The 109,779-nt window shown below is 47.6% G+C and carries 98 protein-coding genes; 41 read left to right on the top strand and 57 right to left on the bottom strand.

The features are described from left to right. Positions 1-334: 334 nt before the first annotated feature. Complete coding sequence (locus K384_RS09570; protein ID WP_038031757.1) at positions 335-1,441, bottom strand: Glu/Leu/Phe/Val family dehydrogenase; 1,107 nt, start codon at positions 1,439-1,441, stop codon at positions 335-337. 164 nt (positions 1,442-1,605) lie between these two features. On the opposite strand from K384_RS09570, the gene K384_RS09565 reads away from it, so the two are divergent. From K384_RS09565 to metK, 4 genes are all read left to right on the top strand, one after another. Next, a complete protein-coding gene (locus K384_RS09565; protein ID WP_038031755.1) occupies positions 1,606-3,372 on the top strand; it encodes an ABC transporter ATP-binding protein in 1,767 nt (588 codons plus the stop codon). A 117-nt stretch (positions 3,373-3,489) separates the two neighbouring features. After that, positions 3,490-5,535 carry an ATP-binding protein gene (locus K384_RS09560; RefSeq protein ID WP_038031753.1) on the top strand — a complete coding sequence of 682 codons (2,046 nt, stop codon included), beginning with the start codon at positions 3,490-3,492 and terminating at the stop codon, positions 5,533-5,535. A gap of 6 nt (positions 5,536-5,541) precedes the next feature. Continuing rightward, entirely contained in the window at positions 5,542-6,546 is a 1,005-nt protein-coding gene (locus K384_RS09555) for a glycosyltransferase family 9 protein (RefSeq protein WP_038031751.1), read from the top strand. A gap of 116 nt (positions 6,547-6,662) precedes the next feature. Further along, a complete protein-coding gene (metK, locus tag K384_RS09550; protein ID WP_038031748.1) occupies positions 6,663-7,937 on the top strand; it encodes a methionine adenosyltransferase in 1,275 nt (424 codons plus the stop codon). 98 nt (positions 7,938-8,035) lie between these two features. Here metK and K384_RS09545 read toward each other — a convergent pair whose 3' ends face one another. Next, the gene (locus K384_RS09545; protein WP_038031746.1) at positions 8,036-8,554 is read right to left on the bottom strand and encodes a hypothetical protein; all 519 of its coding nucleotides are present in this window, start codon (positions 8,552-8,554) and stop codon (positions 8,036-8,038) included. 83 nt (positions 8,555-8,637) lie between these two features. Between K384_RS09545 and K384_RS13975 the strand changes: the two genes are divergently transcribed. Continuing rightward, complete coding sequence (locus tag K384_RS13975; RefSeq protein WP_262509243.1) at positions 8,638-8,760, top strand: hypothetical protein; 123 nt, start codon at positions 8,638-8,640, stop codon at positions 8,758-8,760. Positions 8,761-8,966: 206 nt separating this feature from the next. Here K384_RS13975 and uvrA read toward each other — a convergent pair whose 3' ends face one another. The 11 genes from uvrA to gldD form a co-directional block, all read right to left on the bottom strand. Next, the gene (gene uvrA, locus K384_RS09540) at positions 8,967-11,798 is read right to left on the bottom strand and encodes an excinuclease ABC subunit UvrA (RefSeq protein WP_038031744.1); all 2,832 of its coding nucleotides are present in this window, start codon (positions 11,796-11,798) and stop codon (positions 8,967-8,969) included. A 55-nt stretch (positions 11,799-11,853) separates the two neighbouring features. Continuing rightward, positions 11,854-12,687 carry a twin-arginine translocase subunit TatC gene (gene tatC / locus K384_RS09535; protein ID WP_038031741.1) on the bottom strand — a complete coding sequence of 278 codons (834 nt, stop codon included), beginning with the start codon at positions 12,685-12,687 and terminating at the stop codon, positions 11,854-11,856. Positions 12,688-13,240: 553 nt separating this feature from the next. Beyond that, complete coding sequence (locus K384_RS09530; protein WP_038031739.1) at positions 13,241-14,518, bottom strand: serine hydroxymethyltransferase; 1,278 nt, start codon at positions 14,516-14,518, stop codon at positions 13,241-13,243. A 58-nt stretch (positions 14,519-14,576) separates the two neighbouring features. Further along, positions 14,577-14,873, bottom strand: coding sequence for a hypothetical protein (locus tag K384_RS09525; RefSeq protein WP_038031738.1), 297 nt, complete (start codon positions 14,871-14,873; stop codon positions 14,577-14,579). 40 nt (positions 14,874-14,913) lie between these two features. Continuing rightward, positions 14,914-17,493, bottom strand: a complete 2,580-nt coding sequence (locus K384_RS09520; protein ID WP_038031736.1) for an adenosylcobalamin-dependent ribonucleoside-diphosphate reductase — start codon at positions 17,491-17,493, stop codon at positions 14,914-14,916. Positions 17,494-17,614: 121 nt separating this feature from the next. Then, entirely contained in the window at positions 17,615-18,928 is a 1,314-nt protein-coding gene (gene ahcY / locus K384_RS09515; protein ID WP_038031735.1) for an adenosylhomocysteinase, read from the bottom strand. 102 nt (positions 18,929-19,030) lie between these two features. Continuing rightward, positions 19,031-19,237 (bottom strand): hypothetical protein, encoded by a 207-nt coding sequence (locus tag K384_RS09510; protein WP_038031734.1) that lies wholly within the window; start codon positions 19,235-19,237, stop codon positions 19,031-19,033. 107 nt (positions 19,238-19,344) lie between these two features. Then, complete coding sequence (locus tag K384_RS09505) at positions 19,345-20,745, bottom strand: NAD(P)(+) transhydrogenase (Re/Si-specific) subunit beta (RefSeq protein WP_038031732.1); 1,401 nt, start codon at positions 20,743-20,745, stop codon at positions 19,345-19,347. A gap of 3 nt (positions 20,746-20,748) precedes the next feature. Continuing rightward, positions 20,749-21,045 (bottom strand): NAD(P) transhydrogenase subunit alpha, encoded by a 297-nt coding sequence (locus tag K384_RS09500; RefSeq protein WP_038031730.1) that lies wholly within the window; start codon positions 21,043-21,045, stop codon positions 20,749-20,751. A gap of 13 nt (positions 21,046-21,058) precedes the next feature. Beyond that, on the bottom strand, positions 21,059-22,189 hold the full coding sequence (locus K384_RS09495; protein WP_038031729.1) for a Re/Si-specific NAD(P)(+) transhydrogenase subunit alpha: 1,131 nt from the start codon (positions 22,187-22,189) through the stop codon (positions 21,059-21,061). Between the two features lie 75 nt (positions 22,190-22,264). Then, positions 22,265-22,870, bottom strand: a complete 606-nt coding sequence (gene gldD, locus K384_RS09490; RefSeq protein ID WP_038031795.1) for a gliding motility lipoprotein GldD — start codon at positions 22,868-22,870, stop codon at positions 22,265-22,267. Between the two features lie 91 nt (positions 22,871-22,961). Between gldD and K384_RS09485 the strand changes: the two genes are divergently transcribed. Next, a complete protein-coding gene (locus K384_RS09485; RefSeq protein WP_084147187.1) occupies positions 22,962-24,197 on the top strand; it encodes a S41 family peptidase in 1,236 nt (411 codons plus the stop codon). Between the two features lie 345 nt (positions 24,198-24,542). Here K384_RS09485 and K384_RS09480 read toward each other — a convergent pair whose 3' ends face one another. From K384_RS09480 to truA, 4 genes are all read right to left on the bottom strand, one after another. After that, positions 24,543-25,934, bottom strand: coding sequence for a dihydrolipoamide acetyltransferase family protein (locus K384_RS09480; RefSeq protein ID WP_038031726.1), 1,392 nt, complete (start codon positions 25,932-25,934; stop codon positions 24,543-24,545). A gap of 372 nt (positions 25,935-26,306) precedes the next feature. Then, a complete protein-coding gene (locus tag K384_RS09475; RefSeq protein WP_038031725.1) occupies positions 26,307-26,891 on the bottom strand; it encodes an adenylate kinase in 585 nt (194 codons plus the stop codon). A 65-nt stretch (positions 26,892-26,956) separates the two neighbouring features. Further along, positions 26,957-28,726, bottom strand: a complete 1,770-nt coding sequence (locus K384_RS09470; protein WP_038031724.1) for an ABC transporter ATP-binding protein — start codon at positions 28,724-28,726, stop codon at positions 26,957-26,959. Next, complete coding sequence (gene truA / locus K384_RS09465) at positions 28,719-29,504, bottom strand: tRNA pseudouridine(38-40) synthase TruA (protein ID WP_038031721.1); 786 nt, start codon at positions 29,502-29,504, stop codon at positions 28,719-28,721. The genes K384_RS09470 and truA overlap by 8 nt, the downstream gene beginning before the upstream one ends. Before the next feature lie 90 nt (positions 29,505-29,594). On the opposite strand from truA, the gene K384_RS09460 reads away from it, so the two are divergent. Beyond that, on the top strand, positions 29,595-30,179 hold the full coding sequence (locus tag K384_RS09460; RefSeq protein WP_038031720.1) for a thioredoxin family protein: 585 nt from the start codon (positions 29,595-29,597) through the stop codon (positions 30,177-30,179). Positions 30,180-30,331: 152 nt separating this feature from the next. Continuing rightward, positions 30,332-31,402, top strand: a complete 1,071-nt coding sequence (gene gldB / locus K384_RS09455; RefSeq protein WP_157630119.1) for a gliding motility lipoprotein GldB — start codon at positions 30,332-30,334, stop codon at positions 31,400-31,402. Here the strand turns inward: gldB and K384_RS09450 are convergent. Beyond that, positions 31,392-31,868 (bottom strand): CYTH domain-containing protein, encoded by a 477-nt coding sequence (locus K384_RS09450; protein ID WP_038031719.1) that lies wholly within the window; start codon positions 31,866-31,868, stop codon positions 31,392-31,394. The genes gldB and K384_RS09450 overlap by 11 nt on opposite strands. Positions 31,869-31,932: 64 nt before the next feature. On the opposite strand from K384_RS09450, the gene K384_RS09445 reads away from it, so the two are divergent. The 7 genes from K384_RS09445 to K384_RS09415 all read left to right on the top strand — a co-directional run bounded on the left by K384_RS09445 (position 31,933) and on the right by K384_RS09415 (position 40,375). Further along, positions 31,933-34,263 carry an ATP-binding protein gene (locus K384_RS09445; protein WP_038031717.1) on the top strand — a complete coding sequence of 777 codons (2,331 nt, stop codon included), beginning with the start codon at positions 31,933-31,935 and terminating at the stop codon, positions 34,261-34,263. 59 nt (positions 34,264-34,322) lie between these two features. Next, positions 34,323-34,745: a response regulator gene (locus K384_RS09440; RefSeq protein WP_038031715.1), complete on the top strand. Its 423-nt coding sequence runs from the start codon at positions 34,323-34,325 to the stop codon at positions 34,743-34,745. An 18-nt stretch (positions 34,746-34,763) separates the two neighbouring features. Beyond that, a complete protein-coding gene (locus K384_RS09435; protein WP_038031713.1) occupies positions 34,764-35,684 on the top strand; it encodes a DUF3078 domain-containing protein in 921 nt (306 codons plus the stop codon). A 91-nt stretch (positions 35,685-35,775) separates the two neighbouring features. After that, entirely contained in the window at positions 35,776-37,836 is a 2,061-nt protein-coding gene (metG, locus tag K384_RS09430; RefSeq protein ID WP_038031711.1) for a methionine--tRNA ligase, read from the top strand. A gap of 11 nt (positions 37,837-37,847) precedes the next feature. Then, positions 37,848-38,999: a glycosyltransferase gene (locus K384_RS09425; protein ID WP_051633292.1), complete on the top strand. Its 1,152-nt coding sequence runs from the start codon at positions 37,848-37,850 to the stop codon at positions 38,997-38,999. Then, a complete protein-coding gene (locus K384_RS09420) occupies positions 38,968-39,294 on the top strand; it encodes a nucleotide pyrophosphohydrolase (protein WP_038031710.1) in 327 nt (108 codons plus the stop codon). The genes K384_RS09425 and K384_RS09420 overlap by 32 nt, the downstream gene beginning before the upstream one ends. A 10-nt stretch (positions 39,295-39,304) precedes the next feature. Further along, the gene (locus K384_RS09415) at positions 39,305-40,375 is read left to right on the top strand and encodes a mechanosensitive ion channel family protein (RefSeq protein WP_051633291.1); all 1,071 of its coding nucleotides are present in this window, start codon (positions 39,305-39,307) and stop codon (positions 40,373-40,375) included. Between the two features lie 6 nt (positions 40,376-40,381). Here K384_RS09415 and K384_RS13440 read toward each other — a convergent pair whose 3' ends face one another. Continuing rightward, the gene (locus K384_RS13440; RefSeq protein ID WP_157630118.1) at positions 40,382-41,839 is read right to left on the bottom strand and encodes a M28 family metallopeptidase; all 1,458 of its coding nucleotides are present in this window, start codon (positions 41,837-41,839) and stop codon (positions 40,382-40,384) included. Positions 41,840-41,994: 155 nt separating this feature from the next. Between K384_RS13440 and K384_RS09405 the strand changes: the two genes are divergently transcribed. After that, positions 41,995-42,483 (top strand): hypothetical protein, encoded by a 489-nt coding sequence (locus K384_RS09405; RefSeq protein ID WP_038031709.1) that lies wholly within the window; start codon positions 41,995-41,997, stop codon positions 42,481-42,483. Positions 42,484-42,605: 122 nt separating this feature from the next. Here K384_RS09405 and K384_RS09400 read toward each other — a convergent pair whose 3' ends face one another. The 4 genes from K384_RS09400 to K384_RS09385 form a co-directional block, all read right to left on the bottom strand. Then, entirely contained in the window at positions 42,606-44,390 is a 1,785-nt protein-coding gene (locus tag K384_RS09400) for an AMP-dependent synthetase/ligase (RefSeq protein WP_038031706.1), read from the bottom strand. 84 nt (positions 44,391-44,474) lie between these two features. Further along, a complete protein-coding gene (locus tag K384_RS09395) occupies positions 44,475-46,295 on the bottom strand; it encodes a tetratricopeptide repeat protein (protein ID WP_038031704.1) in 1,821 nt (606 codons plus the stop codon). A 574-nt stretch (positions 46,296-46,869) separates the two neighbouring features. Continuing rightward, positions 46,870-48,468, bottom strand: a complete 1,599-nt coding sequence (locus tag K384_RS09390; RefSeq protein ID WP_084147185.1) for an Ig-like domain-containing protein — start codon at positions 48,466-48,468, stop codon at positions 46,870-46,872. Positions 48,469-48,499: 31 nt separating this feature from the next. Further along, on the bottom strand, positions 48,500-49,273 hold the full coding sequence (locus K384_RS09385; RefSeq protein WP_038031701.1) for a ParA family protein: 774 nt from the start codon (positions 49,271-49,273) through the stop codon (positions 48,500-48,502). A gap of 77 nt (positions 49,274-49,350) precedes the next feature. Here K384_RS09385 and K384_RS09380 point away from each other — a divergent pair, with 77 nt between their 5' ends. Then, positions 49,351-49,758 (top strand): response regulator, encoded by a 408-nt coding sequence (locus K384_RS09380; RefSeq protein WP_038031699.1) that lies wholly within the window; start codon positions 49,351-49,353, stop codon positions 49,756-49,758. A 20-nt stretch (positions 49,759-49,778) separates the two neighbouring features. Here K384_RS09380 and K384_RS09375 read toward each other — a convergent pair whose 3' ends face one another. From K384_RS09375 to K384_RS09335, 9 genes are all read right to left on the bottom strand, one after another. After that, positions 49,779-50,681, bottom strand: a complete 903-nt coding sequence (locus tag K384_RS09375) for a class I SAM-dependent methyltransferase (RefSeq protein WP_038031697.1) — start codon at positions 50,679-50,681, stop codon at positions 49,779-49,781. An 8-nt stretch (positions 50,682-50,689) separates the two neighbouring features. Then, positions 50,690-52,549 (bottom strand): tRNA uridine-5-carboxymethylaminomethyl(34) synthesis enzyme MnmG, encoded by a 1,860-nt coding sequence (mnmG, locus tag K384_RS09370; protein WP_038031695.1) that lies wholly within the window; start codon positions 52,547-52,549, stop codon positions 50,690-50,692. A 209-nt stretch (positions 52,550-52,758) separates the two neighbouring features. After that, positions 52,759-53,193 (bottom strand): rRNA maturation RNase YbeY, encoded by a 435-nt coding sequence (ybeY, locus tag K384_RS09365; protein ID WP_038031693.1) that lies wholly within the window; start codon positions 53,191-53,193, stop codon positions 52,759-52,761. Beyond that, positions 53,180-53,590: an ATP-binding protein gene (locus K384_RS09360; RefSeq protein ID WP_038031691.1), complete on the bottom strand. Its 411-nt coding sequence runs from the start codon at positions 53,588-53,590 to the stop codon at positions 53,180-53,182. Before K384_RS09360 ends, ybeY begins: the two co-directional genes overlap by 14 nt. A 4-nt stretch (positions 53,591-53,594) precedes the next feature. Next, positions 53,595-56,885 carry a DUF4175 family protein gene (locus tag K384_RS09355; RefSeq protein ID WP_038031689.1) on the bottom strand — a complete coding sequence of 1,097 codons (3,291 nt, stop codon included), beginning with the start codon at positions 56,883-56,885 and terminating at the stop codon, positions 53,595-53,597. A 96-nt stretch (positions 56,886-56,981) separates the two neighbouring features. After that, positions 56,982-58,754 (bottom strand): ABC transporter substrate-binding protein, encoded by a 1,773-nt coding sequence (locus K384_RS09350; RefSeq protein WP_038031687.1) that lies wholly within the window; start codon positions 58,752-58,754, stop codon positions 56,982-56,984. A gap of 117 nt (positions 58,755-58,871) precedes the next feature. Beyond that, positions 58,872-59,654, bottom strand: coding sequence for an exodeoxyribonuclease III (locus tag K384_RS09345; protein WP_038031685.1), 783 nt, complete (start codon positions 59,652-59,654; stop codon positions 58,872-58,874). Continuing rightward, positions 59,647-60,018: a hypothetical protein gene (locus K384_RS09340; protein ID WP_038031683.1), complete on the bottom strand. Its 372-nt coding sequence runs from the start codon at positions 60,016-60,018 to the stop codon at positions 59,647-59,649. The genes K384_RS09345 and K384_RS09340 overlap by 8 nt, the downstream gene beginning before the upstream one ends. Further along, entirely contained in the window at positions 60,015-60,368 is a 354-nt protein-coding gene (locus tag K384_RS09335; RefSeq protein ID WP_038031681.1) for a carboxymuconolactone decarboxylase family protein, read from the bottom strand. The genes K384_RS09340 and K384_RS09335 overlap by 4 nt, the downstream gene beginning before the upstream one ends. 140 nt (positions 60,369-60,508) lie before the next feature. On the opposite strand from K384_RS09335, the gene K384_RS09330 reads away from it, so the two are divergent. Genes K384_RS09330 through K384_RS09320 form a run of 3 tightly spaced genes read left to right on the top strand, consistent with a single transcriptional unit; the run spans position 60,509 to position 62,324 of the window. Continuing rightward, complete coding sequence (locus tag K384_RS09330) at positions 60,509-60,856, top strand: magnesium transporter CorA family protein (protein ID WP_038031678.1); 348 nt, start codon at positions 60,509-60,511, stop codon at positions 60,854-60,856. 11 nt (positions 60,857-60,867) lie between these two features. After that, positions 60,868-61,563 (top strand): hypothetical protein, encoded by a 696-nt coding sequence (locus K384_RS09325; RefSeq protein WP_157630117.1) that lies wholly within the window; start codon positions 60,868-60,870, stop codon positions 61,561-61,563. Between the two features lie 23 nt (positions 61,564-61,586). Then, positions 61,587-62,324 (top strand): ComF family protein, encoded by a 738-nt coding sequence (locus K384_RS09320; RefSeq protein ID WP_038031675.1) that lies wholly within the window; start codon positions 61,587-61,589, stop codon positions 62,322-62,324. Between the two features lie 30 nt (positions 62,325-62,354). Here the strand turns inward: K384_RS09320 and K384_RS09315 are convergent, their stop codons facing one another. After that, complete coding sequence (locus K384_RS09315) at positions 62,355-62,888, bottom strand: acetyl-CoA carboxylase biotin carboxyl carrier protein subunit (RefSeq protein WP_084147184.1); 534 nt, start codon at positions 62,886-62,888, stop codon at positions 62,355-62,357. A 71-nt stretch (positions 62,889-62,959) separates the two neighbouring features. Between K384_RS09315 and mce the strand changes: the two genes are divergently transcribed. Continuing rightward, complete coding sequence (gene mce, locus K384_RS09310; protein ID WP_211245242.1) at positions 62,960-63,370, top strand: methylmalonyl-CoA epimerase; 411 nt, start codon at positions 62,960-62,962, stop codon at positions 63,368-63,370. A 25-nt stretch (positions 63,371-63,395) separates the two neighbouring features. Here mce and K384_RS09305 read toward each other — a convergent pair whose 3' ends face one another. Further along, the gene (locus K384_RS09305) at positions 63,396-64,043 is read right to left on the bottom strand and encodes a hypothetical protein (protein WP_157630116.1); all 648 of its coding nucleotides are present in this window, start codon (positions 64,041-64,043) and stop codon (positions 63,396-63,398) included. Positions 64,044-64,258: 215 nt separating this feature from the next. On the opposite strand from K384_RS09305, the gene smc reads away from it, so the two are divergent. After that, the gene (gene smc, locus K384_RS09300) at positions 64,259-67,780 is read left to right on the top strand and encodes a chromosome segregation protein SMC (protein ID WP_038031670.1); all 3,522 of its coding nucleotides are present in this window, start codon (positions 64,259-64,261) and stop codon (positions 67,778-67,780) included. Between the two features lie 41 nt (positions 67,781-67,821). On the opposite strand, the gene K384_RS09295 is transcribed toward smc, so the two are convergent. After that, complete coding sequence (locus K384_RS09295; RefSeq protein WP_051633289.1) at positions 67,822-68,286, bottom strand: hypothetical protein; 465 nt, start codon at positions 68,284-68,286, stop codon at positions 67,822-67,824. 411 nt (positions 68,287-68,697) lie between these two features. Between K384_RS09295 and K384_RS09290 the strand changes: the two genes are divergently transcribed. Next, complete coding sequence (locus K384_RS09290) at positions 68,698-69,432, top strand: glycosyltransferase family 2 protein (RefSeq protein ID WP_038031781.1); 735 nt, start codon at positions 68,698-68,700, stop codon at positions 69,430-69,432. 3 nt (positions 69,433-69,435) lie between these two features. Here the strand turns inward: K384_RS09290 and K384_RS13435 are convergent, their stop codons facing one another. Continuing rightward, positions 69,436-70,173, bottom strand: a complete 738-nt coding sequence (locus tag K384_RS13435; RefSeq protein WP_051633288.1) for a metallophosphoesterase family protein — start codon at positions 70,171-70,173, stop codon at positions 69,436-69,438. 94 nt (positions 70,174-70,267) lie between these two features. Here K384_RS13435 and K384_RS09280 point away from each other — a divergent pair, with 94 nt between their 5' ends. From K384_RS09280 to K384_RS09270, 3 genes are read left to right on the top strand one after another with little or no spacing between them, the layout of a single operon-like run. After that, positions 70,268-71,482 (top strand): pyridoxal phosphate-dependent aminotransferase, encoded by a 1,215-nt coding sequence (locus tag K384_RS09280; RefSeq protein ID WP_038031668.1) that lies wholly within the window; start codon positions 70,268-70,270, stop codon positions 71,480-71,482. Positions 71,483-71,512: 30 nt separating this feature from the next. After that, complete coding sequence (locus K384_RS09275) at positions 71,513-72,526, top strand: bifunctional heptose 7-phosphate kinase/heptose 1-phosphate adenyltransferase (protein WP_051633287.1); 1,014 nt, start codon at positions 71,513-71,515, stop codon at positions 72,524-72,526. A gap of 21 nt (positions 72,527-72,547) precedes the next feature. Next, complete coding sequence (locus K384_RS09270; protein WP_051633286.1) at positions 72,548-74,362, top strand: TrkH family potassium uptake protein; 1,815 nt, start codon at positions 72,548-72,550, stop codon at positions 74,360-74,362. A 60-nt stretch (positions 74,363-74,422) separates the two neighbouring features. Here K384_RS09270 and K384_RS09265 read toward each other — a convergent pair whose 3' ends face one another. From K384_RS09265 to hemA, 3 genes are all read right to left on the bottom strand, one after another. Further along, complete coding sequence (locus K384_RS09265; RefSeq protein ID WP_038031665.1) at positions 74,423-75,403, bottom strand: hypothetical protein; 981 nt, start codon at positions 75,401-75,403, stop codon at positions 74,423-74,425. A gap of 301 nt (positions 75,404-75,704) precedes the next feature. Beyond that, positions 75,705-76,223, bottom strand: coding sequence for a gamma carbonic anhydrase family protein (locus tag K384_RS09260; RefSeq protein ID WP_038031664.1), 519 nt, complete (start codon positions 76,221-76,223; stop codon positions 75,705-75,707). 9 nt (positions 76,224-76,232) lie between these two features. Next, on the bottom strand, positions 76,233-77,492 hold the full coding sequence (hemA, locus tag K384_RS09255; RefSeq protein WP_038031663.1) for a glutamyl-tRNA reductase: 1,260 nt from the start codon (positions 77,490-77,492) through the stop codon (positions 76,233-76,235). A 113-nt stretch (positions 77,493-77,605) separates the two neighbouring features. On the opposite strand from hemA, the gene K384_RS09250 reads away from it, so the two are divergent. After that, positions 77,606-78,895, top strand: a complete 1,290-nt coding sequence (locus tag K384_RS09250) for a sensor histidine kinase (protein WP_071837482.1) — start codon at positions 77,606-77,608, stop codon at positions 78,893-78,895. A 1-nt stretch (position 78,896) separates the two neighbouring features. On the opposite strand, the gene K384_RS09245 is transcribed toward K384_RS09250, so the two are convergent. From K384_RS09245 to K384_RS09220, 6 genes are all read right to left on the bottom strand, one after another. Continuing rightward, positions 78,897-79,646: a hypothetical protein gene (locus tag K384_RS09245; protein WP_038031662.1), complete on the bottom strand. Its 750-nt coding sequence runs from the start codon at positions 79,644-79,646 to the stop codon at positions 78,897-78,899. 101 nt (positions 79,647-79,747) lie between these two features. Continuing rightward, the gene (locus K384_RS09240) at positions 79,748-80,251 is read right to left on the bottom strand and encodes an NADH-quinone oxidoreductase subunit J family protein (RefSeq protein ID WP_038031661.1); all 504 of its coding nucleotides are present in this window, start codon (positions 80,249-80,251) and stop codon (positions 79,748-79,750) included. Beyond that, positions 80,248-81,339 carry a 4Fe-4S binding protein gene (locus tag K384_RS09235; RefSeq protein WP_038031659.1) on the bottom strand — a complete coding sequence of 364 codons (1,092 nt, stop codon included), beginning with the start codon at positions 81,337-81,339 and terminating at the stop codon, positions 80,248-80,250. The genes K384_RS09240 and K384_RS09235 overlap by 4 nt, the downstream gene beginning before the upstream one ends. Then, positions 81,340-82,101: a DUF4292 domain-containing protein gene (locus K384_RS09230; protein ID WP_038031657.1), complete on the bottom strand. Its 762-nt coding sequence runs from the start codon at positions 82,099-82,101 to the stop codon at positions 81,340-81,342. Beyond that, positions 82,091-83,821, bottom strand: a complete 1,731-nt coding sequence (locus tag K384_RS09225; RefSeq protein WP_038031655.1) for a tetratricopeptide repeat protein — start codon at positions 83,819-83,821, stop codon at positions 82,091-82,093. The genes K384_RS09230 and K384_RS09225 overlap by 11 nt, the downstream gene beginning before the upstream one ends. Positions 83,822-83,823: 2 nt before the next feature. Then, a complete protein-coding gene (locus tag K384_RS09220; RefSeq protein ID WP_038031768.1) occupies positions 83,824-84,831 on the bottom strand; it encodes a sugar phosphate nucleotidyltransferase in 1,008 nt (335 codons plus the stop codon). A gap of 131 nt (positions 84,832-84,962) precedes the next feature. On the opposite strand from K384_RS09220, the gene K384_RS09215 reads away from it, so the two are divergent. Beyond that, positions 84,963-86,249, top strand: coding sequence for a glycosyltransferase (locus K384_RS09215; protein ID WP_038031653.1), 1,287 nt, complete (start codon positions 84,963-84,965; stop codon positions 86,247-86,249). Here the strand turns inward: K384_RS09215 and K384_RS09210 are convergent. Genes K384_RS09210 through K384_RS09200 form a run of 3 tightly spaced genes read right to left on the bottom strand, consistent with a single transcriptional unit; the run spans position 86,229 to position 87,992 of the window. Continuing rightward, the gene (locus K384_RS09210; RefSeq protein ID WP_051633285.1) at positions 86,229-87,161 is read right to left on the bottom strand and encodes a S66 peptidase family protein; all 933 of its coding nucleotides are present in this window, start codon (positions 87,159-87,161) and stop codon (positions 86,229-86,231) included. The two genes, K384_RS09215 and K384_RS09210, sit on opposite strands and share 21 nt — an antisense overlap. Then, complete coding sequence (locus K384_RS09205; RefSeq protein WP_038031651.1) at positions 87,146-87,556, bottom strand: SpoIIAA family protein; 411 nt, start codon at positions 87,554-87,556, stop codon at positions 87,146-87,148. The genes K384_RS09210 and K384_RS09205 overlap by 16 nt, the downstream gene beginning before the upstream one ends. Positions 87,557-87,569: 13 nt before the next feature. After that, the gene (locus tag K384_RS09200) at positions 87,570-87,992 is read right to left on the bottom strand and encodes a SpoIIAA family protein (RefSeq protein WP_169737643.1); all 423 of its coding nucleotides are present in this window, start codon (positions 87,990-87,992) and stop codon (positions 87,570-87,572) included. Positions 87,993-88,336: 344 nt separating this feature from the next. Here K384_RS09200 and K384_RS09195 point away from each other — a divergent pair, with 344 nt between their 5' ends. After that, the gene (locus tag K384_RS09195; RefSeq protein WP_245605301.1) at positions 88,337-89,071 is read left to right on the top strand and encodes a pseudouridine synthase; all 735 of its coding nucleotides are present in this window, start codon (positions 88,337-88,339) and stop codon (positions 89,069-89,071) included. Between the two features lie 206 nt (positions 89,072-89,277). Continuing rightward, complete coding sequence (locus K384_RS09190; protein ID WP_245605300.1) at positions 89,278-89,868, top strand: RNA polymerase sigma factor; 591 nt, start codon at positions 89,278-89,280, stop codon at positions 89,866-89,868. Here K384_RS09190 and K384_RS09185 read toward each other — a convergent pair. Together K384_RS09185 and K384_RS09180 are read right to left on the bottom strand one after the other, a co-directional pair. Further along, on the bottom strand, positions 89,860-90,678 hold the full coding sequence (locus K384_RS09185) for an SDR family oxidoreductase (protein ID WP_038031646.1): 819 nt from the start codon (positions 90,676-90,678) through the stop codon (positions 89,860-89,862). The two genes, K384_RS09190 and K384_RS09185, sit on opposite strands and share 9 nt — an antisense overlap. 44 nt (positions 90,679-90,722) lie before the next feature. Further along, positions 90,723-92,153 carry a BatD family protein gene (locus tag K384_RS09180; protein ID WP_038031644.1) on the bottom strand — a complete coding sequence of 477 codons (1,431 nt, stop codon included), beginning with the start codon at positions 92,151-92,153 and terminating at the stop codon, positions 90,723-90,725. A 105-nt stretch (positions 92,154-92,258) separates the two neighbouring features. On the opposite strand from K384_RS09180, the gene K384_RS09175 reads away from it, so the two are divergent. The 5 genes from K384_RS09175 (at position 92,259) to K384_RS09155 (ending at position 95,966) form a co-directional block, all read left to right on the top strand. After that, entirely contained in the window at positions 92,259-92,456 is a 198-nt protein-coding gene (locus K384_RS09175) for a hypothetical protein (RefSeq protein WP_038031642.1), read from the top strand. Between the two features lie 60 nt (positions 92,457-92,516). After that, positions 92,517-93,047 carry a hypothetical protein gene (locus K384_RS09170; RefSeq protein WP_038031640.1) on the top strand — a complete coding sequence of 177 codons (531 nt, stop codon included), beginning with the start codon at positions 92,517-92,519 and terminating at the stop codon, positions 93,045-93,047. 89 nt (positions 93,048-93,136) lie between these two features. Continuing rightward, entirely contained in the window at positions 93,137-93,754 is a 618-nt protein-coding gene (locus K384_RS09165) for an RNA polymerase sigma factor (RefSeq protein WP_084147182.1), read from the top strand. A gap of 28 nt (positions 93,755-93,782) precedes the next feature. Continuing rightward, a complete protein-coding gene (locus K384_RS13430) occupies positions 93,783-94,952 on the top strand; it encodes a S1 family peptidase (protein WP_051633284.1) in 1,170 nt (389 codons plus the stop codon). Positions 94,953-95,051: 99 nt separating this feature from the next. Continuing rightward, positions 95,052-95,966 carry a phosphate/phosphite/phosphonate ABC transporter substrate-binding protein gene (locus K384_RS09155; protein WP_038031636.1) on the top strand — a complete coding sequence of 305 codons (915 nt, stop codon included), beginning with the start codon at positions 95,052-95,054 and terminating at the stop codon, positions 95,964-95,966. On the opposite strand, the gene K384_RS09150 is transcribed toward K384_RS09155, so the two are convergent. From K384_RS09150 to K384_RS09135, 4 genes are all read right to left on the bottom strand, one after another. Then, a complete protein-coding gene (locus K384_RS09150; RefSeq protein WP_038031634.1) occupies positions 95,951-97,480 on the bottom strand; it encodes a histidine kinase in 1,530 nt (509 codons plus the stop codon). The genes K384_RS09155 and K384_RS09150 overlap by 16 nt on opposite strands. Positions 97,481-97,553: 73 nt before the next feature. Next, on the bottom strand, positions 97,554-99,029 hold the full coding sequence (locus K384_RS09145) for an oligosaccharide flippase family protein (protein WP_051633283.1): 1,476 nt from the start codon (positions 99,027-99,029) through the stop codon (positions 97,554-97,556). A gap of 32 nt (positions 99,030-99,061) precedes the next feature. Then, complete coding sequence (locus K384_RS09140; protein ID WP_038031632.1) at positions 99,062-99,847, bottom strand: enoyl-CoA hydratase/isomerase family protein; 786 nt, start codon at positions 99,845-99,847, stop codon at positions 99,062-99,064. Positions 99,848-99,883: 36 nt separating this feature from the next. Beyond that, positions 99,884-100,861, bottom strand: coding sequence for a pyruvate dehydrogenase complex E1 component subunit beta (locus tag K384_RS09135; RefSeq protein ID WP_038031763.1), 978 nt, complete (start codon positions 100,859-100,861; stop codon positions 99,884-99,886). A gap of 172 nt (positions 100,862-101,033) precedes the next feature. Here K384_RS09135 and K384_RS09130 point away from each other — a divergent pair, with 172 nt between their 5' ends. The 4 genes from K384_RS09130 to K384_RS09115 all read left to right on the top strand — a co-directional run bounded on the left by K384_RS09130 (position 101,034) and on the right by K384_RS09115 (position 105,431). Further along, positions 101,034-101,543, top strand: a complete 510-nt coding sequence (locus K384_RS09130; protein ID WP_051633282.1) for a DUF6702 family protein — start codon at positions 101,034-101,036, stop codon at positions 101,541-101,543. A gap of 86 nt (positions 101,544-101,629) precedes the next feature. Next, positions 101,630-103,258: an L-glutamate gamma-semialdehyde dehydrogenase gene (gene pruA, locus K384_RS09125; protein ID WP_038031630.1), complete on the top strand. Its 1,629-nt coding sequence runs from the start codon at positions 101,630-101,632 to the stop codon at positions 103,256-103,258. A gap of 152 nt (positions 103,259-103,410) precedes the next feature. Then, the gene (locus tag K384_RS09120; protein ID WP_038031760.1) at positions 103,411-104,490 is read left to right on the top strand and encodes an LptF/LptG family permease; all 1,080 of its coding nucleotides are present in this window, start codon (positions 103,411-103,413) and stop codon (positions 104,488-104,490) included. Positions 104,491-104,501: 11 nt separating this feature from the next. After that, the gene (locus K384_RS09115; protein WP_038031628.1) at positions 104,502-105,431 is read left to right on the top strand and encodes a DMT family transporter; all 930 of its coding nucleotides are present in this window, start codon (positions 104,502-104,504) and stop codon (positions 105,429-105,431) included. 13 nt (positions 105,432-105,444) lie between these two features. Here K384_RS09115 and mazG read toward each other — a convergent pair whose 3' ends face one another. Continuing rightward, complete coding sequence (gene mazG, locus K384_RS09110; RefSeq protein ID WP_038031626.1) at positions 105,445-106,233, bottom strand: nucleoside triphosphate pyrophosphohydrolase; 789 nt, start codon at positions 106,231-106,233, stop codon at positions 105,445-105,447. Positions 106,234-106,280: 47 nt separating this feature from the next. On the opposite strand from mazG, the gene K384_RS09105 reads away from it, so the two are divergent. Then, positions 106,281-107,057 (top strand): alpha/beta fold hydrolase, encoded by a 777-nt coding sequence (locus K384_RS09105; protein WP_038031625.1) that lies wholly within the window; start codon positions 106,281-106,283, stop codon positions 107,055-107,057. Here the strand turns inward: K384_RS09105 and K384_RS09100 are convergent. After that, positions 107,054-107,761 carry a Dph6-related ATP pyrophosphatase gene (locus K384_RS09100; RefSeq protein WP_157630114.1) on the bottom strand — a complete coding sequence of 236 codons (708 nt, stop codon included), beginning with the start codon at positions 107,759-107,761 and terminating at the stop codon, positions 107,054-107,056. The two genes, K384_RS09105 and K384_RS09100, sit on opposite strands and share 4 nt — an antisense overlap. A 210-nt stretch (positions 107,762-107,971) precedes the next feature. On the opposite strand from K384_RS09100, the gene guaB reads away from it, so the two are divergent. Continuing rightward, a complete protein-coding gene (gene guaB / locus K384_RS09095) occupies positions 107,972-109,441 on the top strand; it encodes an IMP dehydrogenase (protein ID WP_038031624.1) in 1,470 nt (489 codons plus the stop codon). A gap of 153 nt (positions 109,442-109,594) precedes the next feature. On the opposite strand, the gene K384_RS13900 is transcribed toward guaB, so the two are convergent. After that, on the bottom strand, positions 109,595-109,779 hold a 185-nt coding region (locus tag K384_RS13900), incomplete at its 5' end, for a hypothetical protein (RefSeq protein ID WP_038031623.1).

The raw sequence follows: 109,779 nt of genomic DNA, 5'->3' as shown, positions 1-109,779 counted from the left end.
TTCGAGCGTAAGTGAGAAATCTCTTTTTGCTTCCTGTGGCTTGGATTGATGAGATCTCTCACTCGCTGCGCTCGTTCGAGATGACAAGAAGCGTGAGGTTCGGAATGACAAGCTGCGCTCCGTTCTGAAGTAACCAAAAAGACGGCTTGGCTTAAAAAGAGATGTTTGCTGCATGCGACACGAGAAGAAGGTGAGCCGGAGTTGCTTTAGTGAGATGCCTGGCTGTACTGCGTTTCGTCCGGCATGGCAAAACAAAAAAAGAGCGGCGCCGTGGCGCCGCTCCGAACCCCTATGAACAAACAGGCATGTGCACCCGGCACATACCCGGCTGTTCTTATATACGGCTTTTGAGCTTGGCAGCATTATGAATGCGCTCCATAGCGGTGCGCAAAGCTGCTTCGTGCGTGGTTATATTTTCTTTTTCGGCTTTTTCGAAGAGGGCAAGCGTAAAGTCATAAATACGCTCGGTTTGTTCATAGGCACGCTGACGGTTGTAAACAGGCAGCGCTATTTCGGTATATACGTTGATGATGCCGCCGGCATTGATAAGAAAATCGGGCGCGTATAAGATGCCTTTTTCCTGGCACATCTTGGCATGACGCACTTCGTCTTCCAATTGGTTGTTGGCAGCACCGGCAATGATGGCACATTTCAGGCGCTCCAAGGTATTGTCGTTGACGGTGGCACCCAAAGCACAAGGGGCGTAGATGTCAATGTCAAGGTCGTAAATGCTGTCAGGGTTTTCAATTACTTGTGCTCCTTTTTCTTGGGCTGCTTTGAGACGGTCTTCGTAGATATCGCTGACAAACACCACGGCCCCTTCTTTCACCAGATGCTCAATCAGGTGGATACCCACATGCCCGGCTCCTTGTAGCGCCACGCGCTTGCCCTGCAGGCTGTCGTTTCCATATACTTTTTTGGCAGACGCCTTCATGCCCATATACACCCCGTAGGCAGTAACCGGTGAAGGGTCGCCACTGCCGCCCAAGCTTTCCGGCTTACCGGCTACGTGAGGGGTCTCCATCGCCACATATTCCATATCTTGGGTAGAAATGCCCACGTCTTCGGCGGTGATGTACTTGCCTCCCAAGTTGTTGACAAATTTGCCGAATGAACGGAAGAGCATTTCCGACTTGTGCTTGCGGGGGTCGCCGATGATTACGGCTTTGCCACCGCCCAAATTCAAGCCGGAGATGGCGTTTTTAAGGGTCATTCCACGCGACAAACGCAGTACGTCACGCAGTGCATCGGCTTCGTTCTCATACATCCACATACGGGTACCACCGGTAGCCGGTCCCAATACGGTGTTATGAATGGCAATGATGGCTTTGAGCCCGGTGGCTTCGTCGTAGCAAAACATCACCTGCTCGTGTTGCAACTGCTCCAGTTGAGTGAACACTGAGCTTTGCAATTGGGTGGGGGTTAGGGTATTCACATCCATCGGCTTGGTGTATAAAATTTGACTACTTTTGTGTATCTACACAGAAATTGACTGCAACAATAGGAAACTTTTTGAGTTGTAACAACATTCCTGCTACATAAAAGCGTGCGCAAGTTAGGTAACTTATTTGAAAAACACAATTTTAAATTACCATAATACAAGAAATGAAAGCACTTAAAGCACTGAATCCGTATTTATGGCGTTACAAGTGGCATCTGCTGGGTGGTGTGTTGTTCACTTTCATCTCGAACTATTTTCTCATACAGCCTGCTCCCATTGTTCGAAAAGCCTTCAACAGCATAGAGGCACATATTGAGGCTTATCGAGCGGGCAACTTAGAAGCCGAAGCCTTTGAGCAGCAAATCATTATTTATGGGGTGCTGTTGCTGTTGATGGCAGCGGGCCGCGGCTTGTTTTTGTTCTTTATGCGGCAAACCATCATTGTCATGTCGCGTTTGATTGAATATGATTTGAAGAACGATATTTTTTGGCACTACCAAACCCTCCCGCTGGCTTTTTACCGGCAAAACAATACCGGCGACCTGATGGCGCGCATATCTGAGGACGTATCTTATGTGCGCATGTATTTGGGACCGGGCATTATGTACGGACTGAACCTGCTTTCTCTTTTCCTGATGCTCATCCCCTACATGCTGTCGGTCGATGTGAAACTGACCCTTTACACACTCTTGCCCTTGCCGGTACTTTCTACCATCATTTACTTTGTGAACAACATTATTAACAAACGTTCGGCAGAGATACAGCGTAAACTGTCGGAGCTGTCAACATATGTGCAGGAAGCTTTTTCGGGCATACGCGTACTGAAAGCATTTGCCCGGGAAAAAGACAACGGCGAGCGCTTTGCAAAAGAAAGCGATGCTTACCGGCACCAGGCTTTGAAGCTGGCACGGGTCGAGGCACTGTTTTATCCGGCCATCTTGGCATTGATTGGTCTTAGCAACATCATTGTAGTGTATGTAGGCGGCATAGAAGTAGCCGCCGGCAATATTACCAAAGGCAATATTGCAGAGTTTATTTTGTATTTAAACATGTTGATTTGGCCCGTTACCTCTTTGGGTTGGATTACCAGCGTCATTCAGCGGGCGGCTGCTTCTCAAGAGCGTATCAATGAGTTTTTAAACACGCATACCACCTTGGTTTCGCGCCGCCATCTGCGCCCCGAGGTGAAGGGCGATTTACGCTTCGAAGAGGTGAGCTTGGTATATCCCGAATCGGGCATTAAAGCACTTGATAAAATAAGTTTTCATGTACCTGCCGGAGGGAAGTTGGCAATTTTGGGCACCACCGGATCCGGGAAAAGTAGCATTGCCAACCTGATTTGCCGCCTTTATGACCCTACCGAAGGGCGTATTTTACTGGACGGAGTAGATTTGCGCGACTATGACCTTACTTACCTTCGCAGCCAAATAGGCTATGTGCCGCAGGATGTCTTTTTGTTTTCGGATACTATTGCCAACAACATAGGTTTTGGCATGGACGAGGCACCTGCCGAAGCCATAGAGGAAGCAGCGCGCCGTGCCGATGTGTATGATAACATTATGGATTTTCCGAAGGGATTCAGCACCATACTGGGCGAAAGAGGCATCACACTTTCAGGCGGGCAAAAACAGCGGGTATCCATCGCACGGGCATTGATTCGCAAACCCAAAATATTGATATTGGATGACTGTCTGTCGGCAGTGGATACCAATACGGAACACCGTATTTTGGAAAACCTACGCGAAGTAATGGAAGGGCGCACCAGCATCATCATTTCCCACCGGGTATCTTCTGCCAAACTCGCAGACCAAATCATTGTGCTGGATGAAGGGCGCATCGTAGAGCGTGGAACACACGACAGCCTGATGCAGGCCGGCGGCCTCTACAAACAGCTTTATGAAAAGCAATTGCAGAGCGAAGAAACTTTATAAAAGTGCTTTTGCACTTCTTTGGCAAAATATTACACAAGCTGCATTGTTTGACAAAATTTATTTGCATAAATTATAAAATACTTGTTTTATGCAGCTTGAATGAGTTTTAATAAATGTATGCTTCGTCGTCTTTGTTTGCTTTGCACACTCATTTTGAATTTATGGATGGGGGGCGTGCCGGCCCGTGGGCAGCAATCAGTAGAAGATAGTCTCTTGCAGCAGGTACCTAAGCTGCGCTCAGAGAAGGAAAAAACCAAAGTTTTCTTGCAATTGGTAGAGACTGTCGAAGCAGACAGTTTGAAGCTGTACTATGCCGATCGTGCTTTCTTGAGCGCTCAAAATGCCCACAACGACAGCCTCGTAGCGCGTACGTGTTTTATCTTGGGCTATTTATTGCAAGACACTCCTTTCAAGCAAGAAGCCGAAAACTACTACCTGCTGTCCATAGAGAAAGCCCAAAAGATGGGGTGGCGCGATTTCCTTTACTCGGCTCATGCTGCCTTGGCTGTTTTTTACAACCGTATCGGTATTTATGACAAGGCGCTCAAGCATCATTATGAAAGCCTTAAGCTGGCAGAGCTCTCCGGTGACTCGTCAGAAGTGGCAGCTGTACGTAACGACATAGCCATGGTGTATTCCAACCTTGGCAAGCACCGCGAAGCCATTGACTTTTACAAGCAGGCGTTGGCTACTTATGAGCAGCAAAAAGATACAGCCAGCATGGCCACCACGCTCAACAACTTGGGCATAGAATACATGGAAATAAAACAGTATGACCAAGCCATTGAAACACTGCGCCGCGCTGCACTCTTTTATGAAAAGAGTGGCAGAAGTCACATGCTCTCTTACCCTTACAACAACCTTGGGGACATCTATCTTGCCTTGCACGACTATGACAAAAGCTTTGCCTACTATCAAAAAGCACTGGAAATAGACCGGCAAAACCAAGATGACTTTGGCGTAGCCATTGGTTATTTGAGCCTGGCAAAGGTATATCATGCCCGCGAAGACTACCACAACGCACTTTTGCTTTTAGGTAAAGCCATTCCCTACTTTGAACAGCATCAAGCCGCCGAGTACCTGCTCGAAGCCTACCCCTTGGCTATAGACTGCTATCGCAAGCTGGGAAAGTACGAGCAAGCCCTGGAGTATTACGACCTCTATACGCGTTTGAAAGAAAAGGTGCTCTCGCAGGAAAAGCTGGAATACAGCGAAACAGCCCGCTTCGAATATGAATCGCAATTAAAAGCACAAAAAATCAAAATACTTGAGCAAGAAAAATCAATTGCACAGCTCAAAGAGCGCCAACAGCTCTACTTGAACTATATACTGGGCGTGATGCTGCTTTTTACCGGCGGCATAGGCATACTTTATTATCGTCGCTACGTTCACAACAAGCAGCTGCGCCAAGACTTGGAAAAGCAAAAAGCCATCATCGAAGAGAAAAACCACCACCTTTTGCAGCTCAATCAAACGAAAGACATGCTTTTCTCCATCATCTCGCACGACATTCGCAGCCCACTCAACTCACTGGTGGGATTCCTCGATGCCATCAGTGCACAAGCAGACTCTTTCAGCAAAGAAGAAATGGTTATGCTGCTGCGCCGCCTTTCCTCTTCGGTTTATGGATTGCGCGAACTCATCGACAATCTATTGGTATGGGCGCGCAGCCAAGCCGATGGTATTCACTTCACCCCTGCCGCTTTTGACCTCACCCATACGATAGATAGCATCATTGCTCTTTTCCGGCAAAATGCAGCGCAAAAAAGAATCCATATCCATACTGAGGTTTCGTCTTCCCTGCCCATAGTAGCCGATCCTCAAATGACCGCCTTCATCATACGGAATTTGTTATCCAATGCGTTAAAATTCACCCCAAGCGAAGGGAATATTTATCTGCGCGCTTACATACAAGACGACAAGTGCTACATACATGTGAAAGACAGCGGCATAGGCATTCCCCCGGAAGACATTCCTAAGTTGTTTAAGAAAAATGAAATTTATTCGCGCAAAGGCACCAACGACGAACGGGGCACGGGTTTGGGGCTGAAACTGGTCTATGAGTTTGTCAAACAGCACAACGGCACCATAGAAGTGCAAAGCGAAGAAGGCAAAGGCACCGAGTTTATTGTAACTTTGCCCACCAACCCATCAGTTGCATAAATTGTCATGAATAAAATACTGGTTATTCAAACTGCCTTTATTGGCGATGCCATTTTGGCTACTGCCCTGCTCGAAAGCCTGCACGCTGAATATCCCCAAGCAGAAATTGATTTTCTGGTGCGCAAAGGTAATGAAGGGCTTTTCCACAAGCACCCATTTTTGCATGAGCTTATTGTCTGGAACAAACAAACAGCCAAATACAAAGATTGGTGGCGAATACTCAGGCATATACGCCGGCGCCGCTACGATGCGGTGATCAATGTGCAGCGCTTTGCCGCCACCGGCTTATGGACTGCCCTCTCAGGGGCGGCTTTTACTGCCGGCTTCAACAAAAACCCTTTTTCTTTTGCCTTCCGGCACCGTGTGGCGCACCATTTCGACCGCGGCATGCACGAAATAGAACGGAACCATCAACTCATCGCCCCCTTGGTAAGCCGGCAGACACCGCAACGCCCGCGCCTCTATCCTTCTGCCGATGACTATGCCCGGGTGGCGCACTACCAAAGCCACTCCCCCTATGTGTGCGTGGCACCCGCTTCGGTATGGTTCACCAAGCAGTATCCCGAACACAAGTGGGTTGCCTTTCTGCAAGCCTTGCCCCCCTCGCTGACGGTTTACCTGCTGGGCGGTCCGGCAGATTATGCCTTATGCGAACGCATACGCTCTGCCGTAAAGGAGCGCCCCATTCATAACCTTGCCGGCAAGTTGTCGCTGCTGCAGTCGGCGGCACTCATGCAAAAAGCGCTGATGAACTACGCCAACGACTCCTCGCCCCTTCATCTGGCATCTGCCATGAACGCCCCCATCACGGCGGTATATTGCTCTACCATTCCCGGCTTTGGCTTCTATCCGGTCTCTGAACAGAGCCATATTGTAGAAACGCAGGGGTTGCTGCCGTGTCGCCCTTGCGGCATCCATGGGCATAAGCAATGCCCCAAAGGGCATTTCCGCTGTGCCGAAAGCATCGAAACAGCTCAATTGACCGCCTGCCTGCCTCCCTTGCCGCAATAAAAAACAAAGACGGCAAGCCGCATGCTTTATTTTGAAGCATTTATGTGTAAAATCTTTAACTTTGACACACATTTTTTAAATTTCATCCTTCAAACACCATTTAAAACCTGAAATCTATGGGATACTTATTCACCTCCGAGTCTGTATCTGAAGGGCATCCCGACAAAATTGCCGACCAAATATCGGATGCTATCTTAGATGCCATGCTCATGCAAGATGCAGATTCGCGCGTGGCTTGCGAAACGCTCGTGACCACCGGCTTGGCAGTCATTGCCGGTGAAGTAACCACCAAAGCCTATGTGGAAATCCCGGATGTCGTGCGCGAAACCATCCGCCGTATCGGCTATACCAAACCCGAATACCGCTTCGATGCCGACTCTTGCGGCGTCATTGTGACCCTCCACAGCCAATCGCCCGATATTGCCCGCGGCGTGGATGAAGGCGAAGGAAAAGACCAAGGCGCCGGCGACCAAGGCATGATGTTTGGCTATGCCACCAACGAAACGCCCGAGTACATGCCTATGGCTCTGGCTTTTGCCCACCGCTTGGTAGAACGCCTTGCCTATATCCGCAAAAACGAACCGGAATTGATGCCCTATCTGCGCCCTGACGCCAAAGCGCAGGTAACCATCGAATATGACGACAACAACAAACCGCGCCGTGTGCATACCATCGTGGTATCTACCCAACACGACGAATTCGACACCGACGAAAACATGCACCGACGCATCACCGAAGATGTCAAAAAATACGTCATCCGTGAGGTGATTCCCGCCGAATATCTGGACGAAAAAACCATCTATCACATCAACCCCACCGGCAAGTTTGTGATTGGTGGACCTCACGGCGATGCCGGTCTTACCGGGCGCAAAATCATCGTGGACACTTACGGCGGAAAAGGCGCCCATGGCGGCGGCGCCTTCTCGGGCAAAGACCCTTCGAAGGTGGACCGTAGCGCAGCCTATGCCACCCGCCATATTGCAAAGAACCTGGTGGCTGCCGGTGTTGCCGACGAAGTGCTGGTGCAGGTGTCTTATGCCATTGGTGTAGCGCAGCCCGTATCTCTGACCGTGAACACTTTCGGCACGGCAAAAGTCAACAAAAGCGATGTGGAAATAGCTGCCATCGTAAAAGAGTTGTTCGACCTGCGCCCCAAAGCCATCATTGAGCGCTTGGGCTTGAAAAACCCCATCTATACCCCGACGGCGGCTTACGGGCACATGGGACGCACCCCCTATGAAGCCGAAGTGGATATGTTCACCGTGGATTTGGTAGAAGACGAGCACGAAAAGAAAGAGATACGCCGCAAAACCAAGAAAAAAGTAGAGTTTTTCACTTGGGAAAAGCTCGACTACGTGGATAAGATAAAAAGCGCTTTCGGGCTGGCTTAAAGCCACTCCGTATGCCATACACAAAACACAGAAGGCTCCTGATTACAGGAGCCTTTGTGCTTTTTCCGCTGTTTGCCGTTCAACACACAAGCGTGTGTTTATTCTTCATCTTCCTGCAATTCCTCGCTCAACTTGTTTTTCTCAATTTCGTTTCCTTGCTCGTCCACAAACACGCTCAGTACCTGGGCACCTTTGCGCAAGCGCAACTTATATACGGGTGCTTTGGATGTGTCTTTAAGCGACCATGTTTTGGAACCGCCTTTCAACTCAAAGCCTTCATAACGGGCAGCTGCCGAAGCCACCGAGGCGGGTAATTGGTCTGCTTTGTAATAAGAAGAAGCCGATAAAGCCTTGCCGTTGGGGCGATAGCGGGCGCGGGTACGCACGCCTTCGTAGTCAAATACCGCTACTATCTTACCACGCTCTTTGTCGTTTTTGTTCACCCATTTATGCCCTTCCCAACGGATAACCTTCACCCCGGGGAACAGGCGGTCATGCGTAGCCTTCACTTCGGCAGGTACTTCCTCTTCGTTCAATACTTTCACACCCATCTTTTGAGCTTGTGCCCCGCCGGCAATCACAAGCAATACAAGAAGCAGTTGCAACATCTTTTTCATAGTCTTTTCTCTTTTTGGTGAAACCATGCACCGCTTAGACCCCGCCATATGACAAAAGGTTTAAAGGGAAAAGAAAAATGTTTGTGCATACCTACAAAAAAGATACTTTCGACAGCCTTCACTTCGTATTACTCAAACGCTACAAATCACAGCTTGTCATCCCGAATCTCCCGCTGTCTGCCATCTTGAACGGGCGCAGCGAATGAGAAATCTCAATCTCAAACCCATCAAGCCTTAAAACACAAAATAGATTTCTCGCTACGCTCGAAATGACAAAGAGGGTGCTCGAAAGGACAAAGAGAAAGCGCTTGAAATGACAAAGGGGGAATAGAAAGGGCAAAGAACAAACTAAAAAGAGGCAACAACGGCAGTATCCAAAAGGAAAGCGCCTGCCTCCCCCCACTCCTATTGCTTACTTGCCGGCAAACTGTCCTTGTTTCAGTTCCATGCGCAAGAAGCGCCCCGTATGGCTGTGCGGATGAGCCGCCACCTCTTCGGGGGTACCCTCACAGACGATGGTTCCGCCTTGTGCGCCACCTTCCGGACCCAAGTCTATCAGGTGGTCGCATACTTTGATGACATCCAGATTGTGCTCTATGATAAGCACCGTATTGCCTTGTTCCACCAGGCGGTTGAGGAAATCGAGCAGGCGCTCAATGTCTTGAAAGTGCAGGCCGGTAGTAGGCTCGTCGAGAATATAAAAGGTGTTGCCGGTGCTTTTGCGCGCCAGCTCCGTTGCCAGCTTGATGCGCTGCGCTTCACCGCCCGACAAGGTGGTGGCCGGCTGCCCCAAGGTAAGGTAGCCCAGCCCCACTTCGTTGAGCACAGTCAAGTAGCGGGCTATCTGTGGGTGGTTTTCAAAAAAGGTGGCGGCTTCTTCTATGGTCATATCCAGCACGTCGGCAATGGATTTGCCCTTGTATCGCACTTCGAGTGTTTCGCGGTTGTAGCGCTTGCCTTTGCACACATCGCAAAGCACCTGCACGTCGGGCAAGAACTCCATTTCGATGGTTTTCACGCCGGCGCCCCCACAGGCTTCGCAGCGTCCCCCTTTTACATTGAAAGAGAAACGCCCGGCTTTATAGCCGCGTATTTTGGCTTCGGGCAGGTCTTTAAACAAGTTGCGTATATGGGTAAATACACCCGTGTAAGTTGCCGGATTGGAACGCGGCGTACGTCCGATGGGCGCTTGGTCTATTTCTATGACCTTGTCGATATGCTCCAAGCCCTCGATGCTGTCGTAGGGCAGCGGGTCGCGCTGTGAGCGGTAGAAGTGCTTGCGCAAAATAGGAAACAGTGTATGATGAATAAGGCTTGACTTGCCGGAGCCTGACACACCCGTGATGCCTATCATGGTGCCCAGCGGGAAGCGCACGGTGATGTCTTTGAGGTTATGTCCACGTGCGCCTTTCAGTATCAACATTTTGCCATTGCCACGCCGGCGCTTGGCCGGCACTTCTATTTGCCGCTCGCCTTTTAAATAGAGCGCCGTGGCACTGCGCGGGTTGTCCATTACTTCTTGGGGGCTACCCTGCGCCACCACTCGTCCTCCATGGCGCCCGGCGCCCGGGCCTATGTCTATGAGATGATCGGCTACCAGCATCATGTCTTTGTCGTGTTCTACCACAATGACCGAGTTGCCTATGTCGCGCAGGGCTTCCAAAGCACGAATGAGCTTTTCGTTGTCGCGCTGGTGCAAACCGATGCTGGGCTCGTCGAGCAGGTAAAGGACGCCCGTCAGTTGGGTGCCTATTTGGGTGGCAAGGCGGATGCGCTGGGCTTCACCGCCCGACAGTGTGCGCATGGGGCGGTCAAGGGTGAGGTAATACAGCCCCACATCCAAGAGGAAGTGCACACGCTTGCTGATTTCTTTGAGTACTTCTCCGGCAATGAGACGCTGCGTGGGGTTCAGGCGTCCGGGCAATTGGCTTAGCCATGCATCCAGTTGATGCAGGTCCATGGCGGCCACTTCGGCTATGTTCTTGCCGTCTATTTTGAAATACAAGGATTCTTTTTTGAGGCGTGCGCCTTGACATTCAGGGCAGGGCTCGCTCACTACAAACTCACCGACGAAGTCGCGTATTTTGGTGGTTCCTTCTTGCAATTGGCGTTCCAAGAAAGGAATGATGCCTTCGAAGTCGGTTTCCCACTCTTCACCGGGATATTTTTTTGACGGCACCGCTATCTTTTCTTTTGAACCATAAAGCAAGATATTGATGACTTCTTCGGGTAGTTTTTTGACGGGGGTCGTCAGCTTATAGCCGTGTTGTTTGAGTATGCCGGCTATTTTTTTGAAAATCCATATGTCGCGGTATTCGCCCAGCGGGGCAATGGCGCCCAGTTTAATGCTCAGGTCCGGGTCGGGAAAGATGGCTTCGCGCGGAATGTGTTCTATCACACCCAAGCCTTCGCATTTGGGACAAGCCCCATAAGGCGAGTTGAACGAAAACATATTGGGTGCCGGGTCGTCATAGGCAATGCCCGAGTCGGGACACATCAGGCGCTTGGAATAAAAGAAAGGCTTGCCCGCCTCGTCGATGACCAGCAGCAGACCGTTGCCCTCTTTGAGGGCTTTGCGCACTGACTGTGTCAAGCGGTGGCGGTCCTCTGCTTTGGGACGCAGACGGTCAATGACCAGCTCTATATCGTGGATTTTATAGCGGTCGAGCTGCATCTTGGGCTCTATGTCGCGCACTTCGCCATCTACACGCACTTTGGTGTAGCCACTTTTTTCAAGCTTCTTGAACAGTTCTCGGTAGTGCCCTTTGCGCCCCCGCACCAAAGGGGCAAGCAGCTGTATTTTTTGTCCGGCAAAGCGCTCCAGTATAGAATTGGTGATTTGGTCCTCGGACTGCCGCACCATCTTCTTGCCGGTCACATAAGAGTAGGCTTCGGCAGCACGGGCATACAACAGGCGCAAGTAATCATATATTTCGGTGGTGGTGCCTACCGTAGAGCGCGGGTTGCGTGAAGTTGTCTTCTGTTCTATGGCAATCACCGGGCTGAGCCCTTCGATGCTGTCCACATCGGGGCGCTCAAGCGTGCCCAGAAAATTGCGGGCATAAGAGGCAAAACTCTCCAGATAGCGGCGTTGCCCTTCGGCATAGAGGGTATCGAAGACCAAAGAGGATTTGCCGCTGCCGCTTACGCCGGTAATCACCACCAAACGGAAACGGGGAATGTCAATGTCAATATTTTTCAGGTTGTGCACACGGGCACCACTCACACGAATAAACTGCTCCATTGCTTTGTTTTATGTTGCCTTCCGCTTAAACACGCTCGCCGGCAATCAGGTTTTTTCAGGCATCACGCTTTTGCAATGCTTCTTGCCGTTCTTCTTTCTTCTTTACGAAGCCCGCAATGAAGATACTGATTTCATAGAGTAAAATCAGCGGCAAAGCCACAATAATTTGACTGAAAACATCGGCAGGCGTAATGATGGCTGCCACCACGAAGATAACCACGATGGCATGCCGCCGGTAGGCTTTCATGCTTTGCGCACTCACGATGCCCGCCTTGGCAAGGAAATAGACCAATATGGGCAGTTGAAACAGCAAGGCACAACCCAGCACCAAGGTGAGCATGGTGGACACATAAGAAATAATATCGAACTCGTTGATAATAGAGGGGTCAAGGGTGTAGTTAGCCAAGAACTGCACCGAAATGGGGGTGAGAATATAATAGCCGAAAAGGGCACCTGTAAGGAACAAGAAAGAAACTACCAATACCACCCCGGTGGTTACCCGGCGTTCATTTTCATATAAGCCGGGCTGCACAAAGCGCCACAGTTCCCAAAACACATAAGGAAATGCAATGATTAAACCAATGACAAAGGAAGAAGTCAAGTGCATGAGAAACTGCCCTGCCATTTTGCGGCTCTGCAGGGTAAAGTTCAATTTATCGAAGCAAAGCGCCGGTGATTCTATGAGCTGCCCCAGTTCACACAGTTTGCGGTAAGTCCAGAAGTCAAGGCGTGTGGGTCCCAGCACTATCTTACCAAAAAAGAAGTCCTTGTAAATAAAAGCCACCACCGTAAACACCAGAATCGCCACCAGCGAGCGAATCAAGTGCCAGCGCAGTTCTTCGAGGTGGTCTATGAAACTCATTTCTTTGTCATCCACAGGCTTTGCCATCGGTCATGCTCTTTATTTTGAAAAAGCAAATCTACATGCTACAGCAGGAATTTACAATTACAGGCTCCGGGAGCGGCAAAGCAGTTACTTTTTTCCGGCTGTGCTCAAAAGGGCAGGACAAAAGGCAGCTTGCCATCTCGAACGAGCGAAGCGAGTGAGAAATCTCAAATCTCATCGCACCAAAGCCACAAGAAGCAACAGAGATTTCTCGCTAACGCTCGAAATGACAAGAGAGCCCTTGATAACAGAGCACAGTGACTGCGAAAACATAGCTTGCCATCTCGAACGAATGAAGCGTAAAGTGTCATCTCCAACCGAACACAGCTTGTCATTTCGAACGGAGCGTAAGTGTAGAGTGTCATTTCGAACCTCACGTAGTGAGGTGAGAAATCTCGTCAAACCAAGCCACAAAAAACAAAGAGATTTCTCGCTTGCGCTCGAAATGACAAAGGGGAGTTGAAACGACAAGGGCAAGGCGCTTGAAATGAGAAGGAGGAATGCGAAATCGACACCAAGGCACCAGATATGGCGCCTTGGTGCATGTGCCATTTATTTACCAGCTGAACAGCGGGAACTGCTGCATGAAAGTATGCACTTCTTGTTTGATTTGCTCAAGTGCTGCGTCGTTGTCTGCATTTTGCAGGCTGCGGTCTATCCAATCCACAATTTGCTCCATATGTTCGGTACGCAAACCGCGGGTGGTGATGGCAGCTGTGCCCACCCGTATGCCCGAGGTCACAAAAGGCGATTGGGTATCGAAAGGCACCATGTTTTTATTCACGGTAATATCGGCTTTGCCCAAGGTTTCTTCTGCTTTCTTGCCGGTAATGCCTTTGTTGCGCAGGTCTATGAGCATGAGGTGATTGTCTGTGCCGCCGGAAATGATTTCGTATCCTCTTTTCACAAAAGCGGCTGCCATGGCTTGTGCGTTGTCGCGCACACGCTGCACGTAGGCAGCATATTCATCGGTGAGGGCTTCATGGAAAGCCACCGCTTTGGCTGCAATCACATGCTCGAGCGGTCCGCCTTGGGTGCCGGGGAACACAGCACTGTCGAGCAGCGATGACATCATACGCAGGTTGCCTTTCTTGTCTTTGATGCCGAAGGGGTTTTCAAAGTCATGACGCAGCATAATCATGCCCCCACGTGGTCCCCGCAGGGTTTTGTGTGTGGTGGTGGTCACAATATGGCAATGCTCGAGCGGGTCGTTGAGCAGGCCACGGGCAATCAAACCGGCCGGGTGCGAAATGTCTGCCAACAACAAAGCCCCTACACTGTCGGCAATGGCACGCAAGCGGGCATAGTCCCAGTCGCGCGAATAAGCCGAAGCACCGCATATGATGAGCTTGGGACGCTCTTTATGCGCAATTTCCTCTACTTTGTCCCAGTTGATGCGTCCGGTTTCGGGTTCTACCCCATAAAATGAAGGCTGATAGAGCTTGCCGGAAAAGTTGACGGGCGAGCCGTGTGTCAGGTGCCCTCCGTGTGCCAAGTCGAAGCCCAGAATTTTGTCGCCGGGCTTGAGTACTGCCAGCATCACGGCGGCATTGGCTTGTGCGCCGGAATGCGGCTGCACATTCACCCAAGTAGCCTTGAACAATTGCTTGGCGCGCTCGATGGCTAAGGTTTCTACTTCATCTACAAATTGGCAACCTCCGTAGTAGCGCTTGTAAGGCAAGCCTTCGGCGTACTTGTTGGTGAGCACGCTGCCCATGGCTTGCATCACCTGCTCCGAAACGAAGTTTTCGGAAGCAATGAGCTCAATACCGCTCTTTTGGCGGTTTTCTTCTTTGGCTATAAGGTCGAAAATAGCTTGGTCGCGATGTGTCATAAATCACAAGAAATTGAAGGGTGAAAGAAAAGGTGTCGTTGTGCCAAATATACGGCAGCTAAAGAGTTGGCACAAATTCAAAAAGCTGTTCAGGCTGTTTGTTTTTTAAAGTGAAAAAATGCTTTTTCTTGTTTTGTCTTTTCGTGCTTTCTCTTCGTGTCATTTCGCCACCCCCCTTCATCATTTCGAGCGTAAGCGAGAAACCTCTTGCCTTAAAGAGATACTTGACTTGACGAGACGTCTCACTGCGTTCGCTTCGAAGTGACACGCCCCGCTGCGCTCCGTTCGAAATGATAAACTCTGCTTTCTCCGCTACAAGTAAGCGATAAAAAAAGCGATGCCGGAAAAGCGGCATCGCCCTGTGTTTTTTATTTTATCGAAGCTTATGCACTGCCTTATGAGCATTGGCTCATGCCACAGCTCTTGCAGTTAAGGCAGCCCTCTTCATAGACCAGTGCGTTGTCGCCACAGTTGGGACACTCATTGTCTGCGGGCACCGTGCCGTCCGGAATATAACGTTTGAGTGCACGCACCACGCCGTTTTTCCAAGTATTCAGGCTTTCGTCGTTCAGGTGCAGGTCATTGACCATATCCACCACGTATTCGATGGGCATGCCATGGCGCAACACTCCGGAAATCAACTTGGCATAGTTCCAATATTCTTTATTGAAGGTGCGCGACAAGCCTTCGATGGTTACCCGGTAGCCGTCTTTGTCTATGTATTGAAAATCGTAGCGCGAACGCCCTTCCCCGGTGCGGTTTTTAATCACCCAACCTTTGCTTACCTGCGACAGAATAGAGAAAGAATCTTCGGCACGCCCGGTGAATATTTCATAGGGGCGCCCGTTGAGCAAGCCCACCACGGCTACCCAATCTTCGTCGTTGTTTTTGAACTGAATCACGTCGGCTTCCAGCACTTTGGGGCGCTTGGGCGCATTGGTGTTTTTGAACTCTGTATTTTGAGCGTCTTCTTTTTTCTTCTTGTCTGACACAAGCACACCCGAGCGCGAGCCTTCGCGGTACACGGTGATGCCTTTGCATCCGGCTTCCCAACCGGTCATGTAGATTTTGGCTACCATCTCCTCAGAGGTTTCTTCGGGGATGTTCACCGTCACGCTAATAGAGTGGTCCACCCACTTTTGAATAGCCCCCTGCATCTTCACCTTTGCCACCCAGTCTATGTCGTTGGCTGTAGATTTATAGTAAGGCGATTGCTTGATGATGGCTTCCAGTTCTTCATAGGGCAGCTTGGCTACTTCTTCGGGGTCATAGCCTTTTATCTTGAGCCAGTCTGCAAATTTATGATGGAATACATGGTACTCTTCCCATGCATCCCCTACTTCATCGACAAAATCGACCCGCACATTTTTATCGTTGGGGTTCACTTTGCGGCGGCGTTTGTAAGACACCAAAAAGACAGGCTCGATACCCGAAGTGGTCTGTGTCATGATGCTGGTGGTGCCGGTAGGCGCAATAGTCAACAGCGCAATATTGCGACGCCCGTGCCGGCACATCTCTTCATAAAGAGCGGGGTCTGCCTCACGCAAACGCTTGATGAAGGGGTTATTTTCTTCGCGTGCAGCGTCATAAATGGGAAATGCCCCACGCTCTTGTGCCAGCTTCACCGACGAGCGATAAGCCTCAAGAGCCAGTGTTTTGTGTACCTGAACGGAGAAATCAATGGCTTCATCGCTGCCGTAACGGTAGCCCAAAGCCGCCAGCATATCGCCTTCAGCCGTGATGCCCACGCCGGTGCGACGCCCTTGTATGCACTTTTCGCGTATTTTATGCCACAAACGCAACTCCCGCTCCTTAATTTCCAAATCTTCGGGGTCGTTCTCTATTTTGGCTATGATTTGGTCTATTTTTTCCAGTTCCAAATCCACGATGTCGTCCATGATGCGCAAGGCAAGTTGCGCGTGCTCTTTGAACTTGTCCCAATTGAAATAGGCTTCTTCGGTAAAGGGTTTTTCTACGTAGCTGAACAGGTTGATAGCCAACAGGCGGCAGCTGTCATAGGGGCAGAGAGGTATTTCGCCACAGGGGTTGGTCGATACGGTACGGAAACCCAAGTCAGCATAGCAGTCAGGCACCGACTCCCACAAGACAGTATCCCAGAACAAAACGCCCGGCTCTGCCGACTTCCATGCATTATGAATGATTTTTTTCCACAGCTTGCGGGCATCTATTTCTTTTTTGAAGCGGGGCTCGGGGCTGTCTATGGGGAACTGCTGCACATAGGGCTTGCCTTCTTTGACTGCCCGCATGAAGTCGTCGTCTATTTTCACCGACACATTGGCACCGGTTACTTTGGTGCCATCCAGTTTGGCATCAATGAAGGCTTCGGCGTCGGGGTGCTTGATAGAAATGGTGAGCATCAAAGCGCCACGCCGTCCGTCTTGTGCCACTTCGCGGGTAGAGTTGGAATAGCGTTCCATGAAAGGCACCACGCCGGTCGAGGTCAGGGCGCTGTTCATCACGGGTGAGCCCTTGGGGCGTATATGAGAGAGGTCATGCCCTACACCACCGCGCCGCTTCATCAATTGGATTTGCTCCTCGTCTATTTTCAAGATACCGCCATAGGAATCACCGGGTCCGTTATGCCCAATGACAAAGCAGTTAGAAAGAGATGCTATTTGAAAAGGATTGCCAATACCGGTCATGGGACCGCCTTGGGGCACGATATAGCGGAAGTCCTTGAGCAGCTGATAAATTTCTTCTTCGGAAAGGGGGTTGGGATATTTCAGTTCAATGCGGTGAATCTCTTTTGCCATGCGCCGGTGCATGTCGTCGGGCGTAAGCTCGTAGATTCTGCCAAAAGAGTCTTTCAATGCATATTTGTTGACCCACACACTGGCTGCCAGTTCATCACCGCCAAAGTATTTTTTCGAAGCCTCGATGGCTTCGGCTGCAGTGTACACGGGGCGGTCGTCAAGGGTTTGTTTGCCGGTTGATTTTAGTTCTATTTGGTTCATAGGACACAAGGCTTTTATGGGGTGAGCGTCGAAGGGAAATAAGGTATGCACACAAGATAGGAAAAGAAAAGAGTGTGGCTTCCGGGAAGCCAACACTCTTGTTTATGCTTTATAGACCGTATTAATAACGGTAATGCTCCGGTTTGAAAGGACCTTCTACGGGCACGCCAATGTATTCGGCTTGCTCGGGGGTGAGGGTATCGAGCTGGGCGCCCAGCTTGCCCAAATGCAAACGGGCCACTTTTTCATCCAAGTGCTTGGGCAGAATATACACTTTGTTTTCGTATTTCTCGTGGTTGTTCCACAATTCTATTTGCGCCAACACCTGGTTGGTGAATGAACAAGACATCACGAACGAGGGGTGTCCGGTAGCACAGCCCAAGTTCACCAGACGGCCTTCGGCAAGTAAGATAATTTCTTTGCCGTCCACATTGTACATGTCCACCTGCGGCTTGATGTTCACACGGGTATGCCCATAGTTTTTCTTGAGCCAAGCCACATCTATTTCATTATCGAAGTGCCCGATATTGCAGACAATGGCCTTGTCTTTCATCATCTTGAAGTGACGCCCTACCACGATGTCGCGGTTGCCGGTGGCAGTTACTATGATGTCGGCTTGGGGGATGGCGTCATCCATACGCATGACTTGATAACCGTCCATACAGGCTTGCAGCGCGCAAATGGGATCTATCTCCGTTACAATCACACGCACGCCCTGGCTGCGCAGCGATTGTGCCGAGCCTTTTCCTACGTCGCCGTAACCGGCTACTACTGCCACCTTTCCGGCCAGCATCACGTCCGTAGCACGACGGATGGCATCTACCAACGATTCGCGGCAGCCATAACGGTTGTCAAACTTCGATTTGGTTACCGAGTCGTTCACGTTGATGGCAGGCACGGGCAGGGTGCCTTTTTTCATACGCTCGTAAAGACGATGCACACCCGTAGTGGTTTCTTCCGAAATGCCGCGAATGTCTTTCACCAATTCAGGGTATTCGTCCAATACGAGATTGGTCAGGTCACCACCATCATCCAGAATCATATTCAGAGGCTTGCCGCCTTCAAAGGCAAAGAGGGTTTGCTTGATACACCAGATATATTCCTCTTCGGTCATGCCTTTCCATGCGAATACGGGAATGCCCCGGGCAGCAATAGCCGCTGCCGCATGGTCTTGGGTAGAAAATATATTACAAGAAGACCAGGCAACTTCTGCGCCGAGTTCTACGAGTGTTTCAATCAACACGGCAGTTTGGATGGTCATATGCAAACAGCCGGCAATGCGGGCGCCCTTCAAGGGTTTTTTATCGCGATATTCCTCACGGATGGCCATCAAGCCGGGCATTTCTGCCTCTGCCAAATGGATTTCCTTTCTTCCCCAGTCTGCTAAGTTAATGTCTTTTACCTTGTACTTCAGGTTGTCTTGAGTTGTTGCCATACTTAAATTGCCATTTATGATAATAAAAATTGAGAGTACAAAAATACGAATCTACTTCACGAAAGCCAAACGCAAAAAAGCTAAAGCATCTGATTGTCAATATTATTCATGCCGGTAGTCGCAATACCATCGTTCTTCAAAAGTATGCAGGGGTGCTTTGCCGTTTTTCAATACGTCATAAACCATGTGTATGATGAAAAGGGGCGATACGCCGAAAATGAAAAATACTATTCTCGTTGCCCATGAAAAAGGAAGCAAGAAGACAAAGAGCAGAAGCAAGAGGGTAGTCCAAATAACAGAAGGGCGCATGACTTTCGTTTTATTCTGAAACGCCCTGCTCAAGGAAATTGTTCGTGACGGGGATAATAAAAAAGGGCAGCCTTCGATGACTGCCCTTGCTTGCTATGTTTTTGCTATCAAGCATTTTCTTTTAGCTCGTTCACCACTTCGGTGATGGTTTTTTTGGCATCGCCAAACATCATCAGCGTATTGGGATAACCAAAAAGCTCGTTTTCGATGCCTGCATAGCCGGGGTTCATGCTGCGCTTGCACACAATGACGGTCTTGGCTTGATAAGCGTTCAGGATAGGCATGCCGTAGATGGGGCTGTTGGGGTCTTTGAGGGCAGCGGGGTTCACCACGTCGTTGGCACCAATGACCAGCACCACATCGGTATTGGCAAATTCGTCGTTGATTTGCTCCATCTCTACCAGTTTGTCATAAGGCACGTTGGCTTCTGCCAAGAGCACGTTCATGTGTCCGGGCATGCGGCCTGCCACCGGGTGTATGGCAAATTTCACATCAATCCCCCGCTTTTCGAGCAGCTCCATCAACTCACGCACCACGTGTTGTGCCTGCGCTACCGCCATACCGTAGCCGGGCACGATGATTACCGAAGAGGCACCGTCGAACAACATAGCGGCTTCTTCGGGATGCACTTCTTTCACCACCATATCGCTGCTGCCTGCGCCACTACCGGAACCACCGGTTTGTCCGAAGCCTCCCAGCAACACATTCACCAACGAGCGGTTCATGGCTTTGCACATAATTTGGGTAAGGATGAGCCCGGAAGCCCCCACCAACGCACCTGCAATGATAAGCACCTGGTTGTTGAGTACGAAGCCGGTGGCACATGCCGCAATTCCGGAATAAGAGTTGAGCAAGGAAACGACTACCGGCATATCGGCTCCGCCAATAGGGATGACCGTCAGCACCCCCAAGAGCAGCGCAATGCCCAGCATGAGCAGTAAGGGTACCACATTGGCAGGTGCCTGTATGCTCCACACAGCTGCCCCCACCATTGCCAATGCCAACACCAAATTAAGCAGGTGCTGCCCGCTGAATACGATGGCTTTGCCGCTTACTTTGCCGCTCAACTTGCCGTAGGCAATGAGTGAGCCGGTGAGCGTGATGGCACCAATGATGATACTAATCACAGTGGTAATGGCAGTGATGAGTTCGGGACTGCCCCCCTGCTCTATGGCCACATGCCACTGCTCAGAGGTAGCCACAAACATGGAAGCGGCACCACCAAAGCCGTTGAACAGCGCAACCATTTCGGGCATCTGTGTCATCTCTACACGCTTGGCAGCAATCAAACCGATGGCACTGCCCACCAAAATAGTGGCGAAGATTTCGGTCCAGCTTAGTATATTTTGGTGCATGAGGGTAACCCCCACGGCAATGAGCATGCCCACGGCAGAGTAGAGGTTGCCGCGCCGCGCCGTGGAAGGCTTGCCCAGTAATTTAATGCCCAATATAAACAACACACTGGCAACCAAATAGCCCAGTGCAATGATGAGTTCACGGTTTGTCATGGCTTATTTTTTCTTTTTCTTAAACATCTGCAACATACGGTCGGTCACGGCATAGCCCCCTACCACATTGATAGTGGCAAACAGCAAAGCAGCAATGCCCAATATCTTGGAAATGGCAAAATTTCCGGGTTCGGGTCCTGTTGCCAATATAGCCCCCACAATGGTAATGCCCGAGATGGCATTGGAACCGGACATGAGCGGGGTGTGCAAGGTAGGCGGCACTTTGGTTATCAGCTCAAAACCGACAAATGTTGCCAATATGAGCACATATAAAAGTGTAATGAGTGTTTGCGTATCCATAGAATTTTTGCTTTTAGTTTTTCTGAAGGATTTCTTTGGTCAAAGCATGCAGCAGCTCCCCATTGTGAGTGATGATGCTCTTGGCGGTGATTTCCTCTTCCATTTCCAGTTTAAAGCCTTCGGGTGTGGCCAAGTGGGTCAAAAACTCATAGATGTTGCGGGCATATAGCTCGCTGGCGTTCACAGGCACCAAAGAGGGCAGGTTCGACTCACCAATGATGGTGACGCCGTGCTTCACCACGGTCTTGTCTTTTTCGCTCAAGGCACAGTTTCCGCCCGAAGCCACTGCCATATCCACAATCACCGAGCCGGCTTTCATCGATTGCACCATTTCTTCGGTTACCAGCAGGGGCGCGCGTTTGCCTATGACCAAAGCGGTCGTAATCACCAAGTCGGCTTCTTTGATGCGACGGCTGATGAGTTCTTTTTGTTTCTGCAGAAACTCTTCCGACACTTCACGTGCATAGCCGCCTTCGGTTTTCACGCCTTCGGCTTCCACTTCAAGGAAGCGCCCGCCCAATGATTCCACTTGTTCTTTGGTTTCGGGACGCACGTCGGTCACTTCTACCACTGCTCCCAGCCGTTTGGCGGTGGCTATGGCTTGCAAGCCGGCTACCCCGGCGCCGAAGATAAGCACGCGTGCGGGGGTGATGGTGCCTGCCGCAGTCATCATCAAGGGGAAGATTTTACCCAGCGCGTCTGCCCCCATAATCACGGCTTTGTAACCCGCCAAGTTGGCTTGTGAGCTGAGCGCATCCATTTTCTGTGCACGCGAAATGCGCGGGATGGCATCCATGGCAAAAGCCGTAATTTTCTTTTGCAGACAGGCTTCTACCAACGGCGGGTTGGTATAGGGATACATAAAAGAGATGAGCACGGCACCTTCACGCATCCGGGCAACTTCGCCGGGGTCGGGTGCATTTACCTTCAGTACGACGTCGGCTTGCGCGTACAACGCCTCTCTATTGGCTTCAATATGTGCACCGGCTGCTTGATATGCCTCATCGCTGATGAAAGAGCCGGCGCCGGCGCCTTGCTCTACGTGCACCTCAAAGCCCGCTTTGCAGAGCTTTTGCACGATTTCGGGCGTAAGCGCTACTCTTCGTTCACGCTCCGCCAATTCTTTGGGAACACAGACTTTCAAGGTATTTTTTATTTTTTAATTGTCCAATGTTCCCAAATATTAAGACAAGAAAAAAGATTTAGCAAGAAAATCTTACTACTTTTTGGCAGGCAGGCTGTCGTTCCAGCGGGCGGTGTTGAGCATATGGATGATGTCTTTCTTGATAAAATCGATAACCGGTGCCAAAGAGTCGTTTTTAGTGGCCGTACGGAAATACAAGGCTCCACGCAAAAAGTGGCGCACGGAATCGGTAGTGTAAAACTGAAACTGGCTGGGCACTTCGCCGCTTAGTTCAAATACGGCCGCCTTCTGCCCCAAGGCATTTTTGAAAACCGTTTCTTCAATAGAGTATGCCTTGATTTGGTGTTTGGATGTAAGATGATAAGAGTCGTTGATTAACTCCATGAGCTTCTTTTCGGTGCTGTCGCTAATGTCTTTGTAAGTAACCTGCACTTCGGCATAGCCAAACTGCGGATAAATGATGTGAATCCAATAGGGCTCTGCCATCCACGAGCTGTCGGGGCGAATGATGGCATGTTTCGAATACTCAAAGAAGTAAGGGAAAGTATCGGGCAATGGTTGGTATTCATGCTCGGGTAAATCAATGCGGTTGTAACCTTTGGGCTTGGGCACATACTCCACTTCGCCTCCACAGGCGGCCAGCAATAGCACACAAAGACAAGCGCACCAAAATTTTCTCATCTGCATAGAGCTCAATTTTTTGCTAAATTTAGCAAAAAACAACGGTTACGAAGCTGTTTCCGTAAAGCATTCAAGAAAAAAGCAAATCATAATGAAACGACTTCTAATCAGTCTTTTGACTTCTGTGCTGCTGTTGACTGCCTGCCGCCGGCAAGAAAGCGTCATGCCCATCACTCAATTTGTGTGGGAAGTGATGGACCTCTATTATCTTTGGAACGACCAAATGCCCCGCGTGGATTGGCGCACCTATACCGACCCGCATCAGCTGTTGGAAGATTTGCGCTACAAACCGCGCGACCGCTGGAGTGTGCTCTACGACAACGGTCCCGAATTTTTGGCTTACCTGCAATCGGGACAGCGCAAGGCCTTCGGCTTCGGCTTGAAATGGGATGCCAACAATCAACTGCGCGTTGCTTATGTGTATGCCAACAGCCCTGCGGCACGTGCCGGCTTGCAACGCGGCGACATCATCCTGGAGGTGAACGGGCAAGTGCCTGACCCTAACACCGGCCTCAGCTTCACGGAAACCAGCACGATGAAGGTGAAAAAAAGAGACAGCGGCACCGAAGAAAGCATTACCATGACCAGTGAGCTACTCGACATCAATCCCATAGTAGCCACGAAGGTAATAGACACCAACGGCGTGAAGATTGGTTATGTGTGCTTCAATGTCTTTTTGAGTGATGCCGGTCCCTTATTGGATCAAACTTTCAATTATTTGAAAAACGAAGGCGTGCAAGAACTGATATTGGATTTGCGCTACAACGGCGGTGGCGATGTGGCCACAGCCCAACACTTGGGCAGCCTGCTGGCACCTTCTGCTGCCATAGGCAAGGTGTTTATGAAACAGGTGTATAATCAAAAGAACAGCGCCAACAACAAAGAGCGTTCTTTCGAAGAAAAAGCTGCCCGCCTCAACCTCAGCCGCCTGGTAGTCATTGGCACCGGCTCTACGGCTTCTGCCAGCGAGTTGATTATAAACGGGCTGCGCCCATTTATGGAAGTGAAACTGGTGGGCGACACCACCGCCGGTAAGAACGTAGGCTCGGCGGTCTTTACCCATCTCAACTACGCATTTCTGCCCATCATCTTCGAAAGCCGCAATGCCAACGATGAGTCGGATTATTATAACGGTTTTGTGCCCGACCACCTGAGTGATGACGACCTCACGCATGACTTTGGCGACCCGCAAGAAGCTTCGCTGGCAGCTGCCATCAATTATTTGCTCAATGGCAGTTTCCCGGCTGCTCAGCGCCGGCAAGTGCCACGGCAAACACCGATATGGCAAGATACCCCGCCTGTGAATATGATGATAGAGGTGGAATAAGGCAAGCCGCCGGAATGGCTGCACACATAACACATAAAGGGCACCCTCTCATGGGTGCCCTTTGTTATATGCTTTTCTGCCGGAAATCATAAAGCAAATTTTTTGGGAAATATTTTATTGAAGGGGACTTAGGCGCAGCTTGTCATTTCGAACGGAGCGAAGCGTAGTGAGAAATCTCAATTGCATCAAGTAACAAAATCAAAAGAGATTTTTCGCTTGCGCTCGAAATGAAAAAAAACCCCCTCTAAGCGTACATTAACAACTAAGCAAGTAAGATTTCAAAAAAAACAGGGCTGCCCTTCTTTATCTTAAAGAGCAACCCTGTGATATTTTTTACCAAGCAGTTTAGTACAGCTTACGCTCGAGGTTGAAGTTTTCGAGATAGTCGGCTACCCGGCGCACAAACATACCGCCCAGAGCGCCATCTACCACACGGTGGTCGTAAGAGTGCGACAGAAAGACCATATGACGGATACCAATCATGTCGCCGGTGGGGGTTTCAATCACCGCCGGTTTTTTGCGGATGGCACCTATTGCCAAAATGCCCACTTGCGGTTGCATGATGATGGGGGTTCCCATCACATTGCCAAACGAGCCCACATTGGATATGGTGTAGGTGCCACCGGTCAATTCGTCGGGTTTCAGTTTGTTTTCACGGGCACGGCGCGCCAAATCGTTGATGGCTTTTGCCAAGCCCACGATGTTATAACGGTCGGCATTTTTCAATACAGGCACAATGAGGTTGCCATTGGGCAGTGCCACGGCAATACCTATGTTGATGTCTTTGTGTTTGATAATTTTATCCCCATCCACCGACACATTCATCATGGGATAATCTTTAAGCGCCTTCACCACTGCCTCTACAATCATAGGCATATAGGTGATGGTGTCGTTTTCTTTTTGTTGAAACTCGGCTTTGATTTTGCGGCGCCAATATACCAGGTTGGTTACGTCGGCTTCTACGAAAGAAGTAACGTGGGGCGATATGTGCTTGGATTCCACCATGCGCTGAGCAATGATTTTGCGCATGCGGTCCATCTCAATGATTTCATCGCCCTCATACACGGGAATAGGCTGCGAAGGGCGCACTTTGGCGAAGAAGTCGGCAGTAATGCCCTCTGCCAACTGCACGGGTTGTGCTGCCGGCGTGCTTTTCTCGGCAGCAGGGGCAGTAGTTTGTGCCGGTTGCTGCACGGCGCCTTTTTTCTTCTGTTCTACATAAGCCAAGATGTCGGCTTTAGTTACGCGTCCGTCTTTGCCGGTGCCGGGTATGCGCGCCAGCTCATCCATGCCAATGCCTTCGGTCTTGGCAATGCTCATCACCAAGGGAGAGTAAAAGCGCCCGTCTTGGGGTTTGTCGAGCAGTTGAATGGTTTCGGTCATTTGGGCTTCCAAAACAGCTACTTCCTGCGGTGCTGCTTCTTCTGCCTGTTTGGCACTGCCGTTCAAAGCTTGTGCTTCACCTGCGCCACCATCGGTGGTTTCGTCGCCTTCGCCTTCGGTTTCGATGATGGCAATGGGCTGCCCCACGGGTACCACCTCCCCTTCTTTTGCCAAAATTTGTTTCAAAATGCCGGAATGGGTAGCAGGCACCTCGGTATCTACTTTATCGGTGGCCACTTCCAATATATACTCGTCTTGCTCGATGCGGTCGCCTTCTTTTTTCAGCCAGTTGATGATAGTACCTTCCATGATACTTTCGCCCATCTTGGGCATCACCATTTTTACAAGTGCCATCTGCGTGTATGTTTTAGGTTAAGGATTTGTGTATGCATTTCAAGTGCATACAAATTTAATACAAGCTATCTCTTTCACAAAAAGCAAGATGCTATTTGACAGGGTGTTTCTATCTGTCTAAAACAAAAGATATAAGGAAGAGCCGTTGCAATGAAGCGCTTGTATTTGTCAATAGGTGTTTTTTAAAAAAGTTTTTTTAAGCAAAGGAAAGGAATTAAAAAAGATTCAATTTAATCTTTGAATGAGTCTATTTTGGTTCTTAAAGTAAAGATTCACAAGAAAAAACTTGCTTAGCTCGCCCGGGGCATAATAAAAATGCCCTTTGTTTGTGGCAAAGGGCAATGATGTTGTCTTTGTGCAGATTGTATTGGCTTATGAGCGCACCAGGGCTTCTTCTACTGCTTCACATATTTTGGCAAAGATTTCTTCTATCTCACCTACGCCGTCAATTTTGCGCAGCTTGCCTTGTTTTTCGTAATAGTCGGCTACGGGAAGCGTCTCTTCCAAGTACACCCGGATGCGGTTGTTTATTTTGGCTTCGTCTTGGTCGTCCACACGTCCTTCCAGCTCGGCACGCTTCTTCAAGCGTTTTTTCAGCTCTTCTTCAGGCACTTCCAAGGCAATCATAACGCTTACCGAGGTGTTGAACTCTTTGAGCATCTCGTCGAGGGCTTCTGCCTGTGACACCGTGCGCGGAAAGCCGTCGAAAATAAAGCCTTTGGCACCTTGATGCGCCCGTATTTTATCGGCAACCATATCAATCACTACTTGATCAGGCACCAATTCGCCTTGGTCCATGTATTTTTGAGCCAACTGACCCAAAGGAGTACCTTCACTCAAATGCTTTCTGAAAAGGTCGCCGGTTGAAATATGCACCAAGTCGTACTTCTCGATAAGCTTTTTGCTTTGAGTACCTTTCCCCGCGCCGGGCGGACCGAATAAAACTAAATTTATCATGCTGTTTTCCAGTTTTGATATTTAGGTTATGCACAAGCGCTTAAAGATACAAAAAATAGTGAATATCAAGCGCGTGCCGCCATATATTGCATGCGGTAAAGGCGGGCATAATGCCCATTTTTTTTAAGCAATTCTTCGTGATCGCCGATTTCTACAATTTGCCCTTTGTCAAGTACAATAATTTTATCGGCATGTTGTATGGTAGAAAGGCGGTGTGCAATCACCAGGGCGGTGCGTCCTTTCATCAGTTTTTCGATGGCTTCCTGAATCAGCTCTTCGGTTTCAGTATCTACCGAAGAGGTGGCTTCATCGAGCACAATAATTTCGGGATGATACACCATGGCACGAATGAAGGAAATCAACTGGCGCTGCCCTACCGAAAGCGTGGCGCCCCGCTCCATCACGTTGTAGTCCAATTGCCCGGGCAAGCGTTCGATGAAGGCTTTGGCGCCTACCATCTCGGCAGCCTCCCATATTTGCCCGTCGGTAATGGCAGGATTGAAAAGCGTGATATTGTCGCGGATGCTGCCTGAAAAGAGAAATACATCTTGCAGCACCATGCCTATATGACGCCGCAACACTTCCACGTCGTAGTCTTTAATATTCACCCCATCGACCAAAATGCTGCCGCGCTCAATTTCATAGAAGCGGTTCAGCAAGTTGATGATGGAAGTTTTGCCGGCACCTGTTGCCCCTACAATGGCTACGGTCTCGCCTGCCTTTACTTCAAAGCTGATTCCTTTCAGCACATATTCGCCGGGATTGTAGGCAAACCATACATCGTCGAAGACCACCTCACCACGCAACGATTCGGGGCGGTAAGTGCCCGAGTCGGTAATCATGTTTTGGTTGTCGAGCAGTTTAAAAATACGCTCTGCACTGACAATGCCCATTTGTAATATATTGAAGCGGTCGGCAATGAGACGTATGGGCCGGAAGAAAAGGGAAATATACATCATGAAGGCAATGAGTGTACCCAGCGATACTTCTTGCTGCACCACCTCGCCTGCGCCGTACCATACCAGCAAAGCAGTGCCCAAGGCACCTATGACTTCAGCCACGGGGAAGTAGATGCTATAATAAAGTACCGATTTCAAGTTGGCGCGCCGGTGCTCGGCATTGATTTTTTTAAATTTTTCAAACTCGTGCTCTTCGCTGCCAAATATCTGCACGATGTTCATGCCCGTGATGTGTTCTTGCACGAAAGCATTAAGATTGGCCACGGCATTGCGCACCTCTTTAAAAGCTACTTTTATCTTCTCTTTGAAAATGTAAGTACTCAGCAGAAGCAAAGGCAACATGGAAAGGCTCACCAAAGTCAGACGCCAGTCGGTATAGAACATTACCGCCAAAATAGCCAGCAGCTGCAGCACGTCGGCAATCATGGCAGCCAAACCTTGGCTAAATACGTCGGAAAGTGTTTGCACGTCGGAAACCACCCGTGTAACAAGGCGGCCAATGGGCGTTTTGTCGAAAAACGAAAGACGCAGCCGCAAAATATGGTGATAGAGCCGGACACGTATATCACGGATGATGCTTTGTCCCAACCATGCCGCCCAGTAAGTATGCAGATATTGGGCAGCGGTTTGCAATGCCAACACCAACAACATCAGAAGCACCATCCACAGCAAGCCTTCGTATTGGCCTGCTTCCATGTAATGGTCCACGGTATATTGCACCAGATAAGGGCGCACCGGTCCCAATACCGCCAAGGTGAGGGTAAGGGCTACCACTGCCCAAAATACGCCTTTGTAGGGCTTGGCAAAAGCAAACAGCCGCTTGGCAATATACCAGTCAAATACATTTCCCGATTGGGCTTGTTTTTCTTCACTCATGATGATAAATCTGTTTTTCGGGCAAATAAGGATAACGCACTTCGGTCAAATAAAGACCATTGGGCAAAGCAGAAGTGCCCAACAAACGGCGGTCGCCGGTTTGTAAAGCTTCGTACCACGCTTCTGCGGGGCGTTTGCCGGCACCTATCTCCCACAAAGAGCCTACTATGGTGCGCACCATGCCCCGTAAAAAACGATTGGCACTGATGGTAAAACAAAGGGCCTGTGTGCCCGCTAAAGGCAAGGGCTTCCACTCCCAAATCGCTTTTGAAATATGACAGTCGTAATGTTTCACTTCTGTTTTGCCCGTTGCAAAGCAACGAAAGTTCGTATGATACAACAAGCTTTGCGCCAATTGGTTCATTTGTTCCACATCGGCCGGATAGGCATAATAAGTGGCCAGCTCATGCAAAAAAGGCATGGGCGTGGTATATACCCAGTACTCGTAGGTGCGAAGTGAAGCATCGAAACGGGCATGGGCTTTGGCATCGACTTCTATCAGGTCACGGATGACAATATCTTTGGGCAAAAGACCATTCATTTTGCCCAGAAAAGTGCGCTTGTCGAAAGGAATAGCTGCATCGAAGTGGGCAAACTGTTGCCTTGCATGCACGCCCGCATCGGTGCGCCCACTGCCGGTGATGGTCGTAGGTGCCCGCAATAAAATACTCAGGGCTTCTTCTATTTTTTGCTGAACACTGATGGCATTGGGCTGCCGTTGCCATCCACTGTATTGAGTGCCTTTGTATTGTATTTCAATGAAATACCTGCGTTTCATAAGTCTTTACTTGGGAACAAAGCTAAGGATTTATTTTTTTATGAGATAGTTTTACCTTTGTTTTAAAGAAGCAGTAAAAAACCATCAATCATGGCAAAAACCCCTACTTACTCCATACCTTTGGGCTTTGAAGCACCTGCTTTTGCTTTGCCGGATGTCATTTCCGGTAAAACCATCACCCTCGAAGACGTGAAAGGCGAAAAAGGCACGGTGGTGGCTTTCATCTGCAACCATTGTCCGTATGTAAAACACATGATAGACGCTTTCGTGGAAGTGGCACAAGAGTTCATGCCACAGGGCATCGGTTTTGTAGCCATCAACGCCAACGACGTGAGCCGCTATCCGGACGACGCCCCCGACAAAATGCTGTTGTTTGCCCAACAACACCGTTTTCCGTTTCCTTACCTCTTTGACGAAAGCCAAGAAGTAGCCAAAGCCTACTTTGCTGCCTGCACACCGGATATCAATGTGTTCGATGCCGGTTTGAAATGTGTATATCGTGGGCAGTTCGATGCCTCCCGCCCGGGTAACAATATACCGCCTACGGGCGAAGACCTGCGCAAGGTGCTGCACGCCCTCTGTGAAGGGGGAAGTATTCCCAAGGAACAGATACCCAGCATCGGCTGCAATATCAAATGGAAAGAAGGCAACGAACCGGAATACTTTAAAGTCTAAAAAAAGTAAGCCGATAGATTGGTTTACTTATCATTCCGCCCCTTGTCGAACAGAGTGCAGTAGAACCTTGGCGCTGCCTTTTGTATCTTAAATGCCATCAGCTTGAATATAAAAACCAAACGAAGCTCACGCTCAAAATGCAAACTATAAACATGATGCGTATAAACTGCCGCCTACAATGGCATACCATTCTTTTCAGTGCATCGCTTTTGCTTGTGCTGCTTGCCTGCGATTTCTCAGACAATGAAACAGACAATGGCTGTCTGCCCGATGTGGATACGGAAAACATAGATGTACAGGTGCAAATCGTGCGCACCGACAGCACCCTCTTTGCCTGCCGCAGTAAAGAAGAAGTAGCCCGGTGGCTTGAGCAATATCCGGACTTTGCAGAGCGTTATTTTTTGCGTTCACGATGGCCCAGTGACTCCCTTTTGGTTGAGGAGCTTTACAGGCTCATCGATACGCCTTCCTTGGACAGCGTGTACCAAGAGGTGCAGGCGGCTTATGGTGACATGCAGTGGTTAAAAAAAGAGTTTGAAGAAGCTTTCAAACGAGTGAAATATCACTTTCCCGGTTTCACCCCGCCTGTCATTTACACTTTCTTCACCGGCTACGGTAGCGGTGCCACGGTTACCCGCACCCCCGACCTCATGGTATCGGGCGACATGGCAGTCATAGGCATGGAGTTTTTTATGGGACCCGGATACCGCTTTCAGCCTCCTTATCCGCTCTATATTGCACGCCGCTATCATAGAGGCTCCATTGTGCCTTTTGTGCTGCAAATGTTGGCGCCCCGTTTTATTGACGAAGACCCCGAAGACAAAAGCATGCTTGCCGATATGATTTTTTATGGCAAAGCCTTCTATTTTGTTAAAAACATGTTGCCCTGCTTGCCCGACAGCACGCTTTTCGGCTATACCGAAAAGCAGGTGCTTACCCTGCAGGCCAACGAGCAGGCCATATGGCGGCACTATATCGACAAAAACGTGCTTTATGAAACCAGTCACTTGGTGAAGAAAGACTATGTGGACCCGGCACCTTTCTGCTACCCCATAGGCAAAGAATGCCCCGGCGAAGTAGGACGATGGACAGGCTATCTTATCGTGCGCCGTTACCATGAACGCCATCCGGAGTTAAGTCTTAAGCAAGTGTTGGCTGAAAAAGATGCCAAAAAAATATTAAGGGAATCAAAATACAAAGGCAACTACTACACTACCGATTAGCCCATGTTTTAAACGGATGAAATGCCAAGTATTGGTTAAAATAGCGGGCATCGTTTGATACCTCCTTGCTCACCCAAGGAGGTATTGCTATGCTCTCGGCTTCATGTGTAAGTTCCACTTCTGCCAATACCAAGCCTTCGTTTTCACCGTGAAACCAATCTATTTCCCAACATTTTCCGGCATATTCTACTTCATAACGTGTTTTTTCTACTCTTGGCAAAGGCATTGCGGCAAGCATTTGTTCCACATCTTGTGCCGGTATTTCGTATTCAAACTCTACCCGCCGGATGCCCTCGCTTTTCCCTTTGATAGTTAAAAAACCTTTATCGCCTTTTTTTCGCACTCTTACACTTATTTCCGTGCTTTCTGTCAGGTAGGCTTGAATGATTGCCTTCCCTTCTTTGTTTCTAATAATATTTGCAACTTCCTCTTTATCAACAATAAACTTTCTCTCTATCTCAACCATATCAAAACTTTATTTTAAGTTATGCTTTTTTTTATTACTTTATTTGCTCAATCGTAGGTTGATTATGATTATTCAAAGACAAAAGCCCCTGATTCAACTTATCAGCAATGACCATGTTTCAGCCATGGAATTGGAAGAGCGGCTGTTATCTCTCGGTTATGTGGTCTTAGCCAAAAATAAAAGTTTTGAACAAGGGGCAGCTGTGTTTGAAAGTCATCAGCCGGAATTAATCATTGCCGAATGGGACGATGCCTTCATAGATGATATTTATTTTCAACAACTGTTGCAAGAGCTGTCTGTACCCATTTTGTTTGTAAGTCTGGCGTTGACCCCTGCCTTGCATCAGCTGTGCCAAACAAGTCGCATGGTTCATTTGATTCAACGCTCTTTTGCAGACATCGACCTGCACAGTGCCATCCAACAAGTGCTTGGCACGGCTTCTATTTACAAGCAATATACCAAATATGAAGAGGAGCTCAAACAAAACGCGCGGCTCCTTCAGCTGTTTTTCAACCAAGCGCTTTCGGCTATTTTCTTTGCCATTACCCCCACTCCCCTGCGTTGGCGCAGCGAATTGCAAACGCCGCCTTTAGCTGTCCTTCGTCACCTGCAAGAGACCCTGACAATCACCAAGCATAACCGTTCTTTGGCAGAACAGTACCGTTTAAAACCGGAAGAAGGATTGATCAAACAACCGCTACGGTGCTTGTTTCCTTCGAACGAAATTTATGAGCACTTCCTGGCTACCCTCCTGGAAAAGAAGCAATGCCGCTTTACCTTTTCCAAAGAGCTCGCCGATGGCAGTGTGGCTACCTATGAGGGCAACTACAGTCTTATTTTAGATGAACAGGGGGCAGTTATCGGTGTGTTGGGCATTCAGCAAGACATCACCCACCGCAAGCGCCATGAACGCCTGCTGAAAATAAGCAAACAACGCTTCGAACGTCTGGCAGCCTACTCACCTGATATTATCATTGTTGCACACACACAAGACTTTCAAAAAATACGTTTCAGTTATGTCAATAAGCCTAATATTTTAGGTTTTAAAGAAAAAGCCATTGACAGCCCGGATAAACTCATGGAGCTTGTGCATCCACAGGACTTCCCTACCGTGCGCGCCTATTTTCAGGATATAAGTCAAAAAAACGAATATCCTCCCATACAAGTACGCTTGAAAAACCAAGCCGGCGAATGGGAGTGGTTTCAGTGTCAGTACGTGGTGTTGAGCCCTGAAGATGAGCAAGAAGGCAAAGGTTATTATGAAATACTTTTCTACCTGCACAACCTGACTGAAAAAATACGCTACGAAAATCAATTGAAAGAAGAGAAAGCCAATCTGCTGGCACTCATCGAAAGTTCTCATAATCCCATATTTTCCGTTGACAGGAAGTTGCATGTCAAAACTTATAACACGGCATTTTTAAACTTGATACATCACTTTAAGCCTGCCCTTCGTGAAGCCGCCGGTCAGCCCCTATCCGGTGTATTTCCCAAAGAAGAGCTGAATTTCTGGCTTGAGCATATTCAAAAAACATTCCTTGGCGAAAAGCAGGAAGTTCCCCACCGCTTGCATTTCAAGGAAAAAGGCACTGTTCACTATGAAGTAGCCTTTTACCCCATTATCGAAGAATCCCAAATTACAGGCGTCACGGTCATTGCCCGCGACGTCACAGAGCAAGAAAAGATGCGTCTTGCCCTCGAAAAAAGCAATTACGAGCTCGATACTTTCATTTATCGCTCTTCACACGACCTGCGTGCCCCGCTCAGCTCAATTTTAGGCTTGCTGCAGCTGCTGCGCATGCCCGTGTCCGACCAAGAAAAAACGCACTACATTCAACTCATAGAAAAAAGTGTGGCCAAGCTGGATCGAGTCATCTACAGTTTGATAGATTTCTCCCGAAACATGCACCTACCTCTGGAGTTTGGCTATGTAGATGTAGAGCAAATTGTGTATGACTGCTACGAGCAACTGCAAAGCCTGCCCCATGCTGACCGCCTCCGTATTCATTTCATAAATGGATGCCCCGAAGAGCTTGTTAGCGACGAAAACCGTCTCCGTATCGTGCTCTACCATCTTCTTTCCAATAGCATACGTTACCAGGATTTGCATAAAGAGGAAACGCATATCCACATTACCATCGAGTGCCACCAAGACACTTGGACACTCTCGTTCAAAGACAACGGTAAGGGCATTGCCGACAACATAAAACAGAATTTGTTTCACATGTTTCAGCGAAGCAATGAAGAAAACCGCGGAGCAGGACTGGGACTTTATATCATCAAGCAAGTAGTGCAAAAGCTGCAAGGCGAGGTGGAAATAAAATCGCAACTGGGCGAGGGCACCGAAGTCATCATCACACTGCCACTATTGAAAGAAAAGACGATTGTGCTTTAAGCATTTTTATTTTTGCCAAAAAAGTTTATTTTTGCTTAAAACTACAAGCTAACAACATTATGGAAAAAGCACCTGCCGTTGACCTTGTGATGCTCGTTGATGACAACGACACGGATAACTTCATCAGCAAGCGAATTATAGAAATCACCAAATTCGCCAATCGAGTTGAGATAAAGAACTCAGGAAAAAGCGCCCTCGAGTACATCGAAGCCAATGTAAACACACCGGAAAACCTGCCCGATTTAATTTTCCTTGATATCAACATGCCCATTGTTGACGGCTTCGTGTTTTTGTTCGAGTTCGAAATGTTTCCCGAAGAAGTAAAGAAAAAGTGCAAAATCGTCATCTTATCAAGCTCCGACAACAAACGTGACATCGATAAGATCGTGGACAACGAGTATGTAATTAAGTTTATCACCAAACCATTGACCGAAAACTCGCTCAATAGCGTACGGGATTTACTCAGTTCTATGGCATCATAAAAAACCCTCATTTTTGATATGAAACATGTTTCTTTGCTGCTCTGCTTCTACATGAGCACTTTCTTTTCTTTTGCGCAGTCCGATAACCCGCAAGACAGCACCCGCCAAATATCGCCCTGGACCAAAAAGGCTTCTTTTGGTTTGAACTTTTCGCAAGTAACCCTTTCCAACTGGGCAGGTGGTGGGCAAAGCTCTATTTCTATCACCGGCTTGGCAAGTGTCAATGCCAACCGCGAAACAGAGCGCAGCACCTGGCAAAACAGCCTCGACCTTGCCTATGGGCAAGCACGGCAAGGGGGCAAGGAACGTCCTTTTCGCAAAACCGACGACCAAATTATTCTGCGCTCCAACTACAGCCGTCGTCTCTTCGACAGCAAGCACTGGAAGTTCAATGCCAATGTAGATTTTCGTACCCAATTTGACAAAGGCTTCAAATATGAAGAGGATTCTTTGGGCAATGAACGGGAAGTATTTGTGTCCCGGTTCATGGCACCCGCTTATCTCAACACTGCCTTGGGAATTACCTACAAAGTAGATGGCTTTTCGGCTTCGCTTTCGCCTTTGTCTTCGAAACTTACTTTTGTGCTGGACGACACCCTCTCTCAACAAGGTGCCTATGGTGTAGAACCGGGCAAAAAAGTACGCACCCAGATTGCAGGCATCAGCATGCAAATCAATGTCGATTATGAGGTAATGGAAAATCTGCGGTTTAAAACCTCCTTCCTTGCTTTTTCTGAATACAAAGACCAATTTCAGGAAATAGACATATTCTGGGAAAACCAGCTCATTTTCAAAGTAAACAAGCTGTTCAATGCCACAGTAACCACCAACTTGATTTATGACGAAGATGTGGCCGTAACCCGTGACGATGGCACCGTAGGTCCTGCCACTCAGTTCAAAAGTGCCATCAACATAGGTGTGCTTTATACGCTTCCCTAAGTTCAAACAAGCATCCGTTCAAACTCAACATAAAGGATGCGAAGTCTCGCATCCTTTTTATATTTGCATACTATCGCAAATTCAAACAGTTATGTCCAAAACATTTCAACGTTATACCATCACGGCTGCTCTGCCCTATGCCAACGGACCGGTACATATCGGGCACTTGGCCGGTGTATATATCCCCGCCGACATCTATGCGCGTTATCAGCGTTTGCGTGGGCGTGACCTGGTGTTTGTCTGCGGCTCTGACGAGCACGGCGTGCCTGTCACCATCCGTGCCCAAAAAGAAGGTATGAGTGTGCAGGAAGTCGTCGATAAATATCATCAACTCATTAAAAACTCATTCGAGCAATTTGGCATCAGCTTCGACATCTACAGCCGCACTTCTTCGCCGCTGCATCATGAAGTGGCCGCTGCCTTTTTCAAAAAACTCTACGATGAAGGCAAGTTGATAGAAAAAGTAACGGAACAATTCTATGACCCGGAAGCCGGTCAGTTCCTTGCAGACCGTTACATTCAAGGCACCTGCCCCAAATGCGGCTATGAAAATGCCTATGGCGACCAATGCGAACGTTGTGGTTCCACCCTCAGCCCGGAAGAGTTGTTGAACCCGCGTTCTATGCTGAGCGGTGCCCAACCGGTCAAAAAAGCAACCAAGCATTGGTATTTGCCACTGAACGAATATGAAAACTGGCTGCGCCAATGGATACTTGAAGAGCACCGTCACGATTGGAAAACCAACGTTTACGGGCAATGCAAATCATGGATAGACGCCGGCTTGCAGCCCCGGGCTGTTACCCGTGACCTGGACTGGGGCGTCAAAGTGCCCGTCGAAGGTGCCGAGGGCAAAGTGCTTTATGTGTGGTTCGATGCCCCCATCGGCTACATATCGGCTACGATGGAATATTTCCGGCAAAAAGGCGAGGCCGACAAGTGGAAAGACTACTGGCAAAAGGAAGATACACGGCTTATTCACTTCATAGGCAAAGACAATATCGTTTTTCACTGCATCATATTCCCGGTGATGCTCAAAGCGCATGGCGGCTATATTTTGCCCGATAACGTACCCGCCAATGAGTTTCTGAACTTAGAAAATGAAAAGATATCCACTTCCCGTAATTGGGCAGTGTGGCTGCATGAGTATTTGGAAGATTTTCCCGGCAAACAGGATGTATTGCGCTATGTACTCACAGCCAATGCCCCCGAAACAAAAGACAACAACTTCACATGGAAAGACTTCCAAGAGAAAAACAACAGTGAGCTGGTTGCCAATATAGGCAATCTGGTGAATCGTGTCTTTGTGCTCACACACAAATTCTTTGAAGGCAAGGTGCCGGCAGCAAGTCAACCCACCGGCGATGACCAAGTGTTGATAGACGCCATCCGGCAATATCCCGAAAAAATAGCTCAAGCCGTCGAGCAGTTTCACTTCCGGGAAGGCTTGCAAGAGCTGATGAATTTTGCGCGTGTGGCCAATAAATACCTTACGGACCAAGAGCCTTGGAAGCTTTTCAAAACAAATCCGGAACGAACTGCCACCGTGCTGCACTACTGCCTGCAGATGATAGGCAATTGGGCTATCCTTGCCCAGCCTTTCTTACCTTTCACCGCACAAAAATTGCTTCAAGCCTTGGCGATGGAAGGCGATTGCAGCTGGGAACAAGCCGGCAATCCGCAGTTGCTTGCAGAAGGAACACCGGTGCAAAAAATAGGGCATTTGTTCGAAAAAATAGAAGACGAAGTTATTCAAAAACAAATTGAAAAATTAAAGAGCATGAGCCAAAGCAATCAGGATATTGCCCAAGGCAATAGCTACAAAGACACCATACAATACGAAGACTTCGCCAAGCTCGATATCCGCATAGGTACCATACGCGAGGCGGAAAAGCTGCCCAAAAGTAAAAAACTGCTCAAATTGAGCGTGGATATGGGCAACGGTGAGGTACGCACCATTTTAAGTGGCATTGCCGAGCATTTCTCAGCCGAAGAAGTGGTGGGCAAACAAGTGTGTGTGCTGGCTAATCTGGCACCCCGTAAGATGATGGGGGTAGAATCGCAAGGCATGGTACTGATGGCAGAAGATAAAGACGGCCGGCTGGTATTTGTGTCGCCTGAAGCGGTCGTGCAGGCCGGGGCTGTAGTCAGCTAAAAGCCTCTGCCATGAACCTGTTTCTTTTTTTTGGGCTCCTTACTTTTCTTTTGATTATTTATTACTTGCTGCTTGCCCGGGCTGTATTCCGGGCAAGCAGTGTTTCTTTCGACAAAAAAGCTGCAGAAGACTACCCCCAAGTCAGTGTCTTAATAGCAGCCCGCAACGAAGCCGCCACCATCCGGCGCTGTTTGCACTCGCTCACCCGGCTCGATTACCCCCCCCACCGCCTGCAAATACTTATAGGCAATGACCAATCGACCGATGACACCGCTGAAGTGGTTTCAGCTTTTATCAAACAACTGCCGGCAACACAACAAAAAAGTTTTCAACTGCTCGACATAGCGCCCTCGAACCACCCCAACCTGCGTGGAAAAGCCAACGTTTTGCATCAATTGATGCAGCATGCCACCGGAAGTTTTGTCTTTATCTTAGATGCCGACACGGAAGCGCCCGTTTCATGGATAAAATCCTATTTGCACGCCTATTCGCCGGGCGTGGGCATCGCCACCGGCTTCACCTTTGCCGATGGAAAAGGGCTTTTGGGCAAATTGCAAAGCATCGATTGGACTTTCGCCCAAACCATGCTTTATGCTTTCTTTCGCATGAGGCGCCCGCTCACGGCTCTGGGCAACAACATGATGGTTTGCCCCAAGGCTTACCGGGCAGTGGGCGGCTATGAAAATATACCTTTTCATGTGACCGAAGATTATGCCCTCAGTCATGCCATACAGAAAAAGGGCTACCGGCTACTGCATATTTTTTCTGCGGAAGTCAGTTGTCGTACCCTTGCTCTTGACAGCTGGAAGGCACTACTGAAACAACGCCGCCGATGGATAGAAGGACTCTTTTCACTTCCGTTAGGCATCCGGGCAATACTTGCCCTTCCCATGCTATGGGGCATTGCCGGCGTGGCACTTGCTTTCAGCATGCCGCTTCACGTGGCAGAAGTGTGGATGGTCAAATGGCTGTTGCAGTCTGCAATTATTGCCTTTGCTTTCAGAAAGCTGAACTACCCCTTGCCTTCTCTCTTTTATTTCGTAGCCTATGAATTGTATGCTTATGTCTTTCATCTTTTATTGCTAATTTACATAGTCTTTCAAAAGGAAATAGAATGGAAAAACCGGAAGTATGACACTAAAAGAGCTGCAACAAACCGTTGATGAATGGATAAAAAGTCATGGTGTGCGCTATTTCAATGAGCTTACCAACACCGCCATACTTATGGAAGAAGTAGGCGAACTGGCGCGTGTGATGGCACGTCTTTACGGCGAACAGTCTTTTAAAGCAGGCGAAGTGCCCAATCTTGCAGAAGAAATGGCCGATATACTCTTCGTATTGACCTGTCTTGCCAATCAAACAGGCGTGGACTTGGAAGAAGCCATGCAGCGCTCACTTGAAAAAAAGACCCGGCGCGACAAGGAAAGACATAAAAACAACCCGAAATTAAAAAGCTAAGGTAAAAGCTATGAGTATCCAGGATATTGTTCAGTACATACGCACGGAAATTCCCTTCACCTTTTCTATTCTTTTTGCTTTGGCTGCCTACTTTGCCGGGCGCCTGCTTGAAAAGCTCATAGTGCCTTGGTTGCAGAAACTGGCACACAAGTCCCGCACCGATTTTGACGACCTGTTGGTCAAAGCACTACGCCATAAGCTCACCTTGGTGTTGGTTGTGCTCTCCTTTCACTTATCTGTTCATCTGCTCCATTTCAAGCCGGCGGTAGAAGCAACCCTGCGGCAGAAGCTCCTCCCTTCGTTTTACATTGTCATTTTTACACTCTTTGCCCAGGGCTTCATGGCCGACTTGGTGCAAAATGCACTACGTTCGGCACGGGGACTTCACCTGCCTTCCACCTCGCTGTTTTCCAATATCATACGAATCATTATCATCTCCATTGGCATCACTTTTATTTTGGATGTGTGGGGCGTATCGCTGGCGCCCATTCTTACTACCCTCGGGGTTGGTGGTTTGGCGGTGGCTCTGGCACTACAGGACACCCTGAGCAACTTTTTTGCAGGTGTGCAAATTATTCTTTCAAAAAAAGTGCGTCCCGGCGATTATGTAGTATTGGACAGCGGACAAGAAGGGTTTGTGCAAGATATTTCATGGCGCAATACGGCGGTGCTTTCGTTGGAAAACAACTACATCATCATTCCCAATGCCAAGCTGGGCAGTGCCATTGTGACCAATTTCAACTCGGGCACGCCGGAATTGCTGCTACCCGTGACTGTGGGGGTCAGCTATGACAGCGACCTTGAATTTGTGGAAAAAATAACCAAGGAAGTAGCCAAAGAAGTCATGAGCAGCGTGGAAGGTGGCGACCCTTCCTATGAGCCTTTTATGAACTTCCACACTTTCAACAATTCAAGCATCGATTACACCATCCGCCTGAAATGCATCGGTCCCCAACATCGCTTCAAACTGGTGCATGCCTTCATCAAGGCGCTGCATAAGCGTTACGGTGAAGTAGGTATCAACATACCCTTCCCTATTCGCACGGTTTATATGCACAATATGGCTCAAAAAAACGACTAAGCAATACTATTCCTTGTATTTGCTAAAAGAATAGGTAACTCTTGGGCGGGTATCTTGTTCAGCAAGCGCCCAGCCTACTTGAAAAACCAAGCGACTAATAAGCACCGCACGGGCGACATTTATCTTTTCGGGGTCGTCGCTATGTTTGTGGTAATCTTCGTGAAAGCCGGAAAAAAAGAAAACAACCGGAATATCGTGCACGGCAAAGTTGTAGTGATCGGAGCGCGTAAACAAGCTTTCCGGATGGCTCAATGAATTATAATATTCATCTAAGTAGAAACCACAACAAGCTTTGTTTACTGCATACACCAAGCGGTGCAAATCATGGGATATCAAACGTCCCCCTATCAAATACACATATTTTTGTCTGCCTGCGTGCTGTTTATCCACACGTCCTATCATATCCACATTGACATCAGCTACAATCTGCTGAAGAGGCACGGGGGGATAAGTCGTGAAAAAGCGGGAACCATGAAGCCCTCCTTCTTCTCCGGTGAAAAAAACAAAGAGCATGCTTCGCTTGGGCTTGTGTCCGTTGCGGGCAGCCATTGCACAAGCACGTGCTATGCTCAAAAGACCGGCCGTCCCTGATGCGTTGTCGTCTGCCCCATTGTACACTTTGCGGTACCTTATCCCCAGATGGTCGTAGTGAGCACTCAACACCACAAATTCTTCTTGTGGCGTAAAGGCTTGTTGCCCCCGTACAATCCCTATGATATTTTCAGTTGTTTGGCTTTCTCCGCCTTTAATATCTTGCCTGACCAACAATTCTTTGGGATAACTCAAATCTACTTCCCCGGCAAAAGATGCCGGCACAATAAAAATGTTTTTTCCGGGCGGTTTTAAGTAATGATAGCCGGAATTCTGCTTAAACTTTTTCAAGAGAGCTTTCCCGGCGTTTTTTTCGAAGTCCAACACCACTATCACCGTTTTATTGAAGGGCATTTGCGGCAGCAATTCCATTTTCAAGGTCATATCCAATGCTTCGTAGGAAGCAAAATCTTTTTCGTGCCAAAAAAACACATCTACAATGTTCACATCTTCGGAAGGCTTACCATCTGTTGCAATGCGTGCCTTTTTTGTCCATTGCCGGCTTCCTGCATCGGGCACTATGTAAGGCACCAGCTGCTGCTTGCGTATGTCGTAGGTTTTGCCGTCTATGTGCAGGCTTAGGTTCTCAATGGTGTACCACGGCACATAATCGAAAGCCTGCCTGTGTACTTCCAATCCCGCCTTTTTCAACTCATTTTCTATGTAAAGCGCTGCTTTTTTCTGCCCTGTGGTGCCCATGGCTCGCCCTTCCATACTGTCGGCGGCTAAGGTAAAAAGGTGTTCGCGGTAAACCGTTTCTTTTATTTTTTCCACATAGCCGGGGGGCGGCAATAATGGCTGCACCGTTTGTGCCTCGCTCACCATATAACTCACCACAAGGCCAAAGGCTGAAAAAAGGACTATGCGTAACATATATGAGTTTTTATTTTTATCGGTAAGAAGTATTGTGCATGGGCAAAAAAGTACAAGCTTGAAATTGGCATAAAAGTTGATTTTCGTTTGAAACAACTATACTTCGTACAAGGCACTATGTTTTCAGGATATACTAACCTAAATTACAAAAACTTATGCAAGCACAAAGAGCTATACGAAAACTCGCAGGCTATGTACCCAAAGTTTCATTTACGGTAGTACTCATTGCTTTCTTTCTTCCCTTTGTCTTAATCAAGTGTGACGACAAAGAAATTGCACGAGTCAAGGGAACCGAATTAATAACAGGCACCTCCATAAATTATGAAGACCCTTTTTCGGAAAAAAATCAGCAACGAAAAGTAGCACCCAACGTATATGCCATTGTCTTGTTTGCCATTGCCTTTATAGCCCTTATAGTTTCGTTCCTTCCTATAACAATAAAGCACTTTATTCTATTCTTTGCTTCGTTCCTTGGTCTGATAGATTTTGTTTTGCTATATAACTCTATTCAAGAGGAGCTTGCATTGGAATTTGACATAGAGTTTCTCACAGGTTTTTATATTATCCCGGTTGCCCTTCTGTTTAATTTCATATTTTTTATTGTTGCATTTGCAAGCCAGGCCATATCACCAAAGAATTCTTAGATACTCCTTTGATCTGCTCCAAAAAAGGAGCTAAGATTGTTAATAACAGCAAAAATTGTTACTAACAAAAAACACGGCTCTTATACTGAGCCGTGTTTTTGTCTCTAACCAAAACAGGGAAATTACGCCAACTCTTCATTGAGTTTGTAGATGTCTTCTTCCAAGTGTTTATACTTGGCCAAGATATTGCGGCGTTTGAGTTTTAGTGTGGGCGTCAACTCGCCGCCTTCTATGCTCCACTCATCCGGTACCAGGCGGAATTGCTTGATTTGCTCGTATTTCGCCAACTTTTCATTTACCTTATCCACTTCTTCCTGGTACTTTTCCAGCACTTTGGGGTGCTGTATCATGGCTTCGCGGCTGTCTGTAGGAATGCCATGTTTTTTGCACCAGTCGGTAAGGGCTTCCCAATCGGGCATAATGAAGGCTGCCGGGAATTTGCGCCCTTCGCCTATCACCATGGCTTGGGCTATCAAGAAACTGGCTTTCAATTGATTCTCTATGGGTTGCGGTGCAATGTACTTACCGCCCGAAGTTTTAAACATTTCTTTTTTGCGGTCTGTGATTTTCAGGTATTTGCCCTGCACAAACTCCCCGATGTCGCCGGTATGCAACCAGCCTTCTTCATCGAAGACTTCCTTGGTTTTTTCGGGGTCTTTGTAATATCCTTTCATCACGTTGGGTCCTTTCACCAATATTTCGCCGTCTTCGGCTATTTTCACTTCCACACCGGGAATCACCTTGCCCACAGTTCCAATGCATACATCTTCTTTATTAGGACTGGTTGCCGTAATCACAGGCGAAGTTTCGGTCATGCCGTAACCTTCCAAGATAGGAATGCAGGCAGCCCAAAAGACACGGGCTATCATGGGGTTGAGTGCGGCACTGCCGCAAATAATGTATTTCAAGTTGCCGCCTAAGGCTTCACGCCATTTGGAAAATATCAGGTTGTTGGCAATGGCAAGCTGAATGTTGTATAGCAACCCCTGATCTTTTTGCGTGTCGTATTCTTTGGCCAGGTCCAATGCCCAGAAATAAAGACTCTTTTTCAAGCCGGAAAGCTCGTAGCCTTTTTGCACCAGTTTGGCATATACTTTTTCAAGTACGCGAGGCACGGCCGTAAACACATGGGGCTGCACTTCGCGAATGTTGTCGCCGATTTTGTCCATGTTTTCGGCATAGTAAATAGAAATGCCTTTATAAATATAAGCTGCTACCAAGGTGCGCTCAAAGATATGACAGAGAGGCAAGAAACTGAGCGCTTTATGGCGATAATCCAGTACGAGGTTTTCAATAGCAGCCAACACATTGCTTACCACATTGCTATGGGTAAGCATCACGCCTTTGGGCTTGCCGGTTGTGCCTGAGGTGTAAATGATGGTAAACAAGTCGTCGGCTTGAATTTCTTTGTCTCTTTGCTCCAGCAGGCTCTTGTCGGCTTGCTTAGCAGCTTCCCGCACGGCTGTCCAGTGTTGGGCACCTTCTATTTGGTCGAAAGTGTAAATGTTTTTCTCTGAAAGATGTTTGCTTTTTTTTACTGCTTCAAGTGCTTTGGTATAAATTTCTTCGTTCTCTACGAAAACAATCTTGCTTTCGGAGTGTTCGAGTATATATAAGTAATCGTCGGCAGTGATGGTAGGATACAAAGGCACGCTTACCGCCCCTATCTTTTGAATACCAAAGTCCACAAAGTTCCACTCGGTGCGGTTATTGGAAATGATGGCCACTTTATCATCCTTCTGAATGCCGAGTGTATGCAATCCTAAGGCCACTTCGTCGGAGATTTGCATCAGATCTTGAGTGCTGTAGCTTTTCCACTCTCCACTCTTCTTGTCTGCGACTGCGTCCTTTTTTTGGTAATGCTCAAGTTGGTAGCGCAGCAGGTCGTAAACACGCTTAATTTCCATAACTTATTCTGTTTTAAAGCCCGTTTTTATATTTTCCAATTTAATAAAAACTTACATACCATACCATATTTGGGTAAGATTTTTTTAGTTCACCTGCTGCTCTATTTTTTGAAGCAGAAAACGGGCTTGTGAAATATATATGCTGTCCGGATGCTCTTTGATAAGCCGCAGGGCATAGCCGGCTGCCTGCTTGTGGTCTTTGTAGTGATGGTAATAAAGATTCATCAGTTCAAAAAGTGCGTCATCTGCCCATATTTCGTAGCCAAACTGCTCTACGATTTGGCGGTAAAAAGCAGAAGCCTCCTCGTATTTATTCCACTGTTTGGCAATTTTTGCTTGCATCCACAAAATATCGTCCATGATGGGATGCCCCCCGGCTTGCTGTTTGAGGCTGTCCAACAAGCGATAGGCAGCAGCATATTGTTGTTGAAAGAAAAGCAAATCAGCCTTGGCATACGCCAATAATACACGGCTGGTAGAATCGCTGTCTTGATTTTCGCTAATCAGCAGGCTCATCTGCAAAGCGTCGTTGGCTATTTGGCGCGAAGTAGCTGCTTTCAAAATGTTGAAATATTCTTTTGCCAATTCAAACTCGCCGGTATAATAAAAAAGCTTTGCACGGCGCAGTTTGGCTTCGTAGGCCACCGGACTGTCTTTTACTTCTTTTTCTGCCTGTGCATAAAGCAAAGCTGCTTCCCAAGGTTGATCGATGAGCAAGAGCACATCGCCCTTCTGGATTTTAGCCCATGCCACAAACTCTTTTTCTTGTGGATAAGTCTTCAGAGCTTCGTCTAAAATGTAAAGTGCCGAGTCAGCTTGATGCAAATAATTGGCATACAGGAAAGCCAGACCGGTATAGGCTTCTTTTACTTCGGGGCGCCCGCGCCCGGTACGAATCATCTGACGGTATTCTTCTGCAATGCGCTGCAGTTGCTCTTGTGAGTGCTCATTTTGCTGCTTAATAAGTGCTTCTTTGGAAGCGATGCTGTAGCGGGCAGCCGCATAGCTCAAATAAGAATCTTTGTATTGCTGTTTGATGTAGGTAAAAAAACGGTCAGCGGCTTCATAAGCCCGGTTGTAATAGGCTATCATGCCCATCTGAAAGAGATGCTGCCCATTTAGTTGAAAACGTTTATCCATAGCCCTGCTAAGCAAAAAAGCGTTGTCGAAATCGCCTTTTTGCACATACAGCCAAATCAAGAGGTCGAGAAACACTTTTTCATCCGGGTATTGCCGGCTCAACTCCAGCATGCGCTGCTCTGCCCGCTGTATCAATGCTTGGTTGTCGAACTGTTCTTGCAAAGCCTGTTTGACCAAATCTATTTGAGCCGGGTCATTGTAGGCAATCAAAAGGTACTCGTCAAGCATGGCTTCCACATTGCGCTCCAAAGCATAAATTTCGGCCATCTCTATGGCAAAGGCATATTCATATAAACGCCGCCGCGCTTCTTTGATGAAAGCCTTCGCCCACGCCCATTGCTGCTTTTCCATAAGCCAATGCACAACGCCCACGGCCTGTTCATAAGAAGCGGCAAACTTATCCACAAGCTGTTGATAAGTCTTCTCTGCCTTGCGTTTTTCGCCTTGCTCTTCGTAAAAGCTCAGCAGGTCTATTTTATAAGCGGGATTGTCGGGGGCTTCTTTTGCTGCCTTTTCAATCAGTTTTTCCAAGTCCTTCCAAGAGCGACTTTTCCACAAACACTCTTTGTATTGTGGATAAACCACCAAAAAATATTCCGGGGCTTCTTTGATAATATTTTCGTATTCGGTAATGGCTTTGTCACACTCACCCTTTTGGAAGTATTCTCTTGCCAATGATAAGTTGACATTGATTTGTGCACACAAGTTGGTGGATAGGCTCAACAGCAGAAAAGTTATCCACTTGATTTTTTGTATTTTTTCCATACACTACTTTCAGGCTTATAGTATATAACGATTTTTTTTGAAATGTGCAAGCCCTGTTTTTCTACTAATAACAATAATTTTTAATAAAAATTTAATTCTCTATTGTTATTGTTATAGGCGCAAAAAATGTGGATAAGTATTCGACGAACGAAAAAAATATTTGTAAAGTACTATTTTTAAAAAGTTTTCCACATGAGTTATCCACAGGGGTGTGGATAACTTTTTTGCTGACAATCAATTAGTTAAATATAGTTATCCACATTGTGGATAACTGTTATCCACATATCCACATCTTACTTTTGTTTTATGTGTAAATGTGGATAACTCTGTGGATAAGTGGGCTTTAGCTGTGGATAACTTGTGGATAACTTCAGTGGACTGTGGATAACTTTTTGAGTGTGGAAAAAGTTATCCACAAATTTTTTTTAAATGTGGATAAGTGCTCGAGTTATCCACATACTTATCCACAAAAAAACGGGAGTTATCCACAGCTTTAGAAGCAAATGTGGATAACTTTTCCCTGCAAACGGGCGTTATCCACATTTAGCTTTATTGTACTTTTCAAAGAATTCAACTACTCTATGACGAGACGCTCTTCTACTTCCCAATTGGCTTTTAAACGAAGGGCTTTGTTATATATGAATATTTTTTCATGTAAAATTTTCTCTTTGTAGTTGCCACTATCCCACCGTCCGTTGGCGTTGCTGTCTTGAAAAAAACGGAGTTTGTACTCACCGGGGGGAAGTCCTTTTATTTCGATAGGTTCACTACCCACTTTGTGCTCTTGGATTACTTTATTTTCTTTGTTGAGCAGCTGCATAATCCAGCGCTCACCTTCTTTTTTTTCTATGTAGAGCCGCAGGGTAGCGAACTCTTTAGGGTTGGCGTGATTCACTTTTTTGCTCCATTGGGTTTGGCTGCTGTCCTCTTCTATAGAGATGAGCCAACCTTTGTCGATGAATATTTTGGCACTGTCGCGAAAATCAATTTTTTGTTTGAATACCAGCCGGTTGGGGGTTGGCTGTTGAAAATACGCCCGGGCAAACAATTGCTTATTCAGCGTATCTTGGTCTATGTAAGCATAGAACAGACTATCGATTTGCCGGGCAATGGGTTTATTGGCATGTATTTTCAATTGTAGTTCTTGTGTATAGGCTTGGTAGCTTTCGCTAATATCCACTTCAAATTTTTCTTTTTCTTTTCCTTGGGGCGCCGCCAACTGCAAGGTATCGTGCAGCAGGTTGCCTGTTGAATCTCTTGCCGTGATTTGCACTTCGAGGCTGTCGCGATGATACAGCTTTAATATGCGGCCCGATTTGTCGAGCACGAAGGGCAAAGCGGGTTGTAAGTGGCAGGAGTCGATTCCTTCATTAAAGGTAATGACTGTATAGGCATATTGTCCGGAGGCGCGCTTGCCGACTATTTGGGGCGCTTTTACGTCTTGTGGTACCAGTTCTATGTGAAGGCTATCTATAGAGTTTTGCAACGAAAGAGCTTCGGGCAAAAAGCCCAATAGTTCCGTTTTGTCCCATTTGCCGTTGTTGTTTTGGTCATCGATGGCAAACAGTTGATAGCTGCCCGCTTTCACAAATTGCAAGCGAAACTGCCCCTTGTTGTTGGTTTTTGTCAGATATAGAGGTTCATGCAGGGCGGGGTCTATGCTGTCATGAGCGGGGTAAAGTCCTACCAGGGCGTTTTCGATGCTTTCACCACTGAGTGCCTGCGTGCATGTTCCACCTACTTGCAGGGAGTCCAATTGGGCGCCCGTACTGAACACAATCATGGCTTCTTGGGCGGCGTTGCCTTCCGTGGCATCTACTATGCCGTTCCGGAAGTGGATGCTGTAGGTTGTGTTTTCCAAAAGTGGTTTTTTGAAGCGTAAAATGATGCTGTATTTCTTTTCTATGATTTCATAAGCGTCTTTTTCTTGCAGTCGTGGCGTGATGATAAGTTCTTGCTGAAGGTTCTTGCTGCGTACGGGCTCGTTGAAGGTAATGCTTACTTCTTGTGATTTGAAGTTTGTTTGTCCGAGCGGTGGTATTCTTTTAACCACTTGCGGCGGTATGGTGTCTTTAGGACCGCCGGTGAGGGCTCCGGGGTTGGCACAACGGCACAATAGCAATAAACCGATGCCGGTAAGCATCGCAGAGCAAAACCAACGACTTGCTTGCATGGTGTTGAAAAGTTATGAGTAAAACAGAACGTTATTTTTTTGTGAGCTGAATGATTTCTTTTGCAAAATCCAGATAATCTTCTGCGCCTTTTGAATTGGGGGCGGTTTCAAAAATATTGTTCCCATAGGCCGGTGATTCTATGAGGCGGGTATCCAGACGTATTTTGGTTTTAAACGTAAGCGTATCGGAAAACTCTTCTTGTATAGCAGTCAGTAGTTGGGTGGTGATACGGCGTACAGGTGAATATTTCACAACCAAAATGCCCAGGATGTTGAGTGAAGGATTGAGCGTTTCTTTCACCGCCTGCACGGTGTCTTTAATCAGGTGCAGCCCGTGAAAACTCAATACTTCCATCGGAATAGGGATGATAATATGATGAGAGGCCACCAAGGCATTGACTGTGAGCAAGGAAAGCGAAGGCGAGCAGTCGATAATAATATAATCGTAGTTTTCTTGGATGCGGCTCAAATACTCTTTTAATAAAGACTCCCTTGCATCGTAATTGGCTAAGGAAATTTCCAAGTCGGCAAGTTCCGTATTGGATGGCAACACGTGCATGCCGCTGACCTGAAGCAGCGCATCTTCTATGTTGGCTTCGCCAAGAAGCACATCGGCTATGTTGGGGCTTGCATCTTCTATATCGAGGTAATAGGAGAGGCTGCCTTGTGGGTCAAAATCGACAAGCAAGACTTTGTATCCAAGCAATTCCAAGGCTTTTGCCAGATTGACTGCCGTGGTGGTTTTGCCTGTTCCGCCTTTTTGATTGACTATGGAAATAACTTTTGTCTTTTGATTCTTTTTCATTGATTCCTTTTTATTAAGGAAGTTAAAAAATTTCTATATTTATCATAAAACCGCAAAGCCCTTAAATTTTTAAAATTATGAGCCTTAGAAATGTACTAATTATCGATGACAGTAAATTGGATGCGATTTTAGCAAAAAAAATTTTGGAAAAGTATCAGTTTGCCGATAACATTTTGTTGTTTGAGCGTGCCATGGATGCCTTGGATTATCTGACTGCTTTTGACTTGGGACGCTTGGATGATTTCCCTCAGGTGATTTTTTTGGATGTGCTCATGCCTGAAATGAATGCACATAGTTTTTTGGAAAGTTTTTTGAAGTTACCGGCTTCTTTACGGAAGGAGGTTACTTTTGTGATTATGTCGAGTGCCATACAGACGGAAATTGATGAAAATGCTTTTGCCGACTATCCCCACAAAATATTCTTTATAAGCAAGCCTATTTCAGAAGATGTGTTGCAAAAGGTTTCGGTGTTGTACAAGGTTTGAAAGTTTTTGAGAGGTCTGTTTTATTGGTTGATTTTGTTAACTATATACACCAAACTTGAGTAGTTTTTATCTTTGAGTGCCCGTAAGTTAGACAAGCTGCCGTGGTAAAAAGCTTGTATCCATTTTTTCCTGCCCGAGCGGTATTCGCTACTCAACAAACTGATATAATAGGCATCGAGGGGCATGCCTATAGTTTTTTGCAATTGAAATTTATTGTTTTCTAAAAGTAGTCTTATGTGAGAAGGTGCGAAATGGTAAAGGTGACGGGGCACGTCTAAGGCTGCCCAATGTGCTCCATAGAGTTGAGCATCGTAAGCGTTGATATTAGGAACGGCTATGAAAAGATAACCATCTGGTTTTAGCAGTTTTTTTAATTTTTGCAGATAGCCTTTCAGGTCATGCACATGCTCCAGTACGTGCCACATGCTGATGGCATCGAACGGGGCATGGGGTGCTGCTTCTTCTAAGTGGCTGTAAACCTGAATGCCGTTTTCCTTTACTTTTTTGCTTGCTTCTGCTGCGGGTTCAATACCTGTCACTTCCCATCCATGCTTTTGCATATGAAGCAGAAAGTGGCCGGTGCCACAACCTACATCCAACAGTTTGCCTTTGTGTGGCAGCATTTGCTCTATCCACTTCCGTTTTTGTTTAAGGGTGATATGTTCACGTATCCACTTATACAGTAAGGGCATAAGCCCGCGCTTTTCGTCATGGTGAGAAATGTAGTTGCTACTATCGTAATACCGGCTGATGGCAGATTCAGCCGGGCGCGGGTTGGTGAATTTAAAACCACATTTTTTACAGGAAACTATATCGAAATCTTCTTGGCTGATGCTGAAGTCCTTGGTGCGTATCCAGAGGGAAAACGCTGCATGTCCACAAACAGGACACGCAGCGAGTTCTTCTATTTGACTGTTGTTCATGCTCGCTTTTATTTACCTAAGTAAACCATAAGAATGGATACATCGGAGGGCGACACGCCACTGATGCGGGAGGCTTGCCCCAGTGTTTCGGGACGCAAGCGCTTGAGTTTCTCTCTGCCTTCGGCCGACAGAGCTTTTACCAAATCGTAATCGAAATTTGCGGGAATGCGGTAATCTTCCAATGCCATCATTTTTTGAGCCATTTTTTCTTCCCGCTCAATGTAGTCTTCATATTTAATCATGATTTCTATTTCTTCACATACTTCATTGCTGAAATGCCGCAAGGGTTCTAAGTGGCTAATGTGTTCTATCAGCTGATAGATATTCAACTCGGGGCGTTTCAACAAGCGCTCAATGCTTACTTTTTCTTTGATGGTAGCAGAACCAATACTTTCAAGATAACCATTGATTTCTTCGGGACTAATACGGGCTTCTTTTACCAAGCGAATGCCTTTCTCTATTTTTTCTTTTTTATCTAAAAAGCGGCGGTAGCGCTCTTCTGAGGCCAGTCCCAGCTTGTAGGCTTTTTCTGTCAATCGCCAATCGGCATTGTCTTGCCGGAGCAGCAATCTATATTCTGCGCGTGAGGTAAACATACGGTAAGGCTCTTCGGTGCCTTTATTAATGAGGTCGTCGATCAGCACACCTATGTATGCCTCCGAACGCTTCAGAGTGAAAGGTGGTAAGTCATGTACTTTCAAATGCGCATTGATACCGGCTATCAATCCTTGGCAGGCTGCTTCTTCGTAGCCGGTGGTGCCATTGATTTGCCCGGCGAAGAAAAGGTTTTCCACCAGTTTGGTTTCCAGAGTGGATTTTAACTGTGTGGGGGGGAAAAAGTCATACTCTATGGCATAGCCCGGACGAAACATTTTGGCATTTTCAAATCCGGGAATAAGCCGTAAAGCTTTGTATTGCACATCTTCGGGCAAAGAAGTCGAAAAACCATTGACATAGATTTCAACCGTTTCCCAGCCTTCCGGTTCTACAAATATTTGATGGCGTTCCCGTTCGGCAAAACGATTGATTTTATCTTCTATGGATGGACAGTAGCGTGGTCCCAGCCCTTTGATTCGGCCGGTAAACATGGGCGATTTATCAAAGCCCGTTGCCAACACTTCATGCACCTTGGGGTTGGTGTAGGTCATCCAGCAGCTTCTTTGCTTGGTAAGCGGGCTTGTATCCATGAAAGAAAATTTACCGGGCGGGTCGTCGCCGGGTTGCTCTGTCATTTTACTGTAGTCGAGTGTGCGCCCATCTACGCGGGGGGGCGTGCCTGTTTTCATTCTGCCGGCTTCAAAGCCCAGTTCAACCAGTTGCTCGGTAATGCCGGTAGCCGCCCGTTCGCCTGCCCTGCCTCCACCAAATTGTTTTTCACCTATGTGTATGATACCATTCAAGAAGGTGCCGCTGGTGATAATGATTGCCTTGGCGTATATTTCGTGCCCCATGCTTGTTTTGACGCCCCTCACGCGCTTGTCTTTTACTATCAAGCCTACCACCATGTCTTGCCAGAAGTCAAGATTGGCGATTTTTTCGAGCGCCAAACGCCATTTTTGGGCAAACAGCATGCGGTCGTTTTGGCTGCGGGGGCTCCACATGGCAGGACCTTTGGAGCGATTCAGCATGCGGAATTGAATCATGCTTTCGTCTGTTACGATGCCCGAAAGCCCGCCCATGGCATCTATTTCCCGTACTATTTGCCCTTTGGCCACACCGCCCATGGCAGGGTTGCACGACATCTGCCCTATTACCTGCATGTTCATGGTGACAAGCAGGGTTTTGGAACCTAAATTGGCTGCTGCTGCCGCCGCTTCATTGCCGGCATGCCCTGCACCTACTACTATTACATCGTATTCAGGGAACATTGGTTTCTTATTTAAAATGTTTCACGTGGAACATTCCTTTTCTCTTTGCAAAGATATTAATTTTCAGAGGTTTTGAAGTTGTTCTGTAATTCACCGGGGAATGCCGGCTTTTTATGGGGTTTGTGGCCTCTCCCCCACTCTTTAATGTCGATATAAAAGAAAAAAGCCTCTTTTTGAGGCTTTAGTCCGGATGAATGGAATGGCGTTTTTTATGTTCCACGTGGAACACGCAGTGACAGCGCCCAATCCTCCATCTTGCGCATTTCTGCGGCTTCTTCTTCTGTTTTGTCTTTGAAGCCAAGCAGGTGAAGTAAGCCATGTGCCATTACTCTATGCAGCTCTTCTTTAGGCGACACATTTAATGTTTGGGCATTGTCTTCGATTCGTTCTATAGAAATGAAGGCATCGCCCTCTATGAACAGGTGGCTTTCGGAATGGGGAAAAGTGATGATGTCAGTATAATAATCGTGGTTAAGGTATTGTCGATTGATTTGCAGTAAGTATTCGTCGCTGCAGAAAATGTAATTGAGTGCTATAATCTCGGCTTCGAAATGCTTGGCTATTTGCACCAACCATGCTTTGCTTTCTTCCCGGAGGTAAGCCGGCGGAATAATCTCCTCAAAAAAGAAATTAATATTGTCCATTGATGTAGAAAATTAATTCTATGCGTCTGCCGTTGTCCTTAAATTTCACTTCGTCGCACAGCTGTTTTATAAGATAAATGCCCCTGCCATGTGGTTTATGCAGGTTTTCCGGGTCGGTAGGGTCCGGCAAATGATGGTAGTCGAAACCTTCGCCTTCATCTTCCACCACAAAGCAAATCATGTCTTCATAGAAGTGCAAGGTCAAATCTACATTCTTTTTACGGTCTTGTTTGTTCCCGTGTACAATGGCATTGTTGACTGCCTCGGTTACGGCAACCATGATGTTTCCATAAATGTCGTCAGATAATTGATAAGCTTCTTTTACGTTGTCGATGAAGCTTTCAATGATGCGAATGTTCTCAATGAGCGACGGAATTTGTATATGGATAGAATCCATCGTGTTAAGGTTTAATTTGTTTGAGGTACTCATCGGTGCGTTGTTTAAAATAAGGGGTCATGCTGGGTGGCACAGATTCTATAAGCTCGAGCTGTTCCTGCTGTTTTTTTAAGTATTCACGCAGGGGTGGCGGCAGCTCTTTGCGTTCTTTGGGTGTAGCGGTTTCGCCTTTTCGTTTGTCTTCCTCGCCGCGTTCGCGCAGCGATTTTTCTGCTTCCAAAAGCCGGGTTTCTATTTCTTTTTGTCTTTTGAGCGTTTCTTGAGTAAGGTTTTTATTGATGAGGTCTTTTTCTGTTTTTTCCATCTCTTGTTTTATCTCCTCGAGCATCTGCTTTTGTTCCGGGCTCAGCTCTCCACTTTTTTGAAGTTCTTCTATTTTTCGGCGTAGCAGTTCTTGTTGGGCTGCTAATTTAGCAAGTTGTTCGGAAAGTTGCCGCCCCTGCTGTTTCCCTTCTTTCAGCTGTTGTATTTGTTGATTGAGTTGCTTTTGCAGTTCGCTCATGGAAGGGGTGTTTTTTTGGTTTTTTTGAGGCTTGCCCTTCCCTGAACCGGCAGGGTTTTGCATTTGCTCCAACAGGTCGCTAAGCATGAGCGCCAAGTTGTTGATGCGGGTCATGGCTTGTTGTTGGTAAATATTGGATTGGCGTATTTTACGCTCTTTCATTGACTGAAGGCTCTGCTTTAAAGCAGTTTCCATCTCTCCCACCTCTTCTGTGATGAAGGATTGCAATTGAAAGACACGCTTGGCAAGTGCCCACAGGCTGTCTTTTACGATTTGGCTGCTTTGTTCAATCTTGTATTGTCTTTGAATCAATTCCACATAACGCGGGTCTTGCACGTTGACTTGCCGTGTTTCCTCGATGAGCTGTTCTTGTTCAAAAGAAAGTTGCAGCAGATTGTCAAGAATATGCCGAAGCGTTTGTATGTTTTCCTGTATTTGCTGCTGCTGCATGGACTGCTGCATTTGCTGCAGCTTTTGTTGCATTTGCTGTATTTGCTCTTTGGCTTTTTGTTGCGGCTCGCCGGCTTTTTTCGGATTCTTTTGCTCCAATTGCTGAATACTTTGTTGCATTGACTCTTTTGCCTTTTGCTGCTCTTCTTGCAGGTCGGGCATGGCTTGTGGGGTGCTGAGCTTTTCGTTGAGCTCTTGAAGCTCTTTCAGATCCTCCTCTACTTTTTGAAGCTCTTTTTGAAGCTCTTCTTGTTGTTGTTTTAGTTCGCTAAGTTTTTCTTGATCCTTGGCTTTGGTTTGTTGTGTTTCTTGTTGCAATTGCTCTTGTTTTTGATAAAGCTCATGGAGCTTTTCGATGCTTTGTTCGAGTTGTTGCTCAAACTGCAACTGCTTGAACAGCTCAAGGGTCCTTTCTAAGGACTTTTCAAGTTCTTCTTCGTTTTGTTGAATCTCTTGCAGTTTTTTCAAAACCTCGGGGTCTTGCATCATCTTATCGAGCAACTGCTGCAGTTCTTCGTAAAGTTTTTTGGTTTCTTCATCGAGCAGGGTATCCATGAGTTTTTGTAACTCTTGCATTTTTTCCATCAGCTCGGGTGAAGGCTGTTCAAAACGATTGATTTTGTCTTGCAACTTTTGGAATTCATCTTGCAGTTGTTCAATTTCTTGCTCTACATCCTGCCGTTTTTGAATGATATTTTCCAGTAGTTTTTTATCGGAAAAGTCCAGTTGTTTTTTCAGGCGCATGCGTTCTTCGGCGCGTTTGAGCTCTTCGTTCAGCTCTTTTTCTTTTTCCAAGGCACTGCGCATTTTTTCCTCGCTGCGCCGGCTTTCTTCTTTAATTTCTTTTTCTAACTCTTGGGCGGTAGGTATTTCAAAGCGATACAAGGGGCTGCGGGCAGATTGTGCCCCGTTGACTTGGTTGTTGTCCCATATTTGCACAAAATACTCGACCACATCACCGGGTTGCAGGTTCAAGGGGCTGAGGTCAAACTCATGCAGCAGGCGTACATAGTTGTTGCTGCCATTCATACGAATCGCTTGCTGCTTGAAAGCTGCTGTTTTGCTGCCCTTGCGTAAGATGCGATAAGCAAAAACAGCCCGGGAAATTCCGTAATCATCCCGTGCACTGCCTGCAATACCTACCAAACGATAGCTGAGTGTGTCTTCAAAGTTTTGTACTTCCAAGACGGGAGCTAAGTCGGGAATCACATCTATTTGATAAGGGCTGCTTTGCAGACTGGTGTCGGCATTGTAAAGAATGATTTGGTATATAGTTGATTTTGTAAACTTTTTACTAAGCACTCTGTCGTTGTCTTTGCCGTTTGCTTGGGCTTCTACTTCGGTTGAGTCACTTGAAAAGAATATGCTTGTTTTTTGTGCGTATTTTGACAGAATGTGCCATGTAATTTTGCTTCCGGCGGGTACCAGCAGGTTGGTAGCATTCTGAAATGTTTCTTGGGTTTTACCGGTGTAGGCAGGATATTCTACACTAAGTTTTATGCCCAATAAGAAGGGTTTTTCTTTGAGTTCTATCTGATATTCATGCGAAGTATATTCACCGGATTGAAAAAAGAGCCGGTGGCTTTTTTGAATATTGGGCAAGGTAGCGGCAAAACGCCCCTCACCTATTGCCTGCATGGGAATGCCGGTGCTTTGGTCCAAAACTACATACATCTCTTTGGGTATGAGCTTGCCTTTGGTTTCAACAACGAGGGGCAAGTCTTCGCCTCGAAACACAGAGAGCTTTGTGTTGCTCAATAGAAATTGAAAAGGCGCAGGCTTGGGAAAATGTTTTTTGTATTGAATGATGCGCTGTGAGCTTTCGACCAGCAAAGAAGGCACTGCCAGAAACAAAATAATAAGTAGCAATAGCGGAATTAAGGAATAGCGGGCAGCTTGCTTGGTTTCCTCTATGGGAAGGGCTTTCCACAGGGAAATACCGGCAATTTGCGCTTCTTTTTGTTCAATGGCAGCCAGTAGCAGGCGGTCTTCCCCATTGAACTGACGTTTAAGCTGAAGAGCATTCAAAAGCTTATCGCTGATTTCCGGAATTTCGTTGCCTATATAGCGGGCTGCTTCTTCATCGCTCATTAAGCTATAAAAGCCGGCATAAGCGCCCAATGGACGGAGCACATAATAAAGGAGTGTGCCACTGAGGGTGAAGAGCAAGCCAAAAAAGAAAAGGGCACGCACCGAAGAGTGAAAGTGCCCGAAGTATTCCAATACAGCGAAGATCAAATAAAAGCTTAGAGTAAGCAGAAAAGAAAGAAGTACACCTCGTAGTGCTTGATAGAGGTAATACTTTTTTTTGAATTGTCGCAGCCTTTCGTCCACACGGAGCATACTTGCATGTATTTTATTTTCGGGAGTAAGTGTAGTAATATACTGATTTTTTGGCGTATGCTTGGGCGCTTACTCCGCTACATGCAAGATAAAACGTTATTTTTTAGCGTTTTGTTTTTCAAAATAACTCTTATCGAAATATACTTTTGTGAAATCGCGATACTGAATGGGGTTGTTGGGGAAGTTGCGCACATAGGGTTGAGTCAGGCGGTAGGCCTCGTCGTACCAGAGTACCAAAATAACTGCATCATCAAGCAAAATTTGTTCTGCTTGCTGCAGGTAACGGTAGGCCTCTTCCGGCGTGCTTGCCAGGAGTGCTTTGTTGTAAAGCTCATCATAGCGCGGATTTTTGTAGCGTGCTATGTTGGGATAAGACTTTTCTTCAAAGCTATCGGGCACTTCCATGCCGGTGAACAGCCATAAGAAGTTTTCGGGGTTGGGGTAGTCGGCAAAATAAGCTGTGCGCACCAAGTCAAATTTGCCCTGCAGACTGTTTTCCAGAAGTTGTGCAAATGGCAGGGTTTCTATATTGATTTTAATGTTGAGGTTTTCCTGAAGCTGCTTTTGTATTTCCAAAGCCACGTTTAAATGCCGGTCGCCTTCGGCGTTTACCTGCAAGGTGATTTCCGGAAAGCCGTTGCCATTCGGATAGCCTGCCTTGGCCAGATAGTACTGGGCAGAGTCTATATTGAGTTGATAGCCTCTGATTTTATTGATGTCATAGTTTTTGAATACAGGCGGCACAATGCCATGATGCCCGGGGGCTTCGCCTTCGCCGTTCAATACAAACTCCAGAATCTTTTCACGGTCTATGGCAAAGTTAAATGCTTTACGAAGGTTTTTGTTCTGAAATACACCTTTGGCAGTCATAAAGGTGAGATACTGTGTAGCCATTTCAGGCACGCGGTCGAGGATAAAGTCCTGCACTTCCCCGTTTTCACTTTTTTCGGCTTCCATCAAGAAATCGATGATTCGCTCCGTAGGCAGGCGATACACCATATCCAGCTTGCCGGCTCTGAATTCATTGTATTCGGTTTTCTTTTCTCGTATGAAGCTGATTTTTATCCCATGCAAATAAGGCAATTGGTTGCCGTGCTCATCTTTCATGTAGTAGTGCGGATTGCGCTTGAGCAAAATGGCGTTGCCCGGGTCTATCGATGCTAAAAAGAAAGGACCAGTACCGACGGCTTTTTCGCGCAGCCCGTCTTCGCCGTACTTTTCAACTGCCTCGCGGGGGTAAATAAAGGCAAACGGACGTGCTAAATTATAAAGAAAGAAAGCGTAAGGGCGTGTCAGCTGTAGTTGAATGGTGTAATCGTCAATTACTTTGATGCCCGCAATGTCGAAGCTGGGCGTATTGCCACCTGCCGAGGCAGCATAGTATTCGTTGGCGCCCTTGAGCAAATCTTTAAAAATGGTAAATCCCTGATTGTTGCTCGACTGAGTACACACGCGCTGAAAACAGTAAGCTACATCTTGAGCCTTTACTTCCCTGCCCTTGCCGTCAGGAAAACAGGGGTCGTCATGGAAGCGCACGCCTTTGCGCAATTTGATAGTATAAATGGTGCGTGTGCTGTCCAATGTATAAGATTCAGCCAAACCATTCACTACTTCGAGGGTGGCCGGGTCGAACTTGAACAATCCCTCGTATATCTGGCAGGCAACCCGGTATGAGTAAACATCGGCAATACTTAGCGGGTACAATGACTTGATGTATTCGGATTCGTTCAGGTGGAACTCCCCACCATAATACACGCCGCCTTTGGCGGGCCCGCTGGGTATATTTTCCTGCTGGGTGTTTTCTTGCGAAGAGCTGCTGCAGGAAGCAAAAAGTAATGCCAATATAAGGTAGGAAAGGAAGTGTTTCATGAACACAGGCGTTTTACTGACGGCTTTAGGTGTGTTGAAATATAACTTACAAAAGCTTACTTTACAAATATAGCAACTTGTAAGAATCATCAAAGGCAATACACAAAAAAATCAACACTAAAGCGACAGTTCGAGCAGCACTGGGCAATGGTCCGAATGGCGCGCTTCCGGCAAGATGACCGCCCGTTGCAGCTGCTCTTTCAGTTGCACGTCGGCCATGCAGTAATCGATGCGCCAGCCTAAATTCTTCTCACGGGCACGGGCGCGGTAGCTCCACCATGTGTAATGATGGGGTTCAGGGTTGAAATGACGAAAAGTATCGATAAAACCACGCTCCAAAAAATCCGACATCCAGGCACGCTCTTCGGGCAAAAAGCCGGAAGTGTTGGCATTGCGCACCGGGTTATGAATGTCTATTGCCTGATGGCAAATATTGAAATCGCCACAAATCACGAGCGGGTATTCCGGATATTGTTGCCGGTGTTGTTCCACAAAGTGGTTGAAGTCCTCGAGGAATTGCATCTTGACCGCTTGGCGCTCATCGCCCGAAGACCCCGAGGGCATATAGACCGATACCACGCAAATACCTTCATAAAAAGCACGAAGCACCCGCCCTTCGGCATCATATAGCGGATGTTGCATGCCTTCTACTACTTGCTTGGCCGGCAGGCGGCTCAATATGGCCACACCACTATACCCCGCTTTTTGTGCGGGGTACAGATAACAACGATAGCCCAATGACTCAAAGAGTGCACGGGGGAAAGTATCGTGATTGGCTTTGATTTCCTGAAGACACAAGACGTCAGGACGGGCGGCCTGTACCCAATCGGCCAAGCCTTTACGAACAGCCGCCCGTATACCGTTTACATTATAAGTGATGATGCGTAACTTACTACTCATGCTCTACAATGCCTTCGTCATAAAAATAGTCGATGATATGCGACATGAGCAAAGCTTCCTGGGAAAGCAAATCTACTTTGGGCAAAGGCTTCACCAACTTCCAATGGGGCCAACCTTCCTCATCGACCCCTTCCAGTTCATAAAAACCGGACTTGCTCAGCACCCTGCAAACAGCAATATGCATGAGGTCTTGCTTTTGCTCTTTGGAGAAGCGGCGTGCCCCTTTGCCCAGCTCACGCATACCAATCAGAAAAAGTACGGCTTCCATATTCTGCGGGCGCTTGCCGATTATTTTTTCCAGTTTGCCCAGCAGTTTTTGCCATTCCAGTTCCAAATAAGGATCCACACGTTTTTGTTTGCTCATGATGCATCTTGGTTTTTGAGGGCTTCCCAGTACTCTACGGCACGGCGCAGGTGAGGAATCACAATGGTGCCCCCAATCAATGTGGCAATGGAGAATATCTCAAACACTTCGGCATCGCTTACCCCTTCTTCATAACACTTGCCCAAATGATAGCGAATGCAGTCGTCGCAACGCAGCACCATGGAGCAGGCCAGTCCCAGCATCTCTTTGGTTTTGACCGGCAGCGCCCCTTCTTTGTATGTTTGGCTGTCGAGGCTGAATATGCGTTTGAGCACAAGGTTGTCGGCTGCCATAATTTTTTCATTCATTGCCGACCGGTAGTCGTTGAACTCTTTTACCAAATCCTTCATAGCTGTTGAGTTTATAAATCTTTTTGCAAACTTAGAATATCTTTTTAGCTAACGAAAAGCAAGGCATGATTCTTTTTGAAATAGAAAAATACTTTCTATATTTAGGCATATAAAAAGCAAGTGTTTAAATTGAAAAGCGTATGGAAAACACACAAGACTACAATATGGGCGGCGCGCAAATGTCAAGCTCTAAGTTAGACGAAATCAAGAAGATTATTTTCGGTGAAGAGCTTGAGACTTACAACAACGAGCTGAAAAAGTTGAAAAATCTGGTAGAGAGCTACCGCACCGAAATATCGGTGAAGATCGATGAGGTAAAAATAGAAATGCTGCGCAGCATTGAAAAATCGGAAGAGCGCTTGCTCAATCAAATCCAACAAGTGCAGGCAGCCATGCAACAAGAGCTGCAGAACCAGCGTCAGCGCCAGGTCAGCAAATCGGCATTGAAGCAGATTTTTGACCAAATGTCCAACACCTTAGGCCAATAAACAGCGAAGCTATGAGTATGGAAGACTTCTACAAAAATCCCGGAGAGCAGCCCGAGGAAAAGCCCATCAACCCCGAAGAGGTGGATGACTTGAAAGAGGCAGTAGTGAACCCGGATAAGAAAGAAATAGAGAGCCGCTTTCAAGGCATGAAAGACCTCTTTACGGCTATTTTGCAAGAAAACAAAAAAGACTACGAGTATCAAATAGCCGAAATGAAAAAGCTGTTTACGACCATCATGGAGGAAAATCGTAAACAGTTCAAAGAGCAATTGCAGGACCTTTACAAGGAACTGCCCAAAATCATTCACGAGGCAGACCGTCTGCGCCAAGACGAGCAATATGTATTTATAGAAGAGTCTGAATATGGAGTGCCCAAAGGCAAGCCTAAGCGGCACACACGCCTGGATGCCGTGAAAGAACTCATTGCCGGACACGACACCGAGCTGCTGTATAAAGAAATTGGCGAAATGCAAAACCACGTATCCAAGGTGATGCAGCAGCAAAAAGAAAGCCTTGCGGAAGTGGTAGATGAGATTTACGAGCGAGTACAGGCAATGGAAGAGAAAGTGCAGGCAGCCATCCGCAACCTGCAAAACGATTTCATGCTTAATATCAAGCAAGTAGAAGAAGAAGGCGCCAACCGTTTCCATGTGGCGGGCTTGTTACGCAAGTTGGCAGATGAAGTAAAGCCCCCTTTTAAGCAGTAGTCGTACACTAAACCGGAGCGGTCGTGCATTCTACGGCGCAATTATTGGCAGAAGGCTTTTTACACTTGCTCTTTCCCGAGGCTTGCATCGTTTGCAGGGGCATACTCAAAGAAGAGCTTCGCTTTGTTTGTGCTTCGTGTCGTGCGGCATTGCCTTATACCGACTTTTTTAAAGACGAACGTCAATATATGGAGAATCCGGCAGGAAAGGTGCTTATGGGGCGCATTCCTGCCGGATTTGTATTGCCCTTTTTGATTTTTCAAAAAGGCGGAAGCACTCAAAGGCTGCTGCATGCCATCAAATACAAAGGCGCCAAAACACTGGCTTATGAAATGGGCTATGTGTATGGTGAGCGCTTGTGCCGTGCCGGCTTTGCTTATGAAATAGACGGTTTTTTACCTGTGCCGCTCCATCCCAAAAAACAGAGAAAGCGCGGTTATAACCAAAGTGAATATTTTGCCCGGGGCTTGGCGGCTGCCTGGCATAAGCCTGTGGCTGTATGGACACAAGCCGTGGAGCGTCATATTCACCGTGCGTCTCAAACCCGGAAAGGTTTATGGGAGCGCTGGATGAACGTGCGGGACGTTTTTGCACTGACACCCGAAGGCAAAAGCACCCTGCGTCATCAAAAGGTGGTGCTGGTAGATGATGTGCTGACTACGGGCGCTACTTTGGAAGCACTCTATCAAACAATACAAGTGGCCGGACCGCAGTCAGTTGGTGTCATCACCTTGGCTTACGCCGGCGATGCCTTTGCATGAAAGAAGCAAATGCTGCCTGTAAGTCCCGCTTTATTCGAACTCTATGAGTACTTGATTTTTCTCTACCCCCTGCCCTTTTTCAATACAAATGTTTTTTACTTTGGCGTCGGCAGGCGCTTTCAGCACGTTTTCCATTTTCATGGCTTCCAAGATGAGCAAAGCGTCGCCCTTTTTGACTTCCTGCCCCACACTTACTTTAATGTCCAATACCAAGCCCGGCATGGGCGCTTTCAGGTCTTCGGCTTGGAGTGCCGCCGCCTGATCAATCCCCATCTCTTTGAGCAACAGGTCTATGGGTTCTTGAATGCCCCACCGCAAGGTCTTGCCGTTCATCAGCAGTGTAATGCTCTTTTCTGTCTTGTTTATTTCCAATACTTCGACAGTATAAGAGCGTTGCCCGGCAATCAAATGAAAGCGGCGCGCATCGAGCGGGCGTATGTCTATACTTTGCGCTACCCCATTCAGCAACAGCTGCTTGTCTTTGCTTTCTACTTCTATGCCTTCGGCAGCGGCAGGCAATTCACTAAATTCATCTGTATTTAAAAGCCGGAGTGTGAGTTTCATGGACTTGAACCGGTTTAGTGCATCAGCGAAAATAACTATTTTTGAGAGATGTTAAAAAATACGCAGAGATGATAAAGAAAATAGAACACTTGGGCATTGCCGTTGCCGATTTGAAACAAGCCACCCATCTGTTTGAGGTGCTATTGAACCGCAAAGCCTATAAAGAAGAAACGGTGCCTTCCGAAGGCGTCACCACTGTTTTTTTTGAGTTGGGCGAAAGCAAAGTGGAGTTATTGGGCGCTATGCACGAAGAAAGTGCCATTTACAAATATCTGCAGAAGCGTGGACAGGGCATCCATCATGTGGCTGTAGAAGTAGACGACATACACGCCGAAATGGAGCGTTTGCGTGCCGCCGGCTTTGAGCTTATCAACGAAGAACCAAAAGAAGGGGCCGACAATAAGCTAATTTGTTTTGTACACCCGCGCTCTACCGGAGGCGTTTTGCTTGAACTTTGTCAAGAAAAACACCCGGCTCAATAACACTTTGCAGCAAGTAGAAGAAAGCTTAAAAATACTTGCGGTTGAGTATTTCAGAAGCAATGAAAGCTTCTTTAAGGCGTTTTTTGTCCTTCAACTTGCTTGCATAGGCATTTCGTTGCTGTTTTTTTACTTGGTAGCCGGGCAAATGATCTTCTTGTACTTTTAAAAGATGCTTTCTCTGCTTTGTTTCCTTCTTTATTTTTTTTGTTTGAAAAACTTTGTCAAGTAGTTCACTTTCGTATTCAAATGGTTCACTTTCGTATTTATCCACACTTTCCTCTTTATCAGATACTACTCCATACTTTTCTCTTAGCATCTTATCCATTTTTAGTGATTCCGTAATTTCCTCTATTTCTTCGATTTCTAACGAATCCTCTATTTCTTTTATATACTTTCTTTCGGATTCATCCATGTATTTAAGCATTTCCTCTATTAATTCTTTTTTGCTTTTTTGCTTGTCTTTTAAATCCGCCTTTTTCGAGCTATTTTCTTTATCATCCGAGTTCTTTGCTTTACCTCTCGAAAGGAGGCTGAATAAAAGCAAGTTCGAAAAAAAAGATGTGGCAACAGCCGCCCTCGTCGATAAGCCGAAAGCTTTCAAAACATATACCCCAATAAGGAAGAAAATAATGAAACCGGCATTCATAGTAAAACTATATTGATGGTGTTTCATAAAGTTACTAAATAAAATGCGTACAGAACAAACGGAATGCTTATTCTTTCATAAAAAACAAAATAGCCGTCCTTAGCTTTAATTTCCGTGCTTATGCGCCGCAAACATTCCACTTTTTGAAGCAATAGCCGCAGAAGGTTGCACTCTTTTGCAAAACAAGCGCATGAAATCTCATAATGTCGTAACTTTGAAGGAAGTGTAAAGAAAATGGTAGCATGCAGTTAACGCGTTTAGAAATCAAGGGATTCAAAAGCTTTGGCGACAAAGTAACCATTCATTTTGGCGAAGGTGTAACCGGTATCGTAGGACAAAACGGATGCGGAAAGTCCAATATCGTAGACGCCATTCGTTGGGTGCTGGGCGAGCAAAAGACCCGTGCGCTACGTTCCGACAAAATGGAAAATATCATTTTCAACGGTACCAAAAAACGCAAGCCGCTGCAAATGGCAGAGGTGTCGCTTACTTTTCAAAACACCAAAAACCTCTTGCCTACCGAATACACGGAAGTGACCGTCACACGCCGCTTGTACCGCAGCGGCGAAAGCGAATATTTGCTCAATGGCGTGCCCTGCCGTTTGAAAGACATCACCAACCTGTTTATGGACACGGGCATTGGGCCCGATAGCTACGCCATCATTGAGTTGAAAATGGTGGATGAAATACTCAACGACAAAGAAAACTCGCGCCGCAACCTGTTCGAAGAAGCGGCCGGTATTTCCAAATTCAAGGTGCGCAAAAAAGAAACCCTGCGTAAGCTGAACGACACACAGCAAAACTTGGACCGGGTCGAAGACCTGCTGTTTGAAATTGAAAAAAACCTGAAATCGCTTGAGCGCCAAGCCAAAAAAACCAAGCGTTACTACGAGCTGAAGGAAGAGTACAAACAAAAGAGCATTTTGCTGGCACAAAGCAAAACAGCGGCTCAAAGGGCACAACTTGCACAAATAGAAAAAGACATAGAGCAAGAGCAAGACAAGCTGCAAGCAATAGCCACGGCAACGGCCTCTTTCGAAGCCGAAATAGAAGAGCTTAAAACCAAGCTGCTGCAGCAGGAGCGCCTGTTGGCTTCGCGTCAAAAGGCCCTGAATGAGCACGTGGCAAACATACGGCAATATGAAAGCGAAAAAAAGCTGAAAGCCGAGCGTCTCAAGTTTTTACATGAAAAAATAAACACCCTCGAAGAACAAATTCATCAAGACCAAAGCCGTGAAGAAGAGCTCATTGCAGACCTCGAGCGCATTGCAAAAGAAAGGCGCCAAACCGAAGAACAACTCAAAAGCCTTAATGAGCAGTTCGAAACCGTAACTGCCGATTATGAGCAGGAAAAAGACAAAGTCGCCAAGTTTAAAGAGCAAATACGCGACTTGCAAAATCAGTTAAAGCAAAAAACCGAAGCCCTGCGCCTGCTGGAAAAGCAAATAGAAATCAAGCAAACGCAAATATCTTCCATCAAGCAGGCAATAGAGCGCCATTGGCAAAATAAACAAAACCAAGATGAAGACCTGGCAGAACTGCAGGAAGCCATTGCAGAAGCCAAAATAGCAAGAGAAGAAACCGAAGAAGAACTCAAACAAAAGGAAACAGAAGAGCAGCAGCATCGCGAGCAAGTGCATCAGCTGGAGCAGGAAATAGAAGAGCTGCGCGAGAGTCTGCGCGTGCATCACCGCGAGCGCGACGCCAAACACCACGAAGCCAAGTTGCTGCAGTCGCTCATCGACAACCTGGAAGGATACCCCGAGACCATCCGCTTTTTGCGTAAGTCAGGGCAATGGCAGAGCAAAGCGCCCCTGCTGTCTGAAGTGGTGGCTTGTAGTGAAGAGTACAAGCTGGCCATTGAGCGCTACCTGGAACCTTGGTTAAGCTATTTTGTGGTGGAAGACCCTTCCGAAGCCGGCAGTGCCATTCGCCTGCTGGACGAGCAAAAGAAAGGCAAGGCTTCCTTTTTCCTGAAGAAAGGCGCTTTCCCTCCTACCCAAACGTTTACTTTCTATGGTAAGGGCGTGCCTGCCCGCGACGTCATAGAATGCGAAGAGCCTTACCGCCCCCTTTTGCAGGCGCTCTTAGCCAATGTGTGGATTGTAGATGACATGCCCGAAGACCCACTGCCCGAAGGTATCACTCTCATTAGCCGCGACGGAAAACAAATGCGCTCGGCTTATGTGCTCTCGGGGGGCAGTGTCGGCAGCTTCGAAGGCAAGCGCATCGGCAAAGTGAAAGAGCTGCAAGCCCTGCAACAACAAATTGCCGCCATCGATAAAAAAATAGCCGATGAAGAAGCACGCCTGCAAGAAAAGCAGGAAGCACTGCGCGCACTGAAGCAGCTGAACTATCGCGAGCTGTTGCAACAGCTGCAACGCCGGCTGAATGCTGCCAACGAGCAGTACGTATCCTTGCGCACGCGTTACGAACAAAAACAACAGCTTTTGGCGCAGCAAGAAGCACAAAGCCATGAAATGGAAGAGCAACGCCAAATGCTTCAGGAAGAAATAGAAGAGCTGCAGCCCGACTACGAGCGCCTAAAGAAGGAGCAAGAAGCGCTAAACGCCCGCCTGCAGGCACTCGAAGAAGAGGAGCGCACACAGGCCGGCCGCTTTGCCCGGCTGAACGACCGCTACAATACGCTCAAGCTGCAGACTACCCAAATGCAAAGTCGCCTGGAAAGCCTTGTGCAGGAATACGACTTCCGGCATTCTTATGTGGAAACCCTGCGCAACCGCATGAAGAAAAACAGGGAAGAACTGGCGCAGGTGCAACAAGAAGTGCTTCATTTTGAAAACGACAGCCAAGAAAAAGACGACCGCCTGGTAGAAATGTACGAAGAAAAAGAGCGCTTGGAAGCAGCCGTCAACGAAGCCGAGCGCGACTACTACAAACAGCGTGGCGAAATAGAAGAGCTGGAAAAGAAAATACGGGAGGCTGCACGGCAAAAAGAACTACAGAACCACTTGATTCAAGAGCTGCAAAACCGCCGGAACGAACTGAAAATGACACTTCTATCGGCAAAAGAACGCGTGTCGGTAGAGTTCAGTGTGGACTTGGATCAGCTGGAACCCCCACAGGAAGCCCCGGATGTGCAAGCCCTTGAGCAAGAAGTAAGCACACTGAAACAAAAACTCGACGGCTTTGGCGCCATTAACCCCATGGCCATGGAGGCTTATCAAGAAATGAAAGAACGCTATGATTTCATTCAAGGGCAGCGCCAAGACCTGCTCGAAGCCAAACAAAGCTTGCTGGATACCATAGACGAAGCCGACCGCGTAGCACGTGAAAACTTCTTGGCTACCTTCGAGCAAATACGGCTCAATTTCCAAAAGGTCTTTCGGTCGCTTTTTACCGAAGAAGATACCTGCGACCTTGTATTGACCGACCCGGAAAACCCCTTGGAATCACCCATTGAAATTATTGCCAAACCTAAAGGCAAACGCCCCTTAACCATCAATCAGCTGTCGGGGGGCGAAAAAACCCTTACGGCTACTTCTTTGCTCTTTGCCATTTATCTGATTAAACCTGCCCCCTTCTGTATTTTCGATGAGGTAGATGCCCCACTCGATGATGCCAACATAGACAAGTTTACCAACATCATCCGGGAGTTTTCAAAAGAATCGCAGTTTATTATCGTTACCCACAACAAACGCACCATGGCCGCCACCGACGTCATGTATGGCGTTACCATGCTGCCCGAAGACCCCGGCGTGTCGAAGCTGGTAGCCGTCGATATGCGCGAAATGACGGCTTGAGACAAAACAAAAAAGGCGCCCCCGCGAGGGGGACGCCCCACCTATTGCCAACAAACGAGTGCCGGGTCAAGTGCAATTTTTTTTGCCTTACCGCGGGCACCGGCTATGATGTAATGCGTTGCTACGTGATTATCTGTAATCTCTTCAAAGGTTGCTTTTATACGCGAAATTTTTTCGTGAATCGAATTACTCAATGGGTTACACAATTCTGCCACACTTTCTTTTGCCTTTTTCAGGTCGTCGTGCCGGCATACTTGTAAGTAAATGTCCCATAATTCCGCTTGGTAACGACTCATCTCTTTTAACACAATCCCTTCGGGATGTCGCAGAAACAGCAAATAAAGCGCTTTACATAGAGGATTCAAGGGGACAAATACTTTATAATCGACCAACTCAAGAGCATAGTCCTGGTTTGTGTGAACAACCAACCGGCTGAGTTGTACCGGACAGTGGTGCAGGGCTTGTTTGATTTCGTAAATGGTTTGTGCCCCTAAGGCTTGTGCCAATAAATGCAGCTGACCTGCGCGTTGCAGCGCTCTGATTTGAGCCGCTGTCTGTTCTACGAGAAGATGATGGATGTTTGTGAATGTTGTTGCTGTTTTTAGGTTCTAAACCTGAAGGAAGATGTTGCCAATACACAAATGCCTACTTCCTCGCCTCCGGATGGACGAGTTCCGCAAAGCATACGCCAGCCCGGGGCATGGCTCTACAAAAACAGGGGGGAAACTAATACAGGGTATTAGAAGGCTCTTCGTGTTTTGGTTGTGAACAGCATTCCTATATACACCAGAATTGAAAAAAAGGTTTCAAAAAAAGCGAAAAAAATCAAGACAATTGCCATGAAGGCTGCCTTGTGCAGCAAGCTTGAAAACTCTATCTTTGTACGCTTCATTGCTTTGCCTAATAAAAACACGATCATGCAGTTACCGGTAGTTCGAAAACTCTCTATTGTGATTCCCGCCTACAACGAAGGCAAAACCATTCACTACATTTTGGATCGCATCAAGTCGGTACAGTTAATTCAGAATATTGAAAAAGAAGTGATTATTGTAAACGATTGCTCTACCGACGACACCGAAGAAGCCGTGCAGCGCTACATAAGCAACAACCCCGATTTAAATATTCAATACTACAAACACGAAAAGAACCAAGGCAAGGGGGCTGCTTTGCATACCGGCATTGCCAAAGCTACCGGCGACTACGTGGTGATTCAAGATGCCGACTTGGAGTATGACCCCCACGAATACAATATTTTGCTACAGCCCGTTGTTGATGGGCATGCCGATGTGGTTTATGGTTCGCGCTTCATGGGGGGCAATCCGCATCGTATTTTGTTTTTTTGGCACACCATAGGCAACAAGTTCCTGACATTCCTGTCCAATATGTTCACCAATTTGAACCTAACGGACATGGAAACTTGCTACAAGCTCTTCCGGCGCGATATTATTCAAAACATACGCCTAAAAGAAAAGCGCTTTGGTTTTGAGCCCGAAGTAACTGCCAAAGTAGCGCGTGTGCCGGGTGTGCGTATCTATGAGGTGGGGATCTCTTATTATGGCAGAACCTACGAAGAAGGCAAAAAAATCAACTGGAAAGATGGCTTCCGCGCCATTTACTGCATTTTGAAGTACAATATCTGGGATAGAAAATAAACCTTAGCGGCTTCGAACGGCATCTACATTGGGCTGGACGGCAATGATTTTTTTCTTGTCTATGTCGTAACAAAGCAGGTTGCCTGCTTCGTGGTTGTCGTCTGCCACCACACAGCCGTTGTCTAAGTTGATAAAAGGGGCATCGTCTTCAATGGCTTCTTCTATTTGAAACAGAAGACGGGGTGTGTGCCCGTGTATAAGTTTTTTGCCACGCAGCCATTTTTCGGCACCGCGGCTGTCGCGTGTCCACAGCAGTTTGTCGAAAGCAGTAAACGGGTTGCTTTCCCGGCAGTCCAATCCCCCATGTACCAGAATAGCCACGTCGGTTTCAATAAAAAAGGGCAAATGCAGCAAAAAATCGATAATATCCGGGTCTAAGCTGCCATCGGTTGAAAGCAAATCGGTGGCTTGATGAAACGACAAGTGCTCTTTCAGCTGTGCGGGGTTTTCGAAATACACTTCCAGCAGCATTTGTTCATGGTTGCCCCGCAGCGGGTATATCTCATACCCTTCCTTTTGCAGCTTCATAATAAACCGGAGGACAGCGCTGCTGTGTGGCCCGCGGTCGATGTAGTCGCCCAGCAAAAACAACTGATCGCGGGGCTCGAGTTGTACTCGCTGCAACAAAGTGCGTAACGAATGATAGCAGCCGTGAATGTCGGGAATCACCAGACGGCGCCCTTGGCCTTTAGGTACGCAATAGGCATAACACAACGCATAAGGGTAAGTGCAGCGATACATAAGTGTGGCAAAATGAAGAAGTTGAAAAAGTGTCTCTTTATTTACAAAGATACATTAGATTTGCATATCTTGAAACTCAAACAAAGCTTTGTTTATGAGTACTCTTTCTTTCGATAAAATACAAATTGCTGAGCGGGTAAGCCGCTTGTCGGAATCGGCCACTTTACAAATGGCTGCCAAAGCGCGTGAACTGGAGCGCCAAGGCGTTGAAGTCATTAAGTTGAGTTTGGGAGAGCCCGATTTCTATACCCCGGACCATATTAAAGAAGCTGCCAAAAAGGCTATAGACGACAATTTCTCTTTTTATACGCCGGTGCCTGCTTATTTGGAGCTGCGCGAAGCCATCGCTGAAAAGCTACGTAAAGAGAATGCCCTGCCTGCCAAAGCCGAGCAGGTGGTAGTTACCACCGGTGCCAAGCAAGCTTTGATGAATGCAATTCTATGCTTGGTGAACCCCGGCGACGAGGTGGTGGTTTTTTCACCTTATTGGGTGAGTTACCTGGCAATGATTGAACTGGCGGAGGGCAAGCCCGTATTTCTTCAAGGCGACATCAACAATCAGTTCAAGGTGAGCCCCGCACAATTGAAGGCTGCCTTGACCGACAAAACCAAGGTGGTTTTATATTCTTCGCCTTCGAACCCTACCGGCACCGTGTATTCAAAAGAAGAGTTGCGTGCCTTTGCCGATGTGTTGCAGGAATACCCCAACGTCGTTGTGATTTCCGATGAGATTTACGAGTACATCAACTTCACGGGCGAATACTTTAGCATAGGGGCTTTTGAGGATATGCACGACCGTGTGGTAACGGTCAACGGTTTTTCGAAAGGCTTTGCCATGACCGGCTGGCGTGTGGGCTATTTGCATGCCCCTGCTCCTATTACCAAAGCTTGCATCAAGCTGCAAGGGCAGTTTACGTCGGCTACCTGCTCTATTGCACAAAAAGCGGCCTATGCCGCCATTACCGGCGACCGTGCCCCCATACAAGCCATGAAAGAGGCATTTCAACGCAGACGGGATTTGGTGCTGAACCTGCTCAAAGAGATTCCCGGCGTGGGTACCTATGTGCCACAAGGGGCATTTTATATTTTCCCCGACGTGAGCAGCTACTTTGGCAAATCTTACCGGGGGCAAACCATTGCCAATGCAGAAGACTTGTGTATGTATCTGCTCAATGAAGCGCATGTAGCTTTGGTTGCCGGCGATGCTTTCGGAGCGCCCAACTGCATCCGCATTTCTTTTGCTGCATCCGACGAATCACTTACCGAGGCACTCAAGCGAATAAAAGACAAGTTGGCACAGCTTCAGTAAAAGCCAAAGAAAGGAGAAGACGCAAAGGGAATGAATAAGCAAAAAGTAGAAGCACTGTTTGAGCGTTTTCGAGGCCTGCGCGTGCTGATTGTGGGCGATGTGATGATTGACTCTTATTTGTGGGGGCAAGCCACGCGCATCTCGCCCGAAGCGCCGGTGCCGGTAGTAAACGTAAAAAAAAGAGAGTGGCGTTTGGGGGGCGCTGCCAACGTAGCCTTGAATGTGAAAGCATTGGGGGCAGAAGCCATCTTGTGTGGTGTGTTGGGCAACGATGCCGAAGCCGCACGCTTTTTATCTTTGATGGAAGAAGAAGGGCTGAACACGAGCGGGCTTTTGCAGGTAGATGACCGCCCTACTACCATCAAGCACCGTATTATAGCCGGCAGCCAACAGCTGCTGCGCGTCGATGCAGAAGAAGACCGCCCTTTGAACGAAGTGCAAACCGGACAATTCCGGGCGCAGATAGCCCCCTTGCTCCGGCAAGCCGATGTCGTGATATTTGAAGACTATGACAAAGGATGCCTGACCCCGGAGCTGATACAATGGGTGGTAAGCGAAGCGCACAAGCGGGGCATCAAGGTAACGGTGGACCCTAAAAAACGCAATTTTTTTGCTTACACGGCGGTCGATTTGTTTAAGCCCAATCTCAAGGAATTGAAAGAGGCAATGTTGGCAGAGGTAGAGCCGTTGTCTCCTGCTTTTAAAGAAGTGGTAGCTCAATTGCGGCAGCGCTTGCAGGCTACTCATTTGATGACCACCCTTTCGGAGAAAGGTGTATATTGGCAATCGGCAGAGGGCGAGTGGCATGTGCCTGCTCATGTGCGCAGCATTGCCGACGTGTCGGGAGCCGGCGATACGGTCATTGCAGTGGCATCGCTTTGTTTGGCATTGGGCTTGCCCCCTTATCCTACGGCCGCCCTGGCAAACTTGGCCGGCGGCATCGTGTGTGAATACCCGGGCGTAGTGCCGGTGCCGCGCGCGCGTTTTATGGAAGAGGCAGCACGTCAGGCGGCTGTGTGGAAGCAAGTGGCGATTTCAAACTAACACCAAAAAGACCGGAATAAGATGAACCTTTGGAGTAGAGAGTTGGCAGAGCGCTTCCGCTCGTTTGTTTATGAGACAGCAGCCGATGCCAAGCTGATTATCCGTGCGCTTTCAATGGTAAATGCCCTGTTGGCTATCATCTTATTGGTCATAGCTTATGGTTTTTATTTGAGTGACATAGAAAAAGAGTTGGTGTTCGACTTCTTTGATATTGTCTTTGCGCTGTTTGTCATACTATACATTGCCAAGCTGGTATATGCAGACAACTGGTGGCGCTTTGCCTGGCGGCATTGGTATGAAACAATTCTGGTTTTGTTTCTGCTTGTCAATGTGTTGTTGAATTTATTGCTGAATAAAAGACTGCTGGCAGAATTGGCACTTTTTTTAGAGTGGGAGAGTCCACGCGCTTTTTATGAGCTTATTTTGTCTTCCTATTTGCTCCTATGGCTTTTTTTGGAAATAGGGCGCAGCGGGCATTTTATTTCACGACTCAATACCAAACCTTCCACACTTTTTTTATTGAGCTTTTTGCTGTTGATTGCCGTGGGCACCGGCTTGTTGATGCTGCCTACGTTCACAAAAGGACCGGACAGCATGCCTTTTCTTGATGCTTTGTTTACAGCCACCAGTGCTGCTTGCGTAACAGGGCTGATTGTGGTCGATACGGCTACCTATTTCACGCTCAAAGGGCAAGTTGTGATTCTCGTACTGATACAGTTTGGGGGTATCGGCATCGTTACATTTGCCACTTTCTTTGCTTTGTTTGCCCAAGAGCGCGTGGGAATACGCCATCAGTCGCTGCTTCGAGATATATTGAGCACCGAAAACCTGAAAAGCAGTGTGGTGCTGCTGCGTCAAATATTTACTTTCACTTTTTTGTTTGAAGGCTTAGGGGCTTTGTTTATTTTTTGGGCTTGGGGAAGCAGTGTTCCTTTTGAAAGCCTTTGGCAAAAGATTTTTTACTCGGTTTTTCATTCAGTGTCTGCCTTTTGTAACGCCGGTTTCAGTCTTTTTTCCAATGGCTTATATGAAGAGGGGGTTCGTTCGGCTTATATGCTGCACCTGGTCATTGCTTTCATTATCATATTAGGGGGCATTGGCTTTGGCACCTGGAACGATTTCTCTATTAAACGGCTGCGCGAACGCTTGGAAAAGCCATGGAAAGACTGGCGTATCAGTACTAAAATTGTGGTTTATACTACCTTGTTTTTACTGCTGATTGGTACCGTTGTATTCTATGCTCTTGAACGCCATGCCCTGCTTCGTGACATGAACACCATGGAAGCCCTCATTGCTTCTTTCTTTCAATCGGTAACTACACGTACCGCAGGCTTCAACACCGTTGATTTAAGCCAAATGCGGGTGCCTACGGTTCTGATGTTCATAGGCTTGATGTTTATAGGGGCATCGCCTGCATCTACGGGCGGAGGAATAAAAACCACTACGATTACTGTGCTTTTCTTTGCCATGATCGACAGCATACGGGGCAAAAAAGATTTGGAACTTGGGCACCGCCGCATTGCCCCGGAGGTGATTTCAAAAGCTTATACCGTTTTCATTGTGGCGGTGGTTTATAACTTTTTGGCTATCTTCTTTCTGACCATCACCGAGCCGGAATTGCCGGTGCTCTCTCTTATTTTTGAACAAGTATCGGCATTTGCTACGGTAGGTTTAAGTTTGGGCATTACGCCGGAGTTATCGGCGGCCGGCAAGTGCATCATCATCCTGTCTATGTATCTGGGACGTGTGGGCACGCTCACCTTAGCGCTGGCTCTCAGCACGAAGGTAATCAGCACAAATTACGGCTACCCTACGGAGTATGTAATGGTGGGGTGATTGTGAAGAGAGTAAAAAAGCACTGCGCTCTTTTCATGCGGTGCTTTTTTATTTTTGTTGTCAACGCTTCATGGAAAGCAGCTGCATTTTCATTTGTATGAGTCTTCGTTCTATATAGGGAACCTGTTCCATTTCGTTTTCTATATGAAAGTTGAGTCTGCTAAAGTCGAACTGCAAGCTTATCTTGCGGCGTATCATCTCATCGATTTGTTCTTCGGTGGTTTCCGAGTTGGCGCGCAACGCTTTTTGCACAATCAACTTTTCAATGAGTAAAACGGCACGCTCTGTGAGTGATTCACTTTGAGAAAGGGCTTGGTTTATCAGGTCAAGTGCTTCTGCATAGAGCCTTTTGAGTATCATTTGCTCTGCCGCTTCCACGTCGTTCAACTCTTTTTGTATGGAATCAAGCGAAGCGGTCCCGGGTTGTTCCTTTTCTTCTTCTTGTTTGCTTTCAATGGAAGTGCTTCTCTCCTGCCCCGTAGCTACTTTGCCATTCTTAGCATTGTGTGGGCTTGCCGGTGCCGGCTTGTGTTGCGATTGAATGCCGCCTTGGGCTTGAATAAGGTGCAGCGCTTCTTGAATCAACAGCTCTTCGGTAAAGGCATCTTCCTCGTCTTCTTTCTTATTGGCTATCTCTTCGAAAGCCAGCCTTTGCTCAATAATGGTATCGCCGGGAGTTATGGCATGAGGTTGGGTTCGCTGTGTTGGCTCTTTTTCGGCATTTTTTTGAGTTTGAGCATATAAAGAATGATGATGCGGTTGAGTGTTTTCGCGCTGCAGGTGATGTACGATGTATTCTACCACCACTTCTTTCAAATCTTCGAATTGTTTGCGCAATTGGTTGTTTTGCCTGATAATCAGGGCATAATCGGAGCTGTTGGTGACCATATCGAGGCGTTGGAATATCAGCTCATAGAGTTCTTTGTTGCGCTCGGTAAGACTTTTGTTTTTCAAGTGCAGCCACATAATCCACAGGCTCATCACGATGACAACGGCTATCAATGCCGCGCCATAAATCAAGTGTATTTGTATGGTATCCATAGTTTATTCGTTTCTTGTGATTTTTTGAGCAAAAATCCAATATTTGAACTGAAAGTTCTTGATTTAAAGAGAGTTATTTTTGATTAAATACTAAACAAAGATAGCAAAGCTAATAATAAAAGCGAAAAAAAGTGCAAAAAATTCCAACTTACTTGTATTTAAGAAATGCTGCTTGCCGGCGCTTTTTGGCAAGACGGCTAAAAGGCAAAGCTGTTGAATAAGAGAGGGGGGAGTACCTGTAGTAGAGATGCGAGACCACGCCACTATGGCAGTGTATGGATAGAATGATTACAGGAAGTCGTTATTCTTTTTCTTGCTGAAACCAGGAAGCATAGAGGGGGTAGTTGCCTGCAATGCGGGCAATTTCATCACTTTTATCGCCGGCCATTTTAATGAAGCGCGCAGGGTTGCCTGCCCATATGGTGCCGGCTTCTACGACGGTGCCGGCCAATACCACCGCACCGGCGCCAATGATGGAACCACTATGAATAACAGCACCGTCCATGATAATGGCACCCATGCCAATGAGCACGTTGTCGTGAATGGTGCACCCGTGAACAATGGCGTTATGCCCTATGGATACCCGGTTGCCTATGATGGTTTTGGTGCGCTCGTAGGTGCAATGGATGACGGCGCCATCTTGTATGTTGCAGTAGTCACCAATGCGAATGCTGTTTACATCGCCCCGTATCACGGCATTGAACCACACGCTGCAATGATTGCCCATGAGCACGTCGCCTACTATAGTGGCATTGGGGGCTATGAAACAACCTTCCCCCCAGCGGGGCGAGTGTCCTCGTACATCCATGATGAGCGCCATACAGTTGAACTATTTGACGGCTTGTTTTTCGAGGTTGAACAGGTCGTTGAGCACATCGACCAAGGTTTCTGCTTCGCCGCGTTTGCAGGCTGCCTTCAGCTGAAGCACCGGCAACTGTATGATTTTTTGAATCATGCTTTTGGTTACCCGCTCTACGGCAGCTCTTTCTTTTTCGTCGAGATGCTTCAGGTACTTGGCTATCTCTTTTTGCCGGATTTCTTCGAGTGCGTTTTTCAGTTTCTTGATGGTAGGCGATACTTCCATTTCCTTCGACCACTCTTCAAACTCGGCCAATCCTTCTTCCATGAGGGCGCGCACTTGCGGAATGGCCTGCTTGCGTGTTTCAAGAGAGGCCTGCACCCGTTGGCTGATGTCGTCCACGTTGTAAACCACCATGCCGGGAATGTCTTCAACTTCTTTGGCCACACTGCGTGGAATGGCAAGGTCGATGAAGTATTTGAATGAAGCGATAGGAAGAGCCGCCACACGTTCTTTATTGAACAGGGGCTGTGCCATGCCTACCGATGAAATAATAATATCGGCTTTGTGCAGGAGTGCGTCGAGTTTGTCAAAAGGTTCAGCCCGGAAGCCGGTTTCTGCTGCCAGCGCCTCGGCTTTTTCGTAAGTCCGGTTGGTAATGATTACCTCGCCTACGGGTCTGCCTACCAAGTTTCGGCATACGTCGGCGCCTATTTCCCCTACCCCTACAACCAGCACCACAGGCTCGTGGATAGCAGTGCTGATTTCATCGGCAATTTCAACAGCCGCATAGGAAGTAGAAGCGGCGCCATCGCGGAAGGCCGTTTGCTGCACCACGCGTTTGTTTACAAAAAAGATGGTATGCATCAAACGATGCAGAAAAGGGCCCGCCATGTTCAGATCGGCAGCCCATTGATAAGCCCTTTTTACTTGATTGATGATTTGAAGGTCGCCCAGCACCTGTGAATCCAGTCCCAAGCTCACCTCAAAGAGATGGCGAACAGCTTCGCGCTGATCGCCAAGATGCAAGAAATATTGCTTATCTTGGTCTATGGGATAACTCTTGAGCATGCCCAAAGCATAAAACAGCAAGGCTTCTTGCGGCTCCTGGGAAGAGTAGTATATTTCCGTACGGTTACAGGTAGAAAGCACCATTGCCTCTTGTATGCCTTGCTCCTGAAGCATTTGCAACAACTGCTTGGCTTCTGCTTCATTGAGCGCATAACGTTCGCGCACTTCTACGGGGGCTGTATGGTAAGTGAGGGTAAGTGCTTTGAAACCGTATAGCATTTTTCTAAGTTTTGATTATTGCAAAATTAGCGTTTAATTCACAATGGGATAAATGATTACAATCAACAAGTTGAAATTTAGAAAGATTCTAAATAAGCAAGCCGCTTAACTTCATGATGGATATTTACAGACATAAGTCGGAGTTTAAGCTATTGGTTTTCGTGATAGCCCTTCTGATAGGTGGGGTGTCGCTTTATTATACCGACACCTTGGTGAAAAAACTGGTAGAGCGCGAAAAAGAGCAAATAGAGCTTTATGCCTCGGCTTTGCGCTTTACCTTGGACCCCGAAAACAATGAGCCTCTTACCTTTATTTTCGATGAAATTATCAAGTCCAACCAACATATCCCGGTGATTCTCACAGATCATGAAGGGAACATAATCACGTACAAGAACATAGATATACCGCCGGGAGTTTCGCCGGAGCGAAAAGAGCGGATTCTGCAGCGGGAGCTGGAAATCATGAAACAAGAGCACTCGCCCATTATTGTGGAGTATGAAGTAGGTGCCCCCACTCACAATAAGATTTATTACCGCAATTCCGATTTGATTTATCAACTGCGTTGGTATCCTTATGCGCAGTTGAGTGTGATTGCTATCTTTGGCTTTCTCACCTACTTGGCTTTTTCGTATTCGCGAAAGGCAGAGCAAAACCGCATATGGGTGGGCTTGGCAAAAGAAACGGCGCATCAGTTGGGGACGCCCATCTCTTCTTTGATGGCTTGGGTGGAGCTGCTCAAACACGATGAGCAGTTTAAAGGGCACGAAGTGTTGGGCGAGTTGGAAAAAGACATTAAACGCTTGCAAATCATTACCGAGCGCTTTTCAAATATAGGCTCAAAACCTACCTTCAAGCCGGAGAATCCTTATGAGGTGGTGAAAGAGATTATTGATTATTTGCGTCCGCGCATATCACCGAAGGTGGAAATGGAGGTCATCAATTACACCTTGAAGGATACACGCGTATTGATGAACAGGCATCTGTTTCAGTGGGTGATTGAAAACCTTTGCAAGAATGCAGTGGATGCCATGAACGGCGTGGGAAAAATAGAAATCAAATTAAAAGTAACTGCCAATCACAAAAAGACGATTATAGACGTAAGCGATACGGGAAAAGGCATTCCCAAGTCGAAATTCAAAAAAATATTTACGCCCGGCTATACTACCAAGAAACGCGGATGGGGTTTGGGGCTTACCTTGGCCAAGCGCATTGTGGAGAATTATCACAAGGGGCGCATTTTTGTGAAAGCATCCGAGATAGACAAAGGCACCAAGTTCCGTATCATATTGCCCAACCAGCAGACGGAAGGCATAGAGGCTTACGAGCTTATCAATAAGAAAAATCCTTTGCGCAAGATTGTCGAAGCTTGGGAAAACAACACCTCTTTGAGCGAGAAGGATTAAGTCAATTGGGCGGAAACAGATGCACCATAAAGCTGCGTCTTATTTCCTGCTCTAAGCGTAGAGCCTTGGGAAACAGTATTTCGTTTTCAATTTGAGCATGCAAATGCAACTCTTTGTCAAAATCGGAAAGGGCTGACAACACAACGACCAGGTTGGTAGGCGCATCGGCAGGGATGTGGTAGTTGTGGGTCAGGCGCCGGATGCCGCGCATTTCGTCATCGTGGGTTTCGTGGTCAAGCGCAAAACTTCCTATATGCGTTTCTTGCATTTTGAAAATGAGCCCGGCAGAGGGCTTTTTTTCTTTTTTGGCTTGTGTGAGTAGCTCTATGTAATGAAAAAAGTGGTCCTCTTCCTCATGAATATGAAGAATAAACTCTTCGCTGAATAAAGGAAAAAGCACCTTTAAATCTTCTATCAGGTCTTTGTGTGCAGGCGACACCGGCAATGCTTCGATAAGCTCTGCTATAAAAGGCAGACGCTCGCGAACAAACAAGCGGTGTGCATGCCGTAGAAAATCCAGCAAAAACTCAATACTGCACGATTGGGCTTCTTTTAAAGAAAGATTACGGAACAGCCTGTGGTAGTCTGCAAAAAATGAAGATATGTGCTGCTCATTCCATGCATAGCGGCGGCAGAGCTCTGCCACTGTGGTGTGTGGGTGTTCAAAAAAACGGATGCCCAAATGGCGCAATGCCATGGCATAAACGTAATTGTTTCGAACCAGTTGCTCTATGGTAGTGTGGAGCAGCATGCTTTTTTATACAAGAAGTGATGATAATGACGAAGAATGCAAAAGCTAATTTAATAAAAAAACACCAAACTGTAGCTGCTTGTGTTCAGAAAATGAGCGATTTAGTCCGTATCTGTTTGTGTTTGTGCTTTTTTCGTCCAGTACAGAGCCCCAATAAGGGCAATGGTAAGCAGCAAGCCGGCAATCTCAAATGCCACTAAGTGTTTGGTCATGAGCCCGGCACTAAGTTCGTAAAGCGAAGGTGCTTCGGTCGTTTGCCGGGGAAGCGACAGCTGCATGATGCCATAAAACAACACACACAGCAGAGAAAGGCTCAACAGCCAGCCTGCTAAAACATTTCGGTTATGGATGCGTGGTGGCCCACCTTGGGTATGGCGTTGGGTCAGCAAAACGGCAAAAAGCAATACAATCAACAGCCCGCCAATATAAACGATGAGTTGCGCTACGGCTATGAGTTCGGCCATCAGCAGGGCATAAAGGGCTGCCACACCAAGCAAACAAGCCAAAAGAGCAAAGATGACACGCACCAAGTGCTTGCTGAAGGCGGCATAGGCAGCACTGCCTATCACCACAGCACCAAACATATAAGGAAGCCAATTATTCATGTGTCTGAATCTTTTTTAGGCGGTATTTTAGGTTTAATAACCGGCTTTATTTTCTTGCTTTTTGCTGCTTGTTCTTCTGTTGAGTCTGTTTTGTCAACAGGTTTTATTTTGGGCTTTATCAGCGGTTTGGCTGCCTTCTTTTTAGGCTCATCCGGCTTTACTTCCGGATTTTTGCCGGGAAGGGAATTGCTTGTTTCGTCTGCTTGCGATGGCTTTATTTTGGGTTTAATAACCGGTTTGCTCATTTTCGGCTTCGGGGCATCCTGCTTCGGGGGCAGGTCATTACCGTCTGTGCCCGTTTCGCTCGTTTTTACCACCGGCTTTATTTTGGGCTTGGGCTGTTGCAGGCTTTCGTGACTTGTTTCTGCCGAAGTCTTTTCCGTTTTCTTTATTTTGGGTTTAAACACAGGCTTGGCAGATGGTTTTTTTTCTTTTCCCTCTTCCGTTGCGGTGGCTTTTTTTGTTTTGGGTTTAAACGCAGGTTTGGCTTTAGCCGCCTGTGCGCTCTGTTTTTCGTCCGGCGCCTTGGGCTTGGGTTGTGCTTGCTTCTCGGCTTGATATTGTGCCCAAAGCGCCTGCTTTTCTGCAATTTCTTCTTTGCTCAAATTGCCAAATAAATAAAGCAGGTCATACACCTCGGCTTCGGTGTAGTCGAAGGTTTTGCTCATTGTCAGGCACTCGGTGGGGCAAACCGTGGTGCACAGCCCACAATAGCAGCACTTGGCCATGTCGATATTGAACTTGGCGGCATACAGCCTTTTGACGGTGCCATCGCTGGTGGTGCCTATGGGCTCGGGCGATTTGATGGCTTCTATCTCTATGCAGTCAACCGGGCATATTTTGGCGCACTTGTCGCATACAATGCAGTCGTCGATTTCATTGTGCAAGCGGTAGCGCCCGTTGTCAGGCACAGGTATTTGCTCGTGTGGGTATTGCAGGGTAACCCGCCCGCGGGTGTATTGAAAATAATCGGGATGCCAAATGGGCAGTGCAGGGCGCCGCTCTTTGGCTTGAATCAAGTGCCGAAGGGTGAGTTGCAGGCCTTTCAGCAGGCTGCGAAGGGTGGTAACTATATTGTGCCAAAACATTTAATTGGTCTTTTGGTAAGTGCCGGGCACTTTAAAAGGAAAACGCAGCGGTTCGTTGCTCAGTTCTATTTTTTGATACTCTACTTCAGCCTTGATGCGCTGCTTTTCGCCACTTTGTTTGTCCCGGTAGTGTAATTGCGCTTTGATGTGGTAAGGAAACAAAATGCCATCTACAAGGGTGTAGTGCTGGTAAACAATTTCCATCAGACTGCCACTGCGGGTATCTTTGATAAGCAAGCGGTTGAGCTTGCGTGTGGCGGTGCTCATGTAATTCTGTATTTCAATGCCATTGATTTGTTGTGTGATGACATACTCGTCGTCGTTAAGCATGGTTTGGTTTTTAGAAAACTGCTTTACGGGCATTTCGCCCACCAGCAGGTCTTGTACCAAATGAAAAGATAAAGGAAAACTGAAGCGCTCGCTCAGTTCTTGAAAGGCAAACACTTGATAGCTTTGTTGGTCGCGGTTGATAACCCAGATGCTGTCGGGGTTGGCTTGCACTCTTAGCACCTCAATGCCCATGGAACTGCCTATGGAAAGCCATATCAGCGAGTCTTGTTGCATGCGTATGGCTGTTTTTGCTTTGGCATTTTGTGAAGGAAGCGTGAAATCCAAATTTGCTTTGGCACTAAGGTATTGAAAATGGGTACTGCTCACCAGCAGGCTGTCGCTGAGATCTACTTTGGAAAAGGTGCGCTTTTTACAAGAAAACAAAAAGCAAGAGGTGAGAATAAGAAAATACAGTAAGTGCTTAATTTTCATATAGCTTTTTTTCTTCAATTTTTTTCTTCAATGTGTCCGGTGTATCGGAATATTGCATGGCTTGTTGCCATTGCTTGACCGCTTCCTCCACCTTGCCCAAACGGAAAAGCACATCGCCGTAGTGCTCCAAGGTGTAGGCAGTGGGCAAACGCCCGGCTGCTTGCTGCAAATAGTCCACTGCCTCTGCGTATTTGCCCAGGCTGTAGAGGACCCGCCCCCGTGCGTATTGTGCAAGCGGATTATCGCCTGCAAGTTTAGTTAATTTTTCCGAGAGGCTATACGCGCGTTCAAGTTTCTGCTTGTGGGTTGCCAGCAGCAAACAATACTCATACAGCAGCTGTGTGGACTGTGGATATTCCTTTAAAAGGCTTTCCATTTTTTGGACAGCTTTCTCAAATGCGCCCTGTTGCGCCCACAAAAGCGCTTCTATCCTGTCTATTTCTGCCAAAAAAACAGTCTGATTGCTGCTTGTCAGCTCGCGTGCCCGTTTGATGGCGCGGGCGGCTTCCTCACTCTTTTTTAGCCGCAGGCAGGCAGTGGCATGCCAGGTCCATATGATGCCTTGAAAAGGGTAAAGCTCGAGTGCTTCCTGCGTTTTGGTGTAAAAAAGGCGGTACTGCGCTGTTTTGTCGAGGCAGTCGAACAGGCGCAGCCATATTTCTATTTGCGAGCTTTGGGTTTCCAGGCTTTGCAGGAATACCCGGGCGGCTTCGGCATAGTGATATGTTTTTTGCAAAGCGCTGCCATACTGATTGAGCAAGTCGGTATTGTGGGGATTTTTGCGGCATAGCTTTTCAAGGTACTTCAGCTGAAAGCTTGGGTCTGCCTCATCTTTAAACATACGCACATAGCTTAAGACTGCCACTTCGCGCAGTGCCTCGCCGGTGCCGGGGTTTTCAATGACAGAGCGTAAAATATGGCGGCTGTCGTCTTTTTTTTCAAGTCTGTACAAGCCCAGTGCCAACATGATTTGGGCTTCCGGGCGCGTTTTTAGCTGTGCATCGCTGCCGATGGCCCGGGTCATTGCTTCTACTTGCGCGGGGGTGCCACGTTCAATCAGCTCCACAAAAGGCAGGTAAGGCGCAAGGTCACCGGGCTGTTGTTCGAGGCGGCGCAGGGCTATGCGAAATGCTTCTACGTATTCGCCCTGTCGGGTATAAAGCTGTTGCATACGTGCAAGCACTTCTTCCGAGTCCCCTACTTCCGCCAGCAGTTTGCGGTAGGCAGACAGCGCCTTTTCCGGCTCGTTTAGTTGCTCTTCATAGAGCAGTGCCAAATCAAGCGCATAAAAACTGTAGTTCGGAAAATGACTTATCAGCAATTCATAGGTTTTGGCTGCCTCTTTGTATTGAAAGAGCGCACTTTGCAAATGAGCTTTCAAAATATAATAGTAAGGGTTGCTGTTTTCTAAACTGAGTGCTTTTTCCACATATACCAGCGCCTCTTCGTTTTTGTTCATTTTAGAAAGAGTAACAGCGGCTTGGTAATACAAGCCACTGCTTTTGGGGTTGAGGCGTATGCCCTTCAATATGTGTTGAAGTGCTCTGTCGTAATTATCCTGAATGTAATAACGCATGCCTTCTATGAGTTCTGCTTCTGCCAGCAACACTTGCTCGCGTCCGCTTTCCTCATTTCTTTTTTGCTTGCGCTTCTGTGCATGGCTTGGCTGTGTGGCAAGCAACAAACACAGAAAAAGAAGAGCACTTCGAACTGCTGCCATCGTTATTTTTTGATTTGGTTATAATCGCCGATGCTAAGGTCTTCGGGTTTAGCTGAATATACAACAAAGTTGCCAATCATGAAATTCTCGGCAATTAAACCATTGATTTGGCTATTGGTTTGTATGATACCGTTTTTTAGGATGGCGTTTTCTATATGACTATGGGCACCTATCGAGACATGGGGGCCCACCACCGCATTTCGAATAACCACCCCTTCGCCTACATACACGGGCGGAACAATAACCGACTGCTCAATGACAGCGCTGCCGTCAATCAAGGGCCTGTCTTTGATAAACTCCAAATAACGTTGATTGGTGTGCACGGTAGCATCTTTGTTTCCGCAATCCAACCATTCGCTCACCTGCCCTGTGGTGAAGCGCAGCCCTTTTTGTTTCATGTTTTCAAGGGCATTGGTTAGTTGATACTCGCCTTTCTCTTTTATGTCGTTGTCTATAAGGTACTGAAGCTCTTTTTTCAAGTTGGCACCGTCTTTAATGTAATAGATGCCGATGATGGCTAAATTAGAAACGGGGGTTTGGGGCTTTTCTATAAATTCCGTGATATAACCTTGGTCGTCGAGCTTTACCACACCAAAGGGGCGTGGATCTTCCACCTCTTGTACCCAAATGATGCCATCTTGGTTGGTATCTATGGTAAAGTCTGCTTTGAAGAGTGTGTCGGCAAAGGCGATGATGGTTTTATCTTGCAAGCTGTCAGCGGCACACAAGATGGCATGTGCCGTGCCCAGCGCCTCGTGTTGATAATAAATTTTGGCTTCTGCCTGTATGCTTTCCGCTACCTTGTGCAGGGCTTCTTCCACTTCTTTACCAAAGCTTTCTTTAATGATGAAGGCCACCTCGCCAATAGGCTCCGGGCAGGTTTTGGCAATGTCCTCTACCAAACGGTGCACGATGGGTTTGCCGGCAATGGGAATCAATGGTTTGGGTACTGTAAGGGTGTGGGGGCGCATGCGTTTGCCCATACCGGCCATTGGAATGATAAGTCGCAACATAGGTATTTGATGGTTTTTGTGTTTAATTGTTGATGTTCAAACAGGCTGAATGACCTCAAAAATAATGCAAATAATAGGCAAAATAGTGCTGTTGTGTTAGTTTTACAAACCGTCCAAACGACAAAGCCTTGAAGAAACCAACAGCTCTTATACTAAGTACCTATTTCAACAAGGGGGGAGCCGCCATTGCCGCAACACGTCTGTGGCACAGCTTGCATAAATATACGGCTTTCAATATCAACTTTTTACACGTAGAACCTTCGCCACACCGGCCGGACGAAGGGATATACAGCCGTGCACCGGCTTTTCTTTTGCAAAAGCAATGGTGGGCAAAGTTTATAGCCGAAGAGTTGAGTATGCGCTTCCTTTTACAAAAAAAGGAAGATTGGTTTCAGTTTTCCTTGGCACCTTGGGGCATGGCACTGCATCGTCATCCTTTAGTGCAACAGGCCGACATCATCCACCTGCATTGGGTAAATGATGCTTTTCTTTCGCTACATGCTTTGCGTAGCATGAGCACATGGCATAAGCCGGTGGTTGTTACCATGCACGATATGTGGACGTTTACGGGCGGGTGTCATTACAGCGGTGCATGTGAAGGCTACCGGGAGGGGTGTGTCCGGTGTCCTAAAGTGCGAAGGCCTTTTCACGCCATGGTGCAAAATCACAGGCAGGGCAAGAGCAGTGTTTGGCAGCAGTTCCGGGCAGGAGGAGTTCGCTGGGTTGGGTGCAGCCGCTGGCTGGCCGATTGCGCGCGGGCAGCAGGCATTTTGCATGCGACTGCCATCAGGCATATTCCTAACCCAATAAATACAGACTTGTTCAGGTATTTACCACAGCAGCAGGCGCGAGATACGCTGCAGTTGCCCCACGATCGCTTTATTTTACTTTGTGGTGCCGCCTCATTGAACGACAGACGCAAGGGCATGGATATTTTATGGGAAGCATTGCGGCGTTTGGAACAAGAGCAGCCGGAGACAGCCGGGCGCCTGTTGCTTTGTACTTTTGGCAAGACTGCCGACTTCGAAGCATTCAAAAAAATTGAACATAAGCACTTGGGCAGTTTCCGCGACCCCGCCGCCCTGAATCGTCTGTATGCAGCTGCCGATGCCTATGTGTTGACTTCGCGTCAGGATAACTTGCCCAACACCATCATGGAGGCCATGGCAAGTGGCACGCCTGTATTGGCTACACCTGTGGGTGGCATTCCGGAGATGATTGCACACATGCACAATGGTTACCTGATGCGCGACCTATCGCCCGAAGCTTGCGTGGATGGCATTTTGTTTTTGATGAAACAGGCTGCCATGCTGCGCCCCTTGGCACGGCAGTGGGTAGAAAAACACTATGCTGAAGCAGTAGTAGCCCGGCAGTATGCGGAGCTGTACGAAGAGTTACTGCAATTGAAAAGATAGCGTGCACCCTTGAGCATGGATGCTAAGCCTTACCATAGCGCCTTGTAGCATAGGATAGTTTTGGTTTTCATGCCCTACCGGGAACCCCAAACAAAAGGGCAAGTGGGGCGCTTTTTGTTGCACTATCTCGGCTATGCGCTTGTAAAGGTATTCTTGTGATTCACCATCAGGTGAGCGGCTCACTGCCCCTATAATTAAGCCACGCAGGCGGTGCAAGGGAAAGGCATAGTGCAAATGATGCAACATGCGGTCGATGGCGTAGCTGTGCTCCCCCACTTCTTCTATGAAAAGTATGCAGTCTTGCAATTCCGGCATAAAGGGAGTGCCTATAAGGCTGCAAAGTACGGCCAAATTGCCCCCTATCAGGCAGCCTTCTGCCTCACCTGCTTGCTGCAGAGGATGTGCAGGAGCTGTATAAACAGGCGCACCACCTTGCAAAAAAGTAGCCAAGTGGCGAAGTGCATCCGGATGGGTATTGTGTAACACCGAAGGCATGGGGGCGTGCAAAGAAGCAATGCCTTGCTTGATAAGATACAGCTGCAGGGCTGTCAGGTCGCTAAACCCGATAAGCCATGGCATTTTTTTTCGCCATTGTTCAATAGGAAAATCCTCTAACAAGTGATAACTGCTATAGCCCCCTCTGACTGCCCATATAGCCGCCACCTGGGGATGCGTCAAGAGCGATTGCAGTGCCCGGATACGCTCTGTGGCTGTGCCCGCAAATGCATGAAAAGATGAAAAGGAAGGCGGAATGAAGCACTGCCATGCGTGTTGTCGGCACCATTGTTCAATAGCTTTCCACCGGGCAGTGGTGTCTTGCGACGGGGCAAAGGCGGCTGCCCACAAGGCAATGGTGTGGGCAGCCGGTACGGGGGCAGGGCATTGTATGCCGGGAGCTACTCTTGCAGCCAACGCAAGGCTTCGTTTTCGTCTTGAAACACCCTCAATTGAGCGCTTTCCACCTCCTTAGAGGCGGCATTTACCAAAAACTCGCCGCCTATTTTCACTGCGAGACTCTTGGAGAAGAGTACCGCTACTTTCGTAGGGTGCACCACTTTATTCTTGAATTTGGGCACCCATTTCACCAACAACCACGCTCTGGACTCTATGCTGGCTTTGGTCATAGGACGCTGATCCACCAAAATCTTTTTTGGTTGTTTGTCCATGATGCAGTCCAGCAAAAAGTTCCATGTGGATTGATAGTCATCTTTATCGAGATTTCCGATAAGCGTAAGCTTCAAAAAAGAGTCTTGTGGCAGGTATTCTATGCGTGCCACTTCGTTGTTCAATAAGATTTCCGGGCTCATTGTGTTATCGTTTTTAGTCAGCTACCTGATGCAACCACAACAGGGCATCTTCTTCGCTTTGAAAGGTTTTAATCTCCAAATTGGGGACGTCTTTTGTGGCCGAATCTACCAAAAATTGCCCACCTATTTTCATGGCAATGCTTTTAGAAAATAATACGGCTACTCTTATTTTTTGATTTACTTTTCTTTTGAATTTAGGTAGCCATTTTACTACAAACCATGCACGCGATTCAAGGCTGGCTTTGTTCATAGGGCGTTGGTCTATCAGTACCTTTTTGGGTTGCTTCTCCAAATAAAAATCAAGCAGCACATTCCATGCGGTTTGATAGTCTTCTTTCATGATGTTGCCAATCAGATTCAAGCGTAAAATGTCGGTGTCGGCGTGGTAAATAACTTGAGCAAAATCAGCGTTGTAGAGTACTTCATCTTGTACCATAGAAGGAGGCTTTAATAAGTCTTGCATTTTTCTGAGGATAAAAATAAAAATAGAAAGAATACGGTGTTTTTCCAATTTTTTCTTGTTTTCCTTCAACGGAAGTTGTTGTTGGTAAATTCGTTGGGCAATTTTTTAATACCTTTGCAAGGTTTATTTTCAAGTAACACAGTACTATTATGAACAGACAAAAAGGACCGTCGCGAAGAAGGACCTCAAAGGAAAACGCTTCTGAAAACAAAAAGAAATTTTTGGGCAGGAAGGAAAGGCAAGAAGGCAAACAGGAATCCCGCAAACCCTTTGTAAAAAGACACAAAGAAGCAAAACGGGAAGAAAAAGCAGCATTTTTGAAAAAAGAGAAAGCCCCAACGCCCCGGGTGCTACGCCTCAATCAGTATATTGCCCGCTCGGGCATATGTTCGCGCCGTGAAGCCGACAAGCTTATTGCTGCAGGGCGGGTAAAAGTAAATGGCAGTGTGGTCAAGGAGCTGGGACTAAAAGTGAAGCGCGACGACTTGGTGGAAGTGGACGGCCGGCGCATTCTGCCTGAGTCTTTTGTGTATATATTGCTCAATAAACCCAAAAACTATATCACCACCACCAAAGACCCGCGTGGCCGCCGCACCGTCATGGACCTGATCCGCGGTGCTTGTGAACAGCGGGTGTATCCGGTGGGGCGCCTCGACCGCGATACTACTGGTTTGCTGCTTCTAACCAACGATGGCGATTTGGCCGAAAAGCTGGCGCATCCTTCGCATCGTGTCAGCAAGGTGTATGAAGTGACGCTCGACAAACCGCTGGCACCCGAACACCTGGAGGCCATCAAGCAAGGGGTGCGTTTGGAAGAAGGTGTGGCACAGGTCGATGACATTGCACTCATCAAACCCCATGTGGTTGGCTTAGAGTTGCATATTGGTTGGAACCGGGTTGTAAGACGCATCTTTGAGCAACTGGGTTATGAAGTCAAGCACCTGGACCGCACGCTTTATGCCGGGCTTTCCAAAAAAGATTTGCCGAGAGGCAAGTGGCGCTTCCTTACCAAAGAAGAAGTGATTCAGCTGAAATATATGATGCAAGAGTAAGGCAGCTGTTAAAAGTGTTCGTTTTCGAACAAAAACTGTCCGATGACGGGCAGTTTTTTCTTTTGTAAGCCGGCCCTCTTTTGGTAGAAGATTAGAAAAAAAGCCTGAAATACACTGTTTTATTGGCTTTTTGCTTCTTGGGGGAAAAGATGGAATCGATTTTGCCTTTACTTATGGCACAACAACCTTTTAACTTGTTTTGTGCTATGATGACCATCGTTTCTCCACAGTTAGATAAAAAGCAATTTGAAGATATCAGTAGCCGCAATGAGGCACTTACGTTCGAGCTTTTAGTGGCGCGACATCGCGATCGCCTTATGGCAACCATCGTGAATATTGTAAAAGACGAAGCCCTTGCCGAAGATATTTTACAAGAAACCTTCATTAAGGCACTGATGACCCTGCGCAAGGGCAAATATCAGGAGGAGGGCAAGTTTGTTGCGTGGGTGTCACGCATTGCTTATAATCTTGCCATCGACCATTTTCGCAAAAACAAGCGCTACCCGACCGGGCCTATTGAGGGGAATGAAGATTTTGAAAACGATTTGGCTTTTTATGAGGAGTCGATAGAGGAGCAGCAAATTCAAGAGGAGAAAATACAAAAATTGCATGCGTTGATAGAAACACTGCCCCCGGCACAGCAAGAGGTAGTCAAGATGCGCCATTTTCAAAATATGAGCTTCCAAGAAATAGCGCAGGCTACCAACGTAAGCATCAACACGGCTTTGGGGCGCATGCGTTATGCGTTGATAAACCTGCGCAAGCAAATCGATAAGCACAATATACAATTAGCGTAGGGGCGAGTCTTTTTCCTTTGCCAAGTTGTTATACACCAACCTGTCCATGATTTTAGAAGGCAGCCATTTGTTTAAAAACACCGTGAGTTTGCCTTGGCCGGTGAGTATCAATGTGTTTTTGCGTTTTTTTACTGCTTTGAAAATGGCATCGGCCACTTCTTCGGCACTCATCAATTTTTTTTCATCACGCGGCGACTCCCCTTGCGGACGCCCGTCTTTGGCAAGTGCCGTATTGCGTATGTTTGAAGCAGTAAAGCCCGGGCAGGCAGTGAGCACATGCACCCGCTTTTTGAGCAGTTCGGTACGCAGGGCTTCCAAAAAACCATTCATGGCAAATTTGGAAGCTGAATAGCCGGTACGTGCAGGTAATCCGCGATAACCGGCAATGGAAGATACCCCCACGATGCTGCCTTGGCGCTCTATGATGTAGGGCAGTGCATATTTCGTGGCATAGACCGTTCCAAAGAAATTGATTTGCATGACTTGTTCAATGACCGAGAGGTCAAGGTCTTCGAACAGCGCCCGCATGGAAATACCGGCATTATTGATTAATATATCGATTTGCCCCCACTCTTCTACTACCCGCTGCACCATTCGTTCGTTGTCTTCTTTTTTTGCCGCATCGCAGGGCACAGCCAGGCACTCAATGCCTTGGTTGCGCAGGGCTTGGGCAGTGGCTTCCAAACGCTCTTGGTTTCTGCCGGTGATGGCTACGCGCATGCCGGCCTTTCCGAAACGTTCGGCACAGGCCTTGCCTATTCCCGACGAGGCGCCTGTGACAATAACTACAGCTTTGTTTGATTGATTCATGTTCCGGTTTCGGTTTTGTCTTACAGGCAAAAATAACAATAAACTCAAGGACGCCTGTTTTTGAGTAAAAACAAAAGCAGGCAAAGAATAGCAATGCCCGTGAGGCTGTACAAAACATATTGGCGGTGCAGCCAAAGCCGGGCAGGCAGGTGCAGGTAGTGTACCCAGGGGGCCTCCGGGCGATAGGCTTCATAGGCCGCTTTTATTTGCTTCTTGTGTGCATCGGGCAATGGGGCGCCTACTACTTCCAAAACACTTCGAGGGCGCAGGGTGTCGTAACGTGCTTCCGATGGATTGAAATACACAAAGGCAATGTATTGCCCCAAGGGATATTTGCCCGGGTTGCGCGCCACCAAACGGTAACGGAACAGCTTGGTACCAAAGACAGAAGTGCCTGCTCGTTTGATGTTTTGTACACTGCCGTTTTCATAAACATCCAGACCCGCGGGCACTTGCATGGCGGGTGGCGGCACACTGGCTATATTGCCATACCCCACAATGGCAAGGCTGTATTCCACCACATGCCCCGTGACCGCTGAAAGCATATTGTTGGGAATACTGAGCTTTTCATCCAAATAAAAATTGCCTACGGGCACTCGTGTGGCCAAGGGGTGCGGCGGCAGCGCCTTGACATGCACCCGCGCAGAGTCGGCATAAAGCCGGAAGCCGGTGTCTATGCCCTTCCCTGCCTTGTTGCCTTCAATATAAGGTGCCGGTATGACTATGTCGCCGGTTTGAAAAGGGAAAAAGGAAGCTGCAAACAGCGTATAACTGTCGTATTTTTTTCCTTGAAATGTCACTTCTTGCGCATACAGTTGATGAATGGTGAAGTCTTCTACCCAACACTGTACGGGCGTGAGTGTTTTTGACAAGCGCAGCATTTGCTTGCCTATATCCGGAAACTCATAAGCAGCACGCAGCTGCTTGCTTACTAACAAAGACAAACGCAAATGAAATTCTTCGCCTATGTACACCGTATCTTTATTCAGATATAGCAACAGGTAAACATCTTGAGCGGGCAGCGCTTCCTGCTCTTCTTTGCTGAGGGGCGTTTCATACCACTCGGGGGCTTCTTGCCCTTCGAGCGGAGGTAAAACATGCAGGCTTAATGCAGGAATTTTCACTATGCTGTCGTTGACTTGCATACTGCGCTCGGGCAAGTGCAAATACCCTTCTTCTTGAGGATAGTAATACTGGGTAATGCTATGCTTTACTATAGCCCCTTCATTGCTGTTTTCTGTTGTACTTTCAGTAAAGCGCTCGCCTTTTTTGAGAAGCGGATAATCAGGGAAGGCGCTCAGTGTGCGAAATTCTTCGTTGAAAATACTGACCGATATGGAAAAGGGCTCATAGAGGTGCAGCAGCGTGTCACCTGTAGCAACTTCTACCTGCTGGGCACCTGCCCGCGAGGCAGTAAATAGCAGCAGAAAAAGTAGTAATATTGTACTATATTTTGTTTTTATTGCACTATTCATTGTTTGGGCGCTTGCATACAATAAATTTTTTTCTTAAAATTGAAAAAAACGACGCTGCCTATGATGCATCGCTACGCCTAAGTTAATGCTAAATTATTGAAAGTTATGTTGGAGTACATGAAGACCATCTTGCAAAAAGTAAGCTTTGATGCTGCTTTGTTTGAAAGAGAATTGCGCAAAGCTTTGGTATTGCTGCATCCGAGCGAGCGCTCCGTTTTGAGAGATTGGTGTTATCAACAATTTTTAGATGTTTACAAGCCTTTACTCGATAAGTATTTCCACCAGCCGGTATATGCAAAATAATTTAAGTAAGCTTTTTGGCCACTTAAAAACTATGCGATACGGCAGTTAAAACCTTGGAGCATGAGGCGATATTGGCTTTTGTGGCTGGTGTTACCGGCGGGGGCTATGTTTTTTTTCAACACCTATGTTTTCCCTTCCTTCATGCAGCAGATAGAAGCTGTTGCCGGGCAGCAGTATCGCCTTCCGGACGTACACCTGATGTACTCTACCGGGGAGCTTAGGCAGCTGCTACAAAACTTGGGCAGTGAAGGGCGCAGCATATACCGGCAAATGATTCTACAGGCCGACCTGCTTTATCCGTTGTGCTACTCGCTTTTCTTTTACCTGCTTTTACAGTTGCTCTCACCGCGCGAAAAGACAAAGTACCGGTATTGGAAGTTTCTTCCTTTTGCAGCAGCCTTTTTTGACTATGTAGAAAACCTTTCCATTCTTTTTTTGCTGCATGCTTATCCCGCTTTCCCTGCTTTTGCCGGTCGCTTGGCTGCCTTTGGCACTACCGCCAAATGGGCGACTTTGTTCATGGTAGTTATTGGTGCCGGTATGGCATCACTGGCGCGCTTAAAAAAGCATCTGAGCGCAGGCAAAGCATAATTTTTTCTTCGGGCATGGGTTACCTTCCGGCAAAAAAGGTATCCTTATATGCAAGGATGGTCCCGGGCTGTTTGTAAAAATGGGCATATATGCATAGATTCGGAAAGATAGAAAGTCATGTATCGCCGACACAAACGAGCACTATGCCCATTCAGTCATCTACAGATGAACAACTGCTGGAGGGAATCCGCAGGGGAGACACCGCTGCCATCCTGCAGCTATACAAAATGAGCTACCATAGCGTAGAGCACTTTATTGTGCAGAATAGTGGAAGTGAAGCCGATGCGCAAGACATTTTTCAAGAAGCCTTGATTGTGCTTTGCGAAAAAGTGTCACAGCCGCATTTCATGCTTACATCTTCCCTGAGCACCTTGCTGTATTCCATTTGCAGACGCATGTGGCTCAAACGCCTGCGCGATGCAAAACGACATTTAGACGTAGATGACTTTCAGGAGTTCATTCCCTTAGAAGAGGAGAATGAAGACTGGGAAGCAATGGAGCAGCAACGCCGGGCTATGCACCGGGCAATGGAGGAATTGGGGAGCCCTTGTAAAGAGCTATTGAAAGCCTATTACTTCGAGCATAGAAGTATGCAGGAAATAGCCGACTTATTTGGATATACCAATGCCAAAAATGCCAAAAATCAAAAGTATAAATGTTTGCAGCGTCTGAAGCGTTATTTTTTTAAGATATTGGATGTTAAGTAGTTAATAAAAGACTTTATTAAGCAATGATATGAAATGGGAGGAGCGCATAACGTGGATAGAGGGCTACTATGAACAGCGCCTGAGTGAAGAGGAAAGACAACACTTTGAGCAGCTGTTGGCAACGGACAAAGTCCTGCAAAAGGAATGGGAGGACTATTGTACGCTTCGCCAAAATATGGAGGCTTACTGGAAGTCACAGCAGCTGAAGAAGCGTATCCAACAAGCCGGGGCTTTGTTCTTTGCCGAAAAGAAACAGCAGGCTTCCACACAGGAAAAGCCGTTTGGGGCTGATGCCGCTCCGGTGCGCAAGCCCAAGGTGTGGCATTATCATTTATCCAGCATGCTGATTGCGGCCTCGGTGGCGGCAGTAGTGACAGTATTTGCCATCAATTTCTATAAGGTAAATACCCTTGAGGTAAAGCAGCAGAACTATTACCAAGCCTTAAAACGCGATATTGATGAAATACGCGAGCAAAACGCTTCTTTAATAAAAGAGCGGGAAAAAGAAGAAGAAGATATGCCTGCTTTGCGGCAGGCCAACACCAGCGCCACTGCTTTCTTGCTCTCTGCCGAAGGCTACGTGGTTACTACCTACCATGCCGTAGAAAACGCACGCAGCATGCAATTGGTGCAATATCGCGAGCAAGACACCATCCAGCTCGATGCCGCTTTGGTACACTTCGACAAAACCTTGGACTTGGCTCTTTTGAAAATAGAAGATACTGCTTTTCAGCCTAATGAATATGATTTGAAAAGCTTACGGTTGATAGCGGGCACCATAGACCTTGGCGAGGAGGTGTTCACCTTGGCTTATCCCCGTGAAGACCTGGTGTATGGCGTGGGCGCGGTGAGTGCACACACCGGTTATGAGGGCGACACCTTGGCCTATGAAATCAGCATTCCGGTGAACCCCGGCAATAGTGGCAGCCCTTTGTTTGATGGCGCCGGACGGCTGGTAGGCGTTATTACCGGGAAGCACACGCAGTCTGAAGGGGCGGCTTTTGCCGTAAAGAGCACTTATTTATGGCAGTTTTTACAGCATATAGCCGAGGCCGATTCTTCCTTTGCGGCCTGCTGGCAACACTTGGTTGCGCAGCGCTATGCTCCTTTGCGTTATTACAAGCGTCCTGCGCAGATTAAAGCGCTACGCCCCCTGGTCTTTGAGCTAAAGACTTACAGTCAGTCGGCACTTCAGTAATATTTGCCCAAAACCTACATTCGATAGAATTCCCAAAGTCATGATTTTCTTATGGCTTTGGGAATCATTATATTGCACTGAAAATAACCTTTAAAAAAAATGAGGAAAATTGCACAATACTTCGCTCTTTCTCTTATTTGTCTGTTGGGCAATATGTACATGACACAGGCACAAAAAGCAGTGTTTGGCATCAGCCCGATGGGCCTGAGTAAACAAACCACAGACATTGCTCCCCTGCTCCAGGAGTACTTAAACAAAGAGATGCCTTTTCCGGTCGAGGTGCGCATGTATGATTCGGTTTATGATTTGGTGAAAGCATTGCAAGGTGGGGAAGCACAGTATGCATACATTAACCCCTTTGGCTACCTTTTGGCAAAGAGTGAAGCCGCCTTGGAAGTGTTGGCTATGCGTGGCAATCTGGATGGACAACCGGAAGTTTACCGCAGCTGCCTGGTAGTGCCGCAAGCAGTACCGCTCAATAGTATTGAAGACTTGCAAGACCATATGGGCGAATACCCCATTATTTTTACCAACGTTACTTCCACTTCCGGGCATCTGTTGCCCCGCCTGGTATTGAACAAGGCAGGTATTCAGGCGGAGGTATATTTTAGCGATATTGTTTTTGCAGGTACCCACCAGGCGGTGATTGAACGATTGCATGGCGGTGAGCCTGCCGTATTGGCTTGCTCTTACGATTTATTGCAGCTGAAGACACAGGAAGGAAGCATAGACCCGGCCTCTTACAAGATACTGTGGAAGTCGGAGGCTATTCCACATGGGCCCATCGTGTGCCAAAGCAGCTTGGATGCCACACAAAAGGATGCCATGTTGAAAGCACTGCAGGCCATACCTGAAAAAGCCCCTGCCTTATGGCAAATTTTCACCGAGAAGCTGTGGCGCAATCCTAAAGTGCGCATTATCAAAGGCGAAGAATCGGTGTTTGATTACCTGCAAGCCTTGGTAGAGAGCGACGAAGAGCTGATGTTTATCTTGGATTTTTATTTGGCTGAATAAGCACTTTTTTGAGTAGGCAGCTGTATTTCATAAATAATACTTTGCGGGTGCTCTGATTTCTCTACTTTCAGGGTGCCCGCCTGTTTTTTTAGTATGTCTTTGTAAATCAGGCTGAAGGTTTCGCGTAGCGAGAAAGCCAGGTAGCTTCGCACCGGCCCTTCATAACCGGGCAGTTTGATGGCAGCCACAGAGGCCGGCACCTCGATTCGCAACACGCATTTGCTTTCGTTGACAGCTGCAATGGCAAGTGTGATGCCGTTGCCTTGTTTGCTTTCACTGATGTGAAAGTAAATGATATTGAGAAGTAGCAGGCGCAAAAGCTGTGCATCAGCGTAAATCTGTATTACATCCGTTATGGAGGTTTGCAGGCTTACTTTATTGGTATCCAAGCTGCTTTGAATTTCTTCGATAAGCTGTTGTACTTTGTCATAATTGAGCGTAATGCTTGATAAATGCAGGGGCAGTTCATCTTTTTGAATGGCCAGCCAAACGAATATGTTCTCTGCAATCACGTCGATTTGATTGATGGCATACTCCAGGTCTTGAGCCGACTGACGGATTTCTTCTTTTGAGAGCTTATCAACAAAGTGGGTGAGCAGGTGGGTAATGTTTCGCATGGTGCGCAAGGGAACGCGCAGGTTCTTAGTCAATAAAGCAAGGAGCATCTCCTTCTCTTGATTGGCATGGAGCAGCTCTTCTTGGGCTTTCAATAGTTCCTGATTCAGCTCGTGCAAGCGGTGTGCTTGGCGGCGCATCCGGTCCTCGTTGAGCTGCAGTTCCCGGTTGGCAGACTCCAGTGCTTGTTTTTGTATCTGCAGCTTTTCGAAGTACTGTTGAATAGTACGGGTAACAGGGCGAAAAACAAGCAAGCCTATAAGCAGCAGTAACACAATGGACACAATCGTGAGCCCTAAAGCCACGCGCCCCCAATAGGCTACTACCTGAGCCGCCTGCTCGTCATATTTAAAGGCAATATCCTGCATGTAGGAAACAAAAAGAGGCACTTCTTTGCTGATGGTTTGCCGGGCTTGTGCAAGCAGCGAGGAATCGAGTTGAGGTGCCTCGATAAGCTCGTGGGCGAGGTTTGTCAGTCGTGAGAAGTGTTGGTTGGCTACTCTAAAGATCGCTTGTATTTCTTCGGTGTTGTATTGTACATCTAAGTTGAAGTCAGGGTCTCCTTTCTGCAAGCCGACATAGCCCTTTTCGAGGGTTGCCAAGCTGTATTGAATGTTCTGAATATGTTGCTGTTGCTCTTCGGCTGTGCTTGCTGCACTCAGCTTCCATACGGCTATTTCAATGGCTTGTGCGTCGGTGGCGCAACGTCCGGCTATGTTGACCATGCGGCTTACATAGGACCGGGCATTCAGCGGGTTGTTTGGGTCCGGTGTCAAATAACGGCTGATGATGCCATAATTGAGCAAAATGATGCCTGCGACCAAGCTTAAGCCGATGATGTAACTCCATAAAAAATAACGATGCAACAATGGCGAATTGGTCTTGGTTGGGCTGCCCATAGCTAAGAGAAAGGTTTCTGTAAGATGCTAAAATTTATAGAATTTTATAGGCTAATCAAAGGCATGATGGACTTTATGAGGACGGCAAATCACGAGATGCCCCGCTTTGCAAGCCCCAATAAAAGCCCAGCCCCAAGGGTATGAGCAGCAGGTTTTTCCATACAATACTTTGCCATCCCTCGAGGTAAAAGAAAGTGTCGGCAGCCCACAGAGCCAAAGCTGTTCCAAGCAGACAGCTTACAAGGTAGCCCACACGATAAGGAATGGGGTAGTGGCGCTGCCCAAGCCAATAGCAAGCCAACAGCATGATGCCGTAAGCCGCGAGCGTTGCATAAGCACTGCCCATATATCCTATACGCGGTACCAACCATAGGTTGGCAAGTACCGTAACTACCGCCCCCAGAAGGGTGAAATAAGTACCGTATATGGTGCGGTCGGTAAGCTTATACCAAACGCCCAAGTTGAAATAAATGCCTAAAAGCAGATTGGCCATCAGCAGCACGGGCACAATGCCAAGCGCTTGATGGTAAGCCTCATTGCGTATGAGCAACCACTTGAGCCAGTCGATGTTGAAAGAAACCGCCAGTACGGCCAGGCAGCCTATGGCTGTGAACCAGTCAAGTACGCGGGCAAATACTTCAGGGGCATTCCGGTCTTTGACTTTTGAAAAATAAAAAGGCTCGGAAGCATAGCGAAACGCCTGAATGTAAAGCAACAGAAACACAGAAAACTTGACGCAGGCATTATAAACGCCCAAAATATATTGGTTGGATTGCGGGTACAGGCCTTCGGGCATGTAATATTTGATAAACCACCGGTCAGCCAGGCCATTGACCTGTCCTGCCAAACCGGTAGCCACCAGAGGGGCTGCATAAGCTATGAGCTGACGCATGAGTGGGCGTTCAATGCGAAAACGGAAGTCTTTGAGATAGGGCAGCAAAGGGAAAAACAACAAAGCGTTGGCCAACAGGTTGGCCAAGAAGACGTAGCCCACTTTGTCGTGAGCGCCCAACAAGGAAGGCAAAGTGCCGCCTTGTGGCAGTATCCATAAAAAGAGTATGTTGAAACCTACGTTGAGTAAGATGCTGCCTACTTTGGTGAGGGCAAAATAACGGGCTTTGTGCAAAAAGCGCAGGCGGGCAAACGGAATAGCCCAGAGGGCATCGATAAACATCAGAGCTGCCAGCAGGTAAATGTACTCTTCCTTTCCCGTATAGCCCATATAATTGACCAGCTGAGTGGCATTCAAGGCAAGCAGGGCAGAGAGCAAGCCGCCCAACACAATGATAAAAGAAAGGGCTTGCGAATACACCTTTGACTCGTCCAGTTTATTGGCATAGCGGAAGTAGGTGGTTTCCAGTCCAAAAGTGTAGATGATATTCAGAAAGGCCACATAACTCAACAGCTCGCCTACGGCGCCGTATTCTTCGGGCTGCAGGATGCCCTTGCTTGTATAGAAGGGCACCAACAAGTAATTGATAAGACGCCCCAGTATGCTGCTTAGTCCATACCAGAGCGTCTCACCTGCCAGCTTGCGAATGCTACTCATGGAGTGTGTGTGTCAATCGATAAAAGTCTGTTTTACTTACCGGTGAAGTGTGGGGTTCGTTTTTCCAAGAAAGCAGAAGTTCCTTCTTTGAAGTCTTCCGACTTAGCAGCCAAACGGAACGAATTGGCTTCGGTTTGGTAGCCGTTTTCTTGTTCGTTGTAAGAAGCATTCACGCACTGAATAGCCAGTCCTATGGCTTTTGGGCTGTTTTTCAGTATTTTAGCCATCAATTCTTGAGCGGCGGGCATCAACTCTTCGTAGGTGTCCACCACGCGGTTCACCAAGCCCCAATCCAGCGCTTTGGTGGCGTCAATCATTTCGGCGGTAAGAATCATTTCGAGGGCACGCCCTTTGCCTACGAGCTGCGGCAGGCGCTGAGTGCCGCCATAACCGGGAATGACGCCCAGTTTTACTTCCGGTAAGCCGAACTTGGCTGTTTTCACGGCAATGCGCAGATGGCAAGCCATTGCCAGCTCGCAACCGCCTCCCAGGGCAAAGCCATTGACCGCAGCAATCACCGGCTTGTAGGCTTGCTCTATCATGGCAAATATTTCTTGCCCTACTTCGGAGAACTTGCGGCTGTCGAGTTCTGTCAGTTGAGCGATTTCGGCTATATCTGCCCCCGCCACGAAGGCTTTTTGTCCTGCACCGGTGATGATCACACCACGGATGCTGTCGTCGTCATAGACAATTTGCATGGCTTCGTGCAGCTCTTCGAGGGTGGCTGCGTTCAGGGCATTGAGCTTGCTTTCCCGGTTGATGGTGATGAGGGCAATCCCTTCGTTGACTTCAAACAAAATATTCTTAAAGTCCGGCATAGTTGTTTCTGTTTGGTTAGGGGTTCTATATACAAATTATCTGTACATCACCGCATTCAGTGCTTCTATGGTGCGCTTCACATTGGGCAGGGTGGCTTCTACCAAAGTGGGGGCATAGCCTAAGGGCACATCCATGCTGTTGACACGGCGCACCGGCGCATCCAGATAGTCGAAGGCAAAGCGTTGGATATGATAAGTCAGTTCAGAAGAGATGGCGCCCAGGGGCCAAGCTTCTTCCACAACCACGGCACGGTTGGTTTTCTTTACGGACTGAATGACGGTGTCATAATCAATGGGGCGTACGGTACGCAGGTCAATCACTTCCACTTCAATGCCTTCTTTTGCCATTTCGTCGGCGGCTGCCAGGGCTACTTTCATCATTTTACCGAAAGAAATGAGGGTGGCAGCATTGCCTTCGCGCACTACTTTGGCTTTGCCTATGGGAATCAAATATTCTTCTTCGGGTACTTCGCCTTTGTCGCCGTACATCAGCTCGGATTCCATGAAAATAACCGGGTCGTCATCGCGGATGGCTGACTTGAGAAGCCCTTTGGCATCGTAGGGGTTGGAAGGAACCACCACCTTTAAGCCCGGGCAGTTGGCATACCAGCTTTCGAAGTTTTGCGAGTGCTGTGCCGCCAGCTGACCGGCATTGCCGGTAGGACCACGAAAAACAATAGGCACAGGGTATTGCCCCCCTGACATTTGCATCATCTTGGCAGCGCTGTTGATGACCTGGTCTATGGCTACCAATGAGAAGTTGAAAGTCATGAATTCGATAATAGGACGCAAGCCGTTCATGGCAGCCCCTACGCCTATGCCTGCAAAGCCCAGTTCCGAAATGGGGGTATCGATGACACGCTTGGGTCCAAACTCTGCCAACATGCCTTCACTCACTTTGTAGGCGCCATTGTATTCGGCTACTTCTTCGCCCATGAGAAACACGCGCTCGTCGCGACGCATTTCTTCGCACATGGCTTCGCGCAGGGCTTCTCTGAATTGTATTAGTCTCATATCGTGTGTGCTTAATTGAATACTTTTTTGAAAGTAAATGTTTATGAGGTGGTAAAAATAGAAATTTAACAAACAATTCTCAACATTGTGCAAACGAATCAGGCACATTCGTTTTGCCCGGACAGAAAAGCGCAAAGCTTGTATCTTTGTTTTGACTCAAACAATCAATCCTATGACAGCACTTGTGTCTTTTATATGCTCTTTTTGGCTTTCGTTTGTTTCGCTTTCTACCCGGCATGACTTCCATACCAGCCTTGCCGACGTGCGCTACAACACGAAAAGCAAGCACTTTGAAGTGGCGCTGCGTGTTTTTACCGATGATTTGGAGGCAGACCTGAGTAAGTTTACCGGTAAGAAAGTACGTTATCCGCAACAAGGAAAGGACCGCAGCCCCGATGCCGCTTTGACCGCCTACTTGAAGCAGCACTTCTATCCCGTGTATAAAGGCAAACCCCTGAACGATATTCACTATTTAGGCAAAGAGAACATCGTGGACGTAACATGGATTTACTTTGAAATTCCGGCCGGTAGCATTCGCCCCGATAAGCTTCGTTGGCGCTACAGCCTGATGTTTGATTTGTTTGATGACCAGAACAACCTGCTCAACATAGATTATCAAGGGCGGAAAGCCACTTTGCTTTTTGACCGCACACATCCCGAGTTGCCTGTTTCTTGGGATTAAAGCGGCGCAAACGAGCCTGTTTTTGCCAGTGCTTTGCATGGCATTGTGTAGATTTGTATGAACGTTCACCAAAAACAATAGACGTTATGTCCGGAATATTCACCTTACCTATCCCCAAAAATGAACCTGTATTGAGCTATGCGCCCGGTACGCCCGAGCGTGCAGCCTTAAAAGAAGCTTTACGCACTCTCAAATCGCAAGAGTTGGACATCCCCATGGTGATTGGCGGGCAAGAAGTACGCACCGGCCAGGTGGTACGCATCGCCCCGCCCCATGAGTTGTCGCATACTTTGGGACATTTTCATAAAGGGGGCAAAGAAGAAGTAGAACAAGCCATTCGTGCTGCCCTGAATGCCAAAGAAGCATGGGAAAATATGGCATGGGAGCAGCGCCTTTCCATCTTCCTGAAAGCCGCTGATTTGATTGCCGGTCCTTATCGTGCCAAGTTGAATGCGGCTACCATGTTGGGGCAGTCGAAAAACGTGTTTCAGGCAGAAATAGATTCTGCTTGCGAAATGGTCGATTTCCTGCGCTTCAACGCCAAGTTTGCCGAGCAGATTTACCGCGAGCAACCTGAATCGGCGCCCGGCATGTGGAACCGTATGGAGCACCGCCCGCTCGAAGGCTTCATCTTTGCACTTACGCCTTTCAACTTTACTTCTATTGCCGGCAACCTGCCCACCGCCCCCGCCATGATGGGCAATGTGGTAGTATGGAAGCCGGCCGAAACGCAAATTTATTCGGCACATGTGCTGATGGAAATTTTCCGCGAAGCCGGCTTGCCTGACGGAGTCATTAACCTTGTTTTTGTGGATGGACCCGTGGCCGGTGAGGTTATCTTCTCGCATCCCGAATTTGCCGGCTTGCACTTTACCGGCAGCACGGCCACTTTCCAACACCTGTGGCGCACCATTGGCAACAACATCGACCGCTACAAGTACTATCCGCGTATTGTGGGCGAAACCGGCGGCAAAGACTTTGTGATTGCCCATGCTTCGGCCGATGCCAAAGCCTTGGCTACAGCCTTGGTACGCGGGGCTTTCGAATACCAGGGACAGAAGTGCTCGGCTGCTTCGCGCGCCTATATTCCTGCCAACTTGTGGGAGGAAGTGAAGCAATATATGTTGGAAGACCTCGCAAGCATGAAGATGGGCAGCCCCGAGGACTTCACCAACTTCATCAATGCGGTGATCGACGAAAAGGCATTCAACAAAATCACCGGTTACATAGACGCAGCCAAGCAGGCGCCCAATGTAGAGTTGATTGCCGGTGGCAACTACGATAAATCGGAGGGTTACTTTATAGAGCCCACCATCTTCCGCACCGATGATCCGATGTACACCACCATGTGCGAAGAAATATTTGGTCCGGTGCTGACGGTGTACGTCTATCAGCCCGAAAACTATGAAGATACGCTTAGCCTGGTGAACCAAACATCGCCTTATGGTTTGACCGGAGCGCTGTTTGCCCAAGACCGCTATGCCATAGAGCTGGGCACCAAGAAACTGCGCCATGCCGCAGGTAACTTCTACATCAACGACAAGCCCACGGGCGCTGTGGTGGGGCAGCAGCCTTTTGGTGGCGGGCGTGCATCAGGCACCAACGACAAGGCCGGTTCTATTTTGAACCTGCTGCGCTGGGTATCGCCACGCACCATCAAAGAAACCTTTGTGCCCCCGGTAGATTACCGCTATCCGTTTATGCAGGAAGACTAAGCAAGCGCATCAATAAGCAAAAGCCCGGTGTGCACAGCCGGGCTTTTTTTATGCTCTTGCCCGTGGAAAGGGTGCTACTTTGGCTTTCTGTATTATTTTTGCATATATGCAAGCCGTTGGGCTTATTTGATTTTCAATATTTTCCCGGATGTATGCTAAAACTTCTTGACAAATATATTCTGCGGCAGTTTCTGGTGACTTTCGTTTACGTGGTGTTTATTTTCATTTCCATCATCGTGGTGATTGACATCATAGAGAAGTTGGAAGACTTCCACAACATGCCTGCCACGGTGGAAATGATCATTACGCAGTATTATCTGAACTTCATTCCCTACATTGCCAACACCATCAGTCCCATCATGGTGTTTATTGCCACGGTGTTTGTGACCTCGCGCATGGCCAACCGCACCGAAATCGTGGCTATTCTGAGTAGCGGGGTGAGTTACCTGCGCTTTTTGCGCCCTTATTTGATTGGCTCTTCTATTTTGGCGGTCATTACTTTTTATCTTATCAACTGGGTTATTCCGGATGCCAATAAGGTACGCGTCGATTTTGAAAACACCTACATCAAGTCGCGCTACTATTTTGATCAGCGCAATGTGCACATACAAGTGGCGCCGGAAGTGTATGCCTACATGGAGAGTTACGATAATATTTACAACATCGGCTACCGTTTCACACTGGAGCGTATTCGTGACGGGCAGCTGCTCGAAAAACTGGAAGCCCCGCGCATCGTTTGGGACAGTACCAAAAACAAATGGCACGTTGACCGCTATACGTTGCGCAAAATCGATGGCATGAAAGAAGAGCTTAGCTTTCATGACGGTATGGACACTACTTTGAATCTTTCGCCCGAAGACTTTCAAAGCAAGCACCTGTTCAATGAAAAGCTGACTTTGCCCGAACTGAATGAATACATCGCTTTGCTGAGGTTGCGCGGCTCTGAAAATGTGCAAATGTATTTGATTGAAAAGTACCTGCGCTTCACCTATCCCTTTGCCATGATTATTCTGACGGTGATAGGGGTGCTGGTGTCGTCGCGCAAAAGCCGGCGGGGCGTAGGGGCGCAAATTGCCTTGGGTTTCGTTCTGGCTTTTGTGTATATTCTTTTCTTCATCCTGAGCCGGGCGATTGCCAATGCCGGCAACATGCCGGCTATGTTGGCGGTGTGGTTGCCCAATCTCATCTTTGCGGTGATTGGTTTCTTTATTTACCGTGTAACGCCTAAATAAGCGCTTCTTTTATGAAAGCAGACTGGAAAGACTACTTGCACTTGCATTTTATTGTTTTCATTTGGGGGTTTACGGCAGTGCTGGGCGACCTCATCAGCATTCCGGCGGTGGAGCTGGTTTTCTGGCGCACCTTGCTTGCCTTTGCAGGGATGGCTTTTTATATGCGCTGGCGCAAGGTGCCTTTGCGTCTTGAACGGCGTGCTTTGCTGCCTATTTTCTTAACCGGCAGTTTGATTGCTGCCCACTGGATTTTGTTTTTTGCCGCTACCAAGGTGGCCAATGTGTCTATTTGTCTGGTGGGTTTGGCATCGGTTACCTTATGGACAAGCCTTCTGGAGCCGCTCATCAACCGGCAGCGCATTAAGTTGTTGGAAGTGGTCTTGGGGTTGATTATGATTTTTGGGCTTTACCGGGTATTTGCCGCAGAGTTTTCCTATGCTTTGGGCTTGATATTTGCCGTGGCATCGGCTTTTTTGGGTGCACTTTTTGGTATTCTGAATGCCCGGCTTGTGAAACAATACCACTATTATTCCATCACCTTGTATGAAATGTTGGGCGCTTGGGTTACCTGCGTGTTGTTTTTGCCTGTGTACAGGTTCTTTTGGGTGGAAGAACTGCAGCTGCTGCCTACGCCTGCCGACTGGGGCTATTTGCTGGCTTTGTCGGGTATTTGCACCGTCTATGCTTTTTCGGCAAGTGTGAAGTTGATGAAAAAATTTACGGCTTTTGCAGTGAATTTGACGGTAAACTTGGAGCCGGTTTATGGCATTCTGCTGGCTTTTTGGTTGTTGGACGAAGCCAAATATTTGTCAGAAGACTTTTTTGTAGGCGGCGCCATCATTTTGGGGGCGGTGTTTGCCTATCCGGTGCTGAATTACTGGTTCTATGGGCGAAAAAAGAAAGCGCACATAGAACCTATGCGCGCCACACATATTGAATAGCCGTTCACTTGCACTACTTCTCTGTTTGCTTGGCTTCATTCCATAGGGCATCCATTTCGGCCAAGGTCATATCTTGCAAATGGCGCCCTTGTTCACGGGCTTTCTGTTCCAGATATTGGAAACGCTGTATAAACTTGCGGTTGGTGCGTTCGAGAGCGGTTTCGGGGTTGAGACCTGCCAAACGGGCGTAGTTGATAAGGGCAAAGAGCAGGTCACCAAATTCAGCTTCCGCTTGCTCTTTGTCTTTGAGCTTGCCTTCTTGCAGATGGGCTTTGAATTCGTGCAACTCTTCTTCCACCTTGTCGAGTACTTGCACGGCTTCGTCCCAATCGAAGCCTACGGCACGGGCTTTCTCTTGTATGCGCATGGCTTTAATCAAAGCCGGCAGCGATTGGGGTACGCCGGAAAGCACAGACTTTTGCCCTTCGGCTTGCTTTAACTGTTCCCAGTTCTTTTTTACCTGTTCTTCGTTGTCGGCTTGCACGTCGCCGTAAATATGCGGATGCCGGCGAATCAGCTTTTCGCAAAGTTGCTCGATGACATCGGCAATATCGAAGGTTTGGGTTTCGGAGGCTATGCGCGCATAGAAGACGATATGCAGGAGCACGTCGCCCAATTCCTTTTTGATTTCTTCCATGTCTTTCGAAAGGATGGCATCCGACAGCTCATATACTTCTTCGATGGTCAGGTGGCGCAGGCTGTCGATGGTTTGCTTCTTGTCCCAAGGGCATTTTTCGCGCAGTTCGTCCATGATATCCAATAAACGTCCGAATGCGCGCAGTTTTTCTTCTTTTGTGTGCATGATTTTTTAAATTAGCCGGTGCGACAAATTTAGTGAAATTCAACTGTATGGAACTGCTTCATTATAGAACCTATGGCGAGGGTCCGGCAATTGTATTGTTGCACGGCTTCTGCGAAAGCTCTTCTATCTTCAAACACTTTTTGCCTTCGTTGACGGCGCATGGGCGGGTGATAACAATTGACTTGGGAGGCTTTGGGCAAAGTGCCGGCCGACTGCCCCAACCGGTAACCATGGACAGTATGGCACAACAGGTGGCTGCCGTGCTCGACCATCTGTCAATAGAAAAAGCTGTCTTCATCGGGCATTCACTGGGCGGCTATGTGAGCTTGGCATTTGCCGACCTTTATCCCACAAGGGTTAGAGGCTTGTGTTTGTTTCATTCTACAGCCCTTGCCGACAGCGAAGAGAAAAAACGCACACGCAACAAGGTGATTGAGTTCGTGAAAAAGGTGGGTGTGCCCGTGTTTATCGATTCTTTCGTGCCGCCCCTGTTTTATGAAGGACGGCGCGAAGAACTGAGCGACTACATAGAAGTATTGAAGGCAGAAGCAGCCCAGACACCGCTGGAATCGGTGGTGGCAGTCACCGAAGCCATGCGCGACCGTCCGGCAAGACTGCATGTATTGGAAAAAGCAGATTATCCTGTGTGTTTCATCATCGGGAAAAACGATGCGGCCGTGCCGCTTGAGAGCTACATGGAGCAAATAGTGTTGCCGCGACAATGCACGGCCCACTTTTTGGGAGAAACCGGGCACATGGGAATGTTTGAACGCCCACAGGAGTGCTTGCAGTTTCTGGTGGCTTTCATTGGGCAGTGTATTTAATCTGCCTCGCTCAATACCAAATCGGCAAAAGCATACGTATGGGTATGGCGCCTGCCGTCGGCAAGCGTATAGTGGTAGGCTTGGTGGCGAATGCCACGGCAGCTTACGGGTAGTGGATTTTGGAAAAAGGCAGCATCATATACAAAAGTGTGAAATTCGCCTTTTTCACCAAACATGTCTACATCCGGAAAGCGACGGGCAAAGCCTTCGGGATTGTAGTCTTTGCCGGTAATGTCCGCGGGCAGCTTTTGCAAGTCGGCAGCGCATATCAAGGTGCGTATTTGCCACTTTTCGAAGCACTTACTCAAAGAACTGTAAGGCTCTTTCCATAGAGGGAAAAGCGCATGAATGCCAGCCCGCCGGCACAACGCCAAGCGATATTGCCGCAGGTCTTCGAGATGCAAGTCACCAAAAGCCACTTGTGTGCATCCTTCTGCTTGTATTTGCCGGTAGAAATCCAACATCACTTGCTCATAGGCACTGTTGTCGGAGGCAGCCGGCACATGAATGACGCGCAAAGCGGTGTTCATGGCTTGGGCTTGAGCTTCAATCAAAGACAACGGTACGCCGTGCATGCTTACACGCTCCAGTGATTCGTTGACAGCGCAATGCAGTTGAATACAGGCCTGTGGGTACAGTTGCCGCAGACGGGCATAGCACAAAGCAGAATCTTTGCCACCGCTCCAGCTCAGATGAATAAGCATATACTTGTGGGTTTCTTTGTGGAAAACATCATTGATAAGCGTAAAACTAAAGCCCGTGTGGTATTGAGACAAACAAGATTTGGTAAAATATCTTTTTTGCCGCCAAGCAATTACTTCAATTGTTAAAATCTTTTTAATCAAGCGCTTTAATAATCGAAAAAAGCCATCTATCTTTGTCCGGCAAATAAAGGATTTAAACTTTTATTTGCCATGTCTGAAAACAGCAAAATTCTTTACGAAGCACTCACCTACGACGATGTGCTTCTGGTGCCCGCTTATTCGGAAGTGCTTCCGCGCGATGTAAGCACCCGCACCCGTCTCACCCGTGACATCGAACTCAACATACCGATTGTAGCCGCCGCCATGGATACCGTCACCGAATACCGGCTGGCCATTGCCATGGCGCGCGAAGGAGGGCTGGGTTTTATCCATAAGAATATGTCCATAGAAGCCCAAGCCGAGCAGGTGCGCAAAGTGAAGCGCTCGGAAAGCGGCATGATTATAGACCCGGTGACCTTGCCTGCCGATGCTACTTTGGCAGATGCGCAGCGCATCATGAGCGAATTTAAAATAGGCGGCATTCCGGTAGTGGACAAGCAGGGACGCTTGGTGGGCATCATCACCAACCGGGATTTGCGCTTCCAAAAGAAGCTTTCGCGCCCTGTGAGCGAGGTAATGACCAAAGAAAACCTGATTACGGCTTCGGAAGGCATCACGCTTGAGCAGGCCGAAGAAGTGTTGCAAGAGCATAAAATAGAGAAACTGCCGATTGTCAACAAGGAGGGCATATTGGTAGGGCTGATTACTTACAAAGACATTATGCGCCGCCGCAACTATCCGAATGCCTGCAAAGACCACCTCGGACGCCTGCGTGTGGGGGCTGCTGTGGGGGTTACCCACGATATCCTCGACCGTGTGGCGTTGCTGGTAAAAGCAGGGGTGGACGTCATTAGCATAGATACCGCCCATGGGCATTCGCGCGGCGTGCTCGATGCCGTGAAAAAAGTAAAGCAGGCATATCCTGACCTGCCTCTGGTGGCGGGCAACGTAGCTACGGGGGCGGCCGCCAAAGCACTCGCAGAAGCCGGTGCCGATGCCGTGAAAGTAGGTGTAGGTCCCGGCAGCATCTGCACCACCCGTGTGGTGGCAGGTGTGGGCGTGCCGCAGCTGAGCGCTGTCATGGAAGCTGCCGCGGCTTTAAAAGGTACAGACATACCTGTGATTGCCGATGGTGGCATTCGTTACTCGGGCGATGTGGTGAAGGCCTTGGCAGGCGGTGCCCATACCGTTATGATTGGCTCGCTGCTGGCAGGTACCGAAGAGTCGCCGGGGGATGTCATCATTTTCGAAGGGCGCCGCTTCAAGACCTACCGTGGCATGGGCTCGCTTGAGGCGATGGAAGCCGGCTCTAAAGACCGCTATTTCCAAGATGTGGAAGACGACATCAAAAAGCTGGTGCCGGAAGGCATTGTAGGACGCGTGCCCTATAAAGGCACTGTGGGAGAGGTTATCTATCAGCTTGTCGGTGGTTTGCGTGCCGGCATGGGGTATTGTGGTGCCAAGGATATTGCAGCTTTGCAAGAAGCCAAGTTCGTGCGTATTACCAATGCCGGCGTGCGCGAAAGTCATCCCCACGATATCATGATTACCCGCGAAGCACCCAACTACAGCACTCGTTAAATGCTTGTCTGTTTGGCATATACAATATAAGCCATAAGCCACGGCAGTTTAAATGTGCCGTGGCTTCGTTGCTTTTCACAATTGATGGCATCTTGATAAAAAAGCCGCCCGGTGAGGGGCGGCAGGATGAAGGGGGCGTATATCTTTTTCTATTTATAGCTTTATGCAGAATACAGAAATAAATTCTACGCGATAAATCACCGCTTTGTCTTGCAGTTTTTCGACTACGAAGAGGGGCCTGTTGTTTTCTTGGCATTTGAGAAAGAAAGAACAAATATGGTCTTGTAATATTTCATCTCCGTTATAATCGCTCAATATTAATTGAGCCAGTTCAGCCG

The sequence above is a fragment of the Thermonema rossianum DSM 10300 genome, assembly GCF_000426825.1.
Lineage (GTDB): Bacteria > Bacteroidota > Bacteroidia > Cytophagales > Thermonemataceae > Thermonema > Thermonema rossianum.
Note: the sequence above shows the minus strand (reverse complement) of the source record. Positions and strands in the feature narration are given on the sequence as shown.

Bases quoted from the DNA above. Each gene is read 5' to 3' on its own strand.
- K384_RS09570 (WP_038031757.1), bottom strand. From the start codon at position 1,441: ATGGATGTGAATACCCTAACCCCCACCCAATTGCAAAGCTCAGTGTTC.
- K384_RS09565 (WP_038031755.1), top strand. From the start codon at position 1,606: ATGAAAGCACTTAAAGCACTGAATCCGTATTTATGGCGTTACAAGTGG.
- K384_RS09560 (WP_038031753.1), top strand. From the start codon at position 3,490: ATGCTTCGTCGTCTTTGTTTGCTTTGCACACTCATTTTGAATTTATGG.
- K384_RS09555 (WP_038031751.1), top strand. From the start codon at position 5,542: ATGAATAAAATACTGGTTATTCAAACTGCCTTTATTGGCGATGCCATT.
- metK (WP_038031748.1), top strand. From the start codon at position 6,663: ATGGGATACTTATTCACCTCCGAGTCTGTATCTGAAGGGCATCCCGAC.
- K384_RS09545 (WP_038031746.1), bottom strand. From the start codon at position 8,554: ATGAAAAAGATGTTGCAACTGCTTCTTGTATTGCTTGTGATTGCCGGC.
- uvrA (WP_038031744.1), bottom strand. From the start codon at position 11,798: ATGGAGCAGTTTATTCGTGTGAGTGGTGCCCGTGTGCACAACCTGAAA.
- tatC (WP_038031741.1), bottom strand. From the start codon at position 12,687: ATGGCAAAGCCTGTGGATGACAAAGAAATGAGTTTCATAGACCACCTC.
- K384_RS09530 (WP_038031739.1), bottom strand. From the start codon at position 14,518: ATGACACATCGCGACCAAGCTATTTTCGACCTTATAGCCAAAGAAGAA.
- K384_RS09525 (WP_038031738.1), bottom strand. From the start codon at position 14,873: ATGCCGCTTTTCCGGCATCGCTTTTTTTATCGCTTACTTGTAGCGGAG.
- K384_RS09520 (WP_038031736.1), bottom strand. From the start codon at position 17,493: ATGAACCAAATAGAACTAAAATCAACCGGCAAACAAACCCTTGACGAC.
- ahcY (WP_038031735.1), bottom strand. From the start codon at position 18,928: ATGGCAACAACTCAAGACAACCTGAAGTACAAGGTAAAAGACATTAAC.
- K384_RS09510 (WP_038031734.1), bottom strand. From the start codon at position 19,237: ATGCGCCCTTCTGTTATTTGGACTACCCTCTTGCTTCTGCTCTTTGTC.
- K384_RS09505 (WP_038031732.1), bottom strand. From the start codon at position 20,745: ATGACAAACCGTGAACTCATCATTGCACTGGGCTATTTGGTTGCCAGT.
- K384_RS09500 (WP_038031730.1), bottom strand. From the start codon at position 21,045: ATGGATACGCAAACACTCATTACACTTTTATATGTGCTCATATTGGCA.
- gldD (WP_038031795.1), bottom strand. From the start codon at position 22,870: ATGAGAAAATTTTGGTGCGCTTGTCTTTGTGTGCTATTGCTGGCCGCC.
- K384_RS09485 (WP_084147187.1), top strand. From the start codon at position 22,962: ATGAAACGACTTCTAATCAGTCTTTTGACTTCTGTGCTGCTGTTGACT.
- K384_RS09480 (WP_038031726.1), bottom strand. From the start codon at position 25,934: ATGGCACTTGTAAAAATGGTGATGCCCAAGATGGGCGAAAGTATCATG.
- K384_RS09475 (WP_038031725.1), bottom strand. From the start codon at position 26,891: ATGATAAATTTAGTTTTATTCGGTCCGCCCGGCGCGGGGAAAGGTACT.
- K384_RS09470 (WP_038031724.1), bottom strand. From the start codon at position 28,726: ATGAGTGAAGAAAAACAAGCCCAATCGGGAAATGTATTTGACTGGTAT.
- truA (WP_038031721.1), bottom strand. From the start codon at position 29,504: ATGAAACGCAGGTATTTCATTGAAATACAATACAAAGGCACTCAATAC.
- K384_RS09460 (WP_038031720.1), top strand. From the start codon at position 29,595: ATGGCAAAAACCCCTACTTACTCCATACCTTTGGGCTTTGAAGCACCT.
- gldB (WP_157630119.1), top strand. From the start codon at position 30,332: ATGATGCGTATAAACTGCCGCCTACAATGGCATACCATTCTTTTCAGT.
- K384_RS09450 (WP_038031719.1), bottom strand. From the start codon at position 31,868: ATGGTTGAGATAGAGAGAAAGTTTATTGTTGATAAAGAGGAAGTTGCA.
- K384_RS09445 (WP_038031717.1), top strand. From the start codon at position 31,933: ATGATTATTCAAAGACAAAAGCCCCTGATTCAACTTATCAGCAATGAC.
- K384_RS09440 (WP_038031715.1), top strand. From the start codon at position 34,323: ATGGAAAAAGCACCTGCCGTTGACCTTGTGATGCTCGTTGATGACAAC.
- K384_RS09435 (WP_038031713.1), top strand. From the start codon at position 34,764: ATGAAACATGTTTCTTTGCTGCTCTGCTTCTACATGAGCACTTTCTTT.
- metG (WP_038031711.1), top strand. From the start codon at position 35,776: ATGTCCAAAACATTTCAACGTTATACCATCACGGCTGCTCTGCCCTAT.
- K384_RS09425 (WP_051633292.1), top strand. From the start codon at position 37,848: ATGAACCTGTTTCTTTTTTTTGGGCTCCTTACTTTTCTTTTGATTATT.
- K384_RS09420 (WP_038031710.1), top strand. From the start codon at position 38,968: ATGACACTAAAAGAGCTGCAACAAACCGTTGATGAATGGATAAAAAGT.
- K384_RS09415 (WP_051633291.1), top strand. From the start codon at position 39,305: ATGAGTATCCAGGATATTGTTCAGTACATACGCACGGAAATTCCCTTC.
- K384_RS13440 (WP_157630118.1), bottom strand. From the start codon at position 41,839: ATGTTACGCATAGTCCTTTTTTCAGCCTTTGGCCTTGTGGTGAGTTAT.
- K384_RS09405 (WP_038031709.1), top strand. From the start codon at position 41,995: ATGCAAGCACAAAGAGCTATACGAAAACTCGCAGGCTATGTACCCAAA.
- K384_RS09400 (WP_038031706.1), bottom strand. From the start codon at position 44,390: ATGGAAATTAAGCGTGTTTACGACCTGCTGCGCTACCAACTTGAGCAT.
- K384_RS09395 (WP_038031704.1), bottom strand. From the start codon at position 46,295: ATGGAAAAAATACAAAAAATCAAGTGGATAACTTTTCTGCTGTTGAGC.
- K384_RS09390 (WP_084147185.1), bottom strand. From the start codon at position 48,468: ATGCAAGCAAGTCGTTGGTTTTGCTCTGCGATGCTTACCGGCATCGGT.
- K384_RS09385 (WP_038031701.1), bottom strand. From the start codon at position 49,273: ATGAAAAAGAATCAAAAGACAAAAGTTATTTCCATAGTCAATCAAAAA.
- K384_RS09380 (WP_038031699.1), top strand. From the start codon at position 49,351: ATGAGCCTTAGAAATGTACTAATTATCGATGACAGTAAATTGGATGCG.
- K384_RS09375 (WP_038031697.1), bottom strand. From the start codon at position 50,681: ATGAACAACAGTCAAATAGAAGAACTCGCTGCGTGTCCTGTTTGTGGA.
- mnmG (WP_038031695.1), bottom strand. From the start codon at position 52,549: ATGTTCCCTGAATACGATGTAATAGTAGTAGGTGCAGGGCATGCCGGC.
- ybeY (WP_038031693.1), bottom strand. From the start codon at position 53,193: ATGGACAATATTAATTTCTTTTTTGAGGAGATTATTCCGCCGGCTTAC.
- K384_RS09360 (WP_038031691.1), bottom strand. From the start codon at position 53,590: ATGGATTCTATCCATATACAAATTCCGTCGCTCATTGAGAACATTCGC.
- K384_RS09355 (WP_038031689.1), bottom strand. From the start codon at position 56,885: ATGCTCCGTGTGGACGAAAGGCTGCGACAATTCAAAAAAAAGTATTAC.
- K384_RS09350 (WP_038031687.1), bottom strand. From the start codon at position 58,754: ATGAAACACTTCCTTTCCTACCTTATATTGGCATTACTTTTTGCTTCC.
- K384_RS09345 (WP_038031685.1), bottom strand. From the start codon at position 59,654: ATGAGTAGTAAGTTACGCATCATCACTTATAATGTAAACGGTATACGG.
- K384_RS09340 (WP_038031683.1), bottom strand. From the start codon at position 60,018: ATGAGCAAACAAAAACGTGTGGATCCTTATTTGGAACTGGAATGGCAA.
- K384_RS09335 (WP_038031681.1), bottom strand. From the start codon at position 60,368: ATGAAGGATTTGGTAAAAGAGTTCAACGACTACCGGTCGGCAATGAAT.
- K384_RS09330 (WP_038031678.1), top strand. From the start codon at position 60,509: ATGGAAAACACACAAGACTACAATATGGGCGGCGCGCAAATGTCAAGC.
- K384_RS09325 (WP_157630117.1), top strand. From the start codon at position 60,868: ATGAGTATGGAAGACTTCTACAAAAATCCCGGAGAGCAGCCCGAGGAA.
- K384_RS09315 (WP_084147184.1), bottom strand. From the start codon at position 62,888: ATGAAACTCACACTCCGGCTTTTAAATACAGATGAATTTAGTGAATTG.
- K384_RS09305 (WP_157630116.1), bottom strand. From the start codon at position 64,043: ATGAAACACCATCAATATAGTTTTACTATGAATGCCGGTTTCATTATT.
- smc (WP_038031670.1), top strand. From the start codon at position 64,259: ATGCAGTTAACGCGTTTAGAAATCAAGGGATTCAAAAGCTTTGGCGAC.
- K384_RS09290 (WP_038031781.1), top strand. From the start codon at position 68,698: ATGCAGTTACCGGTAGTTCGAAAACTCTCTATTGTGATTCCCGCCTAC.
- K384_RS13435 (WP_051633288.1), bottom strand. From the start codon at position 70,173: ATGTATCGCTGCACTTACCCTTATGCGTTGTGTTATGCCTATTGCGTA.
- K384_RS09280 (WP_038031668.1), top strand. From the start codon at position 70,268: ATGAGTACTCTTTCTTTCGATAAAATACAAATTGCTGAGCGGGTAAGC.
- K384_RS09275 (WP_051633287.1), top strand. From the start codon at position 71,513: ATGAATAAGCAAAAAGTAGAAGCACTGTTTGAGCGTTTTCGAGGCCTG.
- K384_RS09270 (WP_051633286.1), top strand. From the start codon at position 72,548: ATGAACCTTTGGAGTAGAGAGTTGGCAGAGCGCTTCCGCTCGTTTGTT.
- K384_RS09265 (WP_038031665.1), bottom strand. From the start codon at position 75,403: ATGGATACCATACAAATACACTTGATTTATGGCGCGGCATTGATAGCC.
- K384_RS09260 (WP_038031664.1), bottom strand. From the start codon at position 76,223: ATGGCGCTCATCATGGATGTACGAGGACACTCGCCCCGCTGGGGGGAA.
- hemA (WP_038031663.1), bottom strand. From the start codon at position 77,492: ATGCTATACGGTTTCAAAGCACTTACCCTCACTTACCATACAGCCCCC.
- K384_RS09250 (WP_071837482.1), top strand. From the start codon at position 77,606: ATGATGGATATTTACAGACATAAGTCGGAGTTTAAGCTATTGGTTTTC.
- K384_RS09245 (WP_038031662.1), bottom strand. From the start codon at position 79,646: ATGCTGCTCCACACTACCATAGAGCAACTGGTTCGAAACAATTACGTT.
- K384_RS09240 (WP_038031661.1), bottom strand. From the start codon at position 80,251: ATGAATAATTGGCTTCCTTATATGTTTGGTGCTGTGGTGATAGGCAGT.
- K384_RS09235 (WP_038031659.1), bottom strand. From the start codon at position 81,339: ATGTTTTGGCACAATATAGTTACCACCCTTCGCAGCCTGCTGAAAGGC.
- K384_RS09230 (WP_038031657.1), bottom strand. From the start codon at position 82,101: ATGAAAATTAAGCACTTACTGTATTTTCTTATTCTCACCTCTTGCTTT.
- K384_RS09225 (WP_038031655.1), bottom strand. From the start codon at position 83,821: ATGGCAGCAGTTCGAAGTGCTCTTCTTTTTCTGTGTTTGTTGCTTGCC.
- K384_RS09205 (WP_038031651.1), bottom strand. From the start codon at position 87,556: ATGAGCCCGGAAATCTTATTGAACAACGAAGTGGCACGCATAGAATAC.
- K384_RS09200 (WP_169737643.1), bottom strand. From the start codon at position 87,992: ATGGTACAAGATGAAGTACTCTACAACGCTGATTTTGCTCAAGTTATT.
- K384_RS09190 (WP_245605300.1), top strand. From the start codon at position 89,278: ATGATGACCATCGTTTCTCCACAGTTAGATAAAAAGCAATTTGAAGAT.
- K384_RS09185 (WP_038031646.1), bottom strand. From the start codon at position 90,678: ATGAATCAATCAAACAAAGCTGTAGTTATTGTCACAGGCGCCTCGTCG.
- K384_RS09180 (WP_038031644.1), bottom strand. From the start codon at position 92,153: ATGAATAGTGCAATAAAAACAAAATATAGTACAATATTACTACTTTTT.
- K384_RS09175 (WP_038031642.1), top strand. From the start codon at position 92,259: ATGTTGGAGTACATGAAGACCATCTTGCAAAAAGTAAGCTTTGATGCT.
- K384_RS09170 (WP_038031640.1), top strand. From the start codon at position 92,517: ATGAGGCGATATTGGCTTTTGTGGCTGGTGTTACCGGCGGGGGCTATG.
- K384_RS09165 (WP_084147182.1), top strand. From the start codon at position 93,137: ATGCATAGATTCGGAAAGATAGAAAGTCATGTATCGCCGACACAAACG.
- K384_RS13430 (WP_051633284.1), top strand. From the start codon at position 93,783: ATGAAATGGGAGGAGCGCATAACGTGGATAGAGGGCTACTATGAACAG.
- K384_RS09155 (WP_038031636.1), top strand. From the start codon at position 95,052: ATGAGGAAAATTGCACAATACTTCGCTCTTTCTCTTATTTGTCTGTTG.
- K384_RS09150 (WP_038031634.1), bottom strand. From the start codon at position 97,480: ATGGGCAGCCCAACCAAGACCAATTCGCCATTGTTGCATCGTTATTTT.
- K384_RS09145 (WP_051633283.1), bottom strand. From the start codon at position 99,029: ATGAGTAGCATTCGCAAGCTGGCAGGTGAGACGCTCTGGTATGGACTA.
- K384_RS09140 (WP_038031632.1), bottom strand. From the start codon at position 99,847: ATGCCGGACTTTAAGAATATTTTGTTTGAAGTCAACGAAGGGATTGCC.
- K384_RS09135 (WP_038031763.1), bottom strand. From the start codon at position 100,861: ATGAGACTAATACAATTCAGAGAAGCCCTGCGCGAAGCCATGTGCGAA.
- K384_RS09130 (WP_051633282.1), top strand. From the start codon at position 101,034: ATGACAGCACTTGTGTCTTTTATATGCTCTTTTTGGCTTTCGTTTGTT.
- pruA (WP_038031630.1), top strand. From the start codon at position 101,630: ATGTCCGGAATATTCACCTTACCTATCCCCAAAAATGAACCTGTATTG.
- K384_RS09120 (WP_038031760.1), top strand. From the start codon at position 103,411: ATGCTAAAACTTCTTGACAAATATATTCTGCGGCAGTTTCTGGTGACT.
- K384_RS09115 (WP_038031628.1), top strand. From the start codon at position 104,502: ATGAAAGCAGACTGGAAAGACTACTTGCACTTGCATTTTATTGTTTTC.
- mazG (WP_038031626.1), bottom strand. From the start codon at position 106,233: ATGCACACAAAAGAAGAAAAACTGCGCGCATTCGGACGTTTATTGGAT.
- K384_RS09105 (WP_038031625.1), top strand. From the start codon at position 106,281: ATGGAACTGCTTCATTATAGAACCTATGGCGAGGGTCCGGCAATTGTA.
- K384_RS09100 (WP_157630114.1), bottom strand. From the start codon at position 107,761: ATGCTTATTCATCTGAGCTGGAGCGGTGGCAAAGATTCTGCTTTGTGC.
- guaB (WP_038031624.1), top strand. From the start codon at position 107,972: ATGTCTGAAAACAGCAAAATTCTTTACGAAGCACTCACCTACGACGAT.